General features: G+C 44.8%; 111 protein-coding genes, 2 pseudogenes, 1 riboswitch and 1 other annotated feature (2 of these 115 only partly in view). Of the genes and pseudogenes, 88 read left to right on the top strand and 25 right to left on the bottom strand.

What is annotated here, in order from left to right; all coding sequences use genetic code 11:
- Positions 1-254 (top strand): annotated as a pseudogene (locus AC0YNT_RS16940) (YciI family protein); its annotated part reaches 19 nt to the left of the window's first position; the annotation flags it as partial.
- 7 nt (positions 255-261) lie between these two features.
- The gene (locus AC0YNT_RS16935; protein WP_475805680.1) at positions 262-1,485 is read left to right on the top strand and encodes an RNA polymerase sigma factor; all 1,224 of its coding nucleotides are present in this window, start codon (positions 262-264) and stop codon (positions 1,483-1,485) included.
- A 92-nt stretch (positions 1,486-1,577) separates the two neighbouring features.
- Here the strand turns inward: AC0YNT_RS16935 and AC0YNT_RS16930 are convergent, their stop codons facing one another.
- A complete protein-coding gene (locus AC0YNT_RS16930; protein WP_475805679.1) occupies positions 1,578-2,930 on the bottom strand; it encodes an MATE family efflux transporter in 1,353 nt (450 codons plus the stop codon).
- Positions 2,931-3,112: 182 nt separating this feature from the next.
- Here AC0YNT_RS16930 and AC0YNT_RS16925 point away from each other — a divergent pair, with 182 nt between their 5' ends.
- The 5 genes from AC0YNT_RS16925 (at position 3,113) to AC0YNT_RS16905 (ending at position 6,661) form a co-directional block, all read left to right on the top strand.
- Positions 3,113-3,793 (top strand): TetR/AcrR family transcriptional regulator, encoded by a 681-nt coding sequence (locus AC0YNT_RS16925; RefSeq protein ID WP_475805678.1) that lies wholly within the window; start codon positions 3,113-3,115, stop codon positions 3,791-3,793.
- 143 nt (positions 3,794-3,936) lie between these two features.
- Complete coding sequence (locus AC0YNT_RS16920; RefSeq protein ID WP_475805677.1) at positions 3,937-4,599, top strand: hypothetical protein; 663 nt, start codon at positions 3,937-3,939, stop codon at positions 4,597-4,599.
- 133 nt (positions 4,600-4,732) lie between these two features.
- The gene (locus AC0YNT_RS16915; protein ID WP_167280257.1) at positions 4,733-5,062 is read left to right on the top strand and encodes a PadR family transcriptional regulator; all 330 of its coding nucleotides are present in this window, start codon (positions 4,733-4,735) and stop codon (positions 5,060-5,062) included.
- Between the two features lie 17 nt (positions 5,063-5,079).
- Positions 5,080-5,946 (top strand): pentapeptide repeat-containing protein, encoded by an 867-nt coding sequence (locus AC0YNT_RS16910; protein ID WP_475805728.1) that lies wholly within the window; start codon positions 5,080-5,082, stop codon positions 5,944-5,946.
- A gap of 232 nt (positions 5,947-6,178) precedes the next feature.
- Positions 6,179-6,661 (top strand): pyridoxamine 5'-phosphate oxidase family protein, encoded by a 483-nt coding sequence (locus AC0YNT_RS16905; protein WP_475805676.1) that lies wholly within the window; start codon positions 6,179-6,181, stop codon positions 6,659-6,661.
- Positions 6,662-7,221: 560 nt separating this feature from the next.
- On the opposite strand, the gene AC0YNT_RS16900 is transcribed toward AC0YNT_RS16905, so the two are convergent.
- Positions 7,222-7,644, bottom strand: coding sequence for an alpha/beta hydrolase-fold protein (locus AC0YNT_RS16900; protein ID WP_475805675.1), 423 nt, complete (start codon positions 7,642-7,644; stop codon positions 7,222-7,224).
- 316 nt (positions 7,645-7,960) lie between these two features.
- Positions 7,961-8,146 carry a hypothetical protein gene (locus tag AC0YNT_RS16895; protein ID WP_475805674.1) on the bottom strand — a complete coding sequence of 62 codons (186 nt, stop codon included), beginning with the start codon at positions 8,144-8,146 and terminating at the stop codon, positions 7,961-7,963.
- 284 nt (positions 8,147-8,430) lie between these two features.
- On the opposite strand from AC0YNT_RS16895, the gene AC0YNT_RS16890 reads away from it, so the two are divergent.
- A complete protein-coding gene (locus AC0YNT_RS16890; protein WP_475805673.1) occupies positions 8,431-9,867 on the top strand; it encodes a PAS domain S-box protein in 1,437 nt (478 codons plus the stop codon).
- A gap of 77 nt (positions 9,868-9,944) precedes the next feature.
- Here AC0YNT_RS16890 and AC0YNT_RS16885 read toward each other — a convergent pair whose 3' ends face one another.
- Positions 9,945-10,829 carry a LysR family transcriptional regulator gene (locus AC0YNT_RS16885; RefSeq protein ID WP_475805672.1) on the bottom strand — a complete coding sequence of 295 codons (885 nt, stop codon included), beginning with the start codon at positions 10,827-10,829 and terminating at the stop codon, positions 9,945-9,947.
- A 137-nt stretch (positions 10,830-10,966) separates the two neighbouring features.
- Between AC0YNT_RS16885 and AC0YNT_RS16880 the strand changes: the two genes are divergently transcribed.
- The 12 genes from AC0YNT_RS16880 to AC0YNT_RS16825 all read left to right on the top strand — a co-directional run bounded on the left by AC0YNT_RS16880 (position 10,967) and on the right by AC0YNT_RS16825 (position 21,758).
- Entirely contained in the window at positions 10,967-12,178 is a 1,212-nt protein-coding gene (locus tag AC0YNT_RS16880) for an MFS transporter (RefSeq protein WP_475805671.1), read from the top strand.
- Positions 12,179-12,402: 224 nt separating this feature from the next.
- Entirely contained in the window at positions 12,403-12,774 is a 372-nt protein-coding gene (locus AC0YNT_RS16875; RefSeq protein WP_475805670.1) for a carboxymuconolactone decarboxylase family protein, read from the top strand.
- A 14-nt stretch (positions 12,775-12,788) separates the two neighbouring features.
- Complete coding sequence (locus AC0YNT_RS16870; protein WP_475805669.1) at positions 12,789-13,187, top strand: MerR family transcriptional regulator; 399 nt, start codon at positions 12,789-12,791, stop codon at positions 13,185-13,187.
- A 269-nt stretch (positions 13,188-13,456) separates the two neighbouring features.
- Positions 13,457-13,711: a hypothetical protein gene (locus AC0YNT_RS16865; protein ID WP_475805668.1), complete on the top strand. Its 255-nt coding sequence runs from the start codon at positions 13,457-13,459 to the stop codon at positions 13,709-13,711.
- Between the two features lie 19 nt (positions 13,712-13,730).
- Positions 13,731-14,669 carry a phosphotransferase family protein gene (locus AC0YNT_RS16860; RefSeq protein ID WP_475805667.1) on the top strand — a complete coding sequence of 313 codons (939 nt, stop codon included), beginning with the start codon at positions 13,731-13,733 and terminating at the stop codon, positions 14,667-14,669.
- A 267-nt stretch (positions 14,670-14,936) separates the two neighbouring features.
- Positions 14,937-15,461, top strand: a complete 525-nt coding sequence (locus AC0YNT_RS16855) for a DUF5060 domain-containing protein (protein WP_475805666.1) — start codon at positions 14,937-14,939, stop codon at positions 15,459-15,461.
- Between the two features lie 155 nt (positions 15,462-15,616).
- Positions 15,617-16,141 carry a hypothetical protein gene (locus AC0YNT_RS16850; RefSeq protein WP_475805665.1) on the top strand — a complete coding sequence of 175 codons (525 nt, stop codon included), beginning with the start codon at positions 15,617-15,619 and terminating at the stop codon, positions 16,139-16,141.
- Between the two features lie 197 nt (positions 16,142-16,338).
- Positions 16,339-16,863: a sigma-70 family RNA polymerase sigma factor gene (locus AC0YNT_RS16845; protein ID WP_475805664.1), complete on the top strand. Its 525-nt coding sequence runs from the start codon at positions 16,339-16,341 to the stop codon at positions 16,861-16,863.
- Positions 16,864-16,888: 25 nt separating this feature from the next.
- Positions 16,889-18,073: a hypothetical protein gene (locus AC0YNT_RS16840; RefSeq protein WP_475805663.1), complete on the top strand. Its 1,185-nt coding sequence runs from the start codon at positions 16,889-16,891 to the stop codon at positions 18,071-18,073.
- Positions 18,070-19,035, top strand: a complete 966-nt coding sequence (locus AC0YNT_RS16835) for an ABC transporter ATP-binding protein (RefSeq protein ID WP_475805662.1) — start codon at positions 18,070-18,072, stop codon at positions 19,033-19,035. The genes AC0YNT_RS16840 and AC0YNT_RS16835 overlap by 4 nt, the downstream gene beginning before the upstream one ends.
- On the top strand, positions 19,032-19,925 hold the full coding sequence (locus AC0YNT_RS16830) for an ABC transporter permease subunit (protein ID WP_475805661.1): 894 nt from the start codon (positions 19,032-19,034) through the stop codon (positions 19,923-19,925). Before AC0YNT_RS16835 ends, AC0YNT_RS16830 begins: the two co-directional genes overlap by 4 nt.
- An 84-nt stretch (positions 19,926-20,009) precedes the next feature.
- Positions 20,010-20,200, top strand: a riboswitch (Lysine riboswitch).
- Between the two features lie 166 nt (positions 20,201-20,366).
- A complete protein-coding gene (locus AC0YNT_RS16825; protein ID WP_475805727.1) occupies positions 20,367-21,758 on the top strand; it encodes an amino acid permease in 1,392 nt (463 codons plus the stop codon).
- Positions 21,759-21,809: 51 nt separating this feature from the next.
- Here the strand turns inward: AC0YNT_RS16825 and AC0YNT_RS16820 are convergent, their stop codons facing one another.
- The 4 genes from AC0YNT_RS16820 to AC0YNT_RS16805 all read right to left on the bottom strand — a co-directional run bounded on the left by AC0YNT_RS16820 (position 21,810) and on the right by AC0YNT_RS16805 (position 32,622).
- A complete protein-coding gene (locus AC0YNT_RS16820) occupies positions 21,810-23,498 on the bottom strand; it encodes a hypothetical protein (protein ID WP_475805660.1) in 1,689 nt (562 codons plus the stop codon).
- Positions 23,495-30,208 (bottom strand): DUF7507 domain-containing protein, encoded by a 6,714-nt coding sequence (locus tag AC0YNT_RS16815; RefSeq protein WP_475805659.1) that lies wholly within the window; start codon positions 30,206-30,208, stop codon positions 23,495-23,497. Before AC0YNT_RS16815 ends, AC0YNT_RS16820 begins: the two co-directional genes overlap by 4 nt.
- 207 nt (positions 30,209-30,415) lie before the next feature.
- Entirely contained in the window at positions 30,416-31,651 is a 1,236-nt protein-coding gene (locus AC0YNT_RS16810) for an MFS transporter (protein ID WP_475805658.1), read from the bottom strand.
- A 101-nt stretch (positions 31,652-31,752) separates the two neighbouring features.
- Positions 31,753-32,622, bottom strand: coding sequence for a helix-turn-helix domain-containing protein (locus AC0YNT_RS16805; protein WP_475805657.1), 870 nt, complete (start codon positions 32,620-32,622; stop codon positions 31,753-31,755).
- Positions 32,623-32,760: 138 nt separating this feature from the next.
- On the opposite strand from AC0YNT_RS16805, the gene AC0YNT_RS16800 reads away from it, so the two are divergent.
- From AC0YNT_RS16800 to AC0YNT_RS16780, 5 genes are all read left to right on the top strand, one after another.
- Positions 32,761-34,056 carry a Gfo/Idh/MocA family protein gene (locus AC0YNT_RS16800; RefSeq protein WP_475805656.1) on the top strand — a complete coding sequence of 432 codons (1,296 nt, stop codon included), beginning with the start codon at positions 32,761-32,763 and terminating at the stop codon, positions 34,054-34,056.
- A 12-nt stretch (positions 34,057-34,068) separates the two neighbouring features.
- The gene (gene uxaC, locus AC0YNT_RS16795; protein WP_475805655.1) at positions 34,069-35,520 is read left to right on the top strand and encodes a glucuronate isomerase; all 1,452 of its coding nucleotides are present in this window, start codon (positions 34,069-34,071) and stop codon (positions 35,518-35,520) included.
- Complete coding sequence (locus AC0YNT_RS16790; RefSeq protein WP_475805654.1) at positions 35,517-37,025, top strand: tagaturonate reductase; 1,509 nt, start codon at positions 35,517-35,519, stop codon at positions 37,023-37,025. Before uxaC ends, AC0YNT_RS16790 begins: the two co-directional genes overlap by 4 nt.
- Positions 37,022-38,560 carry a UxaA family hydrolase gene (locus AC0YNT_RS16785; protein WP_475805653.1) on the top strand — a complete coding sequence of 513 codons (1,539 nt, stop codon included), beginning with the start codon at positions 37,022-37,024 and terminating at the stop codon, positions 38,558-38,560. The genes AC0YNT_RS16790 and AC0YNT_RS16785 overlap by 4 nt, the downstream gene beginning before the upstream one ends.
- A gap of 127 nt (positions 38,561-38,687) precedes the next feature.
- Complete coding sequence (locus AC0YNT_RS16780; RefSeq protein WP_475805652.1) at positions 38,688-38,996, top strand: hypothetical protein; 309 nt, start codon at positions 38,688-38,690, stop codon at positions 38,994-38,996.
- Between the two features lie 40 nt (positions 38,997-39,036).
- Here the strand turns inward: AC0YNT_RS16780 and AC0YNT_RS16775 are convergent, their stop codons facing one another.
- The 4 genes from AC0YNT_RS16775 to AC0YNT_RS16760 all read right to left on the bottom strand — a co-directional run bounded on the left by AC0YNT_RS16775 (position 39,037) and on the right by AC0YNT_RS16760 (position 42,519).
- A complete protein-coding gene (locus AC0YNT_RS16775) occupies positions 39,037-40,257 on the bottom strand; it encodes a CynX/NimT family MFS transporter (RefSeq protein ID WP_475805651.1) in 1,221 nt (406 codons plus the stop codon).
- Complete coding sequence (locus AC0YNT_RS16770; protein WP_475805650.1) at positions 40,220-40,960, bottom strand: FadR/GntR family transcriptional regulator; 741 nt, start codon at positions 40,958-40,960, stop codon at positions 40,220-40,222. Before AC0YNT_RS16770 ends, AC0YNT_RS16775 begins: the two co-directional genes overlap by 38 nt.
- Before the next feature lie 122 nt (positions 40,961-41,082).
- Positions 41,083-41,973 carry an RNA polymerase sigma factor SigJ gene (gene sigJ, locus AC0YNT_RS16765; RefSeq protein ID WP_475805649.1) on the bottom strand — a complete coding sequence of 297 codons (891 nt, stop codon included), beginning with the start codon at positions 41,971-41,973 and terminating at the stop codon, positions 41,083-41,085.
- 96 nt (positions 41,974-42,069) lie between these two features.
- The gene (locus AC0YNT_RS16760) at positions 42,070-42,519 is read right to left on the bottom strand and encodes a carboxymuconolactone decarboxylase family protein (protein WP_475805648.1); all 450 of its coding nucleotides are present in this window, start codon (positions 42,517-42,519) and stop codon (positions 42,070-42,072) included.
- Between the two features lie 429 nt (positions 42,520-42,948).
- On the opposite strand from AC0YNT_RS16760, the gene AC0YNT_RS16755 reads away from it, so the two are divergent.
- Complete coding sequence (locus AC0YNT_RS16755) at positions 42,949-44,145, top strand: MFS transporter (RefSeq protein WP_475805647.1); 1,197 nt, start codon at positions 42,949-42,951, stop codon at positions 44,143-44,145.
- A 78-nt stretch (positions 44,146-44,223) separates the two neighbouring features.
- Positions 44,224-45,750: an FAD-dependent oxidoreductase gene (locus AC0YNT_RS16750; protein WP_475805646.1), complete on the top strand. Its 1,527-nt coding sequence runs from the start codon at positions 44,224-44,226 to the stop codon at positions 45,748-45,750.
- Positions 45,751-45,802: 52 nt separating this feature from the next.
- Here the strand turns inward: AC0YNT_RS16750 and AC0YNT_RS16745 are convergent, their stop codons facing one another.
- The gene (locus tag AC0YNT_RS16745; protein ID WP_475805645.1) at positions 45,803-46,414 is read right to left on the bottom strand and encodes a TetR/AcrR family transcriptional regulator; all 612 of its coding nucleotides are present in this window, start codon (positions 46,412-46,414) and stop codon (positions 45,803-45,805) included.
- Positions 46,415-46,550: 136 nt separating this feature from the next.
- Here AC0YNT_RS16745 and AC0YNT_RS16740 point away from each other — a divergent pair, with 136 nt between their 5' ends.
- From AC0YNT_RS16740 to AC0YNT_RS16725, 4 genes are all read left to right on the top strand, one after another.
- Complete coding sequence (locus AC0YNT_RS16740; protein WP_475805644.1) at positions 46,551-47,117, top strand: cysteine hydrolase family protein; 567 nt, start codon at positions 46,551-46,553, stop codon at positions 47,115-47,117.
- 35 nt (positions 47,118-47,152) lie between these two features.
- Positions 47,153-48,358 (top strand): multidrug efflux MFS transporter, encoded by a 1,206-nt coding sequence (locus AC0YNT_RS16735; protein ID WP_475805643.1) that lies wholly within the window; start codon positions 47,153-47,155, stop codon positions 48,356-48,358.
- A gap of 56 nt (positions 48,359-48,414) precedes the next feature.
- Positions 48,415-48,678: a binding site (T-box leader), on the top strand.
- Between the two features lie 144 nt (positions 48,679-48,822).
- Positions 48,823-49,908, top strand: coding sequence for an aspartate-semialdehyde dehydrogenase (gene asd, locus AC0YNT_RS16730; protein WP_475805642.1), 1,086 nt, complete (start codon positions 48,823-48,825; stop codon positions 49,906-49,908).
- 94 nt (positions 49,909-50,002) lie between these two features.
- A complete protein-coding gene (locus tag AC0YNT_RS16725; protein WP_475805641.1) occupies positions 50,003-50,953 on the top strand; it encodes a D-2-hydroxyacid dehydrogenase family protein in 951 nt (316 codons plus the stop codon).
- Positions 50,954-51,010: 57 nt separating this feature from the next.
- On the opposite strand, the gene AC0YNT_RS16720 is transcribed toward AC0YNT_RS16725, so the two are convergent.
- Positions 51,011-51,376: a YmaF family protein gene (locus AC0YNT_RS16720; protein WP_167274937.1), complete on the bottom strand. Its 366-nt coding sequence runs from the start codon at positions 51,374-51,376 to the stop codon at positions 51,011-51,013.
- Between the two features lie 237 nt (positions 51,377-51,613).
- Between AC0YNT_RS16720 and AC0YNT_RS16715 the strand changes: the two genes are divergently transcribed.
- The 18 genes from AC0YNT_RS16715 (at position 51,614) to helD (ending at position 68,215) form a co-directional block, all read left to right on the top strand.
- The gene (locus AC0YNT_RS16715) at positions 51,614-52,381 is read left to right on the top strand and encodes a gluconate 2-dehydrogenase subunit 3 family protein (protein ID WP_475805640.1); all 768 of its coding nucleotides are present in this window, start codon (positions 51,614-51,616) and stop codon (positions 52,379-52,381) included.
- 14 nt (positions 52,382-52,395) lie between these two features.
- The gene (locus AC0YNT_RS16710) at positions 52,396-54,117 is read left to right on the top strand and encodes a GMC family oxidoreductase (RefSeq protein ID WP_167274947.1); all 1,722 of its coding nucleotides are present in this window, start codon (positions 52,396-52,398) and stop codon (positions 54,115-54,117) included.
- Positions 54,114-54,869, top strand: a complete 756-nt coding sequence (gene tatC / locus AC0YNT_RS16705) for a twin-arginine translocase subunit TatC (protein ID WP_475805639.1) — start codon at positions 54,114-54,116, stop codon at positions 54,867-54,869. Before AC0YNT_RS16710 ends, tatC begins: the two co-directional genes overlap by 4 nt.
- Positions 54,870-54,890: 21 nt before the next feature.
- Positions 54,891-55,091, top strand: coding sequence for a twin-arginine translocase TatA/TatE family subunit (gene tatA / locus AC0YNT_RS16700; RefSeq protein ID WP_167274951.1), 201 nt, complete (start codon positions 54,891-54,893; stop codon positions 55,089-55,091).
- A 21-nt stretch (positions 55,092-55,112) separates the two neighbouring features.
- A complete protein-coding gene (locus AC0YNT_RS16695; RefSeq protein WP_475805638.1) occupies positions 55,113-55,565 on the top strand; it encodes a cupredoxin domain-containing protein in 453 nt (150 codons plus the stop codon).
- 114 nt (positions 55,566-55,679) lie between these two features.
- Positions 55,680-56,234, top strand: coding sequence for a methylated-DNA--[protein]-cysteine S-methyltransferase (locus AC0YNT_RS16690; protein ID WP_475805637.1), 555 nt, complete (start codon positions 55,680-55,682; stop codon positions 56,232-56,234).
- A gap of 22 nt (positions 56,235-56,256) precedes the next feature.
- Positions 56,257-56,982, top strand: a complete 726-nt coding sequence (locus AC0YNT_RS16685; RefSeq protein WP_475805636.1) for a class I SAM-dependent methyltransferase — start codon at positions 56,257-56,259, stop codon at positions 56,980-56,982.
- A gap of 99 nt (positions 56,983-57,081) precedes the next feature.
- Positions 57,082-57,360, top strand: coding sequence for a hypothetical protein (locus AC0YNT_RS16680; protein ID WP_475805635.1), 279 nt, complete (start codon positions 57,082-57,084; stop codon positions 57,358-57,360).
- Between the two features lie 118 nt (positions 57,361-57,478).
- Positions 57,479-57,904, top strand: a complete 426-nt coding sequence (locus AC0YNT_RS16675; protein ID WP_475805634.1) for a DMT family transporter — start codon at positions 57,479-57,481, stop codon at positions 57,902-57,904.
- Positions 57,905-57,938: 34 nt separating this feature from the next.
- Positions 57,939-58,643 carry a Crp/Fnr family transcriptional regulator gene (locus AC0YNT_RS16670; RefSeq protein WP_475805633.1) on the top strand — a complete coding sequence of 235 codons (705 nt, stop codon included), beginning with the start codon at positions 57,939-57,941 and terminating at the stop codon, positions 58,641-58,643.
- Positions 58,640-59,104 carry a DMT family transporter gene (locus tag AC0YNT_RS16665; RefSeq protein WP_475805632.1) on the top strand — a complete coding sequence of 155 codons (465 nt, stop codon included), beginning with the start codon at positions 58,640-58,642 and terminating at the stop codon, positions 59,102-59,104. Before AC0YNT_RS16670 ends, AC0YNT_RS16665 begins: the two co-directional genes overlap by 4 nt.
- Positions 59,105-59,180: 76 nt before the next feature.
- Entirely contained in the window at positions 59,181-59,711 is a 531-nt protein-coding gene (locus tag AC0YNT_RS16660) for a dihydrofolate reductase family protein (RefSeq protein ID WP_475805631.1), read from the top strand.
- A gap of 108 nt (positions 59,712-59,819) precedes the next feature.
- Positions 59,820-60,545: an AzlC family ABC transporter permease gene (locus tag AC0YNT_RS16655; protein WP_475805630.1), complete on the top strand. Its 726-nt coding sequence runs from the start codon at positions 59,820-59,822 to the stop codon at positions 60,543-60,545.
- Positions 60,536-60,862, top strand: coding sequence for an AzlD domain-containing protein (locus tag AC0YNT_RS16650; protein ID WP_475805629.1), 327 nt, complete (start codon positions 60,536-60,538; stop codon positions 60,860-60,862). The genes AC0YNT_RS16655 and AC0YNT_RS16650 overlap by 10 nt, the downstream gene beginning before the upstream one ends.
- Before the next feature lie 237 nt (positions 60,863-61,099).
- Complete coding sequence (locus AC0YNT_RS16645; RefSeq protein ID WP_475805628.1) at positions 61,100-63,196, top strand: transglycosylase domain-containing protein; 2,097 nt, start codon at positions 61,100-61,102, stop codon at positions 63,194-63,196.
- A gap of 1 nt (position 63,197) precedes the next feature.
- Complete coding sequence (locus AC0YNT_RS16640) at positions 63,198-63,788, top strand: dienelactone hydrolase family protein (protein WP_475805627.1); 591 nt, start codon at positions 63,198-63,200, stop codon at positions 63,786-63,788.
- A gap of 289 nt (positions 63,789-64,077) precedes the next feature.
- Complete coding sequence (locus tag AC0YNT_RS16635) at positions 64,078-65,556, top strand: Lsa family ABC-F type ribosomal protection protein (RefSeq protein WP_475805626.1); 1,479 nt, start codon at positions 64,078-64,080, stop codon at positions 65,554-65,556.
- A gap of 235 nt (positions 65,557-65,791) precedes the next feature.
- A complete protein-coding gene (gene helD / locus AC0YNT_RS16630; protein WP_475805625.1) occupies positions 65,792-68,215 on the top strand; it encodes an RNA polymerase recycling motor HelD in 2,424 nt (807 codons plus the stop codon).
- Positions 68,216-68,221: 6 nt separating this feature from the next.
- Here helD and AC0YNT_RS16625 read toward each other — a convergent pair whose 3' ends face one another.
- Complete coding sequence (locus tag AC0YNT_RS16625) at positions 68,222-69,100, bottom strand: LysR family transcriptional regulator (RefSeq protein ID WP_475805624.1); 879 nt, start codon at positions 69,098-69,100, stop codon at positions 68,222-68,224.
- 128 nt (positions 69,101-69,228) lie between these two features.
- Between AC0YNT_RS16625 and AC0YNT_RS16620 the strand changes: the two genes are divergently transcribed.
- The 5 genes from AC0YNT_RS16620 to AC0YNT_RS16600 all read left to right on the top strand — a co-directional run bounded on the left by AC0YNT_RS16620 (position 69,229) and on the right by AC0YNT_RS16600 (position 73,849).
- The gene (locus tag AC0YNT_RS16620) at positions 69,229-70,704 is read left to right on the top strand and encodes a carboxylesterase/lipase family protein (protein ID WP_475805623.1); all 1,476 of its coding nucleotides are present in this window, start codon (positions 69,229-69,231) and stop codon (positions 70,702-70,704) included.
- Positions 70,704-71,465, top strand: coding sequence for a sulfite exporter TauE/SafE family protein (locus tag AC0YNT_RS16615; RefSeq protein ID WP_475805726.1), 762 nt, complete (start codon positions 70,704-70,706; stop codon positions 71,463-71,465). Before AC0YNT_RS16620 ends, AC0YNT_RS16615 begins: the two co-directional genes overlap by 1 nt.
- A 75-nt stretch (positions 71,466-71,540) precedes the next feature.
- Positions 71,541-72,059: a cysteine hydrolase family protein gene (locus tag AC0YNT_RS16610; RefSeq protein ID WP_475805725.1), complete on the top strand. Its 519-nt coding sequence runs from the start codon at positions 71,541-71,543 to the stop codon at positions 72,057-72,059.
- A gap of 33 nt (positions 72,060-72,092) precedes the next feature.
- Positions 72,093-73,058 (top strand): acetylxylan esterase, encoded by a 966-nt coding sequence (locus AC0YNT_RS16605; protein WP_475805622.1) that lies wholly within the window; start codon positions 72,093-72,095, stop codon positions 73,056-73,058.
- Positions 73,058-73,849 (top strand): inositol monophosphatase family protein, encoded by a 792-nt coding sequence (locus AC0YNT_RS16600; protein ID WP_475805724.1) that lies wholly within the window; start codon positions 73,058-73,060, stop codon positions 73,847-73,849. Before AC0YNT_RS16605 ends, AC0YNT_RS16600 begins: the two co-directional genes overlap by 1 nt.
- Positions 73,850-73,908: 59 nt before the next feature.
- On the opposite strand, the gene AC0YNT_RS16595 is transcribed toward AC0YNT_RS16600, so the two are convergent.
- Positions 73,909-75,657 carry a fibronectin type III domain-containing protein gene (locus tag AC0YNT_RS16595; RefSeq protein WP_475805621.1) on the bottom strand — a complete coding sequence of 583 codons (1,749 nt, stop codon included), beginning with the start codon at positions 75,655-75,657 and terminating at the stop codon, positions 73,909-73,911.
- Between the two features lie 256 nt (positions 75,658-75,913).
- On the opposite strand from AC0YNT_RS16595, the gene AC0YNT_RS16590 reads away from it, so the two are divergent.
- The 3 genes from AC0YNT_RS16590 to AC0YNT_RS16580 all read left to right on the top strand — a co-directional run bounded on the left by AC0YNT_RS16590 (position 75,914) and on the right by AC0YNT_RS16580 (position 78,051).
- On the top strand, positions 75,914-76,675 hold the full coding sequence (locus AC0YNT_RS16590) for an SDR family oxidoreductase (protein ID WP_167275024.1): 762 nt from the start codon (positions 75,914-75,916) through the stop codon (positions 76,673-76,675).
- Positions 76,676-76,789: 114 nt separating this feature from the next.
- Complete coding sequence (locus AC0YNT_RS16585; protein ID WP_475805620.1) at positions 76,790-77,347, top strand: TetR-like C-terminal domain-containing protein; 558 nt, start codon at positions 76,790-76,792, stop codon at positions 77,345-77,347.
- Between the two features lie 98 nt (positions 77,348-77,445).
- Complete coding sequence (locus tag AC0YNT_RS16580; protein WP_475805619.1) at positions 77,446-78,051, top strand: pentapeptide repeat-containing protein; 606 nt, start codon at positions 77,446-77,448, stop codon at positions 78,049-78,051.
- 102 nt (positions 78,052-78,153) lie between these two features.
- On the opposite strand, the pseudogene AC0YNT_RS16575 reads toward AC0YNT_RS16580, so the two are convergent.
- A pseudogene (locus AC0YNT_RS16575) lies at positions 78,154-78,354 on the bottom strand (winged helix-turn-helix transcriptional regulator); the annotation flags it as partial.
- A 595-nt stretch (positions 78,355-78,949) separates the two neighbouring features.
- Here AC0YNT_RS16575 and AC0YNT_RS16570 point away from each other — a divergent pair.
- From AC0YNT_RS16570 to AC0YNT_RS16525, 10 genes are all read left to right on the top strand, one after another.
- Positions 78,950-79,351: an Rrf2 family transcriptional regulator gene (locus tag AC0YNT_RS16570; protein ID WP_475805618.1), complete on the top strand. Its 402-nt coding sequence runs from the start codon at positions 78,950-78,952 to the stop codon at positions 79,349-79,351.
- A 66-nt stretch (positions 79,352-79,417) separates the two neighbouring features.
- Positions 79,418-80,344: an NAD(P)/FAD-dependent oxidoreductase gene (locus AC0YNT_RS16565; RefSeq protein WP_475805617.1), complete on the top strand. Its 927-nt coding sequence runs from the start codon at positions 79,418-79,420 to the stop codon at positions 80,342-80,344.
- Positions 80,345-80,449: 105 nt separating this feature from the next.
- Positions 80,450-81,835, top strand: a complete 1,386-nt coding sequence (locus AC0YNT_RS16560) for a spore germination protein (RefSeq protein ID WP_475805616.1) — start codon at positions 80,450-80,452, stop codon at positions 81,833-81,835.
- The gene (locus AC0YNT_RS16555; protein WP_475805615.1) at positions 81,832-83,004 is read left to right on the top strand and encodes a Ger(x)C family spore germination protein; all 1,173 of its coding nucleotides are present in this window, start codon (positions 81,832-81,834) and stop codon (positions 83,002-83,004) included. Before AC0YNT_RS16560 ends, AC0YNT_RS16555 begins: the two co-directional genes overlap by 4 nt.
- Entirely contained in the window at positions 83,001-84,092 is a 1,092-nt protein-coding gene (locus AC0YNT_RS16550; RefSeq protein WP_475805614.1) for a GerAB/ArcD/ProY family transporter, read from the top strand. Before AC0YNT_RS16555 ends, AC0YNT_RS16550 begins: the two co-directional genes overlap by 4 nt.
- Before the next feature lie 78 nt (positions 84,093-84,170).
- On the top strand, positions 84,171-84,842 hold the full coding sequence (locus AC0YNT_RS16545; RefSeq protein ID WP_475805613.1) for a Crp/Fnr family transcriptional regulator: 672 nt from the start codon (positions 84,171-84,173) through the stop codon (positions 84,840-84,842).
- Between the two features lie 132 nt (positions 84,843-84,974).
- On the top strand, positions 84,975-85,169 hold the full coding sequence (locus AC0YNT_RS16540; protein WP_475805612.1) for a YgaP family membrane protein: 195 nt from the start codon (positions 84,975-84,977) through the stop codon (positions 85,167-85,169).
- A gap of 130 nt (positions 85,170-85,299) precedes the next feature.
- Positions 85,300-86,286, top strand: a complete 987-nt coding sequence (locus AC0YNT_RS16535) for an ABC transporter substrate-binding protein (RefSeq protein ID WP_475805611.1) — start codon at positions 85,300-85,302, stop codon at positions 86,284-86,286.
- Positions 86,283-88,298 (top strand): iron ABC transporter permease, encoded by a 2,016-nt coding sequence (locus tag AC0YNT_RS16530; RefSeq protein WP_475805610.1) that lies wholly within the window; start codon positions 86,283-86,285, stop codon positions 88,296-88,298. Before AC0YNT_RS16535 ends, AC0YNT_RS16530 begins: the two co-directional genes overlap by 4 nt.
- Positions 88,299-88,451: 153 nt before the next feature.
- Positions 88,452-88,805, top strand: coding sequence for a DUF3221 domain-containing protein (locus AC0YNT_RS16525; protein ID WP_475805609.1), 354 nt, complete (start codon positions 88,452-88,454; stop codon positions 88,803-88,805).
- Positions 88,806-88,821: 16 nt separating this feature from the next.
- Here AC0YNT_RS16525 and blaOXA read toward each other — a convergent pair whose 3' ends face one another.
- Positions 88,822-89,622, bottom strand: a complete 801-nt coding sequence (blaOXA, locus tag AC0YNT_RS16520) for a class D beta-lactamase (RefSeq protein WP_475805723.1) — start codon at positions 89,620-89,622, stop codon at positions 88,822-88,824.
- 141 nt (positions 89,623-89,763) lie between these two features.
- Between blaOXA and AC0YNT_RS16515 the strand changes: the two genes are divergently transcribed.
- Positions 89,764-91,146 (top strand): aminotransferase-like domain-containing protein, encoded by a 1,383-nt coding sequence (locus tag AC0YNT_RS16515; RefSeq protein ID WP_475805608.1) that lies wholly within the window; start codon positions 89,764-89,766, stop codon positions 91,144-91,146.
- A 49-nt stretch (positions 91,147-91,195) separates the two neighbouring features.
- On the opposite strand, the gene AC0YNT_RS16510 is transcribed toward AC0YNT_RS16515, so the two are convergent.
- Positions 91,196-92,086, bottom strand: coding sequence for an AraC family transcriptional regulator (locus tag AC0YNT_RS16510; protein WP_475805607.1), 891 nt, complete (start codon positions 92,084-92,086; stop codon positions 91,196-91,198).
- Between the two features lie 123 nt (positions 92,087-92,209).
- Between AC0YNT_RS16510 and AC0YNT_RS16505 the strand changes: the two genes are divergently transcribed.
- The 3 genes from AC0YNT_RS16505 to AC0YNT_RS16495 all read left to right on the top strand — a co-directional run bounded on the left by AC0YNT_RS16505 (position 92,210) and on the right by AC0YNT_RS16495 (position 94,102).
- Positions 92,210-93,037, top strand: a complete 828-nt coding sequence (locus AC0YNT_RS16505) for a phytanoyl-CoA dioxygenase family protein (protein WP_475805606.1) — start codon at positions 92,210-92,212, stop codon at positions 93,035-93,037.
- A gap of 67 nt (positions 93,038-93,104) precedes the next feature.
- A complete protein-coding gene (locus AC0YNT_RS16500) occupies positions 93,105-93,560 on the top strand; it encodes a hypothetical protein (protein WP_475805605.1) in 456 nt (151 codons plus the stop codon).
- Positions 93,561-93,601: 41 nt separating this feature from the next.
- Positions 93,602-94,102, top strand: a complete 501-nt coding sequence (locus tag AC0YNT_RS16495) for a P-loop nucleotide/nucleoside kinase family protein (protein ID WP_475805604.1) — start codon at positions 93,602-93,604, stop codon at positions 94,100-94,102.
- 351 nt (positions 94,103-94,453) lie between these two features.
- On the opposite strand, the gene AC0YNT_RS16490 is transcribed toward AC0YNT_RS16495, so the two are convergent.
- Positions 94,454-94,906 carry a Dps family protein gene (locus tag AC0YNT_RS16490; RefSeq protein WP_475805603.1) on the bottom strand — a complete coding sequence of 151 codons (453 nt, stop codon included), beginning with the start codon at positions 94,904-94,906 and terminating at the stop codon, positions 94,454-94,456.
- Positions 94,907-95,061: 155 nt separating this feature from the next.
- Between AC0YNT_RS16490 and AC0YNT_RS16485 the strand changes: the two genes are divergently transcribed.
- The 8 genes from AC0YNT_RS16485 to AC0YNT_RS16450 all read left to right on the top strand — a co-directional run bounded on the left by AC0YNT_RS16485 (position 95,062) and on the right by AC0YNT_RS16450 (position 103,851).
- Entirely contained in the window at positions 95,062-96,123 is a 1,062-nt protein-coding gene (locus AC0YNT_RS16485; protein ID WP_475805602.1) for a hypothetical protein, read from the top strand.
- A gap of 14 nt (positions 96,124-96,137) precedes the next feature.
- Positions 96,138-96,467 carry an HIT family protein gene (locus AC0YNT_RS16480; protein WP_475805601.1) on the top strand — a complete coding sequence of 110 codons (330 nt, stop codon included), beginning with the start codon at positions 96,138-96,140 and terminating at the stop codon, positions 96,465-96,467.
- Positions 96,468-96,533: 66 nt separating this feature from the next.
- Complete coding sequence (locus AC0YNT_RS16475; RefSeq protein WP_475805600.1) at positions 96,534-98,381, top strand: ABC transporter ATP-binding protein; 1,848 nt, start codon at positions 96,534-96,536, stop codon at positions 98,379-98,381.
- The gene (locus tag AC0YNT_RS16470) at positions 98,356-100,185 is read left to right on the top strand and encodes an ABC transporter ATP-binding protein (protein WP_475805599.1); all 1,830 of its coding nucleotides are present in this window, start codon (positions 98,356-98,358) and stop codon (positions 100,183-100,185) included. The genes AC0YNT_RS16475 and AC0YNT_RS16470 overlap by 26 nt, the downstream gene beginning before the upstream one ends.
- A 212-nt stretch (positions 100,186-100,397) precedes the next feature.
- Positions 100,398-101,135, top strand: a complete 738-nt coding sequence (locus tag AC0YNT_RS16465) for a DUF421 domain-containing protein (protein ID WP_475805598.1) — start codon at positions 100,398-100,400, stop codon at positions 101,133-101,135.
- Positions 101,136-101,262: 127 nt separating this feature from the next.
- On the top strand, positions 101,263-101,928 hold the full coding sequence (locus tag AC0YNT_RS16460) for a response regulator transcription factor (RefSeq protein WP_475805597.1): 666 nt from the start codon (positions 101,263-101,265) through the stop codon (positions 101,926-101,928).
- Positions 101,925-103,271 (top strand): ATP-binding protein, encoded by a 1,347-nt coding sequence (locus AC0YNT_RS16455; protein ID WP_475805596.1) that lies wholly within the window; start codon positions 101,925-101,927, stop codon positions 103,269-103,271. Before AC0YNT_RS16460 ends, AC0YNT_RS16455 begins: the two co-directional genes overlap by 4 nt.
- A gap of 28 nt (positions 103,272-103,299) precedes the next feature.
- Complete coding sequence (locus AC0YNT_RS16450) at positions 103,300-103,851, top strand: VanZ family protein (RefSeq protein ID WP_475805595.1); 552 nt, start codon at positions 103,300-103,302, stop codon at positions 103,849-103,851.
- 115 nt (positions 103,852-103,966) lie between these two features.
- On the opposite strand, the gene AC0YNT_RS16445 is transcribed toward AC0YNT_RS16450, so the two are convergent.
- Both AC0YNT_RS16445 and AC0YNT_RS16440 read right to left on the bottom strand, forming a co-directional pair.
- Positions 103,967-104,167 carry a hypothetical protein gene (locus AC0YNT_RS16445; RefSeq protein WP_475805594.1) on the bottom strand — a complete coding sequence of 67 codons (201 nt, stop codon included), beginning with the start codon at positions 104,165-104,167 and terminating at the stop codon, positions 103,967-103,969.
- Positions 104,168-104,409: 242 nt separating this feature from the next.
- Positions 104,410-104,721, bottom strand: coding sequence for a cyclic nucleotide-binding domain-containing protein (locus tag AC0YNT_RS16440; RefSeq protein WP_475805593.1), 312 nt, complete (start codon positions 104,719-104,721; stop codon positions 104,410-104,412).
- Between the two features lie 73 nt (positions 104,722-104,794).
- Here AC0YNT_RS16440 and AC0YNT_RS16435 point away from each other — a divergent pair, with 73 nt between their 5' ends.
- The 7 genes from AC0YNT_RS16435 to AC0YNT_RS16405 all read left to right on the top strand — a co-directional run bounded on the left by AC0YNT_RS16435 (position 104,795) and on the right by AC0YNT_RS16405 (position 109,543).
- Positions 104,795-105,211: a Crp/Fnr family transcriptional regulator gene (locus AC0YNT_RS16435; protein WP_475805592.1), complete on the top strand. Its 417-nt coding sequence runs from the start codon at positions 104,795-104,797 to the stop codon at positions 105,209-105,211.
- A gap of 73 nt (positions 105,212-105,284) precedes the next feature.
- Positions 105,285-105,839: a redoxin domain-containing protein gene (locus AC0YNT_RS16430; RefSeq protein ID WP_475805591.1), complete on the top strand. Its 555-nt coding sequence runs from the start codon at positions 105,285-105,287 to the stop codon at positions 105,837-105,839.
- 884 nt (positions 105,840-106,723) lie between these two features.
- Complete coding sequence (locus AC0YNT_RS16425; RefSeq protein ID WP_475805590.1) at positions 106,724-107,275, top strand: GNAT family N-acetyltransferase; 552 nt, start codon at positions 106,724-106,726, stop codon at positions 107,273-107,275.
- A gap of 50 nt (positions 107,276-107,325) precedes the next feature.
- A complete protein-coding gene (locus tag AC0YNT_RS16420; RefSeq protein WP_475805589.1) occupies positions 107,326-108,264 on the top strand; it encodes a phosphotransferase enzyme family protein in 939 nt (312 codons plus the stop codon).
- A gap of 182 nt (positions 108,265-108,446) precedes the next feature.
- Complete coding sequence (locus AC0YNT_RS16415; protein WP_475805722.1) at positions 108,447-108,761, top strand: rhomboid family intramembrane serine protease; 315 nt, start codon at positions 108,447-108,449, stop codon at positions 108,759-108,761.
- Positions 108,762-108,945: 184 nt separating this feature from the next.
- A complete protein-coding gene (locus AC0YNT_RS16410) occupies positions 108,946-109,161 on the top strand; it encodes a hypothetical protein (protein WP_167275130.1) in 216 nt (71 codons plus the stop codon).
- Between the two features lie 28 nt (positions 109,162-109,189).
- Entirely contained in the window at positions 109,190-109,543 is a 354-nt protein-coding gene (locus AC0YNT_RS16405; RefSeq protein ID WP_475805588.1) for a hypothetical protein, read from the top strand.
- Positions 109,544-109,644: 101 nt separating this feature from the next.
- Here the strand turns inward: AC0YNT_RS16405 and AC0YNT_RS16400 are convergent, their stop codons facing one another.
- Positions 109,645-111,036, bottom strand: a complete 1,392-nt coding sequence (locus AC0YNT_RS16400; RefSeq protein WP_475805587.1) for an S-layer homology domain-containing protein — start codon at positions 111,034-111,036, stop codon at positions 109,645-109,647.
- Positions 111,037-111,565: 529 nt separating this feature from the next.
- Complete coding sequence (locus AC0YNT_RS16395) at positions 111,566-112,570, bottom strand: VanZ family protein (protein WP_475805586.1); 1,005 nt, start codon at positions 112,568-112,570, stop codon at positions 111,566-111,568.
- A 497-nt stretch (positions 112,571-113,067) separates the two neighbouring features.
- Here AC0YNT_RS16395 and AC0YNT_RS16390 point away from each other — a divergent pair, with 497 nt between their 5' ends.
- Positions 113,068-114,282: a Ger(x)C family spore germination protein gene (locus AC0YNT_RS16390; protein ID WP_475805585.1), complete on the top strand. Its 1,215-nt coding sequence runs from the start codon at positions 113,068-113,070 to the stop codon at positions 114,280-114,282.
- Positions 114,283-114,419: 137 nt separating this feature from the next.
- Here the strand turns inward: AC0YNT_RS16390 and AC0YNT_RS16385 are convergent, their stop codons facing one another.
- Complete coding sequence (locus tag AC0YNT_RS16385) at positions 114,420-114,575, bottom strand: winged helix-turn-helix transcriptional regulator (protein ID WP_475805721.1); 156 nt, start codon at positions 114,573-114,575, stop codon at positions 114,420-114,422.
- A gap of 401 nt (positions 114,576-114,976) precedes the next feature.
- On the opposite strand from AC0YNT_RS16385, the gene AC0YNT_RS16380 reads away from it, so the two are divergent.
- A protein-coding gene (locus AC0YNT_RS16380; protein ID WP_475805584.1) for a hypothetical protein crosses the window boundary here: on the top strand, positions 114,977-115,343 show its 5' portion. It continues 56 nt past the right edge of the window; only the first 367 of its 423 coding nucleotides appear in the window; the start codon lies at positions 114,977-114,979; its stop codon lies off the right edge, out of view.

Below are 115,343 nucleotides of genomic sequence, written 5' to 3'. Positions count from 1 at the left end.
ATTATGTACATGCGTTGCGGGAAGCCGGAGTTGTGGTATTCGGCTCGGGCCTCTACTCCCCTGAGACGGCTGCGACGATGAAGCGGCGCGGTGGTGAGCTGGTTGTTCAGGATGGACCGTTTCCCGAGACAAAAGAGCAGCTCGGCGGGATATTCGTCATTGATGTTTCTGACCTAGACACCGCATTAGAGTGGGCTGCCCGTGGCCCCGTTGATACGGTTGAGGTCAGACAGAATATTCCTGCGCTGAAGTAATCATTTTATGGAAACTCATCTGATCATTGAAGAGGCGGCACGTGATGCTTATGGTCGATTGCTTTCCTATTTGGCTGTGAATTGGCGGGATCTTCATGCTGTTGAGGATGCTATTGGAGATGCTTTTCTCGCTGCACTCGAAACGTGGTCTAAGGACGGCGTTCCGGATAAGCCTGAAGCTTGGCTGCTTATAGCTGCCCGTAGAAAGCTTATCGACCGTGCTCGCCGTACCCGAATTTCCGAACTTGCGCTGCCGACACTCCTTAGCATGTCCGAGGATACACAACATCTGGCTGCTTCAAACTCTGCTTTTCCGGATGAACGTTTGAGGATGATGTTTCTTTGCACTCACCCGGCAATTGATCCTGTGATGCGTACGCCACTTATGTTACAGACGGTGCTTGGAATAGATGCAGCACGAATTGCGTCCGCATTCATCATCAAGCCCTCCACCATGAGCCAGCGTCTTACTCGGTTAAAAGCAAAAATCCGTACCGAGCGCCTGACATTGGAAATGCCTGATGCAGAAGAGATCCCTGATCGTCTCGATTCTGTTCTGGAGACCATTTATGCTGCTTACGGGAGCGGGTGGGACGAGGCAGGCATTGTTGATTCACCTCGGAAGAATCTAGCGGAGGAAGCGATCTATTTGGGGAGGCTGCTTCTCCAATTCGCACCCCGTGAACCTGAGGTTTACGGTCTATTGGCACTCATGCTGCATTGTGAAGCGCGCCGTGATGCAAGACATGATAACGAGGGGAACTATATTCCACTTTCTGAGCAAGTTTGTACAGGGTGGAAACAAGACTTGATCATGGAGGCGGAGGATTATCTACGTACTGCCTCACAAGCCGGTGGAATTGGTCGCTTTCAACTCATGGCAGCGATTCAATCGGTGCATGCGCAGCGTTTATGGACTGGACGTATCGAGTGGGAGGCAATTGCTCAGTTATATGAAGGCCTCGTTCGAATAAACCCTACACTTGGCGCATTAGTCGGTCGAGCAGCTGCGTTCGCGGAAGCTTATGGATCAGAACACGGTGTTACCTTGCTGGAAGTTTTACCATCTGCCGAAGTGGTATCTTATCAGCCCTATTGGGCGCTTGCTGGTCATTTGTATAATCGGCAGCAGCGAAAAGAAGAGGCACGTTCAGCTTATAGCCGTGCTATTGGACTAAGCACTGAAGTTTCTATTCGCCATTTTCTAAGCCGCCAAGCTTCTGAGATTTAAGGTGACTCTGATAAAAAGATTTTCAAAAAAAAGGCGTTTGAAAAAAAAAGCAGGATAGGGGAGTGCCCTTATCCTGCTTTTTTGCGTGATTTTTACTGTACTAAACTTTCCAAATCCGGCTGCATTTTGTTTCGAAGAACATACAGCATGATGGCTCCAACAAGGAACGAGACGGTATCCGCTATGACGAGTGACCAGACCACCCCGTGGAAGCCGTTCATTTGATTGGCGATAAAGAGCACAGGAATCAAAGTAATTCCTTGAATAATGGACATAATAAACGAGGCAGTTCCTTGCGCTGTTGCTTGGAAAATCCCCGTAAACAACGAGGTCATTCCTGTAATGAATAAAGACAAGAACGTTACATGAAGAATGTAGCTGCCCATTTCAATTAACTGCGTATCATTCGTAAATAAACCAATTAGGTAGTCGGAAATGAGATAGACGATTACACCGAACAAGACAGCTAACACCGCAATCCCTTTGATAGTGAATCCAATTGTTTTTTTCATACGTAATTTATTCGCTGTGAAAGAGAAGGCAATGAGTGGCACAACTCCCTCGCATAAGCCCATTAGAATAACCTCAGGAAATTGCAATAAACGTGATGAAATCCCATATGCCGCTACGGCTTGCTCCCCATACTCAACCAGAAAACGGTTAAAGATCAGTGACATTGCACCTAAGAAGATACTCATAACAAAAACGGGAACTCCAATTTTGAATACATTGCTCAGAATGTCCTTGGTAACCTTAAACCATTTGATGGAGACGGATAAAAATTGGCTCTTAGATCCAATATGAAAGGCGAAGTATACGCTCGCAGCCAAGTTAGAAATGACAGTAGCAGAAGCAACGCCGATTACGTCCCAATGGAAAACGTAGATGACGAGCGCGTCGAGAATAATATTCACGACAACACTGAGAATCATACCGATCATCGATGTCATTGCTGCGCCCTCTGAGCGCACAATATTCTCCAACGTGAAGAATAATACGACAAATGGTGAACCAATGATCATAATCGTGACATAGTCCTTCGTGAAGCCGAAGGAATCAGGCGTTGCTCCCAGTCCATGAACGATTGAATCGATCAATGGAAGACCAACAGCCATTAAGATAAGACTGAGGACTAAACTGCTGTAAAAGGCAAATGAAGACACATGCTTTACATCATCATATCTTTTCTCCCCAAGCAAACGTGAGATGAATGTACCGCTGCCCATGCCAATCAAGTTGCCTAGCACCATTATGGCTGCAAATAAAGGCAAGGTTAGTGCGAGTGCGGTTAACATGGCGGTATTACCTAGTGTACCAAGAAAAAAGGCATTTAAGATGGAATAGATGACACTCATTGACATGCCTAGCATCATTGGAACAGCAAAGTGAGCTACGGCTTTTGCAATCGGAGCTTTCTCAAAGTAATGGAGATTTTCTGTATCCATGCAGATCACTACTTTCTTTCTTTATTTATTTATTTATTTATTTATTTATTTATTTATTTATTTATTTATTTTGGCGCTTGATCTAACAGTGTTAGGTTGTGCCTTACAGTGTTAGATGATATCATGAACCTATGAAGCATGTAAAGATAAACTTACACTGTTAGATAAAAGGGCGGATATGGATGAAAAAACAGCAGCCTCAGATTTCAGAGGATAAGATCCTGGAAACCTCTTGGGAGCTTCTTGGGGAGGAAGGCATCGAGAAATTAAGTATGAGAAAATTGGCCGATCGGTTGGGAATCCAGGCACCGTCTCTGTACTGGTATTTCAAGAGCAAACAGAATCTTTACCAGCGTCTGGCCAACCAGGTCTCTAAAGTGATTGTGGAGGAGTTCCATTCCGAGGGAGATTGGAAGGAGCAGCTAACAGAATTTGCAGTGACGGTTCGGAATGTGCTCAGCCGGTACCCTTGCTCTACGCAGCTCATGATGTTGACGCTGCCCCACGAACCGGACATGATTCGGTTCACCAATCGGATGCTGCTCTGCATGGAATCGACACCGCTTAAGCAAGAGCAGAAATTACAATCTGTACTTACACTTGTGAACTATATTTTTTATTTTGTATTGGACAAATATCAGCATCAGCAGGCTTTCTCCGCTATTCTTATGGATGAGGAAATACTTCCGTTAGGGGAGATGGACCGTCTTCTGGACTCCATGAGCGAGACGGATGCGGGATTGTTCCGAAGTATGTATAAGAACAAATTATTCGAGCTGGTAGGCAGCGACGGTTCATTTGAGTTTGGGTTGAAGCTGATTCTGCTGGGGATTGAGCAGGTAATTAAGGAGCAGGAGAAGTAGATTGGAACTAAAAGTGTAGTTCAACACGACAGCAGCCGGCAAATCGGCTGCTATTTTTATCGTGGAAAAGAAACTTATTTCACATTTTTTACGTCTGAGCAAGAAGAGACAGTAATTAATCGTTCTCTCGGAAGGGGTGGGAAATGCTAAGAAGGTTGGTGTTACCTTTACTTTTATGCCTCTTACTAGCATTAGCTGCTTGCAGCAGTAAACCTTATGGTTATTACGAAGATGACAAAATGATTGGAAATATAGAACGGGTTGAGCTAGAAAACAATGTGGTAGAAGTGGATATTTCAGAATGGTCTAAAAGAGATATTAGAGGTAATGTAGACGACTACGGCGTTACGATCCCAGTTAAAATAACGGATGATTTGATGATTAAGAAAGAGGATGGAACTTTATCCAATATTAATTCCTTAGAAATCGGGCAGAAAGTACTTATCAACCCTCCAAAGAAAAGTGATGATGGGATCAGATTTCAAGCTAAGGAGATTATTCTGTTAGAAATGTCGTACGAGGAGAAGTACAAGCGATTGTTGTCCCACCAAAAAGGAAAGTATCTGACAACAGTCTTTGTTAAAGAAGGGGACTCGCTGCCAGCAGCAGTGGAAGATACACTGATGGTACTATTGCCTAAAAGTCCAATAAACTTCGGAGTTTATCAAGAGGACTTTATAGTTGATTATAAACAGGAATTGAATATTGAAAAATTCCCAGTGATACTGGTCTTCGACAATAAGGGATTAGTCTTTAAAACGTATGATGTTGATGAATTGGAAGCTTTTTTAAAATCGCCTTCATAACCCCAAGGAAACCGCACTTTGTGCGGTTTTTTGTTATGTATGCACAAATTATTCAAGACAGAGTATTATAATTAAAATAGTACCTTGACAGTCGAGGTAATGTGTCTTATTATACGGATATGGAGGTGATTGCATGAGCGAGAACAAAATCACATCCGACCTGCTGAGAGGACATACGGATACGATGATTTTAAGGCTCTTGTCCGAAGCGGATCGTTACGGATACGAGATTGTCAAGCTGATTGCCGAACGTTCGGATGGCGAGCATGAACTAAAGGAAGCTACGATGTACTCCAGCTTCCGGCGGCTAGAAGCTGACGGCGACATCGAGTGGTATTGGGGCGATGAATCACAGGGCGGACGTCGCAAATATTTTAGGATAACAGCAAAAGGTAAGGAAACTTACGACCGCAACAAAAGCAATTGGGAGTATGCAAAACGCGTGTTAGAAAACCTATTATAAGGAGCGATTTGATTATGATGAATCCAAAATTGACTGATTACCTGAACAGTGTGTTTACACCATACGATGGGGTGAAAAGCGTTACCGAATTAAAAGCTGACCTGCTTTCCGATTTGCAGGAGCGATATCTTGAACTCAAAGCTGAGGGCAAAGACGATGAAACAGCATTTAAGATGACGATTGAGGGGATTGGCGATATTGAGCAAACGATTATGGAGGTAGCCAATCTCTCCCGCTCGCTGGAGCGGCAAGTCGTGACAAACTTTAGCGCAAGCAATCTGGTGAAGAGCGACTTTGCAGGCGTTACTGCTCATAAAGGACAATTTAATAGCAGTGCGCTGCACGGTTCGGACTTTTCAGGCGCAGACTTGACTGGCAGTACGTTTAAGAGCAGCGATGTACGTGAAGCTAATTTTGACGGTGCGAATCTGACGGACTGCAGCCTATCCACGCTTGACCTGTCAAACGCAAGCTTCAATAAGTCGATCCTTGTACGTACCAATTTCAGCAAGTCGGGGCTTGATGGAGCCAAATTCACAGGAGTAAGACTAACGGATGTGTCGTTAACACTGACGGATCTTAGAAAAACGATTTTTGAAGGCTGCTTATTTGATGGGGTTGACTTCAAGCTATCCGACCTGAGCGGGCAGTCTTTTGACGGACAGACGTTTATCGGCGTTAAGTTCGACAAAGCAGCTTTAACCGAAGCTTCGTTCAAGGGCGCAACATTAAAAAATGTTTCCTTCCAGCCTGGGTTTACGTTGACGAAGAAATACTATCGCATGCTCAAAACCATCTGCTTTGACGGTGCAACGATGGATAAACTGACCTTTGCACACCTCAAAGGCATGGAAGTTGATTTGTCTAAAGTCACGGTCGTTTAATCTGTTGTTCATCATTCATTTCGACATCACTTTGAGTATTGCCTGCCTAATTGTTTGCAGTGACAACCAGAACAACTCACTAATGGCCGCGCAGATTGCGGCTTTTTATTTTGAGAAAAAGTTGTCAAAGCAAGTTCAGATATCAGTGGGAGGTTTGTAGAGAAAATACACTTTATTAATTGGAAAAAGCTATCTATGATAAGGACAGTATAAGTGAGGGAGAGGATAGCTGGTGGGTACTTTTTTAACTACAATTACTTCTGATCTAAGAGAGTTTATTAACAACCAACATCTTTTCTTTGTTGGTACTGCTCCAACAGAAGCAGGAGAAGTTAGCGTGTCTCCAAAAGGTTACGATACACTCCGAATAATAGGCGAGTCGAAAATTCTATATCTGGATTATTACGGAAGTGGCAATGAGACCGCCATCCACTTAAAACAGAATAGAAAGATAACTTTCATGTGGTGCAGTTTTGAGGCAGAACCTTTAATTCTAAGGGTTTATGGACGAGGTTCAGTCCTTGATAAAGGAACTGAGGGTTTTACAGCAACCTTAAATGAGCAATTCTCAGGATATGATGAAAGAATTGTGAGGCAAATATTTGAAATTGATGTTTTATCTGTCCAAACAAGTTGTGGTTGGGGTGTTCCATTTATGAACTTTGATAGAGACCGCTCAAAATTGGACGACATGTCTAAAAAAAGCTTTGACTAGAGGAGCGATGGTCAGCTGAATGCTTTTGTGGACTGTGGAGAAAAGAATGATTGAATCACGAAGGCGGCCGATCAGAGGATGATCAGTTGTCTTTTTTATTGAGAGAAAGGGAGTGCTCAAAAATGAGATCGAAACTTATTATAATTGACGGTATGCCGGGGTCTGGAAAAACGATTAATGACTGGTAAATCCGGAGGCAATTTTTTAGGCTGTTATTTCCACCCACTCGGCTGTTTTCTTATATTAACCGATGAGTTGAAATGCCAAGTGAATGTAAAAACAGGAACTGCCTAAGCAGCTCCTGTTTTAATTAATAATTCGAACGTTGGACCATTAGTCCAAGTTCTATCTTTCGGCTTAAAAGCAAGCCTGGCATTCGATCCCCATAATGTAAGTAACTCTTTCTACTATCGCTATACAAAGCATTGCTAAACGAGCTGGCTTCTGATTCAGAAAGACTATTGAGGCAATAGTTACAAACAATAGAAAAAAGCAGCAGATCCGATAGGATTTGCTGCTTAATGTGTCAGAGGGTATAAGCACTACCATTTACGGCTAGTTTAAGGCTCGAGCAGCCAACGGTGCACCTCAGGGAATAGTGAGCTCCACGTGGATTCATGGTGCTTTCCGCCGGGAACGAAATCGAATCGAATGCGGCTTTCGGGAATTCCAGTTGCTATCAGCGTCTGGCGGACCAGTGTAACGTGCTCATTGGCAATGTGATTAAATTCGGGGTTATCGGTTTCCAGTTCTCCGATGCTGAGGTAGATTCGCAATGCAGGGGAGAGAACCGATTGCTGAATCAATTGGATGATCGCACCGTCGTCATGCCACATGACGAAGGAAATTCCGCCTACACGGCCAAAATGATTTGGATAGCGAATGGCGGTAAACAGCGAGACATAAGCACCGAACGAGCTTCCGGCAATAATTAATCCAGACTCTACGCTCCGTCTGCATCTGCGGAATAGGGAATGCTTCAATAATCCGGACATCGCCAGTAATAGTGTGAGTGGCCTCGTCTGTAAGTACTTCTCTCCAAGGCAAAGCAACGCTAATTGTCATGAATGACTCTCCTAGTGATAGTATTTACTAGAATCTTAACGTGCGGCCCATCTGGATGCAATGGACTTTAGTTAGATGGTGGTCAGTGTCGACAAATAAAGGGGATGTCCCATCATCTTAAGATGATGTTGGGACATCCCCTTTATTTGCTCATGAGACTAGACGGTAACAACAGGCTGCTCCTTATTCATACTAGGGGCATTGATCCAATCTTGTCCAAGATTCTGCCGCTGATCAACATTCCAATGACAGTGACAACACGAGCTTGGTATTGATCTGAAATCCGCAGGGTTTCTTACCGTCACCGATCTGTGAGAGTGCAAGACTGACAACAGTGCGATCAATGGAGACGATCCAACCCATAAACAATACAGTTAGAATCATCTTGTTGCCAGGGACCATCATAGCGGAATTTTTCATAAGCACCCTACCGTCAAAGTTTGTGTTAGCTTTAGTGACAGAATATATGGAATGGCGAGCAAGTTCATCGTGGATCTAAATAATTTATGGGTATATTTGTTGTGGGAGCTTACAATGACAGGTGGAAATCGATGTGTGGATTTTTTTATATCTAACATTTGGTGATATATATTTGTAGTGAAAATCATTTATATTTTTAACTGAAAATTGCTGTTATAATGCCTTATTGAGGATAGACAAATTTATTAGTAGGTTCATGTAACCGCTTTTAAACGGAGGATCAGATGTTTTCAAATTTTAATGACAATAGTCTTTTTTTACGTGCATTCGAGAAATCTCCAAATGGAATGGCTTTGTTATCTTCTGATGGAAGTTTTTTGAAGGCTAATTCTTCATTATGCATAATGCTAGGATATAACGAAAGAGAATTAATAAATCTTGGTGTTTCTTTTGGCACTCATCCTGAAGATTTAGAAGCAGATCTCGAATTATGGCGTAAATTGGTACAGGGTGAAATGGATGGTTATCAAATAGAAAAAAGGTATATTCATAAATTCGGAACGACTATATGGGGTCATCTAAGCGTTACTGTAGAAAGAAACCTTCAGGGGATCAATGGGAATGACATTTTCATTTTCCATATCGTAGATATAACGGCACAAAAAAAGAAGGAAGAAGAGTACAAGAAGATTGAAGAGCTACATAAGCTTATTTCTGAACATTCGCAGGACGTTATTTTGCGTTTAACTCCAGACGGAATTATCTCATATATCTCGCCAGCTTCTCGTAACCAACTTGGATATGAACCGGATGAACTTATCGGGAAACATGCCTATGATTATTGGCATCCGGAAGATTTGAACGGCGGCTGGTTAAGGAATGGTAATTCGAATAACGCTGAAAGCAGAATATTTATATATCGTCTTCGGCATAAAAACGGTCATTATATCTGGCAAGAAGCACACTCTAAAAAAATAAGAAATACTGCAGGTGATATTCAACATGTTATCAGTATGGGGCGTGATATAACGGAACGGGTGCATTCGGAAGAATTAATCCGCAGATCAGAGAAACTTTCCTTAGTTGGTGAGCTTGCAGCGGGGATCGCTCATGAAATTAGAAATCCATTGACTAGCTTACGAGGATTTATGCAAATGTATCTGAAAGAAGATATGGATGGTTCCAAGAAATTGCGAAATGATGTCATGATAGCAGAAATTGATCGAATCAATGAAATTGTTAGTGAGCTTCTAGTGTTAGCTAAACCTTCCAATGAAGTATATGAGTTAAGGGACGTAGTGCATATATTAACTCACGTTACAAGATTATTTGAAGGACAAGCCAACCTGTATAACGTTCTAATAAAGAAAGAGCTAGATGCCAATTTACCATTCATTCAGTGTCAAAGCAGTATCAATCAAGTGTTTATCAATGTGTTTAAGAATGCCATTGAATCCATGCCTCAAGGCGGAGAAGTGATCGTACAGGCCAAGCAAATGAATGATAAGATAGTCATTCGAATTAATGACACAGGGTCTGGAATCCCACAAGATGAAATAACTAAGATCGGCAATCCTTTTTTTACTACAAAAGAAACAGGAACAGGGTTAGGATTAATGGTCTCAATGAAGATCATCCAAAATCATAAGGGGACTATGCGAATCGAAAGTGAGGTTGGGAAAGGAACGATGGTGGAGGTTGTTTTGCCAATCGTAAAATAGTTCTGTAGGATTTGAACGGAAATGAAGGCAACTGGACAGAAAGACCGGTTGCCTTTCCTCGGATAAATGGCACTTGATCATTTTAACTCCTCGCCAGACTTCAAGCCAGTTTGGAGCAGGACACTAACCATTTGTTTTGCAGCCGGTGAGATTTCCCCGAAGGAATGCGCCACGATACCGATATCACGAGTGATGCCTGGTCGAATAGTCTTGACGACCAAATCATGCGGCACAGAAGCTAGAGTGAAATTGGAGATTAACCCGATACCAAGCCCGTTTCGGACCATGCGGATCAAGGTTTCCGCGGACTGAACCGTTAAACCTTCCCCCAACTCGATCTGATATTCTCTCAGGATAGAGTTCATGGCCATTTCATGGCCTCCTTTACAGAAAATAACATCGTTTTGGCAGCGCTCCAGATCAATTATCGGTTCTTCCGCCAATGGATGATCCGAGGGGACGATCGCAACCATGTAGTCGGATTGTAATCTGTCGAATTCGAATGAATGGAATGGAGACGCCACAATACCGATCTCGACAGTACGATCTTCCACCCATTGCTTGATTTGATCAGAGACACCTTCAAGTAATTCGATTTTCACCAGCGGATACTTTGTGCGGAATATGGAGATGGCCTTAGGCAGTAAGTTCGTTGATGCAGCAGGGAAGGAGCCTATTATGACCTTGCCACCGAGCAGGTGGTTCTCCCGTCCGGCGATTTGATAGATGCTGTTCTCAATAGCCTTCATCTGCCTGGCCAACACTAGAATCTCTCGTCCCACTTCTGTCAGCAGCAATCCTTTATGTTTGTCCCGGATGAACAGCTGAAGGCGAAGTGACTCCTCTAAATTTTTGATCGCTTTGCTGACGGCTGGCTGTGAGATAAACAATGCTTTGGAAGCCTCTGTAATGTTCGATGTCTCCGCAACTTGCACGAAGATTTGGAGAAGGTTCAAGTTCATTCGCGCATGCCTCCTTCATAACCAAATGGTTATATCGTATATTCGTTTTATGTATTTCAGTTATATCTGATTATATCCTATGATGAGATTCGAGAGCGAATCTTGCTTTCTGAATTCTTCTTAGGAGGTTTTTATATATGAAAAATGATTCCGATCAAGCGAAAAATATCGGTCCAGCCCCTCGAGAATGGCGGATATGGACGACCGCTTGGCTCGTAACAGCGGTCTTCGTCCTATCCAATTCAGCCACACCACTTTATGTTCGCTGGCAACGGGAAATGGATTTCTCGAATGGAATGCTAACGTTAATATTCGCTGCATATATCGCTGGTTTGCTCGCGACTTTGCTCTTCGCTGGACAGTTATCTGACCGGTACGGGCGGAAGCCGGTGTTGTTCCCTGGTCTTGCGGCAGCCGTACTCGCTTGTGTTCTATTTGGCACTGCCTCCACAGTCGCTGCTTTACTATTCGCGCGATTGCTATCGGGTATTGCCGTTGGTGTCATTGTCTCTGCTGGCATGGCATCGGTCGTCGATGTTGGGGGCTCCACCAGGAGGCATACGGCTTCGCTTGCCGCTTCAGTCGCCATGGTGCTGGGAGCAGGGCTAGGTCCGTTGTTATCGGGCATCATGGCCGATTCGCTCACCCAGCCAGTCGTCCCCCTATTCGGTACACAGCTCTTGATATTGGCCAGTGCTTTCGTCGTTGTTGTATTGCTTCCGAGAAGACGCGTTCCTGCACGCAACCGTGAGTGGCGGCTTCGAATGCCCAGCGTACCCAAAGTCAATCGGCTGCACCTTACTCTTGGCATCGCTGTCTTTGCGTCGGGTATCACCTCGACATCTTTCATTCTGTCGCTCGGGCCTTCATTGCTGAAGAAGTTATTGGACGTTTCTAGCCCACTCGTCGCTGGCGGAATGGCATGTATCATGTTTCTTTCTGCGACAGGTGTTCAATTTCTCCTTAAGAAGCTATCCGTTCGAAGCCAGTTCCTGATGGGCACGGCGTCTGTCTTCCTGGCCATGCTCTGCATAGCCATAGCGGTCTATACTTCTGCCGTCGCTCCGTTAGTGCTGGCAGCCATGCTAGCCGGGGTTGGTCAAGGTCTCGGCCAACTCGGTGGTTTAACGCTGATTAGCTTACATGTTCCCGAGCATTGTAGAGCCGAAGCGAATGCAGTTCTTAACATTGGTGGTTATATTCCTGCTGCCATCCTGCCCGTGTGTACGGGTTATCTGATCGACTATACAGGATTGGCCACAGGAGCGACCACATTTGCCGTAATCCTAGCTGCTGCTTCTATAGCTGCGGCTAAGTTTGTACGTGAAAAGATAAGGGAAGGCGAATAATAGAAAGGACCTGCCGTTAGGCAGTCCTACTTATTAGCTAAGTATGACTTTGGCGATCAGCTTCATCCTGGCGATGTTGGAAACAAAATGATCGCAGATTCGATTGATCTTAATGCCATTTTAGATTAAATAGTGGTGTAAGCATGACAATTAAAAAAACCTTGCTTTAGAGCGCGCTCTAAAGTTTAGAATGAGAATCAACTAAAACATAAGGAGCTGATTAGATGAAAAATCGGTATGAATTCGGAATGGAAATGTTGAAGAAAGTGGATGGACATGTAGGAGAAACCGTTGTGGCCCCATTAGGCGATTTAGGGAATATTCTCGTAGAATGGTTCGGCGATATTTACGGGCGCGAAGGATTAACTTTAAGGGAACGGGAAATCGCAACGATAGCTATGTTGACAGTATTGAACAGGGAGACGCAATTGAGAGTGCATTTGGAGGCCGGATCCAACGTAGGGTTAACTCGGCAGGAAATGAAGGAGGTTATCATTCAATCGGTTCTTTACGGGGGATTCCCGACGGCTATTAACGGAATGAATCTACTAAACAGCATGACTTTGCCGGGTGAAGGAAATAACGATGCATTCTGATATATAATAACAGTATGAAAACGACGTATACCATTCAACAGGTCACAAAGATGACTGGTCTATCCTCTCATACGCTGCGTTACTACGAGAAGGTTAGTCTCATCCGAGCTATTGAAAGAGAAGATAACGGATACCGCTATTATTCCGAAAAAGACGTGGAATGGCTCAAGTTCCTCATTCGCCTACGCGATACAGGCATGCCGATCCGCGACATGCAGCATTTCGCCGAGCTGCGCTACCGCGGTGAAGAGACGGTTACCGAGCGCAGACGGATGCTCGAGGACCATAAACAACAGATTCGGCAACAGATCGACCAGCTAATTGAAAACTTAGATTCCTTAAACGAGAAAACCGATTATTACAAGGAGTTGGAAAGGGACATTGAAGAGCGAGCACGAGACAAATCGCTCTGAATTTTCTTTTGAACGGAATACGCTCACTACACAATGACTACAACTGAACATACCATCTGACAAAGCTGCCGACACATGAACGGTAGCTTTGTTGCGTTTAAGGGAGGATAGTTTAGTATCAGCCCATACAAAGGACAAAGCTATAAGAGTGGATGCGATACATGGCGCACAATATCACCAATTAAAGGAATGAATATGCCTAGTGAGAAACTTTTGCTTTATCATGTCGTCTATATATCCATGCCTAAAATAATAAGCGAGGGTTAATAGTGGACAGAGATGAAATCAAAAATTATGAATTCGATTACACGAATAAGAACAGTAACAAGATAGCTTCTTTTTTGATTTTTCTTGCATGGGCAATCGTTATTGTTGGAGTTATGATTCCATTCGTCCCACGAATGGATGATACACATGCACCGTTTTTTAGTACGGCAGGTATCTTTATCTTGATAGGTGCTTTATTTAGAGGAATTGCTGAAATTATTAAATTGCTGCATAACATTAATAACAAGTTAAAGTAGCTTTGAGGGGATGGAAGAAATGATGGACGACGCTGTCGTTTCACAAGCAGTACGAATTGCAGGTGATTTTCTTCAGGAACAGGTAAAGAGTTCATACCAGATCATAGGAAAAGGCTTCGTTAATCAAGTTTGCGTAGTCGAAACAGAGAGCCGTAAAGTCGTTGTTCGTATGAATAATACAGATACATATCCAAGCTATGTGAAAGAGAAATGGTGCATGGAACAAGCAGCTGTAATTGGTATTCCGGGACCTGTGGTGTTGTCTATTGGAGTACTTGATGAGACCGCCTATATGATTCAAGCTTTTATTGATGGAGACAATGGGTTAGATAGTACGGTTCCCAAGTCCGATATTTGGAGGCAGCTCGGCAAGTATACCAAGCGTATTCATTCCATCCCTGTTAAGGGATTTGGGGAAAATCTAATCGATCCCGTCCAAGGAGAGTTTCGTTCACCTTCTCATGCGGGATCGGATGGGAGTTGGCTAGGGTATGTGCGGTATAACATCAATAGTTTGACGGAGAATGATCGGTTGATTGGGCTTGGAGTTATCACTTCTGTGCAATCGCAGAGAGTTAGAAAACGGTTTGAGAATTTGAAGAAAAAAACGTTCCGCTTTGGTTTAATCCATGGAGATCTCTCACTGAAGAATGCGATGGTCGATCGTACCGGACAAGTCATCTTATTGGATTGGGGCAATGCAGAAGTAAGAACGGTACCGCATGGAGATATCATTTCGGTGATGCAGGGACAAATCCAAGATGGTAATCCGAATAAAGAGGATTTCAAAGCATTTTTAGACGGGTACGGTATAAGGGAAGAAGACACTGTTGATATGAATAGTTTGCTGTTATTGAAAGCGTTCGACAACCTCAGGTGGGCTATAGATCAAAGTCAGGATCGGATTGAAGCCTATGCTGCGTTTGCGAAACAAGTTGTTGATATGATTATGGAATAGTGTGAGAAATGGTAATCGTGGGGTGAAAATGTCTATTCCCTCTGGTTGTGGGAGCTTGTCATTCGGCACACAATGAAGGGGAGACAAGGTCAAACCGTCTCGTATTCGTGAATAATATGAGGGGGAATTGAAGGTAATGATATGCATGAAACACAGTTTGTTTTGCCTAGTGGCAGGTTGTTTACTTGTAACGATGCTCGGAGGTGGGTTTGTAAACGCTAGTTATGCAAGCGCTTCCGCGAACACCACTTCAACCTGCGATTACGAATGTTGAAATTGAATACCGATAAACCGCTGCAGTACTCAAAGCTTGAAGCAACCTTTAATCTGGGAACGGCGTACTCAAATCCTTTTGAACCGGAAGAAGTGGATGTTGTTGCTGAAATTACGACACCTTCGGGTATCGAAGAAATCGTTCCTGCCTTTTACGCCTCGCCTACATCCCCAAGTTGGAAGGTCCGTTATTCTCCACGCCAACAGGGCAAGCACGAGTTAATCATCGTAGCGAAAGACAAAAACGGGATTTCCAGACTGGGGAATTGGAAAACAGCCATTTGGACATGCGAAAAAGAATGGTTGTGCCAATGGACGGACCAGACAAAACGTTCGGGAATTGCATCAATGAAAGTAAATCCTTCGAATCCAGACTGGTTCTCCGTCTATCAGGACGCGCTTGTAACCCCTGGGAAATCATATACACTCGATGGATTCATTCAATTAACCAAGCAGGGGAGTGACGGTAAGCTGCAGGTTAAGCTCACTGAGCGAGAGTTAAGACAGATTGACCAATAAATGGCAGCCGTCCATATGATCGGCTGCCATTTTCATTTAAATAAAGTTAAGCTGCGAAACATTACTTCGTAGTTTCCGTCTAAATGATTAAGTAATATTTAGTATTGAGATAGACCATTTGGTGAGAGGTGATTTTTATTAAAAGACTTGGACTCATGCTTTTCTTAGTAGCATTATTGTTAGTCACTGGATGTCAAAATAATAATTCCAACAACGAATTAGAGGAAGCTCAGAAGAAAATCGACAAATTCAATCTTACTTTTGAAATCCCGAAGTTGGACGGATATGAAGTAAGTTATGTACATCATGTATTTCCGCCAAAAGATAAACAAGGAATTGCCCTTGGAAATAAACAAGAAGTATTCATTACTTACACGGACAATAAAGGGAAGTTAAATAAGCTAACAAATGAACAGAAAGTGAATGATGAAAGAGAAATCTTATATGGACCTTATCAAGGTGATACAAAGATTGAAGTAACCTATAGTACCATTCAATCTAATCTAGACAAGAGTGAAATGGTTGAAATAGATGGTGAAAAAGTTCAGAAAGTAAAAATTGGTGAGCATACCTTTTTCCTATTCAACGGTGATAAAGGTTCAATTACCATGAATTACAGTAACTTAGACGAAGCAACTATGACAAGCATTACGCAGCAGGTAATGAAGGAAAGTAAATAAACAAAAGTCTTATCAATCTTCTTTCATTAAACCGCCTTTTTACTAAGGTGGTTTTTCTTTATATAGTAAATTTTATTTAAATCTATTCATATCTGAGATTAAGGTGTTACAAAATAGAGTTGTTAACCGTCTTATAAATGTCAACGTTAAGCCCGGGGCAAGCGTAGAGGCAATGAATAATAAGGAGGCAATGGACAATGATCAATCAAGATCCGGCGCCGGATTTGTTTAAAGATATCTTTCATAAGCATTATCCGTCCGTACTTCGAAAACTAATAGCGCTGCTGCGAGACAAAGCGGCCGCTGAAGATTTGGCTCAGGAGGTATTCCTGAAGCTATATAAGAACCCTCCCGAGAAGCCTGATGCCGTTGGAGCATGGCTGCATCGGGTGCTTACGAGAAGCGCATATGATTACTTGGATCAAAAGGCGCGTGAGCGCTCGCTGGTACAGCGGCAGGAGAGACATATGCTGACGGAGCCGCTGTCCCACCAATCCGGTGAACATGCCGTGATTAAGCAAGGTGAAGAGGAACAATTGCAAGGCTGGCTGAACTCGCTGCCGGATAGAGACAGAGAGATGCTGCTGCTCAGATATTCTGGCTACAGCTATTCCGAAATTGCACAGGAGCTGGAGGTTCAGCAGCCTCAAGTAGGTATGCTGCTGAAGCGGGCTAGTGAACGGTTAAGAAAACAAGCGATTAAAAACGAAAATCAGTGGTAGCAAGATGAAGGAGGATAAGAATTACATGACAAATCATCCGATAGATAGAATGGACTCTTTGGACCGGAAGCACATAGGCTTGCCAACTGATGAGCAAACAAACGCGGCATGGGAGAAGCTTGCAAGTAAGCTTCAACAACAGGAAGCATCTCCTGTCTGGGAAGCATGGAGCAGGGAAGGAATAACGGCTGAGGAGACGGAGCCAAAGTCCGCTCGCGCTGCACAGGAGAATCTCGTAGAAGAACACGATGCCTTGAGAAAGCATCTGAATGCAGCAAGCACTGAACACCATCAAGCAAAGCCTGCACCGGCGGCTTACAGAAGCTGGCTAAAGAAACATGGCATGAAAACAGGGATTGCTGCAGCTGCTGTACTAATCTGCGCAGTTATCGCTACACCAACAACTAATAATGCTCTGGCTGCTATTCTGAGCAAGTTCAAGATGAATCAAGTAGCGGTTGTTCAGGAGGACGATTTCAGGACGGCATTAGAAGGCTTCTTCGGAACGGATGTGTCGGTGGAGTCAACGAATAAATACGGTAAATTCGAACGCTCGGTAATTGGGAAGGGCTATCCTGAATTAACGGCTGCTCAGGCCCTTGAGGAATACGGCATCCAGGTGCCGGAAAAGCTGTACACACCTCTTGGCGAGCAAACTGAGCTTCAAATTAATGCTCAACAAGGTCAAGCTATTACATTCCGGTTGGATGTCGATGCAATCAATGGTGTTATGAAGAAGCTAGGAGCAGAAAAATTATTGCCTGCTTCTGTTGATGGGAAACCGATCACTTTACGAATGGATCAAGGCGTGAATGCTGATTACCACATTGTAGACACGGATGACAATGACCATTTTATCGGGCTTACCATCACTCCTGCACCGGTTCTGGATATGGACCCGTCCATCGATGCAGAAGATGCATATGAAGCTTTGATCCGTTTTCCCATCTTACCGCAGAACTTGAAATCCGTTCTGATGCAAAGCACACGGATCTCCGATGGCGAAGTACCTTTCCCGCTTATTGCGGATGGAAAAGTGACGAAGACGATATTGAAAGGCACGGATGTCTACCTCGAGAACAGTGTCATCAATGGCGGCGGCTGGAGTGCCACTTGGCTGGAAGAAGGTCTTGTTAAACGTGTTACCTTGTATGATATCCAATCCCGCGAAGATACGGAAAAGATCGTGAAGGAATTGATAACCGGATGAGTTATGCGATTGAAACGTTCAGCTTAACGAAAAACTACGGGAACGGACGTGGCTGTCATGATGTCACGCTCCGTATTCCTGCCGGGGAAGCCTTTGGCTTCCTTGGCCCTAATGGGGCTGGCAAAAGCACCATCGTCAAGATGCTCGTAGGGTTGACAACGCCAACGGATGGGAAGGCGTTATTGTTCGGCCAACCTGCAGGCTCAGTGGAAGCAAGGCGCCGGATCGGCTACTTGCCGGAATTATTCCGCTATCCCGGATGGTTAAGTGGGGAAGAGGCATTGCAGTTTCACGCGAAGTTATGCGGGATGAAGGGAACATCAGTCAAAAGCCGGATCGATCATCTTCTGGATGAGGTTGGTATCGGGCATCGGGGACGAGACCGTATTAAGGGTTATTCCAAAGGGATGCAGCAGCGGCTTGGTCTTGCCTGTGCCCTGTTATCAGATCCTGACATTGTATTTTTGGATGAGCCAGCTTCAGCACTGGACCCTGTTGGTCGTCATGAAGTGCGAGAGCTGCTGCAACGTTTGCGTAAGGAGGGCAAGACGATCTTTCTGAACTCGCATCTACTCGAGGATGTCGAGCAATTATGTGATCATGTTGCCTTGTTAAATAACGGTCGAATATTGGCGGATGGACGAGTATCAGATGTGCTTCGGGCGTCCTCAGCACGATGGCACTTCCGGGTTGGCGGAATGACACCGGATATGCTGGACTATCTTCGGGAAATCCTTGTTGCCCCGGTTCATCTCCTGCCTTGGCAAGAAGGAGAAACGCCAGCATGGGGAGAGCATTGGCTGGAGGTCGAGCTTGAAGAGGATGAGCAAGTTGGTTATTTCAACCGTCTGCTCATTGAACAAGGTATAACGTTATATGAAACACAGAAAGTGAAATCAAGCCTGGATGAGTGGTTTTTGCAGGCAGTATCGGGTTTGGAGCATAGGGGGGAAAACCGATGATTGCCGTTTGGATGTTAACCTGGAAGGAATTAATACGCAAAAAAGTCACCTTGATCACTTTGCTGCTGACTATCCTATTTTGGATTGCATTTTATTTCATCGCAAGCAGCGCAGGCAGAGGTGCTGGAGATACAGATTACGCTTTATCCAGCTTTTATAGTTTGGTCGATCGCTTCAGAGGAAGCGCTATTTTACTGTGGGTCGGATTTTTCTTCGGCTCCTTTGCAACGGGGTTCCTGGCCATCTTTAGTTCGGTTGCCGCCGTTAGCGGGGATGCGGAGCACGGTGTGCTGCAATCGGTATTCGCTAGGCCAATTCCGCGTACCCGCTGGTATATGGGACGATGGTTTGGCTTTGTTACCTTTTGTCTGACTTATGCACTCATTCTATTTGTGTCCATCATCGCAATTGTGTATCAAGCGACAGGTGTTCACCCGGATTGGACCAAGATGGGTCCAGCGATTCTCTTGTTCATCAGTCCTGTTCTGCTGCTGGTTACCCTGACGATGCTCGCCTCTTGCTGGCTTGCGCCGCTTGGTAATGGGGTAGCCATGGTAATGCTCTTTGGTATGGGCTGGCTGGGGACCATGCTCGACCGGGTAATTGAGGCAGGGATGTTCGCTTCCGATGAAGCGGACAAAACGTCTCATACGATGGAGATCGTGTCCGGTCTTATTCGCTTGCTTATTCCAACCGATGCGCTTCAGCAGCGGATGTTATCTGAAATGTTTATGGTTAAGGAATTAGGAGATGAGTTTTCTTCCAGAGATACATTAGGCTACTTTTCTATCGTGAATCCACCCTCGAACGCTTTTTTATATTATACGGCGGTTTACTTTTTGATTTTCTTCGTTGCAGGGTTGATTGCAATCAGGCGGAAAGATTTTTGACAACTGGTTGGAATATCCATTGATTTATTATAAGAAGATAATTATTATAATAAAATCAAATTAAATAGTAAATCCTCATCACCAAGATGAGGTAGAGGTCGCGATGTTGATGACTACATCGGAGGAGGTCCAGTAGAGACCATAGATTCCGATGGAAAGGCAACACCGCCGAAGCCGTCCAGTTTACTGACTGTGATGGGCTGGGGCCGTATCCGAATAGGGGCGGAACTGTCATATGGCTGTAATCAACAGCGGTATGTTGTGCTATCTTGATACATGGAAAGTGGGGAAGATAAGGCGGTCTTTCTTCAATACTTGAGAAAGACGGCTTTTTTGCGTTTTAATGCAGCTATTTATTGGGACACTAATGGGAATAGAGATAAGGGGAGAGTTCAGTTCGTGGAAGAGAACAAATTACGCAGAGGCCTAAAGTCGAGACATATGGCTATGATTTCCCTCGGCGGATCGATTGGAACAGGACTATTCCTGGCAAGCGGCGGAGCCATTCATGATGCTGGTCCAGGCGGTGCCCTGCTGGGTTATTTTATTATTGGTATCATGGTTTATTTCTTGGTTACCAGCCTCGGGGAAATGGCAACTTATATGCCGGTATCCGGAACATTTAGTACTTATGCAACAAGATTCGTAGATCCATCTTTTGGTTTCGCACTAGGGTGGAACTATTGGTATAACTGGGCGATTACGATTGCAGCTGAGCTGTCTGCGGCAACATTAATTATTAAGTTCTGGCTGCCAGACAGTCCGTCATTTATATGGAGTGCCTTATTCCTTGCCTTGATGGTAGGACTTAACTTGCTTTCTGTAAAAGGATACGGGGAATCGGAATATTGGTTTGCTATGATCAAGATTATTACGGTCATTGTCTTTATTGCTATCGGTCTGCTTATGATCGTTGGGATCTGGAAAGGTGATGCGGTAGGCTTCAGTAACTTTACTGCTGGGGATGCTCCGATCTCAGGCGGTTGGCTTGCTGTACTTGGTATTTGTATGGCGGCAGGCTTCTCGTTCCAAGGAACGGAGCTCGTTGGTGTTGCAGCAGGGGAATCCGAGAATCCTCGGGAAAATGTTCCTCGCGCGATTCGCAGCGTATTCTGGAGAATCCTGTTGTTCTACATCTTAGCTATCTTCGTGGTGGGCATGTTGATTCCATTCACAACAGATACGCTTGCGGAAGGAAGTGTAGCGGCAAGTCCGTTTACGATTATTTTTGAAAAGGCTGGCCTGAGTGTAGCTGCATCCGTCATGAACGCGGTTATCTTAAGCTCAGTATTGTCTGCCGGCAACTCGGGGATGTACGCATCTACGCGTATGCTATGGGTATTGGCGAAAGAGGGCAAGGCTCCGAAAATCTTCGCTAAGCTTAACAAACGGGGGATCCCGGTCTATGCCTTGCTCGCTACTGCAGCAATTGGCATGCTCGCTTTCCTTGCTTCCTTCTTTGGGGACGGTCAAGTATACATCTGGCTGCTTAATGCATCCGGCATGTCCGGTTTTATCGCTTGGCTTGGTATTGCGGTGAGCCATTACCGTTTCCGCAAAGCTTATGTTGCTCAAGGGAATAAAGTAGAAGACCTGCCATACCGCTCGTTGTGGTATCCATTTGGACCAATTCTTGCAGGCATCATGTGTATGATTGTAATTATTGGCCAGAGTCTCAGTGCCTTTTCAGACGGCAAAGTCGACTGGGTGTTCATGCTTGCTTCGTATATCGGTATTCCTTTCTTCCTGGTAATCTGGCTGGGATACAAATGGAAATACAAAACCAAAGTATTAAAGCTTGAAGAATGTAATCTCGATCCTACAGTTGATTAGGTTCATGCGAAAAAGCAGAGGCGGCCAGCCTCTGCTTTTTTTTATTGCCAATTACTCGATGTTCTGGTCAAGCGGTAATATAAGTTCATTCGAGAAGCTCTCATCGGAATAGAGATTGTCTTCATAATAATAGTGATACCTTGCAATGTAGCGCGAAATCACCTGGGTTAAGCTTTCATCCTGAATTTCTTCTGAATCCGATACATAGATCCAATAGGTCACTCTAACCGTTGCTCCTGGGGAGAGCAGGCCAAGATATACCCCATCCTCGAGCGTAAAACCGAGTACTCGAATATCATCAACTTGCGGATCCAGCAAATAAAAGCCTTGCGGATATCCTGTACGGAACAACGTGACCTCTGCGGCGAGATTCCCGGTATTTTGAACAAGTATGGTAAAGGCTAAGGATTCTTCAACTTCATAATACATAGGCTGAGCAGTTGCCGTGACCTTGATTTTTGGTGCCAGAATGACGGTTACAACGGAGTTTGACAAGGCATTTTGTTTGACAACTCTACCATCTGACAGGCGATACGTATAATCTGCCTGTACCTGATTAATAATTTGCCCATACTCCATTGCTGCTTGCTGCTTCTGTACGACAACCTGGTAACTGACGACGGTACTTGAGCCAGCTAACAAGGAACCAAGCGAAATACCAGGACCAAGCGATGTGCCTTGTCTTGGCACGCCTCCAATCACTATACTGTTTGGAACAAATACAGTCCCCGGCGGGAGAAGATTCGTCAATTGTGCGTCAACCGCAAAACTGCTGTCATTCGTGACCGTTGTCGTATATGTCAGCGTTGAACCAATTGTTTCTTGGGAATGATTCACGGCAAGATTAACTGTCAAAGTCGGGGTAATGACACTAAGCACAAGCAGGTTGGCAAGAGTGCTGTATGAGGTGCCGTTCACGGTATAGTCGACAATAGCTTGGAAAGTGACTTCCGAATCAAGCGGCATTTGAGCGAGTCGAATACCAACTCTAACGGTTACCGTAGCACCAGGAGCGAGATAACCAATAACAATACCATTATTCGGATCAATCCACGGTACAAGCACACCATCAATAACGACACTGCCAGGTATGAAGGTGAAGCCTTCCGGCAGCGGGAGGCGAATCACTACATTCTCCATTGGCAATAGACCTTCATTGTGTAAGACAAGATCATAGAATATAACATCACCAAGGAACGTAACTGGAGTGCTTAATCTGGCATGAACATTCAGTAGGAAAGGCACGACTTCAAGGGTAATTCGATTCGACTGTACCGTATCCGATACGATTCTCCCATCCTGCGTTGTAAAGCTGTAGTTTAGCGTCGCCTCGTTTTGAAAGATATAAGCAGGTGGGAACGATATGACAATCGCTTGGAATATAACCTGAACGGTATTTCCAACAGGGACACTTCCAATCAAAATACCTGAGGCTGGCGACGCTCCCGGAAGGGGAGCGCCATCAAGCAGGACGCTGTTGGGGATAAAAGATAACCCCGTGGGCAGAACGTCAACTAGAGTTACATTTGCAGACCGATTGCCAGTATTGCCTATTACAATCGTAAATGTCACGGTTTGATTAAGGATGAGCTTCGAGGGAGCTGCGCTTTTCTGTGCGGTTAATATTGGTCCAACCAATGGTGTCAGTACCGTATTGGAATAAGCGACACTTTCATAAGCACCACTTCTGAACCGGACAAGAGTCTGGTTCAGAAGCTTAAAGTTATGAGCTGGCGTCATATCGTAACTACCAGCACATTAAACGTAATGGTCGAAGAGGCACCTGCTGCGATAGATCCAATTGAAATACCGGTATTAGGATTACTTGACGGTCTTGGCGTACCATCGACAATAACACTGCCATCTACAAAGACGGTGCCGACAGGAACAGGGTCAACTAGGATGACATTATTGACGGTAGCAATGCCGAGATTAGTGACCACAATCAAATACGTAATCGTATCGCCTACCACCGCATCAATAGCTGTTGTGCTCTTCACAACGGATACATCCGGTGAGGAGACTGGGATCGATAATGTATTGGAAGTCACTGTACCTGTAAATATCCGTCCGTCTGGTGCAGTATACGAATAGCCTCCAGTTGCCGTATTTACTAGCTGTTGAGAAGGCGGCAAAGTTTGAATAACGACCTCGTAAGACACCGAAACAACAACTGATTGTCCAGGATTCACAGTACCAATCGAGAATCCGGCTGACGGAACAGCACCAGGCTGAGGAACACCGTTAACCTGTACGCTGTTTGGAATGAATGCACCACCGGATGGTACCGGATCGGTTATGGTTACTTGGGCCGGGAGATTGCCGGTATTGGTAACATGCAGATCATAAGTGATTGTATCGCCTACTGTCGCATTCACCGTATTGGCTGTTTTCTGGATGGCAATAATCGCTTGATAGACTGGTAAAATGACGGTATTCGAGAAGGTCGACCCGGAGAATGCGCCGGAAGTAAAGGTTGCACTTGCCTGATTGCTGAGCTGAGCAGGAGTTGGCAGACTTGTAATCGTCAAATTAAAGGTAATGGTTGATGTTGCCCCCGGAGCAATGGTACTAATCGAGATTCCCGCATTTGGTGAAGCTCCTGGACGAGGCAGACCATCTACAGTCACACTATCGGCAACAAAGATAGAGCCGGCAGGGATGGCATCTACGACTACAACGTTATTAATTGGTGCTATACCGCTATTGGTAACCGCAATCGAGTAGGTTACTGTATCGCCTACAACTGCTGTTGTAACGCCGGCTGATTTGACAACTGCTACGTTTGGTGCGGATACCTGAATATTGAGCGTATTGGAAGTAAGTGAACCGCCTAATGTACGTCCATCTGGCAAGATGTAGGTATATGTTGCTGATGCTTGGTTCGTAAGCTGCTGTCCAACCGGTAAAGATTGGATAATGACAGAGAAGGAGACCGTTGAGGTTGAAGTCACATTGCCAAGCGGAATACCCGTCGAAGGATCAGCCCCCGGAACTGGCTGGCTATTAACGATAACACTGTTTGGTACAAAAACAGTTCCTGCCGGTATAGTATCGGTTAGTATGATATCTGCGCCATAGTTGCCGGTGTTAGATAGAGCTACCGTGTATGTTACGGTATCGCCAACCGTTGCATTTGAGGTGCTTCCGGTTTTTACGGCGCTTAAGATCGGCTGATAGACGGATGTTGTGACCGTGTTCGAGAAAGTTACCCCTGAGAAAGCACCAGAGGTGAAAGTGACAGAAGACTGATTGTTCAGCACGGCTGGAGAAGGCAGAGAAGTCACGATTACGTTAAATAAAATTACTGTTGATCCCCCAGGGGTGATAGCGTCAATAATGACACCAGTTGCCGGATTTGCAGCAGGTCTTGGGATACCATCAACTGTAAGGGATCCTGCAACAAAGCTTGCGCCAGTTGGAATAGGATCTGTAAATAAGACATTGCTAATGGATGCAATTCCTGTATTCGTAATAGTTGTCGAGTAAGTAATCGTATCTCCAATTGATACGGCAGTTGAAGGTGTGCTTTTCACAACGGATGCATTAGGAGCAGATACCGGGAAAGTAACCGTATTGGATGTGGCTGTCTGGTTAAAGGGTCTGCTATCTGGCAAGGTATATGAAATGCTGGCAGTACCTGTGTCAGACAACTGCTGAGGAGTTGGCAAAGTATCGATAACGACAGAGAACATGACCCCCGTCGATGCACCTGCTGCAATAGAACCAACCGGAATGCCTGTTACTGGATCAACGCCGGGGATAGGATTTCCACCGACAATAGCACTGTTTGGTACAAAGGAAGTTCCCGCAGGAATATTATCGGTCAAGCTAATCGTTGCCGGATAATTACCGCTATTCGAGACAATAAAGCTATAAGTAACGGTCTGGCCTACGGAAGCATTGGAAGTGCTGGAGCTCTTAGCTACCGCGATAACCGGTTGATACACAGGCGTAGATACGGTATTCGAATTCGTTAGACCAGAGAACGCACCAGACGTAAAGGTAACCGTACCTGTATTGTTCAATACGGCAGGATCAGGTACTGAATTAACACTGTTGCTATAGATAATTGTCGCAGACCCGCCCGGTGCAATCGGACCAACCAGAATACCTCCTGTCGGATTCGCTCCAGGTGCAGGGACTCCATTAATCGTAACGGTCCCAGGTACAAAAGAAGATCCTGTTGGAGCAGGGGCAGTAAACTGAACATTATTAATGGTTTCGATCCCGCTGTTTGTGATTACGGCTGTATAGACGATCGTATCTCCAACGGTAACTGATGTGTAGTTTGCACTTAATACTACCCCGACATTAGGTGCGTTAACTGGAAAGCTGACTGTATTGGAATTGACGGAACCGGTAATTGTCCGGCCATCTGCTGGTGTATAGGAGTACGAAGCAGTTCCTGTATTGTTCAGAACTTGTGGGGATGGCAGTGAAGTAATGACTAACCCAAAGGTGACGGTCGTTGTTCCGCCGGGCGCTAAACTACCAATATCGATCCCTGTAACGGGAGAAATACCTGGAAAAGGCACACCGTTAACGATTACGCTGTTTTCCGTAAATGTCGAGCCTGTTGGGATGGTATCAGTGAGAATAACAGCAGCAGCTAAATTACCCGTGTTAGAAACAACAAGGGTATAGATAATCGAATCACCCAAAGTGGCATTGCTTGAGCTCGAACTTTTGACGACTGCAATTTGAGGCTGCGTAACCGGTGTTATTGTCGTATTCGATGCCGTAGTAGCTGAGAAGGTACCGGAAGTAAAGCTGGCTGTCGATTGGTTCGTAATCTGTGTAGGAATTGCCATCGTAATGATCACCTCGAATGTTACGGTAACCGAGGCTCCTGGTGCCAGGCTACCGATAGATATGCCGGAATCTGGGGAAGCTCCCGGCAGGGAAACACCTTGAACCAAGACACTTCCGGGAACAAAGGACGTACTTGCTTGAAGCTGGTCGCGAAGGACGATGTTGTTCGCTGTAGCAATACCATTATTCGTCAGCACGGAAGAATAGGTCATCGTATCACCAACTACAGCGACTGTCCGGCTCACGCTTTTAACAAGAGACACGTTAGGTAATGCGACCTGAACCGTAACCGTATTGGATACGGCTGAACGATTAACGATATTCCCGTTAGAGAGAGTGAAGGTATACGCTGCCGTAGCCTGATTCACCAGCTGTCTGGACGCCGGGTAGGAAACAATGTTGACGACATAACTGACTATCGCAGATCCGCCTGCAGGAATAACACCTACGGGAATACCTGTTACAGGACTTACACCTGGAGTAGGGACGCCATTGATCAGTACGCTGTTCTCGACAAAATCGCTGCCGTCGGGGATAACATCGCTTAGGGTAACTGTCGCCTCGGCATTTCCAGAATTCGATAAGGTGAAGCTGTACGAGAACGTATCTCCAACCGTTGCATTCACTGTACTTGCTGATTTGACAATGGATACGACCGCTTCTGATATCGGAGTGGAGACGGTATTCGAGACTGATGTGCTTGTAAAAGCCCCGGAAGTAAAACCTACGCTTGCAATGTTGCTCAGTGACCCGGACGATGGCAGCGAAGTGACACGAATCTGGAAGGTAACGGTTATCGTAACTCCCGCATTAATCGTACCAAGTGAAATCCCTGCGTTTGGATTTGCAAGAGGTGAGGCAGAACCGTTAATCGTTACGCTGCCGGAAACGAAACTTGCGCCTTGCGGAATTGAATCCGATAGAACCACATTCGTAACAGGAGCAATGCCATTGTTCGTTATAAGCAGCGTATAGGTGAGTACATCCTGCACGGCTGCTGCCGTAACGCTAGCCGTCTTCGTAATCGTCACATTTGGAGAGGAGGCTGTTATGGTTACGGTATTCGAACTGCTGCCGCCGCTCAAGCTTCTTCCACTTGGCAAGGTGTACGTATAAGTTGAGGTTGCCTGGTCGATGAGCACAGCAGGAGACGGCAGACTGTTCAGCAACGTTTGGAAGGTAACGGTTGTTTGACCTGCAGGGGCCAAACTTCCAATGGCGATTCCCGTTAATGGAGAGGAGGCAGGGCTTGCAACTCCATTAATTATGACCGACCCTGGCACAAAGGTTGAGCCTGCAGGAATATTGTCCAGCAGAGTGACAGTGGCAGCTCTATTGCCAGTATTTCGGGCCAGAATTGTATACGTAATCGTATCGCCGACCGTGGCCGAGGTTGTACTTGCTGATTTGGTTAATGGGATGACCGGTTGATAGACAGGCGTTGTTGTGCTGTTAGAAGCTGTCGTACCGGAAAAGGTCCCAATGGTGTAGGAAACATTGGACTGATTGATGAGTTGTGCGCTGGCTGGCATCGTGGTCACCGTGGCTTGTAAAGTAACGGCAACGGAGCTGTTTGCAGCAACTGTTCCTACGGCAATGCCCGTTCCGGGGTTAGCAGAAGCACTTGGTGTTCCGCCAATCGTTACGCTGGCTGGTACAAACGTTGTACCAGCCGGCAGTACGTCAGTCAACGATACATTCGTAACAGCTTCTACTCCATTATTGGTAATGACAGAGGTATAGGTAATGGTCTCTCCCACCGCGACATCGGTCACATTCACCGATTTGGCCACCGTCACATTCGGCAGCGACACAGGAAGCGTATACGTATTCGATGCCGCTGAACCGGATATCGTCCGACCGTCAGGTGGAGTGTAAGTATAGGTGGCCGTGCCTTGGTCTACGAATTGTGGCGGTGAAGGCAGGGAGTTGACCTGTACGTTAAAAGTGATGGTAGAAGTCGCGCCGACTGCAATTGTTCCAATAGCAACACCTGCAGGCGGATTAGCACCTGGAATGACCGTTCCGTTAACCCGGAATGTACCGGCAATAAAGGAGCTTCCCGTTGGAATGTTATCAGCAAGCGTCACATTCGCTGCAATATTACCTGTATTCGAGACTAAAAGGGTATAGGTAACTGTACTTCCTACTGTTGCGGTTGTGCGATTTGAGCTTTTGGCTATCCCGATGATTGGGGAGTATACCGGCGTAGATACGGTGTTGGATGGGATTACCCCAGTGATATTGTCGCCGCCAGCTACCATCTGGAACGTAAAGGCTGCTTTCGCGTTATTGGGCAGCAAAAAAGTACTCGGCAGCGAAGATACGACTGCTCGATAAGTTACGATGACAGAGCTGCCTAGATTTAAAGGTCCTAATGGAACGCCGGAAAGAATATCGTTCGTTGGCCTAGGGATTCCACCAACCGTAACACTTCCGCTGACAAACGTAAGTCCTGCTGGAAGGGCATCCGTTAGAACAACACTGGCTGCATTGGCCGTACCTGTGTTGCTGACCGTAACCGTGTAAGTAATCGTATCGCCAACAACTGCGCCTGCTACACTTGCACCTTTTACGACATTAATGGTCGGCGAGTTGATATTAATCTGTATCGCATTGGCATTTACGACATAAGCATCGCCGGAAGTCGTCAGGATGAGTACGGCAGAAGACTGGTTGTTAACGAGGCGTGCAGAAACATCGACATTCGTAATATCCCAGCCTTGCCTGCCAGCTGAGATATTAGAGCCCGGTGCACCATTCGTTTGATTTCGATTGCCAAACGTACCCGTTGTATTCAATGCACCGGCATCGTTATTGATCTGAGAGGCAAAAAAGTTGGCTGCAAAGTTATTGGTGCCCGATAAGGCAACCGCTGTACCTGTTGTAGGGCCAAATAACGCCTGATCACCGGTACGGTTCGCATCGCCTTCCTGCGCGCTGAATAACGCTCTTCCTCCAAGTGCACCTGAGATTGGAGTTGCAAATCCGGTTAAGGTGGTTGATACAGGTCCCGATGAAGCTTGCACGAGCACAGCACCTGCGCGGAGCGACATGTTGCGGAAGGGAAGTGTTGGATTCTGATAAATGACGCCAAGAGTCCAACCGCAATGATTGGCCGTTGAATCTCCGGGAATAACGATGGTGCCGACTACATTGCCTGTCGTATAGGTGCCTGCTCCGCCTTGTGAGATAAGTGTCGTTACATTTGCTGAACGCGTATAAGCAAACGCTCCACCACCGAGGTCGACTTGATTTCTGGTTGCTGGATCTGATGTAATACTAGACGTTCCTGCCGGCGTTGTGAACGTAACGGGATTATTGATAAACGCACTCAAATCAACGGTCCCGTTAATGTAAGAGCCGCCCCAGATCAGCTCAGCGTACAGGATGGTGCTCCCAGCTGGTAAGGTCAAGATAGCCGAGGAGCTGTTACTTGTGTATAGACTTGTCGTACCGGCAGGATATGTACCATAGACGGATCCGGTGTTTGTCGTTGTGAAAGCACCAATACTATCTTGAGTACCTGGTACGCCTGGTGTATCAGAACGGCTTAAGCCTAGTGTATTTCCGGTAAAAGTAATCGCCCCGGTAGCGTTAAACGTCGCCCGAGTGATAAGAGGAATTGGTTTCACCCCCTGCGTTGTAGAAATTTAGTCCATGAGGGCAGCAAAGGCTAATTTATTTCTTCCTTTCATACATATGTGAAATATTCCGTGTTAAAACGAATCGTTTGCATTTTCTTTCCCAATGCTGCCATGCAGATTTCTATGTGCTAGCAAAGAAAATAAAAGGCTTGAACCACAGGGAAATGGTTCAAGCCTTTCTAGTTTGGGATCTAATCAAGAGCTAACTGGCCTCTGCAAGTTAACCGGGACTGATTTCTCCTTATTAACTAAAGTATGAATGATGAATGATATAACGGAAATGGCTGCGGTCAGCACGGCCAGCCAAGCAACCGGAGTTAATCCTCCGCCGTCATAGAATCCGCCCATCATATAAGGGCCAATGACCCGTCCTACCGAACCGATTCCGCCCGTTAGGCCAAGATAGAATGGCGCATTTTTACCGCTATTTTCACTTAGGAATGCCGGCATAGCAGGAGCGATCAGCATCTCTCCTAAAGTCGTAAGAATCATCCCAAGCACCATTCCGGCAAAGCTGTGCATCGCGAGAATAACAACATAGCCGCTCATATAAAACACAGCACTTGCGGTCATTTGAGCTTTAATAGAGCTTGCTGCAATTCGCTTAATCATATTCGTTACCGGCTGTGCGACGAAGATCAGAATCCCATTCAACGTCCAGAGGTAGCCGAACATTTGCTTCGACATGCCATGCTCGATAATAAAAGGTGAGACACCTGTATTCCAGATACTGTTGCCTAAGTTGATCAGCATACCTCCGAGTGCCATGAACAAGTAAAGCCGGACATCTTTTACAAGCAGCCATAGACTTGTCCCGCTTGAAGCACGTTTCTTCCGTTTTATCGTTTCATAGTCGCCACTGCCTGTCCCAACTCGCTGCAGGTAGAATAGGAAGAATAACGCGAAAACACCTGATGTCAGGCCATTTAATATAAAGCTAAGCGAGTAGGAGACATCCGCAAGGAAACCGCTGAGAGCAGTACCCACCGCAACACCAATATTGTTGGCGATATAGACGATATTGAACAATTCTCCACGTTGGTCGGCAAAGCGGAAGCCGATAAAAGCCTGAATGGCCGGCATGGAAAGGGAGTTAAACAATCCAATTAAGCCCATCATGGCGATAAACACGGACCAAGACTGGCTAAGTGCCGGCAATAAGAGCAGCCCAGCAGCATTTAATGCCAATGCACCAATAATGAGCTTTTTGACTCCAACCCGGTGATAGAGTGCACCTCCGAGCAGCTGTCCGGCGATGCCGCCAATGGATTGAACGAGAATAACAAGACCAGCGTCAGACATGGAGCGTCCAAGCTGATCGAAGACGAACATAGTGACAAGCGGCCACATGAGGGCGCTGCCAATAGCATTAATAAGACTGGCTAACAGGAAAACCTTCATTTCTTTTGGATAATTCGATAACATTCTCATGATTTAGTTACTAGCTCCTGGATGTTCAACTTGATGTAAGCCTCTATTATACCTTACTACTTAACGAAAAGACGAAGGGTAATTTTTGACGCAGTATGAGCTTACCGCTTTTGTCCGTATTGGTTACGGTAGTCCCGCGGCGAGAGGCGGACATGAGTTTTGAACACACGCTCGAACTGCGATAAACTTTCGAATCCTACGTCTGCTGCAATCTCCGTTACACGCTCGTCCGTATCTCTCAGTTGGAGCTGCGCTTCCTTCACACGGGTAATACCTATATATTCGGTTAGTCCAAAGCCCGTATATTTCTTGAAGGTACGGCTTAAATAACTGGTACTCAAATGAAACTGGCGGCTAAGCTCGTCCAGTGTCAAAGGCTCTCGGTAATGCTCAGCAATATAACTGGCAATCTCCATGGCTTTGGCGGCAGCCGGCGAGGGAGGAGCGGATCCTTCGTTTGGTTCCGGTTTGCTGTTAATCATATGACGGGCTGCGAACAACAACGCCTCAGCTGCCGCATGACGAATCGGCAGTTCATGACCGGCAGATTGTTCCTGCACCTCTTGCAGAAGACCGTACAGCAGCTGCTCAAAGCGTAATCTTTCCTGATGGGTAAGACGCAGTACTCTGCGCAAACCAATAAAGGGAGACCGGAGAAGCGCAGCTTCTTCCTTCGAAAAGCTGTCGAAATAACGTTCATTATAATAGAGGACTATCCGAGCATGATTAGGTACGCCAGTGTCCGAGGTCTTATGCAGCTCATTACTTGGGATAAGAACCAGATCACCAGCTTGAATCGGGTAAGTACGGTCTTTAATAAAATACTGCCGTTCACCGCTAAATAAATAATAAAGCTCATATTGCCCGTGTATATGGTCGATGGACATCGTGAAATGTCCTTTGCGCTTGTTATATTCCAGGAAAAATAAATCCTCCGAGTTGCCATATGTTAATTCGCTTCCTAGATTCATGATAACTGTACCTCCAAAAGACAAAATTTGCGGCATCGCTATAATTCTAGCATATATTGCGGAGATATTGAGCAAATATTGCTGTATCTTTTTAGATATAAAGCGATTACAAACCAGTTAATAAGGAGAGGTACATTCATGACTTCGAAAAAAACATATGTGCAAGTAGGAACAGGCGGACGAGCGGAATTTTTCTATCAGGCGATTGCGACCAGATTCCGGGAAACCTCGGAGCTTCTGGCTTTTTGCGATATTAATCAGGTTCGTATGGACTATGCCAATAAACTATTGAAAGAAAAGTACGATTATCCAGAAGTTCGGACTTACAAGAGTGATGAATTCGAGCGTATGATCGAAGAAATCAAACCGGATTATGTGATTGTCACAACGGTTGACCGTACGCATCATCAATACATTATTCGTGCGCTTGAGCTTGGCTGCGATGTCATTACCGAGAAGCCAATGACGGTTGATGAAGAGAAATGCCAGGAAATTCTTGATGCTGTTGAGCGGACAGGTCGCCAAGTACGCGTAACATTTAACTATCGTTATGCACCGCATCATACGAAAGCTCGTGAATTGATTGAAGATGGCACGATTGGCGATATTACATCAGTTCACTTCGAGTGGCTGCTAAATACGCAACATGGCGCGGACTACTTCCGCAGATGGCATCGCGACAAACGCAACAGCGGTGGACTGTTGGTTCATAAATCGACGCATCATTTCGACCTCGTTAACTTCTGGATTGGCTCGGAGCCTGAATCGGTATTTGCAATGGGAGATTTGCTCTTCTACGGACGTGAAAATGCCGAGAAGCGCGGTGTAACGAAGTTCTATGAACGTGCAACAGGTAATCCGAATGCCAAAGACGACCCATTTGCCCTTCCGCTTGATGACAATGAGCATCTGAAGGCGATGTACCTGGATGCAGAGTCAGAAGACGGCTACCGCCGCGACCAAAGCGTATTTGGCGATGGCATCTCGATTGAAGATACGATGAGTGTACTTGTACGCTATAAGAACAAAGCTTTGTTGACTTATTCGCTTAATGCCTACCTGCCATGGGAAGGTTACCGAATTGCTTTTAATGGAACTAAAGGCCGTATCGAGATGAATGTCATTGAACAATCTTACGTTAACTCTGGCGGCGATAAAGCGCTTGAAGGCGCGGTTCAAGGCGTTAACATTATTGTCTTCCCGATGTTCGGCGAAGCTTACACAGCACAATTTGAAGAAGCGGAAGGCGGTCATGGCGGTGGTGACCCGGTACTCTTGAACGACATCTTCGGCGTGCCAGTTGAGGATCGTTTCAAGCGTGCGGCTAACCATATCGACGGTGCACGCTCCATTCTGACAGGTATTGCAGCGAACAAGTCGATTCGCACTGGTCAAGCTGTAAAAGTTGATGAGCTTGTAAAATTTTATAAATAGGAGAGTGGCTGAATGAGAGCATTTATGGATGATCAATTTCTATTGAATAGCGAGACAGCTGTCCGCCTGTACGAACAGTTTGCCAAAGCAATGCCGATTATCGATTACCACTGCCATCTTGACCCTAAAGCGATCTATGAGAATGTACCCTTCCGTAATCTGACAGAGGTATGGTTATATGGCGATCATTATAAATGGCGCGCGATGCGGGCTAATGGCATTTCCGAGGAATATGTGACCGGCGGCGAGGGAGTAAGCGATTATGATCGTTTCCTAGCTTACGCTCGGACGGTTCCTATGGCGATTGGCAACCCGCTGTATCACTGGTCTCATCTGGAGCTTAGGAGACTGTTCGGGATCGAGGAACTCATTAATGAGAAAAATGCCCCGGTCATTTGGGAGAAAGCGAATAAAGTGTTCGAAGGCAATGGGATGACGCCTCAAGATTTGATTCGAGTGTCTAATGTTCGTGTCGTGTGCACAACAGATGATCCCGCTGATTCGCTGGAATATCATATTAAGCTCATCGAGGAAGACCGTCATGGTTTCCAAGTTCGACCTTCATTCCGTCCGGACAAAGTGCTTGAGATTAACCGAGCTACTTTCCTGCCATGGATCAGCCGTCTGGAGGACGTAAGTGGTTATAAGGTTTCGGATTACAGCTTGCTGCTTAAAGCACTGAAGGAGAGGGTGGAATTCTTCCATCAGACTGGATGTCTGTTATCTGACCATGCCATCGATACGGTCATGTACGCAGATTCGACTGAGGAGCAGGCGGCAGCTATTTATGCCAAAGCGCTTCGTGGTGAAGCTGTAAGTCAAGAGGAAGAGGCGCAGTACAAAACTTATACGTTGGTGTACTTGTCTCGTTTGTATGCTGAGCACGGCTGGGCAATGCAGCTTCATATTCATGCTCACCGTAATAACAATACAGCGATGATGAAGCGTCTTGGTCCGGATACCGGCTATGATTCGATTCATACGGGTGTACTCGCAGGCCCGCTTGTTAGACTGCTGGACAGCATGGAAAGCAACGGCGGTCTGCCGCGCACCATCTTGTATTCGCTGAATGCATCGGATAATGATGTGCTTGCGACGATCATCGGCAGCTTCCAAGACGGCACGATTCCAGGCAAAATTCAGCTCGGCTCCGCTTGGTGGTTCAACGATACGATTGATGGCATGCTGGCACAAATGAAATCGCTCGCGAATATGGGGCTTATTAGCCGGTTCGTAGGTATGCTTACTGATTCCCGGAGCTTCTTATCCTACCCGCGCCATGAATACTTCCGCCGAATTTTCTGTAACTTGCTTGGAGATTGGGTGGAATCTGGTCAAGTGCCGGCAGATATGGAGCTGCTTGGACAAATCGTAGAAGGCGTATGTTATTGGAATGCGGAACAATATTTCCGCTTTGGCTCGGAATCCGGCAGCATTAAAATTCAGGCGGAGGTATCACGATGAGTCAGCTGCAAAATGGCATTCAACCTCTGAACTATGCAAGTCTGACGGCAGAAGAAGCTGCAGCCTATGATCGGATGAAGGATTATCCTGTAAAAGTGCTGCAAATTGGTGAAGGGAATTTCCTTCGGGGGTTTGTCGACTGGATGATTCATCGCTGTAATCAGCAAGGCCTATTCCAAGGCAGTGTCGTGGTATCACAACCGCGGCCTGCTGGCGCAGTAAAGCTGAAGGAGCTCAAGGAGCAGGACGGTCTCTATTATCAATGGATTAGAGGATTACATGAAGGGGTGCTCATTGATCGGCGCGAGCTTATCTCCGTATTCTCTAAATTTATTGATCCTTATCAGGAATGGGATCAATTCTTAGCTATGGCAGAGAGCCCAGACCTCGAGCTGATTGTGTCGAATACAACGGAAGCGGGACTAGTCTACACGCCATCTGAATGGGCGCCGGATCAGCCGATATTATCTTATCCGGGCAAGCTGACGCTGCTGCTATTCCGCAGGTTTGAACATTTTGGCGGTGATCCGGACAAGGGACTCTTGTTGCTGCCGTGCGAGCTCGTTGAACGGAATGGAGATAAGCTTCGGGATATCGTTCTGCAGCACGCTGAAGATTGGAAGCTTCCTGAATCGTTTGCGGATTGGATACGAGATCATAATCGTTTCCTTAATTCGCTTGTCGATCGAATTGTGACAGGATTTCCTGCCGAAGAAGCCGATGATCGTTATGCAGAATGGGGAGTCAAGGATCGGCTGCTTAATGCAGCAGAACCGTATCATATATGGGCGATTGAAGGCGAAGAGGAGCTGGATCAACGGCTGCCATTCGTGCAGGCAGGCTTAAATGTTGTTTGGACCAATGATCTTAAGCCGTATCAGCAGCGTAAAGTCCGCATTCTGAATGGTGCGCATACCTGGATGGCAGCACTTGGAGTACTTCATGGATTAAGCGAAGTAAGAGAAGTCGTCGAGCATCCGGTATACGGTGAACAGCTTCGCAGCGCCATTTTTGATGAATTTGTTCCATCTGTCCCTTTGCCAGAAGCAGAGATGCGAGTCTATGCAGAACAAGTGATTGAGCGCTTCGCCAATCCTTATGTCCGCCATAAGCTGACGGATATTGCGATGAACACTCTGTCCAAGTTTAAGGTCCGGCTGCTGCCGACGTTAATGGCATACCAAGAGCGGACAGGCGAGCTGCCGCCGCTTATTATGAAGTCTTTTGCCTCCCTTCTTTGGCTTTATCGTGTTCAGCAAACAGAAGACGGCGGGTATACTGGCCGTAAGCTCAATGGTGAGAGTCAAGTCATCAGAGATGATGCAGCCGCCCTTTCGGAACTCGCAGCATTGTGGAGCAAAGTCGACAATAGCGAGCTGCAAGTGAAAGAGCTGATTGCTGACGTACTTGGCCGATCTTCATGGTGGGGCATCGATCTGAACGAAATCCCGGGATTGCTGGATGCATTGACAAATGAACTTGAGCAGCTGGAGGAGAAAGTATGAGAAATTCAACCGTAACGAACGCAACACTTCTTCATCCTCAGGATGATGTGGTCATCGCGCTGCGTGATATTGAGCCTGGAGAAATCGTCAGATGGCTTTCGGAAGATAGCAACGAGCACGAGCAATCCGTTGCGGTCGCTGAGACGATACCCCGTGGTCATAAAATTATTATTCATCCAGTAACTGCAGGTGAGCACGTTCATAAGTTTGGCTATTCCATTGGAGTCGCCAAAGAGGATATTATGACCGGCCGATGGGTTCATACCCATAATCTCCGTACCGGATTAGGTGAAGTGCTGGAATATGAGTATAAGCCTATGGTGGAGTCAAAGCCTACTCAACCAGCAATGTCTGTGAAACCAAAAACATTCCAAGGGTATGTTCGTGAAGACGGAGAAGTTGGGATCCGGAATGAAATATGGATTATTAACACGGTAGGATGCATCAATAAAACCTGTGAAACCATTGCCAAGCTCGCTAATCGCCAATTCGAAGGGCATGCGATAGACGGTGTACATCATTTTCCACATCCATATGGATGCTCGCAGCTAGGTGATGACTTAACGGCAACGCAAAAGCTTCTGTCCGCACTGGTGCGGCATGGGAATGCTGCAGGCGTTCTGGTTATTGGGCTAGGTTGTGAGAATAACCAGATTGATTCTTTCAAACAGGCGATAGGGGATTATAATCCGAATCGTGTGAAGTTCCTGAAATCCCAAGAAGTTGAAGACGAGCTGGAAGAAGGGGTTAAGCTAATTGGCGAGCTGGTGGAATATGCAGAACGCTTTAAGCGGCAAGAGCTTCCACTTTCTAAGCTTCGAATTGGTTTAAAATGCGGCGGTTCTGACGGCTTCTCAGGCATTACGGCGAATCCTCTTGTTGGCCGGATTGCGGATGCCATTACCTCTGCAGGCGGCACGGCGCTGCTGACTGAAGTGCCTGAAATGTTTGGTGCGGAGACGATTCTGATGGATCGTGCAGCTGACGAGCAGGTATTTAATGGGATAGTTAACCTCGTTAATGATTTCAAAGCTTATTTCATACGGCATGGGCAGGAGATCTACGAGAATCCGTCACCGGGCAATAAGGATGGCGGTATTACAACTCTCGAGGAGAAGTCGCTTGGCTGCACGCAAAAGGGTGGACACGCAACAGTTACGAATGTTCTGCAGTACGGAGAGCCGTCCAGGAAGCCGGGATTAAATCTGATCCAGGCGCCGGGTAATGATCTTGTATCGGTAACGGCACTTTCCGCTGCTGGAGCGCATATTGTGTTGTTCACGACTGGACGCGGAACACCATTTGGCGGACCTGTGCCAACTGTCAAGATTGCTACGAATACGCAGCTTGCCGAGCGTAAGAAGAATTGGATTGACTTCAATGCTGGCCAATTAATTGAAGGCAAGACCATGGATGAATTAAGGGATGATCTGCTTGGGCAAATCGTTGAGCTTGCCTCCGGGGATCGTCAGACGAATAATGAACGTAATGGATTTCGTGAAATTGCTATTTTTAAAGACGGCGTTATTTTATAGCATTAATTAAATGACCTAGGCCGCCGCGATTTGTGGCTTCCTAGGTTTTTTGCTTTTGAAGAGTAAGGGGAAGTCATGTATAATAATAGGAATGTTTATGACTATGTATGAAATAGGAGGCCTTTTAATGAGCCAACGTTATCGCATTACTAGATCACTTAAAGAATCGGGCAATGTGCTTGACCTTACTATAGAGGAATGCAAGGAGCTGTTTGCTTCCAAGCCGGATTTTGAATATAGTCCTGTCTTTACGGTGAAGGGTCCTGAGAGCACGATGTCCATAGATGGAGACTTCTTTATGTGGAGCTTTGGAGAGGTGAAGATCCCATTCCGGCTTTATGATGGAGACCTTTACGTTTCCGGTACTAACGAAGCAGTGATTCCGAAGATGCTTGAGATTGCCAGTGAGCTGGAAGCTGATATTGTAGAAGGTTAAACAAAAAAAAACAACTCCGTTGTTCGGAGTTGTTTTTTGTTTAATTGGCTTGATTGCCTACATAACGATCACGTGCTGCTCCCATGCCAAAAATCAAGATAAGCAAGCTTGCCGCAATCAGCATTAGAATGGAGACCGTCCAGTGATGCGTTGCGTCATGGATGACACCAAATAGTAAGGGACCAATTGCTGCAAGTAGATAACCAACGGATTGCGCCATACCGGATAGTTCTGCAGCGGTTTGCGCTGTACGAGTCCGCAAGGTGAAGAATAACATAGCGAGACTGAACGAACCTGCACCAGCAATACCGATAAGAACAGACCATAAAGGTACGAGCGTATTTCCGTCGATTAAGAGTCCACCAATGCCTGCGAGATAGAGAAGAGTAGTGATAATAACAAGAACCCTTTGGTTTTTCATTCGGCTAGCAATGATCGGAATTAGAAAAGTAAAAGGCAGCATGGATAATTGAATAAGCGACAGCATCCAGCCGGCTGTGTCATCGCTCATCCCACGGCTGTTCAAAATTTCAGGAAGCCAAGCGACCAGATTATAAAAGATAAAGGATTGAAGTCCCATAAAGAACGTAACCTGCCAGGCTAATGAAGATCGCCATGGTCTAGCTGCGACAGATTTGCTGTCGGAATGAGAAATAGCTGCTTTCATTTGAACCTGGCGGGTTCGTGGAAGCCAGCATACAATGGCGATCGCTGTAAGTACAAGCCAGCAGGTTAAAGCACCTTGCCAGCCAAGTCCCGCATCACGTGCAAGCGGCACGCTGATCCCCGAAGCAAGCGCTCCGCATAAATTCATAGAGACAGAGTATATGCCGGTCATCAGACCCACTTTGTTCGAATAATCCCGTTTAACGAGACCGGGTATCAACACATTACATATCGCTATCGATAAGCCAATCAGCATGGTCCCACCAAATAACGCAAATGCACTTGAAAAGGAACGAATGACTGTACCTGCCGCAAGAAGCAGCAAGGCATACAGGATGACACGCTCCATGCCATAACGTCTCGCCAGCTGCGGAGCGAAAGGGGACATGAAGGTAAAAGCGAGCAAAGGAACTGTAGTTAGAAGTCCGGCTACGGTATGGGTAATACCCGTGGACTCCCGGATGTAATTGACTAGTGGACCAACTGATGTGATTGGTGCTCTGAGATTAGCAGCAACAAAAATGATGCCTAATACGAGCAGAAATCCGGATGTTTTTTTAACCTCTGGTCTGATCAGGCTGTTTATTTGATTCATGAAGATGTCCTCCGGTTCCGGTCATGTTGTCACTCGTAAGATGTTGTTGAGATTCTTGTATGAATAGATGTGCGATTTCAACCGCTTTATCGCTGTCTCGTCCTGTAATAGCCTGGAGAAGCTGTTCATGCGTGTCATAGTACTTTTTAAAATCAGCTTTTTCGAATAGTTCCACTACAATGTGCTGCAGGCTTTCCGAGATATAATCATATAGCTCAATAAGTAAGTCATTATGGGAAGCAGAGACAACGGCCTGATGGAACTCAATGTCCCATTTGGCATAGGTTTGGGGATCCTGCGTGTTAATTGCCAGCTTGCATTGCTCAAGGCAATAGGTTATCTTCACCAGATCCTCTTCATCCCTGCGTAAGGCGGCCAGCTTAACGGCTTCTTGCTCTAAGGCCTGCCTGACTTCAAGTGTCTCGAGCATTTTGGAACGCATAATTCTCTTCTTTAGAACAGGTCCAAGCGCACTTGATGAGCACACGTATGTACCGTCGCCTTGTCTAGTTTTTAACAAACCAGCATGCGTAAGTGCACGAATAGCTTCTCTTAATGTGTTACGACTTACCTGAAGCTGTTCCATTAGTTCCGGCTCAGGAGGGACACGTGAACCAACCGCCCAAACACCAGATGTGATCAAACCTTCGATCTGCTCAGCGACTTGCTCAACAAGCGTTAATCGTTTCGTTTGTTTTAACATGGTCATGCTCCTTCTTTAAACGTAGGATGTTTGGTTATTTTAACGCTAAAGAAAGAAAATTGCAAAGTTTAAATAAAAACAGACCTTTCTCATGTTTCGAGAAAAGGTCTGTTTGTTTAAGGCTATCGGGTCAGCTTCTCTGGATTAGAGATTACATAAATAGCTCGAATTTTATTGGATTGTTCATCAGGCTCGAATACATAGGCTTTCACAATTTGATTGTTTTGCATAAGAAGAAGGCCTTGCTGACCACTGATTGAGGCCGGCTGCCAGGTCCCTTCGAATGCACCTTTCTTTGCAATGCCATCGAAAAAAGCGACAATTCGCTGTGGACCCATAATGGGATTAAGAGCGGAACGAACAATTCCTCCACCGTCGGTAAGCAGCACTGCATCATCAGTAAGCAGATGGATGAAGCTGTCTAAGCGTCCGGTATGAATCGCTTGTGAGAAGGATTGAACAAAGCGATTCATGGAGTCATCGAGAGAGGTCTTATTTTCGATTACAGAAGAATGGCCAATCTTCGCTGAGGCGCGGCTGAAAATTTTACGGCAGGCAGCTTCCGATTTATCCAGCATGGCTGCAATTTCGGCATAATCATAACCGAAGGACTCCCGTAATACAAATACTGCGCGCTCTGGCGGGGTACAAGTCTGTAATAACACAAGCAGGGCATAGCCCAGCTGCTCATTTTGAATAACACTTTCAAGCGGCATTGACTCCGTATCAAACTCAATTACCGGTTCAGGAAGCCATTGCCCGGGATAGCTTTCCCGCTGGCGGGGAGCAGATTTCATGAGATTCAATACGCGGTTCGTTACGAGTTTGGCTAAATAAGCTTTTGGATGTTCGATGTCGATTCCGTCGAGCTTACTGACCGTGACGAACACATCCTGGACCGCGTCCTCTGCTTCACTCATGGAACCAAGCATGCGATAGGCAATTGAGGTAAGCAGGGGCTTAAATTCCCGGTATAGTTGTTCCACTTCCATTGTCATTTCGTTCGACGTCAAGTACATCGACCTCCTAATATTAGCTAAATTGATCATAACGTAACAAACGACAAGAAACCACTCTCCATGGAGTGGTTTCTCAGGGACAAGCTGTTCTTATGCCTCGTAACAACCTGGGAACATGCCAGTAGCAATAGCGATTCGATTCCAGCTGTTGATGGCATTAACCGCCATGATCAAGCCGACATATTCCGCTTCAGTAAAGTGTTTACGAACCTCTTCATAAATCTCTTGCGGAACACCAGCGTTTGCTACAAGAGTGAGTGCTTCCGTAAGTGCAAGTACAGCGCGTTCCTTCTCGGTAAACAAAGGTGTTTCCCGCCAAACCGCGATCAGATTAATACGCTGCTCCGATTCCCCAATTTTTCGAGCATCAGTAGTGTGCATATCCAGACAGAAAGCACAGCCGTTAATTTGCGATGCGCGAATTTTGATTAACTCGTATAGAGTTTTGTCCGGGTTCATTTGCATGGCTGTACCTTCAAGTTTCATCAAAGCTTGAAGAGCAGCAGGGTTAGCCTCGCGGTGATCTAAACGTAATTTCATATGATATTCCTCCAATATAATCGTATTGTGTTGTTCTCGTTATCTAAGACAATTGAGTGACCGGTTTTGTGACAGGTGAGCAGAAAGTTTTTTGTTTTTCTTTTGTATGCGCGGAATTGAAGGGTTTACAAGATTCAGTGCAATTTAGGAAAGTAGCCAATTAAGTCGGAAAAACCATGCTGTATCAGGCAAGAACGAGGTCGGTGGGTAGAAAGATATTCTATCTGTCATTAAAACCGGGTTGACGTATGAAGAAATCCAAGATACACTGACACCAGTTATTTAGTAAATTAGTAAATTAGTAACCGAGTAAATCCGAAGTTGGCGAGGTGAATCAGAAAAAGCAACCTATCGTTGTTGTAATTGGAGGGAGTCTACTGCGACCTCCATGTTTATTTTTAAAAAATCAAAAGATAAGAGGTATTTAACATGTTTGCCAATCGTTATGTTCGAACGATTATTTTCTCCCGGGTGCTTCTGCATTTGGGAATATGGATTCGAAATTATGCCGTCCTCCTCTATGTGACGGACCTTACGGATAATAATCCGGTCTATGTTTCCCTGATCTCGGTAGCGGAATTTGCTCCGATCTTTCTATTTGCGCTTATTGGCGGGACTTTAGCAGACAAATGGAAGCCGAAGCGGACAATGGTCGGGAGTGATCTGCTGTCCTCCATATCCGTTGTCGCTGTTCTGATTGCTCTTATATCCGGCGGATGGATGGCGCTGCTCATTGGATCATTCATTTCTGCCAGCTTGTCACAATTTTCACAGCCATCAGCAATGAAGCTGTATAAACGGCATGTACCTGGTGAGCAGCTGCAGAGTGTTATGGCAATGTCTCAGACACTCGCCGCGATCTTTATGGTGCTTGGACCTGTTATTGGTACAGTCATTTTTATCAAGCTTGGTATTCATGTTTCTCTTATCCTAACGGCTGTTCTATTCTTAGGTTCATCGTTTATCTTAGCGACGCTTCCTCGAGACGCAGACGAACCAAAGTCTAACCAAGAAAGCAGCTTTGCCAAAGAATTAACTGCCGGTCTGAATTACGTCTGGTCAAATCTGTCCTTACGAACACTCATCCTAACCTTTGCGGTTGTAGGGTTTGCCTCAGGTCTGACGCAGCCGCTTCAGATTTTTATCGTCGTTGAGCAGTTAGGGCAAGAGAAATCTTTTCTTCAATGGCTGGTGATGACAAATGGTGCTGCTATGCTTCTAGGAGGAGCTGTAATCATGGGGGCGGCGAAAAAGGTAAAGCCACAGCTGCTCTTTGTATCAGGCCTGCTTATCACTGCTGTTTGTACGATTGGAATTGGAGCATCAACGCTAATTTGGCTGACATTAGTCCTACTAATTATTAGCGGATTCGTTTACCCTGCCATTCAGGGTGGAATTCAGACGCTTATTGTTCGGAACACAGAGATGGCATATATCGGGCGGGTATCGGGAGCGATTATGCCTGTATTTATGGGGATGATGGTGATTGGGATGTTTTTGTCCGGTTATTTGAAGGATACATTCTCCCTTCTTATGGTGTATGTGATCAGCGGTGTATTGATCATTGCAGGTTCTTCCTTCATGCTTCCTCTCCTAAGGGAGACAAGAAAGCGATCAACTCTTTGACAGACTAACGAATATAATCCTCCTCCAGGTGCAAATTAAGGGAATATATGTTTACCGACGAGAGAGAGGACTATTCCAATGACCTATCACAAACAGCTGCCGCAGTTTCCCGAGTCCTATTGGACTGCTTCACAGACGGAACGCCCGAAATATCCGAAGCTTGAGCAAAATAGTGAGACCGATATTGTTGTCGTAGGCGGCGGAATCTCCGGGATTACTACAGCGTATTTACTCATCCAAGAAGGATTCCGCGTTGCATTGTTAGAAGCAGGAGAAATTTTGAGCGGGACAACCGCCCATACAACAGCCAAAATAACCGCACAACATGACTTGATCTACGATGAACTTATTCAATCCGAAGGGAAAGAGAAAGCTTCTCTGTATTATCAAGCGGCTAAAGAAGCTATGAGCTTTATCGAGCAAACGATCGACAAGCATCAAATCGAATGCGGCTATACCATGCAGGATGCATATGTATATACCCATCATGTGGACTATATCGTGAAGGTTGAGAAAGAAGCGAAGGCTTATCAGGAATTAGGCATTCCAGGAGCTTATTTGGATAAAATACCTTTGAAGCTTCCGATGTTTGGTGCTGTGAAAATGGAAAGCCAAGCGCAGTTCCACCCCTTGGACTATCTTCATAAGCTCGTGGATGAATTTGTCAAGCAAGGCGGACAGATCTATGAACACACGACGGCTGTCGATATAGAACAAGTCGATACACCAAAGGTCATGACAAGTGACGGGCACAGAATCGAATGCAAATATGTTGTTTCATGCACCCATTTTCCTTTCTATGATGGGCAGGGGTTTTATTTTGCTCGCATGCATGCTGATCGTTCTTATGTGCTTGGGCTCAAGGTAGAGGATGATTATCCAGGCGGCATGTATCTAAGCGCAGAGGATCCCAAACGTTCCATCCGCTATACCGAGCTTGAGGATCAATCTAAGCTCATTATTCTAGGTGGTCAGAGTCATAAAGCAGGGCAGGGCATCTGCACAATTAATCATTACGATGAGCTGAGGAGATTTGCGGAAAATCAGTTTAACCTAAAAGAAATTGCTTACAGATGGTCTGCGCAGGATCTAGCAACGGGAGATAAGCTTCCTTTTATTGGTCGGATCACTGCTTCAACCCCTAATGTCTATATCGCAACTGGTTTCAGAAAATGGGGGATGACGAACGGAACAGCGGCAGCTCTTCTTATTCGGAATTCGATCTTGGAAAAGGATAATCCTTATGAATCGCTGTTTGCTCCGTCTCGCTCCTTATCTTGGAAGACGGTAGGAAAGCTGATTACAGATAATGTCGATGTTGCCAAACATCTGATTACCGGTAAGCTGGAGCATGTTAAGAAACGTCCAGAACAGCTTGAGAAGGATGAAGGCAGCGTGGTGCAAATCCATGGACGTCGGGCAGGTGGGTATCGGGACAAGGAAGGTCAGCTTTATCTTGTGGATACGACTTGCACACATATGGGTTGTGAAGTGGAATGGAATAATGGGGAACGTACATGGGATTGCCCATGTCATGGTTCTCGATTTGCGATCACAGGTGAAGTGCTAGAAGGTCCAGCAGAGAAGCCGTTGAAACGATTATAGACAAGCATAAAAAACCAGCAATCCAGATCCATGGATTTTGCTGGTTTTTTGCTTAATTTTCCGAAATGAAGGTTGCGCAAAGCTGCTCCAGGATGATTTCTGGTGTATACCCGCGAACTTCACGCTGGAATAAATAAGAGTCACTGCTTACACCGCTAAGCAGCATATCGGCACGGAAAACGCTGTTTGGCTGCGTTTGACCAGTTGCAGTAAGCATTTCATCGAACAGCTGTACCAGCAGCTCATGCAGCTCGTGGTAGAGAGGTCCTTTTGTACGGGAATTTGGCCGATTCATAGCAGAGGAGTCTTCAACGCCTTTCAGTAGTTGAGCTTTCTTCTCCCGAAACACGATGAATAAGCTCAGAATACCTTTCAGTCTCGAGCTTGGTGAATCGGCACGTTGCTGCTCCAGATAAGCATCAATATCCTCAAATAAGATCACAAGATTATCTTTCATTAAGTCCAGACATAGCTCACTCTTATTCCGGTAACGACGATATAAGGTGCCAGGACCGATCTGTGCTAATGCTGCGATTTGATTCATACTGACTTGTTCGACACCATGCTGTTCAAACAATTGAAGGGCCGCATTCAAGATCCGCTGACGATTCTCGGCAGCATCCCGGCGTTCCGCTCTTGGGGGAGTGATGTCTTCTTCTTTCATGATCGGTTCACTTCCTATCCTGGTGACTATTTTCCACCATTATTGACAAACGGAGAGGTCTCCGTTTAATATCAAGAGGTCAAGAGGAGAGTTCTCCGCTTAATATTATCATACGAACAAGGAGTGTGTACAACGAATGAACAACCACAACAACACAGCACTATTAGTCATGGATCTGCAAAATGGATTCGTATCGCGGTTTGCACAAAATGAGGAAGTTTTACTTCCGTTCCAAAAAGCCATAGAGGCTGCTCGTCAGCATAAAATACAAGTTATTTATGTCCGGGTTGCTTTTAACGAGGGATACCTAGAAGTCAGTCCACGCAATAAGGCATTTTCTGCCCTTTCTAAGCACGGTGGAATGACCTTCACGGATGAAGCAACACAAATCCATGAATCCGTAAAACCAATGCCAGGCGAGCCGTTAGTAACGAAGTTCCGGGTGAGTGCTTTTGCTGGCAGCAATCTCGATGTTCTTTTACGAGGTCTTCAGATCGACACCCTTATTCTAAGCGGTATCGCTACAAGCGGCGTTGTGTTATCCACTTTGCGGGAAGCAGCTGACAAAGATTATACGGTTACTGTTCTTAAGGATGCTTGCCTCGATGCAGATCCTGAGGTTCACCGCGTCCTCACGGAGAAAGTATTCCCTCGTCAAGCTGAAGTTCAGACCGTTGATGCTTGGACCCGGACACTGTCTTAATCAACGGGCTTTAGGTAGAAGGAGGCCTGGCAGAAATGCCAATTTGGAAAAGAAACCTGTACGTCTGTTGGTTCGGCGTGTTTGTTGCAAGTATCGGTATGAGCCAGATTGCACCGGTGCTGCCGCTGTACATCAACCATCTTGGTGTTTCTGATACCCATTTGGTGGAGCAGTATTCCGGTCTTGCGTTTGGTATTACCTTTATCCTGTCCGCTGTGTTTTCCCCAATATGGGGAATCGCAGCGGATAAATTCGGGCGGAAGCCTATGCTGCTAAGGGCAAGTCTTGGCATGGCAATCGTCATTTTTAGTATGGGCTTTGCACAGAATGTGTATGAACTGATTGGCCTGCGCTTGCTGCAAGGCATCATTACCGGATACGCCTCAGCCTGTACAGCTCTGATTGCTACACAGACCGACAAAGCACATGCCGGCTGGGCGCTTGGTACTTTGTCTACAGCTGGGATTGCGGGTTCCTTACTCGGACCGTCCATCGGTGGCTTTATTGAACTGCATTTTGGTATGCGGAATGTATTCTTTATTACTGGTGTGCTCTTATTGTTCGCTTTTATTACAACGCTGCTGTTTGTGAAAGAGAATTTCACCCGTGTAGAGAAAAAAGCGCAGAGCACGAAGGAAATATGGAGCAGCATCCCTGAGAAAAACTTAATCATCACATTATTCGTGACATATTTTGCCTTGACGATGGCGATGTATTCCATTGAACCCGTCTTAACGTTGTATGTCACAAGTTTAACGAGCAATACCGAGCATGTTGCTTTGCTGGCCGGTTTTATTTTCTCTTCGTCCGGACTCGCAAATATGATGGCTGCACCAAGACTCGGCAGGCTCTCGGATAAGATTGGTGCACACAAAGTAATGCTTATCGCGCTCATTGTTGCGGGGCTGCTGTTTATTCCGCAGGCTTTAGTCCATCAGCCATGGGAGCTTATGGTTCTCCGCTTCTTGTTAGGGCTGGCAGCAGGAGGACTTAATCCGTCAGTCAATATTCTACTCAAGAAAATTACACCGGATGCGCTGACCGGCAGAGTGTTCGGTTTTTCCATGTCGGCAGGATATCTTGGCGTATTCATCGGCTCAATCCTTGGCGGTCAAATTGCTGCATGGTTCAGTCTACGCGCTGTATTTTTCACAACTGGAGCTATTCTGCTTCTCAATGCAGCTTGGGTCTATTTCAAAGCCTATAAACCACTAAACGTGATAGCGGCTGAAAGCCGTTAATTTTTTTGCGAAATGGGTTTACCTCAGGTAGGATTTTTGTTATTATAATCGCAATATGAAATGCAATGAAGAGACGAGTAAATAAATGAATTCTTTCCCAGAGAGCTCCGCATGCTGAAAAGGAGCAAAGAATAATTTATTGAAGAAAGACTCTGAGCAGCACATCGGAACCGATAGGTAGGGGATGGTGTGACAGGAGCTCCTGTTACAGAGCTAGAGTATAAGCGTTACGGTTGTAATGCCGTACTCGAAGAGGCTGATATGGCGACATATCCGCGAATTTAGGGTGGTACCACGAGTATTCAAATCTCGTCCCTGAGACTATAGGAGTCTTGGGGGTGGGATTTTTTTATTTTAAACCAAAGGACGGCGAAAGCTGGTACGCCTTGGTGGCAAAGGGAAATATACCGCATACATGTAAGGTACGGCATACAAAATCAGGCTGAAAGGATTTGAATACACTTATGTCACAAAAACTTAAAGTTGGTATTGTTGGAGGAACAGGCATGGTTGGCCAGCGCTTTGTTCAATTGCTGGATCAGCATCCTTGGTTTGAAGTTACGGCTATCGCAGCGAGTGCAAGCTCGGCAGGCAAAACCTATTTGGAATCTGTCCAAAAAAGATGGAAACTCGCTACGCCAATTCCTGAAGCCGTTAAAAATATTATTGTGCAAGACGCTTCTAAAGTAGAAGAAGTTGCCGCAGGAGTTGATTTCGTATTCTGCGCAGTAGATATGCCTAAGAAAGAGATTCAAGCACTGGAAGAAGCTTATGCGAAAACAGGCACGCCAGTTGTATCGAACAACTCGGCTCACCGCTGGACGGCGGATGTTCCTATGGTCATTCCAGAAATCAACCCGGAGCATCTTGAAGTGATTGAGGCGCAAAGAAAACGTCTAGGTACAACAACAGGCTTTATCGCGGTTAAACCAAACTGCTCGATTCAAAGCTATGTGCCTGCCCTTCATGCTTTGCGTGAATTTAATCCGACTACAGTAGTAGCGTCGACTTATCAAGCGATCTCTGGTGCAGGTAAAAACTTTACAGACTGGCCAGAAATGCTGGATAACGTTATCCCATACATTGGCGGCGAAGAAGAGAAAAGCGAACAAGAGCCGCTTCGGATCTGGGGTACTGTTGAAGATGGTGAAATCGTGAAAGCGAGCTCGCCAATCATCACAACACAATGTATCCGTGTTCCTGTAACGGATGGACATTTGGCTACTGTATTCGTGAAGTTCGAAAACAAACCTTCGAAAGAAGAAGTTCTTGCGCGTTGGAAAGAGTTCCAAGGCCGCCCGCAAGAGCTGGGTCTGCCAAGTGCGCCTAAACAATTCATTACGTACTTCGAAGAAGAGAACAGACCACAAACGAACCTGGACCGTGACATTGAAGGCGGGATGGGTGTATCGGTTGGACGTCTTCGTGAAGACTCCCTTTACGATTTCAAATTCGTAGGTTTGTCGCATAACACACTTCGCGGCGCAGCAGGCGGCGCGGTATTAATCGCCGAGCTGTTGAAAGCTGAAGGCTACATCCAAGCAAAATAATAATAAGCTGCAGCAAGCTCCTACTAGATTTTAGGGGCTTGCTGTTTTTTAATTCCAGCTTATTATGGTTTGTATCAGAGGAGGAGAATGTCCTATGAAATGCGCGATATTAGATGATTACCAGAACGTCGCCTTGTCAATGGCAGATTGGTCGACAGTTACTGATCAGATTGATTTAAAAGTGTTCAACCATCATTTTGACAGTAAGGATGAGCTTGTTGCCGCGATCATAGATTGCGAGATTATCGTGATCATGCGGGAGAGGACGCCATTTCAGAGAGAGTTACTGGAACGCTTGCCGAACTTAAAACTTCTGGTTACGACCGGCATGCGTAATAACTCCATTGACTTCGTCGCTGCAGCCGAATTCGGCGTAACGGTATGTGGAACACGCGGTGGAGGCGAAGGGACAACCGAGCTGACTTGGGCGCTAATCCTTGGACTTGCAAGGAAGCTGGTACTGGAAAATGAAGCGGTACGGAGCGGTGGTTGGCAATCAACCATTGGGGTTGATCTGAAAGACAAAAGGCTTGGCTTGCTTGGTCTTGGTCACATCGGGACAAATGTTGCTCGGATCGGACAAGCTTTTGGCATGGAGGTTATGGCCTGGAGCCAGAATCTCACTGCTGAGAAAGCGGAGGCGGCAGGGGTTACCCTCGCGTCTTCCAAGGAAGAGTTGCTCGAGAGCAGCGATATTGTATCTATTCATCTTGTATTAGGTGATCGTACGAGAGGATTACTTGGTGCCCGTGAGCTCGAAAGAATGCGTCCATCAGCATATCTGATTAATACTTCCCGCGGTCCCATTGTTGACCGGGAAGCTCTGATCGAGACACTGCGAAGCGGTAAGATCGCAGGTGCAGGTATTGATGTGTTCGAACTAGAGCCGCTGCCTCAGGATGATCCGTTCCGATCGCTGCCGAATGTGCTTGCTACCCCGCATATCGGCTATGTAACGGAAGCTGCTTATCGTGGATTTTATGATGGAATTGTAGCTGATATTGAGGCGTATTTGAATGGATCACCAGTCAACGTATTAACATAGTTTTCAAAAAAGAGATAGACGATCGGTATAACCGGCAGTCTATCTCTTTTTTGGTCTTTATTTAACTAGCGGAGCTTGAATTAAGGTCGAAAATTTAAATTTATGAACATGACCATCATTGAAAGTCGTCTGGCCTTTTACAAAATGAACATGCTTGCCTCTTCCGACAGGGATAGCTGCTCCTGTCGTAATTTTTTTCAATTTATGAAAATGATTAAAGAAATCTGTATTGGTCAAGTCAATTTCATGAACATGGCTGTTTCCTCGTGGAATCGCCTGACCTGTAACACCTGCGAAGCGGTGATTATGACGATCATCTCCTTCCTCAGCAAGCTGAGTGCTGCCCTGAAATTCATGGACATGCCGCTGTACCTTGTAACATGGTGCAGCTTTCTTATTAATTGTCGCTCTTTTTCTAAGCATATTGGACAAACCTCCTAAATAATAGAACTGCTATCATCGTATTAAGGGTAGGTTTGATCTGTTCTAGGTTGTTTCATTGATTTTAGTAAGAAGATTTACATGTACTTGTAAGGTCGCTATGATTTGGCGAGCTTTTTTGTGTTGTTTCCTCAATTGGAATAATTCGTGAATAATTTATCAACTTTTGGAAGAAAATTAGAAAACCTTCTAAAACGATATAGTAAGGAGACAACCAACATGGCAAATGAAAAACCAAATCAGCCGCAGGACGAATCACGGCGAAGGTTCCTCAAGTATTCCGGTACAGCAATTGGCGGGGTCGTTTTAGGCGGAGTGATTGGCGGATTAGTTGGCGCTAACCTCAAGGACACAGACAAGGAAGAAACACCCGCCACGCCGCAGACGACAACGGACAACAAAGATTATAACCAGGCGTTGATGTTCTTCAATCAGAACCAATTCCAAATTGCAGAAGCTGCTGCTGAACGGCTGTTCCCGAAGGACGATCTTGGCCCTGGTGCGAAGGAACTCGGGGTTGCTTTCTTCATCGACCATCAGATGGCAAGCGCCTTTGGCACGAATTCAAGGGATTATATGCAGCCTCCTTATTACAAAGCAGAAGCGACGCAGGGTTACCAGCTAGTATTTAAGCGCAGAGAGCTCATCGCACTTGGTTTGGATGCTCTAGATCAGTACAGCACAACGAAGTATCAGAAACCATTTATAGAGATTACACCAGAAGAGCAGGATGCCGTCTTGACAGCTTTTGATAAAGACGACATTGGGATAAAGGACGTTCCGGCATCGAATTTCTTCGCTATGTTTCTCAATTTGACGCTTGAGGGAGTTTATGCTGACCCACTGTATGGCGGCAATAAGAATATGGCCGGTTGGAAGATGAGAAATTTCCCAGGCAACCAAATGAGCTATACCGAGTACATCGAAAAAGAAGAATTTGTAAAACTTGAGCCGATGAGCTTGCATGATCATCTTGAGCTCGGATAAAGGAGGAAAGCATAATGGCAACTAAACTTCCAAAGGTTCCTGTTGTAATCGTTGGCATGGGCTGGGTCGGCGGCATAATTGCAGCCGAGTTATCAAAGGCGGGAATATCCGTTGTAGGAATTGAACGGGGCAAAAGCCGCGATACACAGGATTATTATCATGTACATGACGAGCTTCGCTATGCTGCACGGTATGAGCTGATGCAGGATTTGTCCAAGGAAACCGTCGCCTTCCGGAACACGATGAAGATGAGAGCATTGCCAATGCGTACATACGGGTCATTCCTGCTTGGAGATGGATTAGGAGGAGCAGGGGTTCACTGGAACGGTCAATATTATCGTTTCTTGCCTTATGATTTTGAGATCTACAGCAAGACAGTAGAGCGTTATGGTAAAAAGAAAATCCCGGAAAATATGACAATCCGTGATTGGGGTATCACGTACGAGCAGCTCGAGCCTTATTTTGTGAAATATGAACAAATGGCCGGCATTTCTGGAGAGAAGGAAATCCCTTCTAATATCGGTGCGATGTCTACTCCTTTCCCTACAGGACCAATGAAGAAATCGCCAGGGATGAAGCTGTTTGAAAATGCAGCGAAAAAGCTGGGCTACCATCCTTACGTTATTCCGTCAGCTAACTTGTCTGAGGTATACAAAAACCCTGATGGAGTGGAAAGAGCACCTTGCCAATATTGCGGCTACTGCGAACGTTTCGGCTGTGAATACGGCGCGAAAGCTGATCCTGTTGTTACGGTGCTGCCTGTTGCCAAAAATACAGGTAAGTTCGAGCTTCGTACCCATTCCAATGTGACCAAGATCATTCATGATGGCAAAAAAGCGACTGGCGTCACTTATGTCCACACGCCAACAGGTGAAGAATATACGCAGCCTGCAGATGTTGTTATCCTTGCTGGTTACTTGTTTACGAACGTAAAACTGCTGTTGACCTCCAAGCTAGGGGAGCCGTATGATCCACAAACGGAAAAGGGCTCTGTTGGACGTAACTATGCCTACCAGGTGAATGGTGCAAGTACAAGTGCCTTTTATGAGGACCGTGAGTTTAACCTCGCCATGGGTGCAGGGGCACTAGGCAGCAGCATTGATGATTTCAACGGCGATAACTTCGACCATAGCGATCTGAACTTCCTGCATGGCGCGAATATCCGATTTACCCAGACTGGCTTACGGCCAATTCAATATCAACCTGTTCCAGCTGACACACCGAAGTGGGGAGCTGAGTTCAAGAAGGCAACGATCCATAACGCAAACCGGGTGTTATCCGTTACCGGACAAGGTGCGAGTATGCCGAACCGTTATCACTATTTGGATCTCGATCCGGAATATAAGGATGCGTTTGGCATGCCGCTGATTCGGATGACATTTGATTTCGAAGATCAGGATCGTGAGCTCGTTAAGTTCATCGCTCAGAAGACAAAGGCGATTGCGGATGAGATGGGTGCGACCAAAACGGAGATTCATGATTCGATTAAGCAATACAATATCGTCCCTTATCAATCCACCCATAATACTGGCGGAACGATTATGGGAGCAGACCCTAAGACTTCTGTAGTCAACAACTATCTCCAGATGTGGGATGCTGAGAATGTGTTCATCTGCGGCGCTTCCAACTTCCCGCATAACAGTGGATATAATCCAACCTCGACGGTTGGTGCACTGGCTTACCGGACGGCAGAAGGGGTTCAGAAATATTTGGATAAAGGCGGTTCACTCGTGTGAGCAAAACGATGGGCAAAGCGGCAGAGGCGATCGACAGCGATTTGATCAGTCATTTAACAGAGCTCCGCAAACGCCTTATCTATGTGGCTGGCTGGTTTATTGCCTCCTTATGTGCAGGACTGTATGTTGCGCCAAGGATACTAACCTTTGTAAAAGGACATTTGGGTTCGATTGAAGTGGAGTGGAGCGTATTCGCTTTGTCAGATGGCATCGCCGTCTATATGAAATGTGCGCTCCTTGTGGGGATCATCTTGACCTTACCGTTCCTGATGTACCACTTATGGGCATTTGCAAGACCCGGCATGACAGAAAATGAAGCAAAGAGCACCCTTGTATATGTACCGACATCGTCGTTGCTGTTCGTCTGCGGCGTGCTGTTCGGATACACGGTTGCCTTGCCGATGATGATCAAGTTTATGATCAAGCTGAATCAGTCGATGGGAGCCAATGAAGTATATGGCATCCAGCATTATATGTCGTTTCTGATCAGTTTCTTGCTGCCAATGGGAATTGCGTTTGAAATGCCGCTTGTTATGACCTTTCTGACGCGTATAGGTATGCTGACACCGGACAAGCTAAAGCAAGTTCGTAAATATGCGTATGTTGGGCTGGCTATTGTGGGAACACTTATTTCACCTCCGGATTTTGTATCCCATTTGTCCGTTACTTTACCGCTCATTGTTTTGTTTGAGATCAGCGCTTTTATCTCGACGCGCTACTATAGGCGGAAGCTTGCGATGCAAACGATCTAATTCTGGAGGGAGGTGCTTGTTATGTTTAACAACGTTGGTATTTCAGGGCTGATTATTATATTGGCTATTGCGTTAATCGTCTTTGGACCGGCTAAGCTTCCTCAGCTTGGACGCGCTTTTGGCGATACGCTGCGCGAATTCAGAAACTCGACAAAAGGAATTGCTGATGACGAGCCTGAAGTCAAATCAAATATCATTGAGCTTGACCAGTCAAAAAATTAAAGGCTAAAGGAGAATAACACCATGAAGATTCGTAAGCTGCTTATGATTGCCGCACTTGCTGTTACGGTAATGGGTACTGCCGCAGGCTGCGGCTCCAGTAATGACAATGATGCGAATAACAATACAGGTGCTAATACCGGTACAAATACAGGTACAGATAATACAGCTGGTAATGCTAATACTGGCGGCAATGCTTCTGGCGGTGGCGGAGAGAAATCGTTCACTGTCAAAGCAAAAAACTTTGAGTTTGATCAACCGGAAATTCGTGTGAAACAAGGCGATAAAGTAAAAATCACACTGAACAATGCAGAAGGCTTCCATGGCTTTGCCATTCCGGACTTCAATGTGGACATCAAAGAAAACAACGGGACAGCTGAGTTTACGGCAGATAAAGCCGGTGAACATGCGTTCAATTGTTCTGTTGTATGTGGTGCCGGGCATAGCAAAATGGTTGGCAAGCTTATTGTGGAGTAAAATATAAATAACGTAGAAGCCGCGAGTTTTGCGGCTTTTTTGTTGTTCCTAGAGTAGGCTTGAATTCTCGGCTCATATAGAGGAAAATCACCTATACAGAGTAGGAGGGACCAGATGGAGATTACCGAAGTATTCTGGGATTCATTATCCCATCCAGTATTACATAACCTGCCGATCTATTTGGCTGCCACAGAAGTGGGCTTAATCCAAATTACATTACCAAATGAATCATTTGCTCAGGTCGAAGCGTGGGTGAGTAGGAAAATTCCGAACGCGACTCTTATCCAAGATCCAATAAGGGTATCGGAGTATACACAACAAGTACAGCAATATTTCAATGGTACTCGTAAGACATTTACGTTTCCACTCGACTTCCGCGGTACAGCTTTTCAAAACGCCGTCTGGCAAGCTTTATTTAACATCCCCTATGGGGAAATGAGAAGTTATGCCGAGATCGCGGAAGCTGTTGGCAATCCTAAGGCCGTACGAGCTGTCGGGACAGCTAATGGTATGAACCCGATTCCGATCGTTGTCCCATGCCATCGAGTGATCGGCAAGAATAATACGCTGACGGGATTCAGGGGCGGGCTGCAAATGAAAGAAGATTTGCTTCATCTGGAAGGGGTAAAGACCTTTAAGAAGCAAGGACATGAGAAGTATCGGTTCTAAATTTGAGAAAGGATGTGCCGGCGTGAAAGAAAAAGTTCTCCAAGCCTTTGATAAACTTGCCGCTGATTATGAACGAAATGTGGATACAAGCGGTGGTCACAATGCTTTTTATGAGCGACCAGCTATGATGAAGCTATTACCAGCTGACCTGTCTGGACTTCATGTGCTTGATGCAGGCTGCGCGGCAGGCTGGTATACGGGGCAGTTCGTCGAGCGAGGAGCGCAAGTAACGGCAATCGATTTGAGTCCCGAAATGGCTGAGGCATGCAGAAGACGCGTAGGAGACAAAGCAACGGTTCTTAATTGCGATTTAAGTCAGCCACTTCCGTTTGAAGATGATTCTTTTGACCTTATTATCAGCTCATTAACGCTTCATTACCTCAAAGACTGGGCGCCAACCTTTCAGGAATTTCGTCGTGTACTAAAGCCAGGTGGAAGTCTGCAATTTTCTGTGCATCATCCGTTTATGGATTATAAGCATTTTGATAGACCGGATTACTTTGCTCATGAATTGTTGACTGAGGTATGGAATAAGAAAGAAGCAGGTCCGGTGGAGGTAAGCTTCTACCGCAGGTCGATGATGGATATTGTTAACGCAACAGCGGATTGTTTTACATTTGAGCGTATGGTTGAAGTGCAGCCAAGTAAGGAATTTATCGACCTTCCCGAAGCAAGTAACTGGTATAGCCGGTGGTACGAGCGTCTTATGACCGAACCATGGTTTCTTATTGTAAGGGCGCGGAGATAACATTTATCCCTAAAGTTAATACTAATCTAACAATGAAAAAATACGCGGTTAATATAGTTCCTTTATGATAATAAAAAAGCACAAAGGAGCTATATAACGATGACAATGATTAAATTGCAAAAAACCGAGCCTGTCAAAATGGCGGAATTCCGAATTAGCGAAAGTGAATCGATGCAGTACAAGCTGCTTTATCAGATCCGTACAGGAAATATGAGCGCTAGCGAGCTCGACAAACTTCAATTCTTATGTACAAATGAACTTCATCAGCTTCGTTCCGAGCTTGATAAGATGCTGCAAGAGCTTCGTGATCAGAACAATCAAATGCAAGGTAAGAACGAAGAGAATAAAGAAAAAGATAAGAAAAGCATCGCTGCTTAAGAGGCACTGATGCTTTTTTTATTTGCCTGAAATCGCAATCGAGGACATATGTCCTTTTCGGAATCCATCGTTCATCGTTAAATAAGGGGAGCGGGATTAACGAGGAGGGGAAAAGTAAATGAAAGGCGTATTCTATGCCTTGCTTGGTGGTATGTTCCTTACCTTACAAGGCACTGCTAACGCGGCAATTGGCGACTATCTCGGAACCTGGCAGGCTGCAGTACTGACGCAAGGTACAGGGTTTGTTGCGGCATTACTTATCGTATGGTTCACAGGGGATCGAACATGGAGACAACTTTCGCAGGTAAAGCTGCCATTCCTATTCGGCGGTGCTTTAGCTGCGTTTATATTGTTCAGCAACATCACAGCGTTTCATCACAATGGTGCAGCTGTAACCGTGTCCGCTGTTCTTATTGCACAAATTATTGTAACTTTATTGATGGAAAAAGCCGGCTGGTTTGGTACGGTTCCTATACGCTTTAAGACACAGCAATGGATAGGTCTTGGTCTGATGATCATTGGCATTCTGTATTTATCCTTCTAAAGGATATAATATCCATTATGGAGGTGCACAGTAAATGAAGCCAATATTCGATTCCGAGCGGATTAATCAATATCTTAAAGAGTATGCTCTTGAAAATGTGCTGCCAAAGTCACTACAGCAGCACCTGTCATTGTACCAATTCGAACAAGAAGAAGCGCTTTGCCAGCAAGGAGAGGTCCCGGAATATTTCTTCTTTCTTGTGCGCGGTAAGGTAAAGGTTTACACCACTTCGGCAGAAGGACGAACGCTGCTTATTAACTTTACATCCCCTCTAGGCGTTATAGGTGAGATTGAATGTTTGCGGGGATTGGAAAATTTGAATACCGTATCAGCTGTTACTCTTGTTGAGGCTATTGGCATTCACAAACGATTGTTAAGCCAATATGAAGAGGAAGTGTCCTTCCTGCAATTTATGCTTCATCTGGTCACTCAGAAGTTTTATAACAAATCGGTATCTCTAAGCTTTAATCTGTTGTATCCAGTAGAGGTTAGGCTTGCAAGCTATCTTCTCTCTGTCACCTCACTTGAAGACGCTGCGGTTAGTACTGCTAATCTGAAAGACATGGCGAACTTGATTGGAACTAGCTATCGGCATTTGAACAGAGTGGTTCAGAACTTTTGTAAAGAAGATTTGATTGAACGCAGCCGTGGAACCCTTGTACTGAAGGATCGGAGAGGTCTTGAAACGGTTGCTGGCCGTAATATTTACGAGAATGGAGATAGGAGAGATCAGTCATGATCGCAGGTATACTATTAGCTTTGGCGGCGGGGGCGATAATCAGTGTCCAAACGCTGTTTAATAATAAAGTAAGCGCAGCTGTTCATTCGCACACGACAACTGCACTGGTGCTCGGGATGGGGTTTATTGCTTCTCTCAGTTTGGGCGTACTATTTGAGGGCGCAGACTTTTTTAACTGGAGAGAGATGCCTGTCTGGTTCTGGTTCAGCGGCTTGGTTGGGATAGGGGTTGTTACTTGTGTGGTCCGCGGAGTGAATTTGATAGGGCCCAGTTATGCGATTTCAATCGTCATGTCCTCTCAACTGTTATGCGCATTATGGTGGGACTCGGCTGGCTGGTTTGGACTGGAGCAGGTTCCCTTTTCACCGCAAAAAGCCATTGGTGTGACCGCTTTGATCGCAGGGCTGATCCTGTTTAAGCTCAAACCTAATCTGCAGAAAGAACAAGCTGCTGATATTTGAAATTGACTTATCTAGGCTCTATAATAGTAGAGAACATTTGTTCTCTTATAAGGCAAGGTGAAGGAGTGAAATGTAGATGGCCGCAAATCGAAAAACCATTTTATTTATCGCCATAAGTTTGGATGGGTATATAGCAAGAGAAGATGGCAATCTAGACTGGTTAACTGCAGTTGAGGGTGAAGGAGATAATGGTTTTTCAGCCTTTTATCAAACCATCGATACGATGCTGATGGGCAAAGGAACCTATGACCACTTAATGACGATGGTTGAAGAATTTCCACATTCCGATAAAACCTGTTATGTCTTCTCCCATTCCGAAACCAGACAAGACCCGTACGTTCAGTTTATTAATGAGGATATCCCCCAATTCGTAAGGCGTATAAAGGAAGAAGAGGGGACCAATATCTGGCTTGTTGGTGGTGGAGGTGTTCTGGATCCATTGCTCAAGGAGAATATAGTGGATGAATTTATCATTACGGTCACTCCAATTATTCTAGGAAGAGGAATACCGTTATTTATGCAAAATAATCCCGAAATAAAATTAAGGCTATTAGAGCAAAAAAGCTACGGGCAGTTCACTCAGATGCATTATGTGAGGGAATCATAAAAGAGCTAAAGTCACGTGAATCGTGGCTTTTTTCATTTTATCAGGCTTACTTAGAATACGGTTTATGCTATTATAGCAGGATAACTATTTAGCTAGAGAGGGAAGTACATGCAGCAAGAGAACGTACAACTAAGATTGGATAGCAGCGAGGACAGCTTCCTTCTAGGAATTAAAGATTGTGTACCAACATTACTAGGTTATTTAAGCATTGGGTTTGCAGCTGGGGTGGTTGGACATACATCCGGATTAAGTGTCCTCGAGATCACTCTGATGTCCATCCTCATTTATGCAGGGTCGGCACAATTCATTATTGCGGGTATGGTGGCAAACCATGGCTCCATAGCTGCAATTGTGTTTACTGTATTTATCGTTAATCTTCGACATCTCCTGTTAAGCGCGGCATTGTCGCCTTATTTCCGTCATTTAACCACGTTAAAGACTATGATGATTGGCTCCTTACTTACCGATGAGACCTTTGGTGTATCCATTAACAAGGCGTCTAATCAAACATCTCTTAGCGAAAATTGGATGAACGGCCTTAATGTGACTGCTTATCTGAATTGGATTTTCGCCACGATGGCAGGGGCTTTCTTCGGACAATGGATCACGAACCCGGAGAAGGTTGGACTGGATTTTGCACTGTCAGCGATGTTCATTGGACTTCTTGTTCTACAGCTGCTTGGGCGCAAGAAGCTCGCAAGAGACCTCATTGTCGTCATTAGTGCGGTCGTCATCGTAGTGGGAATCAGTATGTTGATGTCCGGCAGCGTGGCGGTAATTATCGCAACAATTAGTGCCGCAACAATAGGAGTGTTGATTGAAAAATGGAAATAAGATGGGGAATATTCGCAATTATTATTGGTGCTTCACTTGTTACTTTTATTCCGCGGGTGCTTCCGCTTATGGTGCTCAGCCGTCTGCAAATACCGGATCTGGCGATGAGATGGCTTAGTTACATTCCCGTTGCCGTTATGGCTGCTTTATTAGGGAATGAACTATTAATGACAGATGGAGAGATCACTCCGCTGAAGGATAACATCGAATTATTCGCTGCGCTGCCGACATTCTTAATCGCTATTTTTACCCGCAGTCTATTAGGAACAATTCTTGTTGGGGTAGTTACGGTTATGATTTTACGATTCCTATTATAAGTAACCTGGGAGGACTCTATGAGCGTTCTTTTTTATGGAAATCGCCAGACTCGACATTCTCATAAACGATCTCCGAAAACAGCGAGACGAGAACAGATAAGCAATGATGTAGGTCTGCCCCAAGAGGCAGGCTTTTTTTACTCAAGTTTAGTTCCTAACGTACAGAAAATTAGTCTTGTTTACGAATTATTATCCAAGACAAAAGTAGCAGGTTGACGGAAGCTTGGAGGAAGTCGTATGAGATCAGAAATTCATCACAAAAAATCAAAGAAACGGGCCGTTTGGAAAAAGGCTGCCCTTGCTGTTATTGGGGCTGGCATTGTGCTAGCCGTTGCATGTGTCATTATTTTCAATATGCTTGTTGCGAGGCAGGATGTATCCCTGCTGGACGAGCCGCTCCCCGCAGCGACCATAATTTATGATCAGAACAAAGAGGAAGCGCTTCGTATTTCTCCCAAAAAGTCTGAGGCTGTAAGTTATGACAGCTTGCCGGAGCAGTTTATCGAAGCGGTTGTTGCTGTCGAGGATAAGCGGTATTTCGAGCATAGTGGTATGGACCTACAGGGAATTGGACGTGCGTTAATGACTAACCTGACGAACGGGAAAACCGTACAAGGTGCAAGTACCATTACGCAGCAATTAGCTAAGAACGTCTTTTTGTCCCAAGAGCGGACTTGGACAAGGAAATGGAAGGAGCTTCTGCTTGCTGAGAAGATCGAGAAAAACTACGATAAGCAGCAGATTATCACGTATTATTTGAACCAGATTTATTTCGGCGAAGGAGCTTGGGGAATTAAGAAGGCGGCTGAAATCTATTTTGGCACAAGTGTAGATAAGCTTACGCTCCCTCAATCGGCACTCTTGGCAGGCATTATAAAGGCGCCATCTGCGCTTACGCCATACAGCCATCCTGACGAGGCCAAAGCACGCAGAAACGTAGTACTTCAACTCATGAAGAATCAAGGTAAGATTGATCAAGCAACGTATGAGAAGGCTATTACCGAACCACTTCAAATTCAGAGCTCTAAGCCAAGCAGCAGTAACGCTATAAAGTATCCTTATTTTGTGGATCAAATGATTCGAGAGGCTGGCGAGAAATACGGCCTTACTGAGAATGAAGTCCTTCATGGTGGTCTAAGGATATATACAACTCTGGATACGAAAATGCAGGAGGCTGCCGAGAATGTCTATTCACAAGACAGCCTGTTCCCTGAAAGCAGCTCTGATCAACTCATCCAAAGTGGGGCGGTGATGGTTGATCCTAGGGATGGCGGCATTCGAGCACTTATTGGGGGACGCGGGGAGCAGCCGTTCCGGGGCTTCAATCGAGCTGTTCAACTGAAACGCCAACCTGGTTCTACCATGAAGCCCATTTCAGTGTATACACCAGCCTTGGAGCGGGGCTACTCACCTGAAGATACCATTGTAGATGAACCCGTAAATTTTGGAGGCTATCAGCCGAAAAATGCAGGCGGCAGCTACCATGGCGAAGTGTCTCTTTATGAAGCGCTTATCCATTCCTACAATGTGCCGGCAGTTAAGTTATTAAACGAGATGGGGATCGAAGCGGGGATGGAATCGTCAGATCGTTTCGGTATAGAGCTGACGGATGCGGACCGAACATTAGGGCTTGCCCTTGGCGGTTTGCAGGAAGGGGTTTCACCACTTGATATGGCGGAAGCATTCAGCGTCTTTGCCAATGACGGAACCCGGATCCCTGCGCATTCGATCACACGAATTGAAACGGCCGAAGGGGAAGTGGTCGCTGACGCGGAGGTAGTTAATGGCATTAAAGTAACTGAACCAGCAATAGCCCGGACGATGACCTCCATGATGGAGGGTGTTATTAGTGAAGGAACAGGCGACGCGGCTCAGCTCACGGATCGTCCGGTAGCGGGGAAAACAGGCACTACCGAAATGCCAGGTACAGGTGGAGCAGGGATGAAGGACAACTGGTTTGTCGGCTATACGCCGCAGCTTGTTGGAGCGGTTTGGCTTGGTTACGATCATACAGATGCGACTCATTATTTGACCACGACATCTAAGGCTGCTGCTGCTGTATTCCAGAAGCTGATGAATGAAGCGCTGCAAGATGAGAAGGTTTTGGCATTCCCTAAAGCTCCTGGTACTCCAGCAAAACCAAAGAAAGACGATAAAGAAAAAGGAGAGAAAGAGGAGAAGGATAATAAGCCTAAACCTCCAGGGAAGAATAAGCCAGACAAGGCTGAAAAACCAGGCAAGGCAGACAAAAAGAAAGACGAACATAAAGATGAACATAAAGGTAAAGAAGACCGCGGACCAGGGAGAGGCCGGGACCGAGAGGAAGATGATTGAGATGAAGAACCAATCGGAGAGCGCCATTGTTGTTGCTCATGAAATTTATGGCATTAATCAACATATGATTTATACCTGCAAGGCTTTAGGTAAACATGGGTTTGATGTGTTTTGTCCGAATTTGCTGGATCGACCTGAGTCGTTCGTTTATGAGGAAGAGCAAGAGGCATACAGCTATTTTATGACCAACATCGGTTTCGATAAAGCTTCTACTGCTATTCAGCAAAAAGTCACAGAGCTCAAGGCCTCATACAAGCAAGTGTTCCTAATCGGCTTTAGCGTAGGGGCGACGGCATCCTGGATTTGCAGCAGCAATCCGGATGTAGACGGTGTCGTTGGGTACTACGGTTCTCGTATTCGCAGCTACACGGATGTGTCTCCAGCTTGCCCTGCCTTATTGTTTTACCCGGAGATTGAGCCATCCTTTCAGGTGAATGAGCTCATCACTTCACTGAATGAAAAACCTCAAGTTGAGGTTCATAAAATCAGCGGGCAGCATGGCTTCAGCGACCCTTATTCAGCCCGCTATTTAGAAGCATCTGCAAATAAGGCTTTCCATATTATGTTGACTTTTCTGAAATCCAATGGTTGATATTCGAAAAGGGCTATGTTAAGATACGTTTAATTTAAGGATTGGGGATGAAGAAGATATGTAGAAATTTCTTGCGATGGTATAAATCAATAAAACAAACCAGGACGATCTATTTCGGTTGTTTTATTTTTATATGCGCAAGAAAGTTACTACATCTTTTTCATCTCAATGAATATCCCAGTTCTAACCCTGCATGCGTATTAGTGGGCTAGATTTGCTGTATTTATTTGAGTTGTGAGAAAGGTAACTTTCTTGCAGCTCTTTATTTATGTACAGGGGGAATTTGTTTATGACATTAATTAACGTATCTAACCTCACGTTTGCCCATTATGGCAGCTATGACAATATATTTGAAAATGTAAGCTTCCAAATCGACACCGATTGGAAATTAGGATTTACCGGCCGGAACGGCAGAGGGAAAACCACATTCATGAATCTGCTGCTTGGCAAGTATGAATACAGCGGTCATATTTCGTCGAGTGTAACCTTTGAATATTTTCCATTCCACGTCGAGCATCCGGAGTATCATACCATTGATGTGGTGGAGGTAATTTATCCCGACTATCAGCTCTGGGAGCTGATGCGCGAGCTGACTTTGCTGAGGGTATCCGACGATGTGCTGTACCGGCCTTTTGAGTCGCTTTCTAACGGAGAACAAACGAAAGTGCTGCTTGCTGCTTTATTCCTGAAGGAGAACAGCTTCCTGCTGATCGATGAGCCAACCAACCATCTTGATATGGAGGCCAGGAAGCTGGTCAGCCAATATTTGAACAGCAAAAGCGGCTTTATTCTAGTTTCTCATGACCGGGCATTCCTGGATAATTGCGTCGACCATATCCTTTCAATCAATCGAACGAATATTGAGATTCAGAAGGGTAATTTCTCCGATTGGTGGTTGAACAAAGAGCGGCAGGATAACTACGAGCTTGGTGAGAATGATAAACTAAGGAAAGATATTAAACGGTTGTCTGATGCGGCCAAACGTACAAATAACTGGTCAAATGAAGTAGAGAAGAGCAAAAATGGCACAAGAAACTCCGGCTCTAAGGTGGATAAAGGGTATGTTGGCCACAAAGCTGCGAAAATGATGAAACGTTCGAAATCGATTGAGCAGAGACAGCAATCGGCAATTGATGAGAAGTCAATGCTGCTCAAAAATATCGAAAACTCGGACAGTTTAAAAATTTCACAGCTGGCTTACCATAAACCTCAATTGGCAGAGCTCGAGCATGTCTCCATTTATTATGGGGAAAAGAGTGTCATCCATGATATCAGTTTCACAATAGAGCAGGGTGAACGAATTGCTATTGCAGGGAAGAATGGTTCCGGCAAATCAAGTCTGATCAAATTGATTAACGGGGAAGATCTCCATTATACGGGTACATTCAGAAAGGGAAGCCAGCTTAAAATTTCTTATGTATCGCAGGATACCTCGCATTTACAGGGGAATTTGACCGATTATGCACGAGACCATGGGATTGACGAGAGCCTCTTTAAAGCGATTCTGCGGAAGCTGGATTTCTCCCGAGTCCAGTTCGAGAAGGAGATGTCCTCGTTCAGCGGCGGGCAGAAGAAGAAGGTGCTGATTGCGAAGAGCCTTTGCGAAAAGACACATTTGCATATTTGGGATGAACCACTTAACTTTATTGATGTCATCTCCAGGATGCAGATCGAGGAGCTGCTGCTTGAGTATACGCCAACGATTTTGTTTGTTGAGCATGATCGAGCGTTCTGCGAAAACATTGCAACGAAGATCATTAACCTTTAATCCATTGAAGATCCATTAAAAAAAGCCGCCCATCTGGGCGGCTTTTGCTGTTCAAAAAGGATTTGCACATTAAAAAGAAAGGTGCTATAGTAAAAGGATCTCTGCATCCCTAATTTAAATCGGCATAGTTATTACATCTTATCTATACTTTAATAATATCATGCGGCGCCGGGGATGTCAAATGTCAAATGGTTTTTTCGAGAAAAATAATTTTCGAAAAGGAGTGTTCAGGTAAATGAACAAGAAAGATTGGGAACAAGAGCAGCAAAGGCTGCAGGTTGTGTCGGAGAAGCTGCAGGAAAAATTAACGGAATTGGAACCCGAAGTTCTACAACTATACGGTCAGGCATCGGAACTCCGCAAGCATTTCTGGGAGGAAGTAACGGTAAATACAAGTACGGATGAAGACTTCGAAGAATCCTTCTACAGTATCAAGCAGCAAGCTGCGTTATTATCCGAGCGGGAACGCATTCATCAAAAACGATTGCAGCAGTGGAAGAGTCTTAATCGGCTCCAAAAGTCTCCTTATTTTGGACGAATAGACTTTAAAGAGTATGACCTTAATAACACGGAGCAGGTCTATATCGGATTATCTTCATTCCTTGCATCTGACGGGATGGAATTCCTGGTGTATGACTGGCGTTCACCTATAGCAAGTCTTTATTATGACCATTCTCCAGGTTCTGCTTCCTATGCTACTCCAGGCGGCCTGATTTCAGGAACGATGGAGCTTAAGCGGCAATACCAGATTCGCGGCAATCAGCTTATTAACTTATTTGATGCTAGTATTACCATTGGAGATACCTTGCTGCAGCAAGCACTTGGTCAAGGTGCAGACGCGCAGATGAAAAGTATTGTGGCAACGATTCAGAAGGAGCAAAATGCCATTATTCGTGATGATACGAGCCGCATGTTGATCGTACAGGGAGCTGCTGGCAGCGGGAAGACATCAGCGGCTTTACAGCGTGTTGCTTACTTGCTGTACAAACACCGTGAGCGGCTTAAAGCCGATCAGATCGTTTTATTTTCGCCAAATCCGATGTTCAACAGCTATGTATCGACCGTACTGCCAGAGCTTGGTGAAGAAAATATGCAGCAAACAACCTTCCAGGAATATCTTGCGTTTTGGCTGGGATCAACGATGAAGGTTGAAGATCCGTTTGATCAAATGGAATATGTTCTAACGATGCAGAATGAAGAAGGATACGAGGCAAGAGTAGAGGGGATTCGCTACAAGGCATCGGAAGACTTCCTTCAAGTGCTTCGCAATTATGCAGAGTGGCTCAGCAAGGAAGGGATGTTATTTAAGGGGATCAGGCTCCAAGATCGTGACCTCATCACCGCAGAGCAAATGAAAGAACAATTCTATAGCTATGATCCTTCAATCCGCCTTGCTAACCGAGTTGAGAAGTTACAAGAATGGCTGCTTAATGAGCTGAAGACCATCGCACGTAAAGAGAAGAAGATGGATTGGGTTTCGGAAGAACTTGATTATCTGGACAATGAGCAGTATGTCGAAGCCTACAATAAGCTTCTCAAGACGGTTCAACGCGATGAAGAACTGTTTGAAGCAGCCGAGCGATATGCTGCGGTACATGATCGAATCCACAATTTTGAAAATATTGGTGAAGATAATGTATTCGACTTTGCTGATCAGCAAGTTGACTTGCTTCGTCAGATGATCGTGAAGGAGCATTTTAAGCCGCTGCGGCGGAAGGTGAAGCGATTGAAGTTTATCGATATGAATGGGCTGTACTCGCAGCTGTTTGGTGAGGAGTCTGAATATCGGGAGATGACAGGAGCTGAAGTTCCATCATGTTGGTCGGAAATGAGTGAGCAGACCAAAGATAAGCTCGGTAAACGTGAGCTGTTCTATGAGGATGCGACTCCATATCTATTCTTGAAAGAGCTGATCGAGGGCTCCAGAACAAACACAATCGTGCGGCATATCTTCGTGGATGAAGGCCAGGATTACTCACCATTCCAGTATGCATTCCTGAAAAGGTTGTTCCCTAATGCACGGATGACTGTACTTGGTGACTTCGGTCAAGCGATATTCACCCAATCCACCTTGCTTCAAGGAGGAGACTCTCCACTTAATAAGCTGTACGGTGAAGCAGAGACGACCTTGATTCCACTTCTGCGAAGCTACCGTTCAACGCAGGAAAATGTGGAGTTTACGCGTTCTATGCTGCCAGGTGGAGAGGAGATCATTCCGTTTAATCGGAGCGGCAGCAAGCCATTAATCCAATCATCGGACACCCAAGAGGAACGCTTGAAGCAAATGGCTAAAGATCTAGCTGCGTTTAAAGCGGAAGGCTTTGGATCTATCGCCATCATTACGAAGACCGCCGAGGAAAGCCGAGAAGCTTATGAGGCGCTGAGCTCTATGGGATGTGATGGAATCCGGCTTATAACAAAAGAAACCCTTACCTTCGAGACCGGCATCATGGTGATCCCGGCTTATCTGGCTAAGGGAGTGGAATTTGATGCTGTCTTGATCTACGATGCTTCATCGCATACGTATAACCGGGAAAGTGAGCGCAAGCTCTTTTATACAGCTTGTACACGAGCGATGCATCGTCTCCATCTCTATATAACAGGAGAGTGGACGCCGTATCTTCACGACATTGATAAGCAACTGTATGAAGCTCGTTAACGAGTATCAGGCCTTAGCCAGTTCAGCGAAGTATTGAATGGTGCAGTCCCGGAATGAGGCTGCTGCTTGAGTTAAATAACGTCCTTTTGGCCAATGAAGCGAGATCGACCTTTCACAATACCCTTCTTGTAATGGGATCGTAACCACATCAGCACCTGTTGACCCCCCCCATGTAATGGCCGGAAGGAAGGCAACACCTTGTCCTGCTCGAATAAGTCCACGGACAGTCGCAGGATCATCGCTTTCGAATTGGATATGCGGAGTGAAGCCGGCAAGCCGGCAGAAAGCATCTGTTGTCTCCCGTAGAGACTTGCCAGGAGGAAGGCTAATGAATCTTTCCTCCTTCAGGTCCTCTAAGCTGATGTTCTCACGTTTCGCATAACGATGCTCAGAGGGGAGGGCAACTACAATGGCCTCCTTAAGCAGGGAGACGGAGTTGCAGCCAGGTGGTGGATTAGCGCCGTCCGATAGGCATAGATCAAATTCATAAGCATAGTCATTTGGCAAAGCATGCTGGAGCAGATGAAACTGCGTATCCGGCTTTTCCTTGCGGTATTTAGCTAGCAGGCCGGGAAGCAGGTGAGAAGATACTCGTACATCAAGTGTAATAAACTCCGAGGCTGCTTCTGTTAAATCCTTGAGTTCCCGCTGACCATCTTCCAGAGCCTGTAGAGCAATGTCGACTTTGCTTAGAAAATGCCTGCCATACTCATTAAGACGAATCGCTTTGCTTGTCCGCTCGAACAGCTTTACCCCTAATTCAGACTCGATTGAAGCAATCATTTTGCTAAGAGCTGGCTGCGAGATATGGAGACGCTGCGCAGCTTGCGTCATATGCTCCATTCGAGCAGTCATTTGAAAATATTTTAACTGAAGCAGTTCCATTGTCTCATCACAGCTTTCTATTTTGTCATAACCTATAAGTTATGTATGTTATGAATTAATATATATTAGGCTTTATCAATTCTCAAGACTATAATGATCTCATCAGACAGGATGGGAGCAACGTTCAAGTGATCATACAAACCTCATCAGGGAAAGTAAAAGGCGTTCAATTAAAGGACGCTTATGTGTTTAGAGGTATTCCTTATGCAGCACCACCAGTAAATGAGCTTAGATTTAAGCCCCCGGTTCCTCCATTATCATGGGAGGGAATAAGGGAGTGTGATAGCTTTGGTCCTATTGCTCATCAGAGACATGATCCGAATACCTTTATGCCCGAGCTTAAGCATTCGGAAGACTGCTTGAATTTAAATGTCTGGACTCCTGGTACTCAAGGCAACCCGCGTCCGGTTATTGTCTACATCCATGGCGGCGGATTTATTGGCGGCAAAGGGGCGGAATGTGATGGTGCCCGCTATGCGGCAGAAGATGATTTCGTCTATGTGTCGATTAACTATCGTCTTGGTGCTCTAGGTTTTCTTTATTTAGGGGAGCTGCTTGGAGAGGAATACAGCACCTCAGGCAATAACGGAATGCTGGATATTATTGCTGCCCTTCGCTGGGTGCAAACGAATATTGCAGCCTTTGGCGGAGATCCGCATCGTGTAACGGTTATTGGCAATTCGGCTGGTGCGAAATGTACGGCAACGCTCTATACGATGAAGGAAGCAGAGGGGCTTTTCCATAGTGCGATTGCCCAAAGTGGTGCAACACAGTCCATACGAGATATTCATACGGCTGGAGTGACGACATTAAGATTGCTTGAAGCATTGGATTTGCAGCCAAGTGAAGCCGATGAATTACTGAGTCTGCCTGCCGAAAAACTTATCGAAGCGCAGATGAAGGTTGGGCCGGATACGTCCAGAAATCTGCATATGTTTGGACCGGTTGCGGACGGCATCCTCATTCTAGTTGATCCGCTGGCTTCCATACAAGAAGCAACAAATCTACCGCCATTATTAATCGGAACCAACGAAGATGAGGCGGCTATGTTTATTTTGTATGACCCAGGTCTTCAGAAGCCTGATCCAAGTACAATCGAAAGATTGTTTGGGCAAAATCAGCTGATCGTATGGGAGTCCTTCTTCCAATATTCTCAGACCATGCCAATCGACAAAGCGTGGAGTAAAACATTAACGGAGCATCTGTATACGATTGGCTGTTTGCAATTAGCTGACGCCATTGTTGACACAGGTTCTCCAGTATGGGTTTATCGGCTGCAATATGGCGGAAGTCTTGGAGCTGCTCATGGTTATGAAGGAAGCTTAATGCATTATATGAAGAACCCTGAACGGAAAATAGAAGTGGATACAACGGACCCGTATTACGTCGCTGACGAAGGGCGGGAGCTAGCCCAGAGTATGCGTGCGGCCTGGAACGCTTTTATTCGAGAAGGGGATCCTAACACAACCTTATTGCCTGAATGGCCGGTATATGGGGATAGTCATTCGATGATGGTGCTTGATTTGGTCAGCGCTGCCAAGCAAGATCCTTCGCCGCCAATTGGTGTTGCCTGTTCACATCAGGTATGGAGGACTGAAGGATGATGCTTGTCGAAGTTACTGCTACGATGCTGCTGCTTGGTCTGCTGCTTGGGTTTGTTGGGGCAGGCGGATCGGGCTTTATTATAGCGATTCTAACCGTTACGTTTGGTTATCCCATTCATACCGCATTGGGTACAGCGCTAGCTGCCATGTTCTTTTCTTCCTTATCCGGTTCAATCAGTCATTATCGTGAAGGCAATATGATTCTGAAGACGGGAGCCATCGTTGGACTTGCAGGAGCACTTGGCGCTTGGATCAGCTCTAGCTGGTCCTCTTTTATTCCAGCGGATCAATTAGGGTGGATGACTTCGGGGATGCTGTTTACCTCCGGGCTTGCTCTCTGGTTCAGGATGGTGCATCAAGCTAAACATGCAGGCAAGGAGGCTGCTGCTCCAATGAGGACGAATGGGTGGAAGTTCTATCTGTCTGCTGCATCCATTGGTCTCGTTACTGGGGCGTTGTCCGGGTTGTTTGGAATCGGCTCAACCCCATTTATTCAGCTTGGACTGATGCTTATTCTTGGTTTGTCGATGAGATTTGCTGCAGGCACAACGATGCTCGTCATTATTCCAATTGCACTGGCCGGGGGAGCGGGTTATTACTCCGTGGGGTATTTGGATATTCAGCTGCTGATCGCAGTTGTGATCGGAACCATGCTAGGTTCTTATGTAGGCGCCAAGTTCACGAAGCGTGTGCCTGCCCTTATGCTCAAGACCTGTATGGTGCTGACACCAATGCTTGGCGCAACGATTTTGCTGATCTAGTCATATGGGAAGGAATCGTCAGTCTAACAGCGAACTTTTAATTTAGTCATTAAAGAGGAGGCGGTTAGCATGAGCATGGACACGGCTTTGCTGGTGATTGATGTACAAGCAGTGATGTTTCACGACGATTATCCCGTATTTGCGGGAGAGAAGCTGTTAGAGCACATACAAGAAATTCTGGTAAAAGCGCGGGCAAATCAGGTTCCGATCATTTATATTCAGCATAATGAAGGCGCTGGAGAGCCTCTTGAATCAGGTACTCCCGGTTGGGAGATTCATTCTTCAATTACGCCGGAAGAACAGGATACAATTGTTCAGAAGACTCGGCCTAACTCGTTCTATGAGACAAACCTTCAGCAGATCCTTGAGGAAAAAGGGATAAAACGTCTCGTCCTTACTGGCATTCAGACGGATATGTGCGTGGATGGAACCTGTAGAGGAGCATGTGAGCTCGGTTATGAAGTTACCGTTGTCAAAGACGCACACAGCACATGGGGACAAGAAACGATCAGTGCCGCTCAAATCATTGAGCAGTATAATGTGCAATTTGCAACAATTGCAGCCGTACAAGAAACGGCAGCCATTATATTTTAATGAGATCATAACTTGTATTAAGGGAGAGTACTGATGGGTTATATCGATGAGGTCACGAAAGACTTGTATAACTATTTGCCGCCATTGACGGGAAAAGATGATCTGGATGCGTTCTGGACGGCAACGCTGCAGCAAGCGAAGGAAGTTCCTTTACAGCCTGAACGGACAGAAGTGGCTTATCCAAGCAAACATGTGAAGGTTTACGATATCTCGTACAACGGTCTGGATGAGACAAGAATTCATGGTTGGCTTATTGTGCCGACTTTTTTGAAGGAAGCTTCTTATCCATGTCTCATTCATTATCATGGCTTCACGGGGAGTCGGGGAGAGCCTTCGGGGCTCATGCATTGGGCGATGATGGGAATGGCGGTCTTATCGGTGGATTGCCGGGATCAAGGCGGGCCTACAGGGAACAGCGCCAGCTATTCGCATGGATTCCTCTCGAATGTGGCAAGTAAAGGCGTGCAGAACAAGTGGGAGTACTACTATCGATATGTATATATGGATTCCTTGAAAGCAATCGATTTTGCCTGCGCACAAGCCGAGATCGATCCGGAGAAAATCATTATTGAAGGTGGCAGCCAAGGCGGCGCAATTGGCATGGCTGTTGTAGCTCTGGATGATCGACCAAAGGCAGCATTGGTAGATGTGCCAAGTAACAGCAACATAATAAGCCGGATTGAAGGCAATCACGGCGCTTTTGGTGCGGTAGCTGAATTTTTGAAGAGACATCCAAATCAGACGGATCTTGTACTCGATAACCTGAGCTATTTCGATACGATGAACCTGGCTAACCGTATAACCTGTCCAGTTCTCGCCTCAGTAGCGCTCAAGGATGAGACATGTCCGGCACAAATGTACTTTGCTACCTATAACCGGATTCAAAGTGAGAAGGAAATCATCATTTATCCGTTTAATGGTCACGAAGGCGGAGGAGAAAGACAGACCGAAGTGAAGCTGGCTTACTTGGCCAAGCATTTTGGGAATTGGTTCGAGTGATACAAGAAATCATTAACATCGCCAAAGAAGTTGCGATTCAAGCAGCTCAAGAGGCAGGAGAGCTGATCAAACAATATTATTACAAAGATAAGCAAGTGGTAGAAAAGGGTGACGATGGTGATCTGGTGACCTTAGCCGATCATCTCTCTGAAGAGATTATCATGAAAGCGATCCTCTCGCATTTTCCAGTTCATCAGATAAGATCTGAGGAAACAGGCTGGACAGGCGATGAAGGGGACTGGCTGTGGCTGGTGGATCCGCTTGATGGAACGAATAATTATGCGATTGGGCTGCCGGTTTACGGCGTCTCAATTACCCTCATTTATAAGAAGGAACCTGTGCTGGGAGTCATCTATGAACCCCATGATGGCAATCTGTATGTGGCGGAAAAAGGCAAGGGTTCGGTTTGCAACGGTGCTCCTTTAGCTATCAGGAAAAGTGCTGACTTCAATAAAATGACTGTGGGCTGGATTCAAGGACATGCTGTTCAAAAAGATCAGATTGCCTTACAGCTTAAGCATCAATTAGAAGTCCGATTTAAGCGGGTGATCCGCCTCTGGGCTCCTACGATTCAATGGTGTATGCTCGCTCGAGGAGATTTGGATGGCATCATCCTGTATAATTCCGAAGGCGATGATCTTTATGCGGGATTGTTAATGGCCAAGGAAGCCGGCGCTATCATTATAGATTTCCAAGGAGAAGGCTTTGAAGGCATGCATCCGGAGCCATACATTATTGCGTGTCATCCTGCATACAAACAAGAGTTCCTTGATCTAGTAAGTCAAAAATAAAAAACGGAGCTGTGTTCAACGATTAATGTTGGCATAAGCTCCGTTTTTTCATGCTATCGTTACGGTAATGTTGTTAAGTACGGCTTCACCGTATTGGCTAAGAGGTAACCACTTGAAGCATCCCAGTTAATTGACCAGGTCATTGCCCCGCGGAGATCCGGGTACTTGGCGACCGGTTTATAAGTGCCGCAATCACTGCCAGTTGCAAGACATTTGACCGCTTGATTCACGATTGATGGAGCAACATAACCGCCCCCTGCTGCTGAACTTGTTGCAGGAACCCCAATTCCTAATTGAGATGGAGCAACCCACTGCAGGGTCAGATCAGAGAGAGCGGTCAAGAAATCAACGGTTCCTTGGGAGTAGCATTTGCCATCACGTCCAAGCATACAGCCGGAGTTATAGTATTGAACATTAATAACTGTCGTAATATCTTTCAGATTCGTATAGAGCTGCATATAGGAAGTGTTTGCGCTTTGCATATCAATCGTCTGAGGAGCCATCGTAAGGATAAAGCTTGAACCAACTTTTTGTTGAAGCTGACGAACGGCAGAAGTGAGATTGGCGACGTTCATGCCATTTTCCAAATCGATGTCGACCCCGTCGAAGCCAAACTGTGTAATTAGACCATACATACTGTCTACAAAATTCGTTACGTTAGGTGAAGCTGAATTCAGATTAATATTACCTTTCTCGCCGCCGACAGAGAGAATGACCTTTTTACCCTGAGCATGTTTCTGGCTTATGTCGCTGATCAAGTTCGCATTCGTATAACCGCCAAGTGTGGAGGATAAGCCGGAGTCTACGTTAAAGGTAACGCCGCCAGGTTTAGTTGGATCCATCTCAGCAAAGGAGACCACGACAATGTCGTATTGACTTGGTACAGCGCTTAATTTCAGATTTGTTGCTCCGTTCACAAAATTTTGCCAGTAGCCTGTTAGTGTATGCTTCGGAAGGCTGCCGTTGCCGCCAGGATCTGTAGGGCCAGTTGTGACGCTTAAGACACTGCTTGCTGAAGAAATATTGCCGGCTGTATCCTTGGCTTTAACAGTAAAGCTGTAAGTAGTAGAGGCTGAAAGTCCTGTAATAATGGCAGTGGTTCCTGAGACAGAAAGCGCGAGTGTGGATCCCTTGTATACGTCATAGCCACTCACACCAACATTATCTGTGGAGGCATTCCAAGCTAAGGATACACTGGTGGAAGTCGTTCCTGTAGTGCGAAGATTGGAAGGAGTGGATGGAGCAGTCTGATCAACCGAAGGAGCGAGAGTTGTTACACTGAGAGCCGTGCTTGCAGCCGAACTGTTGCCTGCCGCATCTTTGGCTTTAACGGTAAAAGAGTATGTTGTACTTGCACTTAATCCGCTGTTAGTAAAGGTAAGTACTCCATTACTTGTGCTGCCTGCAAGTGTGGTTCCACGATAGACATCGTATCCAGTAACGGCAACATTATCTGTGGAGGCATTCCAGGTTAATGTAACACTAGATGATGTAGTAGCAGTAGCACGTAGGTTGGACGGGGCACTTGGAACCGTTGTATCACCACTACCACCACCTTGAACGGTATTCCACAATGCTGGAACGATCGGCGGTTCCCAGCCAACCAATGATGTGTGACCTTGTATGCACTTATACGTTGTACCGTTGTACGTGACCGTGTCGTTGACGGCGTACGTTACATTTGGTGCCCAGGCTCCTCGGTCGGCTGCTTTGGCAGCAGTTGGCAGGAATGTGAGCAGCAGCGAGAGAGATAGAACGAGTGTTAGTAATGTGCGGGTGAAGCGGTGATTCTTAGCTTCCTTCATCATTTACTCCTCCTCTTTATTCAATTCTATCTTGCAGGAATATTATGGATTGGCTAAGGCAAGCTCTCAAGAGGAAAAATATACTTTTGATGGGATACAATTCATTGGGGGAGTGAAGCTATGAGGTTACTCAACATATTATGTAAACGGTAATACAGAGCCTTAGAACTGCCGTTTTTTCAATCTATTTGACAAAGTGTCTATAACATCCCTATAATTTAAATGAACAACTGTTCAATAACTATGCGGAGGGATTTATATGCGTTTGGAAGGTAGAGTAGCAATCGTTACTGGAGCAGCATCGGGTATGGGCAAAGCTATTGCAGAGTTGTATGCAAAAGAAGGAGCAAAGGTTGTTGTCTCCGATCTTAATATCGAAGGTGCTGAAGCAGTTGTTGCGGGTATTAAAGCAAATGGCGGCGAAGCAATTGCTGTAAAAACGAACGTTGCTGAGCTCGAAGATATCAATACGATGATCGATACTGCTGTTAATGAATTCGGAACGCTTGATATATTGGTTAATAATGCAGGAATCATGGATAATATGGCGCCAATTGGCGATGTAAATGATGATAGATGGGATCTTATCTTTGATGTAAATACAAAAGGCGTTATGCGTGCGATCCGCAAAGCCATTCCGATTTTCCTGGAGAAAGGTAAAGGCGTTATTGTGAATACGGCTTCTACCGGCGGTTTCAGTGGTGCACATGCTGGTGCAGCTTATACAGCGTCCAAGCATGCTGTAATTGGGATTACGAAAAACACAGGTTTCATGTACGCTCAAAAAGGCATTCGTTGTAATGCCATCGCACCAGGTGCGACAATGACAAACATCACGTCCTCGATGAGTAACTGGGATGAGTTTGGTGCTTCACGTACCAAAGTAACGCAAGGTGTTATTCCTCGTGTTGGACAACCTGAAGAAATTGCTCAAGTGGCCTTATTCCTGGCATCGGATGAGTCAAGCTTCGTAAACGGTGTTGTTCTGGCAGCAGATGCTGGCTGGACAGCAGGTTTCTAATCCATTCATTTAAGAGAGTTGCAAGCAGTTAGACTGCTTGCAACTTTTTTTTATTTTTTATGATGCTATAATGAATTAGCAATAATACTAACTGTCAGTCACGAGGTGGAGGACTTGAACGAGAACGATCTAAGAATTGTGAAGACGAAGAAAGCCTTACATCATGCGCTCCTTACATTATTAAAAACAAAACCGCTTGAAACTATTTCTGTATCAACCCTATGCCGTGAGGCAAGTGTGAATAGAGGAACCTTTTACTTGCATTACACGGACGTGGCTGCATTGTTTGATGAGCATCTTCAACATTTGCTCAAAGACTTGGAAGACTCTTATTACGAGCCATACCGTCATGTAACCGTGATTAATCATAAACTACTAGATCCTTCAACGATCAGGCTCTTTCATCATGTGAAGAAGTACCAAGCGTTCTATGAGATTGTGTTTGATAAAAAATCATCACTTTCGTATTACTATTCCTTGTTTGAGAAAATTAAGGGATTAATATTGGAAAGTACCTCATCTAATGGAGGGATGGATATGTTTGTCATCGCCTATACAGCCAATGCCATAATGGGCTTGATTATTCAGTGGAGTGAAGTAGGCTTCGAGCATAGCCCGGAATATATGAATGAAAAGCTTAGTTATATTTTGAAGAGTCTAGATCAGGGGTGAAAAAATAATTTGCTTGACATTTCAGCATGCTCGAACGTGTACTTGACTTCCATATGCTATAGTAAATAGGCTAACTTATCATTTATAGGAGGCTTATTATGTTTCAATATAGCGATCAGAAATATACAGGAGTAGATTTTAGCTCACAGGATTTACGATATGGAGAGCTGATCAGCTGCACCTTTAATCGGTGCTCATTTGCGAATGGATCTTTGGAAGAGCTGACATCCATGAATTGTCGATTTATTGAATGTGACTTTCGCGGGGCATTGCTTAATGGCTCTATTCATAAAGAATCAGCTTTCGATAATTGCAACTTTAACGGTGCTAACCTGTTTGTAACCAAATTCGAAGCTTGTAAAATGACAGGGTCGGATTTCTCTGGATCAACGTTGGATGGCATCAGCATTATTCAAGGGGACTGGTCTTATACGAACTTGAGGTTCTCCAACTTAGTGAAACAGGACCTACGTGGGATAAAATTTCATGAGGCAGACTTGTCTGGAGCCAATCTGGAAAAGGCGGATTTGAGAGACTGTGATCTTACGATGGCCGTGTTGGCAAAGGCAAAGCTGCTTGGCGCAGATGTAAGAGGAGCAGAAATGGCGGGTGTGGACTTCAAGAATTTCTCCATCGCCGGTTTACGAATGGATCGGGAGCAATCGGTATTGTTCTCGATGTCTCATGGCGCTAAAGTAGGCTGAATTAAACTTATACAACCCCAAGAAGCCTCGGTTCAAGGCTTCTTTTTTTTTCCCGGGTTTCTCCGGATTTCGATTATTAGTCATCCGTTTCATCTTCTTCTTTCACTGCCGTTTGCTACCGTATATCGAATAGGATATTCCCCACTGCTTTATATCGAGGATGATCGGCTTTAACGTCAATCCGAATTCAGTCAGCGAGTACTCTACTTTTGGGGGCTCCTGCTAATAAATTTCGAAATGAAAAATGCCATCTCGTTCAAGCTCTCGGAGCTGCAAAGTATGCATAAATTGCGTCTTGCCCGGCCGCCTAGTCTGGAAAGACTGGCAAGAGGAAAACTCGAGTGAAAAGTAGTAAGCTTAATGAACAATATTGGGCTACATTACGTACTTCCTTTATATATGTGTTAGGGATATGCGCGACACATGTTCAGGATCTCGTATATATGTAAAAATAGGGATAGACTGGAGGCGCGGAATGAAATCCATATCAAAAATTCTGGTTACTGCTTTAACGGTAAGTATAATAGCTATGATTATTAGTGTAATTGCCTTAGGAGTTGTATTAAGTAAGGTGTAGACTAATCATTCTTGTTATTTCAAGCCTTTACGATTTGATCTCAATACAGGAACAACATTCAAGGCAAATGGAGATATGAGGGTACTATTTATTCTAAGTGGTGCTCTTCAATATTTTGATGAGAATAATCAGATCACAGGCCAAGACGATATTTATACCGTACTGAAGAAGTATAAGGATTATTGCCGCTTACACGGGTTGGAATTCAGAGAAGATCTTATTTATTGAATTAATAGGTGTTACAACAAGCGTCTTGACTAACCATCTCCATTATGGTTATCATAGACACATGAAGTCCTTGATTGGGAGGGGTACACAACAATGAAATATTCTAAAGCGACGAACTATGCCCTCCACACGATGCTTTATTTGATTGCTGTAGCAGCGGATAGACCTGTAGGCGTTCAGCAGCTCGCTGAAAAACAAGGTGTATCTCCGACCTACCTTTCGAAGATCCTGACTAAGCTGGTGAAGGCAGGGCTGATCGAATCTGCATCCGGCGCAAATGGCGGGTATAGGGTGAAAGGGAGAAAAGAAGATATTTCCTTTCTAGACGTCATTCATGCGATTGAAGGCACTACTTCATTGTTTGAATGCTGCCAAAGTGAAAATCCCCATTGCCTTATAAATCACGTAATGGTCGCCGCTGAAGAAGACATGGAGCGCCATTTAAAGAATGCGAAGTTGGCGGATCTTGCCAAGCAAGCGGGCTTGTCCTTGTGATTACAAGGGCAATTTTTATTCAGTAATTATAGATATCATTTATCTATAAAGTCTTTAATTAAACGAATGGAGGGATTTATCATTAAGATTTATGATGTAGCTATTGTTGGAGGCGGACCGGCAGGATTAAATGCGGCATTGGTGCTTGGCAGAGCCAGAAAAAATGTGGTTTTGTTCGATAATAACGACCCAAGAAACAAGGTAACACATGCATCTCACGGATTCATAACACGGGATGGAGTTGAACCAGCCGAGTTTCGGCGCATTGCTTTGGAGGAGGTGCTGAGTTATCCAACCGTTCAGCATTCGCAGAAGGAAGTGACCGATATTCAGCGATCGGACAATGTCTTCACGGTATCCACCTCCGATGGTGAGAAAATGCAAGCCAGCAAGGTGATTTTATCCGCAGGGTTGAAGGAGATCTTGCCCGAGATTGATGGGATCCGTGATTTTTATGGAAAAAGTATATTCCAATGTCCATTCTGCGATGGCTGGGAGCTTCGCGATCAACCGCTGGTTGTGATCTCGGATATGCCAAGCGTAATGCATAAAGTGAAATTGCTGCTTCACTGGAGTAATGATCTGGTTGTATGTACGAATGGCAATGACGTTCTTACAGATGAACAACGGGAGCAGTTGGCGTTCCGAGGAATACCGGTTATTCAGACTCCTATCTCAACTTTATCCGGGCAAAATGGGGTACTGGAGAAGGTCCACTTTACGGATGGTTCCTTTATTGAACGAAGCGGCGGGTTTATTGATCCTATTCAACTTCCTAAGGCTGCTTTCCAAGAGTCATTGGGTTATCAAACGACTAGCAACGGTGGAATCGAGACCAGTGAGATGGGCAAGACCACCGTGGATGGCGTCTACGCAGCAGGGGATTCGGCTTATGTAATGCCGTCGCAATTAATCTACGCCGCGGCTTCCGGCAGCAAAGCAGCAATGGCGGTTATGGCTGTTCTGACAGAGGAAAATTGGCTGAAGCAATAAAATGGAGAAGTGTGCATGCGAAATGCACACTTCTTTTTTATGTAATAAAGGGGTATTCATCTGCGCAACATATACATGAACTTTCTGGAAGAGGAGGTAATCAGAGTGGAAGCCGAGGATGTGAGTGAATATTTAGCGATCAATCAAGATGTGTTGCAATCTATTTTTCATAACTGCGCTGATGTGGTATTTCGCACTTTGAAGCTATCGGAGAATTCGAGCATTCTGCTTGTTTACATACAAGAACTGACGGATTCTAACGAATTGGAGCAGATTATTTCTGCGTGTATGGTTAGCGGTAGCGAGCGGCTAACTCAATATAAAATAGTAACACGCATATCGGATATTGTAGCTAAAGTGCTGAAAGGGAGTACTGCAATCATTATAGATGGTAAACCATATGCTTATATAGCAGGTCTGACCTCTTTCCAGCATCGCGCGATTAGTGAGCCCTCGAACGAAGCATCTATTCGTGGTCCACGTGAGGGTTTCACCGAAGATCTAAACACGAATAAGAGCTTAATTAGAAGAAAAATAAGTCATCCAAATTTAAAGTTTGAAAGTCATCAAGCAGGAGAACTTACCAATACTGAATTTGTTGTTAGTTATATCGAGGGAAAAGTTAAACCAGAACTTCTCCAGGAAGTCTCTAGAAGACTGAAGGCTTTCCGCACGAATCAACTGCTTGATTCTGGTTATATTGAAGAATTCATTGAGGACAAGAGCTTTTCCTTATTCCCCCAAATCCAGAATACAGAGCGTCCGGACACGGTTGCCGCGAGTTTATTGGCAGGGAGAGTGGCCATTATCGTTGACGGTTCTCCAAACGCTTTGCTCTTGCCAATGACATTCTGGTCCGGATTTCAAGCAGCGGAAGACCATTATGAACGTTTCATCTATGTATCTGCTGTTAGATTTTTACGGTTCTTATTAGCTATTCTGTCCTGCCTGCTTCCATCTATATATGTTGCGCTAACGACATTCCATCCCCAGATGATCCCACTGGCTCTTATGCTTAGTATTTCAGTATCCAGAGAAGGCATTCCGTTTCCGACCGTTATTGAGACGTTATTAATGGAGCTTATGTTCGAGGGGTTGCGAGAAGCGGGTCTACGTCTGCCTAAAGCAATTGGGTCAGCCGTAAGTATCGTAGGCGCATTAGTTATTGGGGAAGCAGCTGTTCAAGCTGGATTTATCTCTGCTCCTATTGTCATGATTGTTGCAGGTACTGGTATAGCCTCGTTTGCATTTCCCAGTTATAGCCTTGCATTACCGTTTCGAATGTTACGGTTTCCACTGCTCATATTTGGGGGATTTCTTGGATTGTACGGTGTTGCGATAGGAATTATGTTTATCATGATTCATCTAGTGTCACTTAAGTCGTTCGGGGTTCCTTATTTAAGCCCAATGGCTCCTGTTGCACCTAAATTCTGGAAAGATACACTGATTCGAATGAACAAACGTTACATATCGGGAAGGCAAAAACAATGAAAAGAAGCAGTTATTCCATCCTTTGTGTAATTGTAATACTGAGTGTTCTCCTTACAGGTTGCTGGGACAGGAATGAGATAAACGATTATGCTTTCTGGATTGGAACATCCTTAGATCTATCAGAAGACGGTCAGCTTGAAAAAAGCGCTCAAATCGCCGTTCCATCGGGCATTAGCAGCTCCAGAGGAGGGGGCGGTGGAAGTGAAGGAAGGGCAAATATTGTAGTAACCGCTTCTGGGGCTTCGATTGTTGATTCCATGCAGCAAATTCAAGATAAGCTGCCCCGGAGGATTTTTCTAGGACATCGCAGGTCTATTTTCATCGGAGAAAAAATGGCCCGCAAGGGAATTCTCGATATAATGGATCAATTCACGCGAAATACGGATACGCGAATGCGGACAGATATTTTCGTTGTGAATAATGGAAAAGGAAAGGAATTGTTAGATATTAACAGTCCTTTCGAACAATTCTCGACGATTGTCGCGGTTAATCAAGACCGATTTTGCCGATTAGGAGACACTGCCTTAAGGGATGTGTTACTCGATGTTGGACGTGATGGTATTCGGCCATCAATGCCGATGGTTGATATTGCTCCCAAGAATAAGCAAGAGAAACAACAAATTATCGAGGTTAGATCCGTTGCTATTTTTAATAATAAGCTGCGGATGGTTGGAGAAGTCAGCGGGAGAGAGTCACTGGAATTGTTTTGGGTCAAAGGGGTGCTAAAGAATCTATACTTGACGGAAGAAACGGGACAAGGCAGCGTATCTCTGTATGAATCTAATCTTAAAAAAAGCGTTGTTACGGAAATCAAAGACAATAAGCTTAAAGCCCATGTGAAACTCGTGGGAACTGGACGGGTGCTTGAAAACAATACGAATATTGATCTTTCCGTAACTACCGAACGAATCCGTTTAGAACGAGAGTTAAATAAAATGAAAGCTAAGCAAGTAGAAGAGACAATAAAAAAGCTACAGAGTCAATACGGGCAGGACGTGTTCGGATTTGGAGAAGAGATACATAGAGAACATCCTTACTACTGGAAAGGAATTCGGACCAAATGGGATCAGCTTTTCCCTACACTTGAAGTGTCTGTTGAGGTCAGATTGAAAATACAGAGTACAGGGGATATAGGCAAGCGCGTCCCGGGAATAGGAGATAGAAATTGAAAATTTCAACTTGGCAGTTGTTCTGGATCTTCACTACGTTAGAAATCTCGATGAGCATATGGCTGACTGTATCGCCAACGATTGAGATAGCTAGACAGGACGCCTGGATCTCCCTTGTGGTGGCAGGCGTCATTGGTCTTGTTGTGACCATGATATTAATTCGAGTCAGTCAGTGGCATGCTTCCCATACCTTGGTTGAGTTTACTCAGAAGCTATTTGGAAAATGGGTCGGCAAAGGAATTGCTATCCTGTATATTATGATGTGGTTTTCTGTAGCCGCTGATATATTAAGAATATTTTCATTATTTATTAATCAATTTCTATTTCACGATACGCCCGTATGGATCATCGCAGTTCTTATGGTCGCAGCTATGGTGTATATCAACTATGCAGGAAACATCGAAGCGATTGCCCGCTTTAGTGAAATGGCAGGGCCATTGCTGCTGGTGGGGATTATCATTACTTTTGCGTTGAATATAACTAATCTGCACCCATCGCTTCTTTTGCCTGTATTTGCGGATTCCGGTGTCATACCGATTTTGAAGGGTTCATTGGTAAATGCTTCTTTCTTAGGGGAATCGATGATGATCATGATGTTGACCCCGTTCATCGCAAATTCAAAAAAATTGATGAAGCCAACGCTGCTGGCGATTGGTACTCCATCATTAATTGCTGTAGTGACGGCGGTTATGGTTGTCGCAACCTTCGGAACTAATATTGGATCCACCTTATACTTTCCGTATTTTAGCATGGTTCGATTTATTAATTACCTGGAATTCATTCAAAACATGGATGTCTGGATCGTGTTCATCTGGATCTTCAGCGTATTTATCAAGTTGTCCATTTATTTGTTCATTAACAGCTATGGAACTGCACAATTATTAGGCATCAAGAACTGGCGGGCAGTGATCGGATATGCTGCAGCCATCATTTTGGCTATAGCCTTAATACCTGCCAATATCGTTGGCATGTTGGATTACGCGAATTTTGTATGGATCAAATACATATTCCCGATTTTTATTGTTGGGTTTCCGATTGTTTTTCTACTCGTTAGCTTGATTCGAGGCAGGAAATTAGCAGCATCCTAGTGTGACTTTATCACAGATTAGCGTTCAGCTTTTGTGCTAATATTATAATCGCTAATTCTTAAGGAGGAGCTGAACGGATTGATTCTATCTGAATATTTATCGCGAATCATAACACTATTCCCTAGCTTGGCAGACATAACGGAGCAGGATTGGAATCAAGACGGCATCAAAGTCCTTCAGATGGAACCAAATTATATTATTGAAGAAGGACAATTTCTGGAGTACGTCGTTATGGTGTTAGAGGGCACAGTTAGAATGTATAAAGTAAGCACCAGTGGCCGGGAAATCACATTGTACAGGATTCATAGCGGAGAATGTTGTCCACTAATGAGCTCTAGTGTTTTGGGAGAGTCCGAATATGAAGCTTCAGCTTGCGTAGAAACAGCCGGCCTTGTGCTGATGATTCCTGCGGATATTTTCAGAGAGTGGACGGATCGATATCAAAGTTTCCGGCAGTATATATTCAAATCTTTTGCCAGACGGATTGTCATTATGTCTAATCTGCTCGACAGCATCAACTTCAAATCCATCCGGGGAAGAATTTCGGAATTCCTTATTCAAATGGTTAATCAGACCGGAAATTCCCATACCCTGCATATAACGCATGACAGCTTGTCCGTTGAGCTAGGTACGGCTCGCGAGGTGATTAGCAGAACGTTGAAGGGACTTGAGAAGGAAGGAATCATTCAACTTTCGAGAGGGAAAATTACGATAAGAAATCATAGCGCGCTTGAACGGTATATAGAGTAATAAATGATCAGCCACCTGTTAGGTGGTTTTTTTGTTGTAAGTGACGAAGTTACGGTTCTTTCTTTTTAGCCTTGGTATGATCGTAACTGTAAGACAAACAAACAAATCTTCAAAACACGAGAGGAGAAATAAATGATGAAAAACGTTGGAGGAACAGACCGTGCTATTCGGATTATTGTAGGGATTGTATTGTTATCCTTATTTATTGTCCTGCCAGGCTACTGGAAATTAGCGGGTCTAATTGCTTTACCATTTCTAATAACTGGCTTGGCACAAAAATGCGCCATCAATAAATTATTAGGCCGCAATACTTGCCGCATCAGATAATAGTGTGCGAGCTAAATTCCTTCATAAATATTGACAACTCTGTTTAACAATGATAGTCTCACTTAGATGCAATTGATATCGATTATCATTATTGATTGCGATAATTAAGCTATTATGGAGGAAAGCACAAATGAAAAAGTTTTTACAAGTAAGTTTGGTTCTGCTATCTATTCTAATAATTACAGCAGCTTGTAGCTCGAAAAATACGAATAACACCAGCAACGTTACACCTAGTAATGATACAGCGACTGGTTCTATCGTGATTAAACATGGTAAAGGCGAGACTAAGCTTGAGAAGCCGGCAGTGCGAGTTGTCGCTTTGGAGTGGATCTTCTCAGAGGAATTAATCGCATTAGGAATTCAGCCAGTTGGAAATGCGGACAATAAGGAATATACGCTATGGGTCACTAAAGAAGCGGCACTCGCAGATAACGTTACAGATGTCGGCTTGCGTTGGGAGCCTAACCTGGAGACGATCGCGGCGTTAAAACCTGATCTGATTATTTCCAATACAGATAATAACGATGCGATTTATGATCAGCTTAACGCGATCGCTCCAACGATTGAATTTGATCCTTATCCGAACGAAGGAGACGCTTATACAGGAATGGTCAAAGACTTCAAAACCATTGCTCAAGCAGTAGGTAAATCGGAGGAAGCAAATAAAGTGCTTGCCGATCTGGATCAGCATTATGCAGAGGCTAAGGAAAAGCTTGCAGCAGCTGGCAAAGACAAATTTAATTATGTAATTACGCAAGGATTCAGCAGCCAGAATTCGGTAACGCTTAGGATGTTTACGGATACGTCAACAGTCGTTCAAACGCTCAATCGTATCGGTATTACCAGCGATTGGAAGTCAGACAAATTTGAGAAGTATGGTTTTACAGATGCGACCTTCGAGGCTCTGCCCGCAGTGAGCGATTCCAACTTCATATATATTGTCCAAGATAACGATAATGTTTTTGGTGACACTGTGAAAGATAACACGGTTTGGAACGGATTGAATTTTGTTAAAGAAAACCGGACTTATGGCATTGGTGGAGACACATGGACCTTTGGCGGCCCACTATCTTCCAAAGTATTAGTTGATCGTGTTGTTGAAGCTATTACAAAATGAGAACGTTTAGTTTATTCGTGAGCGGCTTAGCCGCTCTCTTCTTATTGTCGATAGCCAGTTTTTGTTTTGGAGAAGCTCAGATTTCTTTCAAAGTTGTCTTAGATGCGCTGATTCAGCGCGAAGATCTGCCCTTACATAATGTGGTATGGGATATGCGCATGCCGCGTGCAATATTAGGCATTTTCTCCGGGGCAGGGCTTGCGGTAGCCGGGGTTTTGCTTCAGACGATTACTAAAAATCCGCTAGCATCAACAGATACACTTGGTATTAATGCTGGTGCTTATTTTATGGTTGTTGCGGGAACGATCTTTTTCCCTAGCCTTCTTCACCAGTCACCGTTTCTCTTTGCCGCCGCTGGCGGAGGTCTTGCAGCAATGAGTGCCTATTTGCTTGGAGGCGGTCGAGCTACAAGTCCAATCCGACTAGCCCTCTCCGGTATGATTGTAGCGATGGTAATTGGCTCATTTACAAGCGCCCTGCATATATTTTACGCTACGGAAACACAATCGCTATTTTTATGGGGCTCAGGCTCGCTTGCGCAACTCGATTGGAAAGGTGTTTCATATGCCTGGCCTGGAGTCAGCGCTATTATAATCGTAGCTTTTTTCATGGGCAAGCAATTCGACGTCTTTAACTTGGATCAGTCCACTGCGCAATCATTAGGTCAGAAGGTTGAACTTACTCGCTTTGCGGGATTGGCGCTTGCCGTGCTGGTTGCTGCAGTCGTGGTTAGCGTAGTTGGTCCTATCGGATTTGTTGGTCTCGTCGCCCCTCACTTAGTACGCATGAGTGGACTGCGAAGGCATAATTGGCTCATTCCCGCCGCAGCCCTTTGGGGAGCCGTATTGCTCACTGCAGCAGATGTTCTGACGCGAATGGTTCGCAGCAGCATGGGGGAGATGCCCGTTGGCGCGATGATGGCGATAATCGGAGCACCATGGTTTATTTGGCTCATACTTAAAAAAATGAAAGGAATCTCGGGTTCTCTATCAAGCTCATCCATGTCTATTGGCAGAACTCGTGTTCACCTTTCCTTCCCGCTTATTGCATTCAGTATGCTTTTCTTAGTTGTCGCATTCATTCTTGTAAGCATGACTATGGGCGGCACACGTATCCCATTAAGTCAGCTATTCCCGAGTCTGATGGGGGCTGATCAAGCGGGTACTTATTCCATACTTATGAATTTACGATTGCCTCGAACCCTTGTTGCTGCAGGTGCTGGCATTGCACTAAGCGTAAGTGGTGTTCTTATTCAAGCAGCTGTTCGTAATCCATTAGCTGATTCTTCTATATTGGGAGTAACCTCGGGAGCTGGTTTCGGAGCATTACTGGTACTCATTTCCTGGCCGCAAGTTTCGATAATCTTTATTCCGATTGCTGCTATTGGCGGAGCTGTTATTGCTGCAGGCGTCATCTTTCTTTTCGCGTGGCGAAAGACGCTCAACCCGTCAGTTGTTATTCTACTGGGGATTGCGGTTTCCGCTATTGGATCCGCCGGCATTCAAGCTTTAATGGTACTGGGGCCATTATGGGGGAGTACAGGTTACATATGGTTGACGGGTTCGACATACGGTCGCACATGGGATCAATTCCTCATGATCTGTATCTTTCTAGTCGTTCTCCTGCCGATTGCATGGTGGCTTGGTCGTAAGTTTGACTTACTCGCATTTTCTGATGACAGCTCTATAGGATTTGGTTTGCCGGTGCGTAAAACACGATTAATAGCTATGACTGTGGGTGTTCTATTATCCGCCGGTGCTGTGGCTGCTGTTGGAATGGTAGGCTTTCTCGGTTTAATTGTCCCTCATATGATCAGAAGCGTAATTGGACATAATACGCGACAATCTATTGTATTATCAAGCTTACTTGGGGCACTGCTGCTTGTATTGGCCGATACGATTGGTCGAACGATCCTTGCTCCGGTTGAAATTCCATCCGGAATATTAATTACATTGATTGGTGCACCTTATTTTCTATACTTAATGTTTCGTTCGCAAAAGAAGACGTTTTAGGTTATTAGTTAGTGAGCTCAATAAAGACATGACGACAGCCGATCACTATGATCGGCTGTCGTTTTCTCATTATTGATTAGCGTAACTATTACTTTATTAATGCGTCCTAATTGTGGAAACATACAAATAACAAGCTTTGTGGAGGCGTAAAAGTTGAATAGAATATTATTGATTTTAATTATTGCTTTAATTGGAACGCTGCTTGGTTGTAGTAAACAACCTGATAAAGGCGATTATATCATCGAAAAAGAAAACGAGAGTAACATACCTACAATATATGTGGTTCATCATATCACGGAAAAAGAAGCTAGGACTAAATCTCTTCATGATTTTTTAGTCAATGATGATGAGAATGATGTGGTACTGTACCACGTAAACGATATTAAACTATATAATGACCTGGATATTGGCGAAAGGGTAACTGTAAAACCAGGGGGATATACGATGTTATCTTATCCCCCTCAAGCAGTTGCTGAAGAAATCATTAGATATTCAAAAAGAAATTAACTGCGCAAAACGGTGATCACAAAATGTTGAGGCTCTTCAAGGCCTCCAGTGTAACCGTCTTGGCAGTTGTTCCGCTGCTGTCGACGTTTGCGGCGAACACCCAGTCGGTCGTCCCGCGCTCCACATAGCCCACATACCAACCGAGCCCCATGTCGGACAAGCGTGTACCTGTTTTACCATGAACAGTGTATTTGTCCTGATCGTCATCGATCATGATGCGCTTGACGGTCTTCATCGTCTGCTCTTGGAAGGGCAGAGTCTCGTCCACTAGGTCTTCCATGAAACCGACTTGCTCTTGCGCCGAGATCGTTAGCGAGCTGTTCAACCAAAAGGTATCGATGCCCCCGCTAATATCCATATTACCGTAATGAATACGCTCAAGGTAGCTCTTCATCCTCTCGGCCTCGATGTCTCTAGCCATCTCCTGGTAATACCAGATTGCGGATGCCCGCATTGCCGAGCCCAGCGTATGGTCTCGGTTCCATACCTCGAACGGCCGAACGATGCCGTCCCACCGCTTGACCTCATATTCGTCCAGCACTGCTCCAACCTCGAGTCCTATTAACGCGTTTGGTACCTTGAATGAAGATTCTGGCGTGAACCGTTCCCGGCTGCGTTCGGGATTACAGACGTAAACGCGGTCAGTCTTCAGGTTTTTGACAATCAAGGTGCCATGCACGTCATGAAACAGCTCGTCACAGGGCAGCTTTATTTCTTTTGGTGCGGCATTCACGGGAAGAGCCGCTGTACTCGTTGTGCCAGCGAACAGCAGTGCGGCAAACGTTAAGGTGACTCGGTTAATCTTTTTCCAACTAATCAAGTTGCATTCCTCCTCGGGCTTCTTCATAATGGCGTAACAGTTGTCGACAACACTGAGTATAGAGGTATGTAAGGCTTGACTGCACATCCGTTTGAAGTGAGTGTACCCATACAGTTGGTATGAAGGAGGCATGTAAAAATGCTTTATGAAGCGATTGTGGAAAAGATCCTTCAAGAGATGAAGAACGGTAAGCGGAAGCCAGGGGACAAGCTGCCGTCAATCCGGGAAGCGGCAGAAACGTTCGGCTGCAGCAGAAATACAGTGATTCGGGCGTACGGAGAGCTCGAGCAAAAGCACCGAATCTATGCCGTACCTCAGAGCGGTTATTATGTCGCGCACCGAAGTTCAGGCGAGGTGGAAGGAAGAGTGGCAACGGAGAAGCAGGACGTCATCGATTTCGAATGGGCAGGCCCGGACCGGAACGCCATGCCGTACCGAGATTTTCAGCACTGCATGAACGAGGCAATCGAACGGTACCAAGAGGACATGTTCACTTATTCAGAGGGGCAGGGTCTTGCTTCGCTGCGGCTACAGCTGACCCGGCATCTACGGGATTTGCAGGTGTTCACGGTTCCAGAGCGCATTTATGTGGTGACTGGCTCTCAGCAGGCGCTGCATTTATTAGTGGGGCTGCCTTTTCCGAACGGTAAGAGAAATATCGTCGTGGAGCAGCCAGTGCATCCCGGTATGGTCGAATCGTTGCGAGGATATGGGGGAGAAGTGCATGGCATCCGGTACGAGGAGGGCGGCATGGATCTGGAGCGGCTGGAGGTACTGTTCCGGGATGGAAACGTTAAGTTCTTCTACACCGTCTCACGTTTCCACAACCCAACCGGGTACAGCCACACGAACGAAGCACGTAAGCGCATGGTTGAAATGGCACAGAGGTATGACGTGTACATTATTGAGGATGATTACATGGGCGACTTGGACTTCAATCAGAGGAACGACCCCATGTTCGCATACGATCCATCCGGAGTGGTCATCTATGTAAAAAGCTTTTCTAAAGTTATGCTCCCAGGCTTGCGCCTTGGGCTGGTCGTATTACCGGACGGGCTACGGGAAGGGTTCCTGCAAGCGAAAGCTGCTGCTGACGTACATTCGCCATTATTGACACAGGGGGCACTTGAGGTGTACCTCGAGAGCGGCATGTTCGCCGCTCACATAGGCCGGATGCGAGAGATCTACCGCCGCAAAGCAGTGCTGTTGCAGGAGGCATACCGCAAACATTTGCCACCTGGAACCATTTACACTAGATCGAACTCTGGCTTCTATACCACTATCGGGCTGCCAACCACGCTCAAGGCTAAGGCAGTAGCTGAACATCTACTGGAGCGCGGAGTGCGAGTTGATCCGGCCCAGCGCATGTACCTACCGAAGTTCAGGGAGGAGAATGTCCTCCGTCTAAGTGTCTCGCAGGTGGAGGAAGGACTCATCGAGCCAGGCATCCGAGCCATTGGTGACGGAATTCGGGAGCTGCTCCGGCAGCACACAGAAGTGAAGTTTGTGAAGCGAGGGTAGCCGCCCCCACAACCTCACCACTTCCTGATAGGCTTTGGGGAACGTAATATCACGTGCGGTGTGACGCTCTCCATTGGCTAGGAGTAATGCCGGTTACTTTTTTAAACACGGTGCTGAAATGCTGGCTCGTCTTGAAGGCAAGACCTAAAGCAAGTTGGGTGATGGAAATATCGGAGTGCGTTAACAGCTGTGCGGCGTGTTCCACTCGAGAACGTTCTACGAATGAGGAGGGAGACTGACCAAAGCTTTGCCGGAACAAGCGGTAAAAATGAGATTCACTTACCCCTATTGAGGCAGCGATGTCTCGATTGTTCCATTGCAACTCAGGATTTCGTTGGATGTTTTCCGTAATGAAACGCAAGGCAGTCTGCAGGTCCTCAGGAATATGTAAATCAGGAGAAGGCTCGGTCATGTTAAGAAGTAGATCAAGCACAAGATGCCGGACTTTCAACTTAAGCCATGGCTGTGCTTCCGATTGAAGAGCTTGCTGCAGCTTACCGAAACTAATTTTCAACTGGACATTGGTTCGTATGATTCTTGGCAGACCTCGTAATTTTTCTATGACAGCGGCTGCCTCACTCTCGCAAAGACCAAGCCACGAGGAAGAGTCCATTGAAGGTATTCTTACAATCATCCACCAGATCGTGCAGGGTTCCATAAAATCCATACGCGCTCGGTGAGGCTCATTCGGGCGGGTATGAAACAGTTCGCCGGCTCTTGCTTCATAATATTGTCCATTGACCTCCCAAGTTACTTTCCCGCTTTCTGTCAGCACAAATTCAAAGGCTCCATCATGCTCATGATGAGACAATTTCATAGCTTCTGTAAAATGATCATACCCAAGCATAAGAAGCTCGGGAACCTGGCTGACATTGGAATGGTCACTACTATTATCTGCTTCATATTCCCATCGTCCAGAACGGCTTTTCACGGTTGTCATCAGCTGATCTCCTTGTGTCCAATCATATCTATGTATAAAATCCTATTCGATAGTTTTCGGGAAGTCAAAGCCTATATAAGCTGATATCTTAAGAGGGTGAATAATTAATAGTGATGAGGTGGAATGATGGGTTTTATTCCTTATGAAGTAACTGCACAAGATAAGCAGGATTTCGAAAGTAACGGCTATTGGATCAGCCCTAAGCTTATTGATGATGAGACAATTGAAAAGCTTCGGCTGGCGCATGAACGGATCTGGTCATCTGATTTCGATGGTGACGGCTACCCTATGCATGACATCCGATTACCCGAGAATAAATTAGCATTGCGTAAACATGATAACGGCTGGTGGATTAACGACGAGGTTCGAAGTGTTGTAACTCATCCGGATTTAGGGCATATGTCCGCCGAGTTGCTTGGTGAATCCTCTATTAGGCTATGGCATGATCAGATCATCTACAAGCCTAGTGCTGCAGGTCAGGAGACGAGGGTAGGCAATGTCGGATGGCATCAGGATTATGGATTTTGGAGATGCAGCAGTACAACAAATATGGTAACAGTCTGGATTGCCTTGCAGGATACCGATCTTAGCAACGGAGGAATGAGAACAATTCTGGGCTCTCACAAGTGGGGAATTGTTGAAGGCAGTGCTGCTTTTTTTGATCAGGATTTGGAAGGACTTAAACAGAAATTCTCAAAAGGCGACTGGAACGATGAACCGTGTATTTTAAAGGCTGGTCAAGCTAGCTTCCACCATGGATTAACGTTCCACGGCTCGGGTCCTAACCTGTCTGAGTATCCACGGCTCTCCATAGTTGCACATTTGATGCCTGGTGATACGGTCTATAAGGCAGGCAGAGGCAGACATGATAATATTCGTCTGCTTGGTCCTCGTCCATACGACGGCCAGCCTTTCAATAATGAATATTTCCCTTTGCTTTACAGCAAATAAGATGCATAGATGGAAGGAAGGGCATATGCCTTTCCTTTTTTTGTTAAGTGATGGGCAGGATAACGTAATGACTATGCAGAATCAGTTTGTATCTTACATTTCAATAAAAAGCCTCCGACCCGGTGGATATCTGGCATTTTGGAATGCGAATCATGTATTCCCAGACAATGGTGATCCACTCTTCCGTGAAATTCAATCTGTTTATCATGAGATTGGTGAAGGTAGACCGGTAGAAAACAACGACTGGCCTCGACCAGGAGAACTTCATGAGCAAAGAGCTGAAATTGAGAAGAGCGGGCTTTTTGAGGTTGTTCATTTACGGCATTTTGATTGGGAGCGTATTTACCAAGTTGAAGAATACATACAACTCCTTAGAACTTTCTCCGGACACATACTGATGGAAGAATGGAAACGCGAAAAACTCTTCAACGAGATTCGAGTTCGACTTAATAGTCGCGGGGATAAGTCGGTTCGTCGACACTGGGGTGCTGTTCTACATGTTGCCCGTCGAAAAGATGGCTAATGTAGATAGTGAAACATGCTAACTTAAAGGAGGAAAGAGTCATGCTGTATATCTTTGGCGGTCTGCCAGGCACCGGAAAGTCTACGTTATCGTCAGCTTTGGCTAGGGAACTTCGGGCAACGTACCTTCGGGTTGATGTTGTAGAGCAGGCTATGCGAGCTACCGGACTCAGTGTCAATGGACCTGAGGGTTACATCGTGTGTTATGAAATTGCAAAGCAAAGCCTCCGTTTAGGACATGATGTGATAGCAGACACGGTTAATCCTATTCAAATAACTCGTCATGATTGGCGAAATGTAGCGGAGTCTCTGGAAATTCCATTTGTCGAGATCGAAGTGGTATGCTCAGACGAAAGTGAACATAGACATCGAATTCTTACGCGTAAAACGGATATATCCGGCTTAATGCTCCCCACGTGGGATCAGGTTAAGAACAGGCATTATGAAGCTTGGGACCGCGATCATATCATAATAGACACGGCGAAACATACTGTGGAGGAAAGCTTGCTAGCGTTACGCAAACGGTTAGGTCTTGAAAATTAATCGATAAAAAGATGACTCATCATAAAAGTACTGAACATTACGAGGCAGCCAGAACGGCTGCTGTTTTAATTAATAAATTTGAGGTGTGTTCCCTTGGTTACTGTTTCGACAGAGATTGAAATTAAAGTTTGTTGATGAGATGATAAGCGGTGCTTTTAAGAGTATGAGACATGAGCATGAATTTATTGATTTAGGAAATCGAACGTTGATGAGAGATACCTTACTAGCCGAAAAAGCAGTTTGATGGTGTAATACGTAAGAAAATATAACACCTTTATGCAAAAAAAGAGAACGTGCCCGAGTTATTCTCGAGCAACGTTCTGCAATATTCTTCGATCTAATGGTATACCCTTATTTACCGTTAAACGCGCTCAACATCCAAACGTGTTGCTCAAGCTTTTTATGGATGGCAAGTAACATGTCTGCCGTTGTTTCATCGCCGGCTTCTTGTGCGATTTCCATGCCTTCCTTCAATTCATCGATAATAGACGTGAAGTCTTTTATTAGTTGGTCAACCATCTGTTCAGCCGTTTCCTTGCCGCTGGCTTCCTTGATTGTGGACTCTTCTAGAAAGTCGTTCATTTTGGCAATTGGCTTGCCCTTCACCGCGAGCAGACGCTCAGCGATTTCATCGACGTGTAACGCAGCTTCCTCGTATAACTCTTGGAATTTTACGTGCAGCGTAAAGAATTGCGAACCTTTCACATACCAGTGATAGTTGTGAAGCTTAACATAGAGGACGCCCCAGTTGGCGATCTGGCGGTTCAAGAGTTGTTGAACGGATTGTGTTGTTTTTGTAGTCATGGATTATTCCATCCCTTTCAAGTTAAATTGAATTATTAATATTATTATATCTAAACCTAAATACGTTAAATGAAACATCGATGCTTAAAATGGAGACAAAATGACAACAGCTTACAAGTTAAAATTAAATACATAGTTTAAAGATGGGAAATAAAATGCAACGTAGATCGTTTCAATTTAATATGAGACATTTTCACGGAATTAAAGAATGGATTGCAGACGCTCAACCAATTAGTAATAAGAGTAATAAATTTTTAGTCCTCACTAAAAATAGTAAGATTTATGAATTGGATACTAAAAATGAAGTTATTACTGAGTTGTTTAGCTTTGATAGTGAAGGAATAATACTTTACGAGAAAGTCTCACTTCTGGTATCTGGAAAGAACGAACTAATTGCCGTATATAATACATTCGGTAGACATGGGATTGTAATAGATGTCCATTCAAAATCGATAATAATGCGTTTTAATCGAGATGATTATCATTCTGAACAAACCGTTTTTCCTGTTGCTTTTACCTATCATAACAATCAAATATTAATGATTCATGGTACAAAATGGAATAGGCTGGATATTACAAATCCTTTAACCCACGAAGTCTTTTCTAATAGAAATGATCCTAAATTCGAATTATCTGAAAACAAATCTACAGAATCAGAACATTACTTGGATTATTTCCATGGGCAGTTACTAGTTTCTCCTGATTATAAATGGATTGTAGATAACGGTTGGGACTGGCATCCTGCTGGATGTGTGACAGGGTGGAGCATTTCTGAGTGGTTACAAAACCGATGGGAGTCTGAAGACGGTAAGAGCAAAATGAACCTGTGGAGCTGGAAAGAAGATTGGAACGATCCAATATGTTGGATTAGTGATAATGAGATTGGCTTAGTTGGTAGACAAAATTCTGATTTTATTGATGAGAATGAGAGCTTTGATGATAGATGTTTTTTTAGAAAGGTAGATGTAAGGACAGGTAGCGTATTGAATGAGTTTCCTATTGCACCAGGCAATATATATTTTGATGCATACTTATTTTCATGTTCCAAGGACGCAGGAATAAAAATATATGATGTTAATTCTGGTGAACTACAATACGAAAATAAGGAATTAATTATAGATAATTATCATCACAAATCAAAAGAGTTTATCAGATATGATAGTGAACAAGAACAAATAGTAATCTATAGGTTGATTGAAGACATTAACATACTTTAAAAGGGGATACTCAAATGTCATGTTTTATTTGTGATAAGCATCTTGGCATTTCAAATCAACCGCCTGGTGGATATTTTTATGAAGATGAGAATTGGAAAGTTTGTCACTTTCCCGCAGACCAATCCGTTCTTGGGCGTATTGTATTGGAATCTAAACGTCATTTTTTGGATTTTGCTGAGATGACAGAAGAAGAGGCTGCATCTTACGGAGGTGTAATAAAGTTATTGTATGCAGCATTAAAACAGGTCACAGAAGCAGAACGGGTGTACCAACTCATAACTATTGATGGTACTCCACATTTTCATGTGCATTTTATTCCTCGAGGACGCGATGGCTGGCTTTAAGATCGATTGTCACAATGCGCCCATAAGGTGCTTATAAGGCAACAATTCTTTTTAGGAGGTTTTAGAGTGTCAACAGAGAAAAAAGCTACGTACTCCGGGTGGTCAAACATCATGTACTCCATGCAACTGCATTGGAGGGCGAGGCCGCTTACGTTGATTTGCTGTGCCGTCTCGGTGCTTGTTGGCGTCGGTGTGCCTTTTGTAAGCATCTATATGCCTAAAATTGTCATCGACAACATCACTGCGGGAGTCACGCCAAGCGAGTTTATACTTTCGGTGGGCATTATGGCACTTCTTCTGGCCGCGCTAAGCAGTGCTAAAAGCTACGCCGATCTCATCACCCATGAATCTGTAGGTACCATCAGTATCTTGAAGCACCTCCAAACTATCATGCATAAGCATCTAAATATGGACTACGAGGTGCTGGAAAGTCCCGGATACGCAAAACGGGGCGAGAAGGCGTGGCGTGCCATGCAAAGCAATCACTCTCCAGCCTCCAACATACCGAGAAACCTATCACAGTTTCTAATGAACGTATTGGGTTTTCTTGTATATGGAACGGTTATCGTATCGGTACATCCCCTTATTATTCTCTTTCTAGCCATCTCGGCCGGGATCAATTGGCTTGCACTCTCTCGTGCCCGAAAAGTTGAGAGGGACACGCGGGAAGAGCGGTCAAAGCTTCAAGGAAAACTCTGGTATCTTCAGAAGGTATCGAAGGAGTCGTCCGGTGGCAAAGACGTACGCCTATATGACCTCAGCAGCTTAATCCGCGGTATTTTTCAAAACATACTCGGTACCTCAACCGAAAAGGAACAAAAGGTAGCAACAGGCGATATGAAAGCACAGTTATCGGATGCGGTGCTCAGTCTGATTCGTGATGGTGCCGCGTACGCGTTTCTTATTTACTTGCTGCTGAACGGTGAGATGACATTGGGCAATTTCGTGCTCGTATTTGCCGCCATTGGCGCGTTTGCAGGCTGGTTGTCGGGTATATTGACAAGCGCAAGCGAGTTGATTCGGGCCTTAAGTGAGCTGTCAGATATACGAGATTATCTGGATGTCACCGATCTGTCTAATACAGGCGCCGGCCATGCGCTGCCGTCCGGCGATCTTCTTCCCTCAACGATTACATTAAGAAATGTTGGATATACCTATCCAGAGGCAAAGGAGCCGACCCTTTGCAGCATCGATTTTGAGATCAAGCCGGGAGAGCGCATTGCCATTGTCGGGGCAAACGGTGCGGGCAAGACGACGTTTATTAAGCTTTTATGCGGACTTTATAAGCCAACATGCGGGGAGATTACGCTCGGCGGCGTCGACATCACGCGATATAACAGAGACGAATATTTTTCTCTTTTTTCAACGGTATTTCAGGATATTCATCTCTTCTGCTGTGATATTGCCGGCAATATCTCGCAGCAGTCCCCGGAACAGACAGACTACGAGAAAGTAGAGAAATGTCTCGTCATGTCCGGACTTATGGACAAGGTAAGAGGTCTTGAGAAAGGTGAATCTACTCTTCTTGTTCGTCGGGTGCACGCAGACGCTATCGAACTGTCGGGCGGCGAGAAGCAGAAGCTGGCGCTGGCGCGCGCGTTGTACAAAGACGCGCCGGTTATCATCTTAGATGAACCTACGGCTGCGCTTGACCCGATCGCTGAAAGCGAGATTTATCAGCGATACGCCGAACTGACTGCAGGGCGAACTTCGATTTACATCTCCCATAGGCTGGCAAGCACGCGGTTCTGTGACAGGATTCTATTAATCGACGGCGGCGGCATCGCCGAGTGCGGCACGCACGACGAACTCATGAAATATGGCGGGAAATATGCCGAGATGTTTAATGTGCAGTCTCACTACTATAAGGATGGGGAGGTGACCGATCATGAAGGAGCGTTCCATCTGGCATAACCTGCGCCGCGGATACGGCATCGTAAATGGCTTAACCCCAACCTACATACCGCTTACCATCGCCTCATCCTTTATTAAAGCAGTTCAGCCCTTAATGGTGCTCTTCCTGTCTGCCCAGATCATAAACGAGCTGGCCGGCGAGCGCGACACCAGGCGCATTATGCTGTATGCCGCACTTACAGTAGGGCTTGCGTTTGCCGCTTCAGCTATCAATGCCGCAGTTAACCGCCGGATAACGACATTAAACAGTACGTTGTGGGCGCGTTTCTACTTTTTCCTGGGCAATCGATATATGCAGCTGAATTACGATCAAGTGGAAGATACGATGAATAATGAAAGGTTAGCGGATATTGAAGCTAAGTCGAACGGAAACGGGCTTGGCATTCTGCGCCTGCACTACAGTCTGCCGGAACTATTACAGCCTCTTTTTGAACTGATACTATCTATCATACTGGTTATCGGGATGTTCACATCCACATCATCCTATGAGCAGACATTTATAACATCACCGTATGCTACTGGTTTGCTGATTCTTCTCATCCTCACTATGATTCCCTTTACTTATGTACTCAAAAAGAGGGAGGAGAAAATTCAGAAGAAAGTGTTCGAGGATAACCCGAAGGCAAATACCTATGTGAGTTTCTTCAACGAATATATGCAGGCAAAGAATGCCGCCAAGGATATTCGACTCTATAAACAGGCATCGGCGATAGAGGATCACTACAATAAATCGGTTGGAGCTGAGTACTGGTACCGCATTTTCGACTTGATCGGTAAGAACAATGCATTGTCAGCAGCTATGAATGCCATACTAGGCGGCTGCGTTTATCTCTTTATCGGTTTGCGGGCGCTATATGGCATGTATCCTTTAGGCAGCGTAGTTCAGTACATCGGCGCGGTAACTGGTGCTGTAGGTGCGCTGGCCAAGCTTGTCTCAGTTGTGGGCAATTTTATTACAAACAACCCTTATCTGAACCTCGTGTACGAGTATCTTGACTTGCCGGACAATATGCAAAATAGCGCTAGAAACAGACAAATCCCGCAAGAAGGACTAGAGTTTGAGTTTCGTGATGTCTCGTTCAAGTATCCTGGGTCGGACAATTACGCGATCAAGAACCTTAGCATGAAATTTAATATCGGCGAACGGCTTGCCGTCGTAGGGCTGAACGGCAGCGGTAAGACAACGATGATTAAGCTGCTATGCCGGCTTTATGAACCTACGGAGGGCGTTGTCACGTTAAACGGCATCGACATTAAGGAGTACGACTATTCGGCATATATGGGCGTATTTAGCGTTGTGTTTCAAGATTTTAAGCTGTATTCGTTCTCCCTTGGCTATAACGTTGCCGCATCCGAGCGTTATGACGCAGCATTGGCGGAGGAATCTCTTATCTTGGCGGGGCTGGGCGAAAAGGTTAAGAACATGTCGGAAGGGCTTCATACCTACCTACATAAGGATTTCTCAGACGACGGCGTGGAGATTTCAGGAGGCGAAGCGCAGAAGGTAGCTCTCGCAAGAGCACTGTATAAGAACGCGCCTTTCGTGATATTAGACGAACCTACGGCGGCATTGGACCCGATCGCAGAGTTTGAGATTTATTCCCGATTTAATGAATTAATCGGCGGTAAAACGGCAATCTTCGTCTCACACCGACTCTCGTCCTGCCGATTCTGTCATGATATCGCCGTGTTTCACGAAGGTAGGCTTATTCAACGTGGCTCCCATGATAAGCTTGTGGCCGACCGGGACGGGAAATACGTGGAACTTTGGAATGCGCAGGCTCAATATTACGTTGGGGCATAAGTAAATATCGGACGACAAGTACATCTATACTAAGAAAGTCGCATAAACTGCGGCTTTTTATTTTATGTATAGAAATTCTTAACGCCTGCTCAAGACAAGAACTTCTATACAAAGCTTTCTGGACATGGAGTGAACAAAAGTCGGGTTAAATTTCGGCAAATAAGGGGAAAATAGTGGAGTTTAAGATTCTAGCTCATGGAGTGTGACTTTGCTTGTTTGACTTTTTCCATAAACAGGAGACCTTATCAGCCGTTGAATGGGCTATGCGGGCTATCGTAGGCTATTTCTTTCTGCTTATCGTAGCCAAGCTGCTCGGACAACGTTCCATCTCCCAGCTGCGATTTCTGGACTTCATTATTGCGCTCATACTTGGCAACATTATTGCCCACCCCCTTTCTGACGAAGGGCTGTCGCTCACAGGCTCCATGATCACTACTATTGTTCTTGTATTCCTGTACATGATCACCTCATGGCTCGGTTTAAAATGGAACTTCCTGAAGCATTATCTCGATCCAGCCCCGATGAAGCTGATTCAGCATGGCAAGATCATCATGAAAAATTTAGGCAAAGCCCGTATTTCGGTCGATCACCTCTTCTCGGAGCTGCGCAAGCAGCAAATTGAAGATATTCAGAAAGTCGCCCTTGCCCTATGGGAGCCGGGAGGAACCATCTCCTTCTTCCTGGAGACTCAGTATCAAACTGTTACACCGAAGGACATGAAGATTCCGATCTCCCCATTCTCGTTGGTTAAGCCTATTGTCGTGGAAGGAACCACGAATAGCGCAATGTTAAGGGAGCAGGGGAAAAACGAAGCATGGCTGGCGATGAAGATTCAACATGCACATCTAGATATGAAGGATGTTGTCCTAGCGACCATCGACGATCAGCAACAACTGCGCATATATACCGAAGTGGACATGATCGAAAAAAACGAGCTGCCTCCTACTTGAGGAGAGTTCGTTTTTTTGTGTGCTTAAGGACGGAAGCATTGTTTGTATAGAAGTTCTTGAAACATAAATGATAAATCTACAGTTAAACTACAGATTACTATGCTATCTTTTTTCAGGAGGGAGATTTATGGTCATACAAATTCTGCTTGTCGAGGATGACGAGCATATATGTAATACCGTCAAAACCTTTTTATGCGAAGCCGGATATAAAGTAGACGCCTGTACAGACGGTAACGAAGCGCATAAAAAATTTTATAATCATATTTATCAACTTGTCATTCTCGATATCATGCTGCCCGGCATGAGCGGACATGAGCTTTTACAGGAGGTTCGCAAGTTAAATAATACACCAGTATTGATGATGAGCGCCCTTTCTGACGATGAAAACCAAATCAAGGCGTTTGATGCAGAAGCGGACGATTATGTGACAAAGCCATTCAAGATCCAGCTTTTGTTGAAACGTGTGGAAGCCTTGCTCCGGCGGAGCGGCGCGTTGGCAAAAGAAATCCGATACAGCAAGTTAACATTACTTCCGGAGGATTTCAAAGCATTTTACGGTGGGGTGGAATTACCCTTGACACTCAAAGAATTTGAAATTCTAATGCTATTGGTTCAGAACGGGGGCAGGACGTTATCGCATGAAATCATCTTATCTCGGGTGTGGGGGTATCAGTTTGACGGCGACGGGAGCACCGTGCATACCCACATCAAAAATCTACGGTCGAAGCTGCCTGAGAATATCATCCAGACTGCTCGCGGCATAGGTTACCGATTGGTGGAAGAAACATTATGAAGAGAAGCGGCATATTCATCAAAGTATTTATTTACACCATCATTTTCTCGGCATTGTTGGTCGGTGCGACGGCAGCTCTGTTTTCGTCTCAGATTATGGCTTATTACTCAGGACTTGAATTTCAAAAAATTAGCAGCACTTATAAGCAATTAATTGAGCGCTCACATGGGAATATCAATATGCCAGAGATAGCGAATCAATTTCACGATAGAAACCAAACGTTTCGGTTCTATATTACAGACGAAGGCGGCAATATCGTTTATGTGACACCTGATTCTGATACATCAAGCAGTTTGGTCGGAATGAGCCCCGATAGCGAAAAGTCTTCGTTCATTGTTTATCTCGGCAATGGCTATTTGCTCCACGTTTTTAACGATGATGTTTTTTCATTGAGATACAGTCACTTGATTGCGCGTGTGCTTGTAATGTTGTCTGCCATGCTTGTCGTCTGTGTCATTGCCGCATATGTTTTTGCCCGGCAGATGACAACACCAATCAAAACTTTGGCGGATAATACAACCAAGATGGCGAATCTCCAAGAAGTTCGGCCCCTACCGGAGCGTAAAGATGAGCTTGGTATTTTAGCCCGCGATGTTCATTCTATGTACGACAGGCTGAAAAAAACCATCTCCCAATTAGAGGATGAAATCCTGCGGGAGCGCGAGCTGGAGGAAACACAGCGGTATTTCTTCTCTGCGGCTTCCCATGAGTTAAAAACGCCTGTCGCGGCTACAAGCGTCTTGCTGGAGGGAATGCTTGCAAATATAGGTGATTACAAAGACCATCCCAAATATATGCGCGAATGCTTGAAAATGATGGACGCACAGAGCAAAATCATTTCCGATATACTGGAGATTGTTAGTCTGAACGACGGGAAAATCGTACCCGTTCCTGAAAAACTGGATATCAAGCGAACCATTTCTGAAATGTTATCTGATTTTCATACATTGTCAGAGGCAAACGATCAGCGTATAGTTACAGATATTCCTGATGGGCAGACTTGCCTTGCGGATCCTAAAATGTTGAGAAAGGCGCTTTCAAATGTCATATTGAATGCAGTGCAGAATACGCCGAAGGGCGGGGAGATTCGGCTATGGTGCGATCCTATTGCTGACCAATACCGCCTTTGTGTCTTAAACAATGGCATGAGGATTGACAATACTGCTCTGCCTAAGCTTTTTGACCCGTTTTACCGCGTGGATAAGGCACGGAGCCGGAATAACGAACGAAGTGGCTTGGGACTAGCCATTGTCCGAAAAACGTTGGAATCAATGAACGTTGATTTTGCTTTGGAAAACACTCCGGAGGGCGTTCTGTTCTGGATGAACTTGCCGAAGATGTAATTGCGAAGGATGAAAAAAAGGAGCTATTATGAATACACGAGAGCGAGTACTACAAGTCTTTTTATATGTTGTTTTCATCTGTTACCTGTTTTTATTAATTAAAATATTTTTCTTATCGAGAGTATCGATTTCGGAGCTATTTAATAGCCACAGGACGTTAGTTAGGTCGATCAACCTTATTCCTTTTGATAGCATAGGTGAATATCTATCTGGCAGCTCTGCTAATTTAAAAAGATTCGCTTTTGCTAATGTGATAGGCAATATACTTATTCTTATACCCTTTGGTGTATATTTGCCATTATTAAGGAGCAACAAGAGAGTATTTAATAATCTGTTGTTTATATTTATAGTGAGTTTATTTGTTGAAATCATTCAGGGGCTTTTAGGTATTGGAACAGCAGATATTGATGATATTATTTTGAATTGTATTGGTGGATGCATTGGGATTCTAGGATACAAGTTTTTACTATTTATATTAAGAGATGAGAAGAGAGTATATACTGCAGTCACAGTATTATCTGTTATCATTGGATTACCTATTATCTATTATTATTTGTTCATGATAAAAATGAGATTCTAAATATCTTCATTGAACAGGCTGCCGATATTATCGACAGCCTGTTCAGCAACTTGACAGGAGGAGTGCCCATTAATCAAAACATTATTGTCAACCAAGTCCAATTATTAGGCTTGGATTATGCACTTACACCTTGACTCCATTTGTAGAAGCCGTAGCCTTGCCCCTCAAAGAACTCTAAAAACCCAACTCCGGCTTGTATTGGTTCAAGCGTTACCTTAATCGATCTGGTAGTGTCACGTCTATGAATGAGCTTGCCCACCCATTCTCCATTTAAGATATCTTCTTTCACCTGTTGCATAGTTTGACTTACGTACATGCATTTCCACCTTTCCTGTGCCTCATATTAGTGTGACAGCAATCTATTATACCCGACACTTTTAGTTATCGTTTCAGGTATTCATAGTTTATGCCGCTTCTCGATTATATAGAAGGTGGTGGATAATTAATGTCACTTTCCGTTGTCGCATAATAGGTAGTTTTATCGACTGTGTTGTATAACCATGATAGTTGAGATCGTATTTTTACGGAAGTGCTGTAAAATGCCAGCACTTCCCTACGTTATACAAAATGGTAGGATGGTGTGGTAATTATGGTATAATTTACAGCACTAAGGTCGAGAACGAGTAACCAATCGCCAGGATTAAGTTTATTGACAATCCGCTCGCTCCCATCTTTGCCGATTTGGCTGATACGAGCACTACCTTTCAGCAAGAACATGCCGTAGAACCTTGCCTCCTCCTGCTTAAAAAGACGAGATTTGGCGGAGAATGACCGAATTTCCGGCTTTGCTTCAGCCCAATCTTCCTCGCATACATCCCTCAAACATGGAAATACTTCAAGCAACCTCATATCCGTGACGATTGAAGTCATATCTGTCTCCATTCTGAAAATTCGTTTTCTTTAAAAATCCATTTTTCCGTTTTCTCAAATATGTGCTCTCCTAGTGCTTAGTGGTCTGAGCGGACGAGACTACCCAGGCGTCATCGAGGCTGAGACGGAGGTCGAGACGCTGTTTGTATCCAAACGCAGCTTCTTACTCTGGGTGCAAAAATACGAGTCGATCCGTAAAACCGTATTCGGTAACCTGCTCGAAGGAATTATGCAAATGGGCGAACAGCTTCAAGTGAAACAGACCAAACCATTGGAAACGCGGCTGGCTGAAGTACTACTGCGTTCCACATCAGAGCAGCAACCAATGCTGAGAATGACACATAATGAGCTTGCTTCTGAAATCGGTACTGCCCGTGAAGTCGTGAGCCGTATGTTACAGCGATTTCAGCGTGAGGGATGGGTGGAGACTGGAAGAGGTTGGGTACAAATTACCTGCCGTACTGAATTGGAGGAGCTAATTGGTGACTAGGTCACAGAAGCGGTAATGCTATTCTGTTAAATTGGATCAGTAAGTAAATTCCAAATACAGGAGGTACCTACCGATGACTCACCAACTCCTGCAGGGCATGATTGCTCCAACATTCCAAGCAGTCGACTACTGCGGCAATCCTATTTTGTTTGAAAATTATCGTGGCCGCAAAGTACTGCTCGCCTTTATGCGCTTCTCCGCTTGTGCTCTTTGTAATTTGCGGGTGCATCAATTTATTAACAGATATCCCGATTGGCAGCGCCAAGGTATGGATGTTATCGTCGTCTTCGAATCAACAGAGGCGAATATGCGGACATATGTCGGAGCTCAAAATGCTCCGTTCTCACTAGTCACCGACCCTAATGCGCACTTGTACGATTTGTATGGTGTTGAGACTTCTGAAGAGAAAGTACGTATGACAATGGCCGATGCGAACACAAAAAAGCTCGCCAAAGAAGCTGCTGCTGCCGGCTTTCCTCTTACTCCAGAGGAAGGTTCAAATTTTAATCGAATACCTGCCGATTTTTTGATTGATGAGAGTGGTATTGTGCGGGTTGCACATTATAGTCATCTTATTACCGATCATCTCCCGCTCGTGGAGATCGACAGCTTCGCTTCAGGTGAATAGAGTGCGCGGATAACCACGATGGAGCACATATTTCATAATGCTGTACGCCTGGGAAAAGTATTTGAAGTGTTAACCTCAAATGCTTTTTTTTTATTTCTACGAAAGCGCCGGATGCTGTAAAACTTGCAATCTATAGCACAACACCTCAACAGCAACTGGCAAGAAATCTGCTGTTGTTTTTGCTGAAGTAAAGGGTATTTCGATTACAATATATGGTAATATAAGTGTAATCCTCTTGGAGCTAAGGAGTGGTACAACTGTCTATCAAAAAGCTCATTGATTGGTTAAACCGAAACCGCATATGCCGTTGCGAAGTATGTGATACTGAGCTTAATGTTTACGCGTATGCCTCAAAGAGATCGGTGATATTATTCTGTATTGAATGTACACAGTATTACTATAGGGGGGACTTAAATTCACCTATTAGCAAATATGAAGTACCTGAGGGGCTTATGAAATTATGGGAGATGGACCCATATCATAAGAATTATACAGGGTCACCAATAAGTGAGACATATGAACCTAGGTGGATTAAACATCTTCGCAGACTGTTACGTTAACCATTGTATCAGCAGCAGCTGGACACAACGAAGGAGAGTTGTTGTTGAATCAACTAAAAGTGTGACTGTCAATGGCAAAATGAAACCTGACCTTGTTCAACTTGGCATTACTTATAATTCCGGTCACCTGGTCTAAATTACAAAATAAGCTAGGTAGTCATGAATTGGACTAACTGGAAGCACTAGTTCAGATCAACCGGTAGTTTAGAATGATAAATTGCTCCTTTATGACTAATCAGGGTGGTAACGCGGAGTAACTCCGTCCAGTAGGGGATGAGTTTTTTTGCTTCTTCTAATTAAATACTGAAATGGAGGTTATTGAATATGAGTAAGGTGTTGGTTACAGCCCGTTTGACATTACGGCAACTTGAGTTTGAAGATGCTGAAGCTTTGGAAAGATTAGCTGGCGAGAAAGATGTCGCGGATACGACATTAAGCATGCCACATCCATATCCAATTGGTTCAGCTATAACGTTTATCAAAGCAAGGCATGAAGCCGAAACAAGAGGCGATGGCTACTCGTTCGCTATTACTTTCACGGAAGATGGCTTGTTCCTCGGAGTCGTTGGTCTACACGTAAATAAAAGACATAATATGGCTGAATTAGCGTATTGGATTGGAAAGCCATATTGGAAAAGCGGCTTTTGTACAGAAGCAGCCACGAAGGTAGTTCAGTTTGCATTTAATGAGCTTGAGTTAAATCGCGTATATGCTGCAGCGATGACAAGAAATCCTGCTTCGTATAAAGTTATGGAGAAAATCGGAATGAAGTATGAGGGGGTTTTGCGTGATCATATTCGTAAGGGAGACGTATATGAGGATCTAATGCATTATGGACTCCTCCGAAGTGATGATCGAATTAACGGCGAACTTTAAATAGAGGGCCACTCTATGACCGACAACTTATTAAATAGGAGGGAAGTAGAATGACTTGTAACCATAAAAAATTACTCGAAACCGGCATGCGCATGTTCGAACTTGATCCGGACAGCTTACTCAGCCATCATGAATCCGAACACAGCTTTATTGCTTCTTACACATTGGGAGACACTAAGGTATTCCTGCGGATGACGAGAGATGCGCATCGGTCAACCAATATTATCCGGGGAGAGATCGATTGGATTGAGTTTCTATCAGATAAAGGTTTACGTGTATCTCGGCCAATTCGTTCCGCTGGTGGACGGTTGGTGGAAGAAGTAAAGGTGGATGAAGTTACATATACGGCTGTTTGCTTTGAGGCCGCACGTGGTCGGTACATATCTGAAGCCGATTACAGTTTTAAGTTGTACCATCTCATGGGAGCCTACATGGGAAGAATGCATAACGTCACTAAATATTATGAACAACCTTCCAAACATTTCAACAGAGCGGATTGGTCCGCAGAAGCGGATCTAATCGCGAATATTGATCTACCTGAATCCGAAAGGCCAATCGTAGAACGTTACGCTGAATTACGGGGACACATAGCAACTCTTTCAAAATCACGAAGCAGCTATGGATTGATTCATGCTGATTTCCACCATGGAAATTTTTGTATTGATGGAGACGAAATCTACTTATATGATTTTGATGCCTGCCGGTACTCCTGGTTCGTAGATGATATTGCCATCGCAGTATTTTTCGTAACCGCGCTTAATCCTATGGAAGATGCGAAGGAGAAGTTCCTAAACCATTTTCTTGAAGGATATCAATTGAAAAATGATTTGGAAAAGGGATGGTTGGATGAAATCCCAAATTTTATAGCCCTTAGAGAAATTGGACGATATATCAAGCTCTATCGTGCTTGTGATGGAAGGTACGAACGGCTTCACCAATGGGGAAGATCCTTTATGGAAAATCGTAAAAAACGAATATTAAGCTTCTAATATCAAATCCGGCATGTAATGAGTTCCCTGAGAGAACTTATTATATGCCGGATTTGCTTTTGAAAAGTTTTGTTTATTTCGCTCTACTGGTGTTAAAAACCATGCTGCAGTTCACTTACCCCGAGGTTCTGAGTGCATTTCGGCGAAACCCATCGGCATTGGATTCGGGAGAATGATGGCGGATATTTACTCCGCTCCTTGTCCATTCCGACGGGTTGGATCAATACATCTTCAACATGGTGTGCTTGGCATTCCTAGGTGCTGCGACGGAAAAAGCCTTCGGCTGGCGGTTATTTATGGTCTTGTATGCTATAGGTGGGGTGGCCGGTGAGATTGCGGGTTACGCTGCGTGGGACCCAAATAGAGCTGGTGCATCTGTCGGATTTTGCGGTTTGCTAGGTGGGTTAGTTGTGTTGATTCTCTGTCGGTACAGCACTCCCGTCTTGAAACTGGCATTTGGAACGAATTCGGAAATAGTGATTCAAACATCGATATAGAGGGTATATCTTAGAAAAGAAGCAGCATTCAACGTATCACCACATTGAAATGACAGAGTCATTTAATTCTTTTGATGCCGGCCTGGATCTAGGTCTTGTTGAACATTTGCTCCTTTTTGTTGATACATGGAGTAAGTGTTTATTTTGTTTGGGATACGTAATTAATCATTTGGGGGAGTTTTCTATGAATAAACAATCTTTGGATTTCATTAAACAAACACTTGAAGAGTTAAAGCAAAGGACAATTTCTGTACTGGAGGAGGGACAGATTGAGCACGTTATTCTGATGTTGGACAGGAAGTACCCAGCACATCTGTTAGAAGAAGCCAGTGGTGATATCTCTATTCAAGAAAGCTCTGAATTGAGGTATTTAGATGAGCAAGTATCAACTCGAAATTAAACTTATATATCGAAAAGGAGTGTTTGTAATGTCAGAAAAAACATTATACGTATCTGTATCTAGCAAAAGTGTTGATACGAAAGCTTCTATGAATGATCAGCTTGAGGTCCGTGGGACAGAGGAGGAGCTCGAAAAACTGCATCGAATGCTTGAACATCTACAGCGGGACGATGAGGTGACCCAATTCAGAGCTCCAATTCCGTATAAATCCGCGGATCACGATAAAGCTACGGATCAGTTTAACGATGATCTGCTCAAACTCTATCAAGTAATCTACAATTTGGGGACAGACAAGACGAAGGCTCATATTCATGATATGAACATACTTAATAAGCTGCAGAATACCGATTACGAATATCCTGGCTACGAGCGTAAATGGTAACACAATGAAAAACCTTCCGTTTCGAGTTTCGACGGAAGGTTTTTTAGCTTATAACTTTGAGAACTCGTATGAAAGGGCAAGGTGATACTCCATCCAATGAATCACCTGCTATCAAGCTTCTGCCGAATTGATTGCTCAATCGAATCCATCGGATTGCTGCCTGGTTTCGGAATAAAGTAAGCAGGCGCGTTTGGCTTATACAGTCCGCTGGCAGTGGCCAACTCAACGCTAATCGAACCTTTATCTTCAACGAGCGATTGGAGCAGTGTCGAGGTCATGCCGGCTTGCTTTGTCTGCAAAGCTGCGTAAACAACTTCGACCATATCACCACGAAGGAAAGGCTTAGCGTTGGCAAGCCGCGAAGCGGCGTCCTCTGTCAGCATTCCGTTGTTATGTGACAATTCTGCTGCATTCGAAGTCGTTGCGTTGGAATATCCAAGCAATCGGTTGATTAAGGTCAAAAATTCTTTGCCCGTCATTAAACGATCTGGAGCAAAAGAGCCATTCCCGATGCCTTTGACATAACCCTTGCTAGCTGCGTATGCAATGGATTGAGCAGCCCAGTGTGAGCCTTTTACATCGGTAAAGCTGGACTTCATTTGTACTCTTGCGGCGTCGTCCGCCTCGCCGGAAAGTCGAAGCAGCATAACGGTACCTTGCGCGCGAGTTATGGGGGCCCCTAATTGATACCCGTAATTGGTTCCCATAAATAGGCCAAGCTGATTCAACGTATCCGCTTGTTGCGTACGTTGGCTGGAATTTGTGGAATCGAATGCGGAAAGGATAGATACTTCTTCTAGTAGTTGATCCGATTGAATTTGTTTTGAATAATTAGAGGTTACTTCTTCAAGCTTTGGTTCTGGCGTCTCCGATATTTGTTCAACTTCCACGCCGTTTATTTCTCCGGTATGGACTAGACTCGAGAGATCGGAGATATACGAGCTGACGTAGTAGTCTGGAGCAGGCGGGTTATTAATCAAAAAGAGTGAAGAGGCGTTCAGTTGATATTCAGTCAACATTCCTTGCGGGTTGAAGGATTGGATAAGAGTAACCGACTTCATTGGCTCATTAAAATCCTTTACGACCGTACTTTCATCCAATTTTTTTCCAGACCAGAACTGGACGGAAGTTTGTTTCTTCAGCATACTAGTCTCATCAAACTCATTGTTTATTGAATTGCTTAAGAAGCGCTCCGATCCGCCTTCTCCGGACATTCTTATAAACTGCTCTTCGATGTATTGGTCGCCTGTGAACAAATGCACGATACCGTATAGGATTTGAACCGGCTTGTCCGTTCCGCCTGCAATTGTAGTCAGCCAATGATCGTCAGCGGCATAGCGGGGATATACAGCAAATTCAGCAGCATATACGACTTCAATTCGATCAAAGTCATATTTGATTTCTCCATCGGCAGCCGAGACCTGAGCAAATTGAAAAAGCATAATTACGGACAGCAAGACTGCAAACACAATTTTACGAGAATTCTTTTTCATATAGATACACATCCTCACCAAATAATTCCATTACAATCATACAAAGAGATATGGAATTTGTCACTATATTTGCGGATGGAGCAGCTATATGCTAAAGATACAATTTTTTTAATTTAAAAATGATCCAAACGTCTCGGAAACAACTTTTTAAGAGTTTAATCTGGCATTGATATAGCACAGAAATCTTGAGTCGAATGATGAGATTGAGAAAATGATCCGGCGGATAATTAATTGTTGTTTGTGGAGTTATTAATATAACGGGAGAGTACCGAGAGATGTCATTATTCATTGTCCTGCTGATTTTGGATCAACGGATTCATTCTGGAAGCTAATGAAAGAAACAACGGGCATGAATGAGGATCAGCTTTGGGGAGCGCCAGGCTCATTTTGAGTTAAATGGTTGATTCATAGTATTCAAATGGCAAGGTAATTGATAAATATCTAAATGCCCCTTAGCGCAACAAGCTGCCGATTAGTTGGCGACTTGTTACGCTATACGATTGGGCAGGATAGTTTGATATGACACTTGTTAGAACAGAGATATCAAGTTTTCATTTATACTGTTGATAATTTTTTGCCCCATGTTGACTTCAGTAAGAGTAATGTCCCACATCACGGCATTGGCAATCGGATTTGGGTCATCGTTTATTAATTTGATGGTAAGTTCATTTACTCGGTTTAAAGCGAATTGAAAAGAGTCAGGTTGATTCTCTCCACTTTTAGCCGATAAACCCAGTGACCAAATTTCATTGCCGTCTGCGATGAAAATAATATCGCTTCTCCCCTTGCTTGCAGAGTTAATTACATCATCCGGTATAGCGGCATAGCCTGTCATTTTTGTATATTTGCCATTTAAAAGATACGTAAACTCGTTAGTTCTTGTGTTTTTTCTACTGTAAATGTTGATATGAGGCTCAACCTTTTGTCGGTCTACTGTAAAACTTAAGAGGGTTTCATCCCAGATTACAGCTCCATCTTTTAATGCAAATTCATTCAGGGCTACGACTTGGCCGCCTCCCTTTTCTAAATAATTATTGATGCCGCCTACAAAAGCAATTACTCCAATCGAAAGTACGGTGGCTGTTAGAATGATTCGAAAAATTCCTTTAAATTTATCCCGGTCACGGTGCACTAACCTCTGTGCCCAAAATCCTACCGCCGCTCCTAATGTATTAATGATGATATCGTCAATATCAAAGGATCCTAAACGAGAAAGCATTTGCAAGATTTCAAGAATCGTAATAGACAGAATAAATAAGGTTATAAATCGAATGAAATTACAGCGAAACAGAAGGGGGATGACAATCCCGAAAGGTATAAATGCTACAAAATTGCCCAACTCAAAAAACCAAATTTGAAAGTCCCTTCCCATTGGAAAATGTAAAGGAATCCCTTCAGGCATTAGACTATAACGCATGCCAGAACCTTGAAGGAAAGAAGCTCTGTTGAAACCTATATACAAAAAAAAGAAGGTCAATACGGTATATAATACTAACAGTATTATGGTAATTTTCCGTAACTTTCCTTGATACATAATTACATCCTTTCTTTTCTGCAAAGCGGCTGTTTCATGTGCAAATACTTTTCACAACTCCAGGCTTAACGTTGACACATATGTAAGACGGTACTCCGCCCTATTTTGTAACACACCCCAATTTACACCTTTAAGAGGAAACTAGACATTTAATTGATAAGTATGGAATGCTTCATTTAATTAATTATGATGATAATAAAGATGTTTTAGAGAAGTTAAGAACAGTGTTTGGCTTTGCATGGAAGAAACTAAGTTTAACGCCAAAGAATACTTCGGTAGAAGATATTAATAAAATGATTAATGCCTTAGATTATTTTCAAAGACGACAAGGAACTACGTTAATCGACTATTGGGCGAATATAAAAAACGATAATCATAATTTAGAAAGTTTAGGTAATTATAACCATGAATGAAATAGTGTCATTACGCTGTAGGGAGATTGGTTAAACACGTTATTCAAGGATGCTCCAATTTAATCCAAATTTATTGAGGAGTTAATGTTTGAAGGCAAGCAAGGAGGATTGACCAATACAGCAATGAAGATAAGAAATTTAAGCCGTGCTATAAGCATTAGTATAATTTGGGTTATTCTTCTCATGCTGACCGGCTGCTGGGATCGTCGTGAGATTAATGACGTTGCGTTTGTATTAGCAGGTGGAGCTGATAAAGAAGGAGACAATATTCGTATCAGCGTACTTATCCCACTTACGGGTAATATGGGAAATACGGGTGGTGGAGGTGGATCCGGTGGACAAAAACCTTACAGCATTAAGACAGAGACAGGTAAAACAGTTAGCGAAGCAGTTTCGAAACTTCAATTTCGTCTCTCTCGACATCTGTTTTTTGGCCATCGACGTGTAATAATCGTTGGCGAGGAGCTAGCAAGAACAGGGGGCATTGAAACCGTTATAGATGCTATTACCCGTACACCAGAAAAGAGATTATCCACATTTATTGCAGTTTCTGAAGGTAGTGCCCTTGATATGCTTAACGCCGATACACGCCTTGAACGTTTCTCTGCAGAATCGATGAGGGAAGAATTACAATCAGAAACAAGCGCTGGTATTAATCTAAAGGAAATTCTCTACAAACTAATTACTATAGGCGATGATGCCTATTTCCCATATGTACAGAAGGTGAAAACAAAGATAGAAGGGCAGGAATCTGAGGATATTCTGAGTGATGGTTTTGTTCTTTTTCATAATGGAAGAATGACTGGGGAATTAACAGGGAACTCGGCATTAGGTTTTCGGCTGCTCAATCAGTCAATTCGCAATTATGATGAGACAATTAATATAGATGGGAGTTATTTAACAGTAACAATTAATCAGGCGAAAATAAGTATTAAGCCGATAGTTAAGAATGAAGAGTTATCCTATCGTATTCACTCTAGAGTGAAGGTTAGTATTAAAGAAGATAAAAATCTGGAAAGAAATTATAGCTATTCGGAGCAACGAAATCAAATTGAGCAGAGCATTGCACAGCATGTTGTCGATAATATTAATCTCGCTATAAATAAGATGCAGCAAAATAATAGTGATGCCATAGGATTTGGATTGCAAGCGTATCGTGCCTATCCAAAAATTTGGACTACAAAATACCGAAATGATTGGAACGAGATATTTCCAAAAATAAAATTTGAAGTAACTGGAGAAGCAAACGTGTTCCGACTAGGCATGAGTAGTGAGAACCTGGGTAAAAAAGAAAATTAGAATGATAGTTGAAACAATTGCAATATGATCGATTTTCTTTATGTTCTGGCAGGCCGGGGTGCCAGACATGCCTCGTAAATACTTTCGTTATATTGTGACTAGGAGCAGAATGAAACGGACTAGCGTAATGTCGAACGCTAGTCCGTTTCTGTTTGTTCATTGTTCTCCATGTTGAGCTGCTTTCGCTCAACATGGGCCACTCCCCATTGATGTAAGGTTTCCAAAATCGGAGACAGGCTCATTTCGTATTCCGTGATGGAGTATTCCACTTTCGGTGTGATTTGCAGATAGATGACTCGCTTATCTTTAAAGCCTTTTGAATTTGGAATGTTTGTTAATCATTGGGCAGGATAGTTGAATGACGACTTCAAGAATACTTTTGAGATGGAGTAAATTTGAACTTCGTGAACATCACGTTATGTGAAATAACCGAGTTCATGATAAGTCAACTTGAATCTGAATATTCGAAGTGGGAAGGAAATGTTTATCTAATTAAGAAGTGGTTTATTTGGTGGAAAGTAATCAATTAATAAGCTCTAACGAAGAACAATAGTTCAACAAAAACAGTGCAGCAGCCTGTCAATACTGACCGGCTGCTGCCTTTTCTCAAATAATATATAGGATTGCGCAGCGATAATTTCCAGGTAACGTCAATATCTTCGACTACACAAACTGGGACGGAGTGACAGTTTGAATGAAAAGAATCTTATCTGTTCTTATATTGATTTGTATTATTATCAGCTTCAATGTAATACGCCCTAGCACGGTGTTTGCATGTAGTTGCAGTTCTCCAAGTATTAAACAAAAATTCGAAGAAGCTAGCGTCATATTCACAGGTAAGTTGGTTAGTAAAGATAAAGAAGGCGGAAATATTTTTAGTGTGGATAAGGTTTGGAAAGGTACGCTCGTAGATGGTTATGTATATAGTGGTTTTAATGGTATGTGTGGGACAGAGTTTGAAGTAGGAAATAAGTATTTAATTTATACATTCAATTCTAAAGGAAAAGAAACAACCAGCCTTTGTAGCGGAAATAAATTGATAACTGAGGCAAGTAAAGATA

This window comes from Paenibacillus sp. J22R56, from assembly GCF_056269375.1.
This window is presented reverse-complemented; position numbering and strand designations above follow the sequence as displayed.

What these genes read in the sequence shown, in the direction of transcription:
- AC0YNT_RS16850 (WP_475805665.1), top strand. Translation starts at nt 15,617, where the DNA reads ATGCTTTTCTTAGTAGCATTATTGTTAGTCACTGGATGTCAAAATAAT.
- tatA (WP_167274951.1), top strand. Translation starts at nt 54,891, where the DNA reads ATGTTTAACAACGTTGGTATTTCAGGGCTGATTATTATATTGGCTATT.
- AC0YNT_RS16860 (WP_475805667.1), top strand. Translation starts at nt 13,731, where the DNA reads ATGATGGACGACGCTGTCGTTTCACAAGCAGTACGAATTGCAGGTGAT.
- AC0YNT_RS16515 (WP_475805608.1), top strand. Translation starts at nt 89,764, where the DNA reads ATGCTTTATGAAGCGATTGTGGAAAAGATCCTTCAAGAGATGAAGAAC.
- AC0YNT_RS16790 (WP_475805654.1), top strand. Translation starts at nt 35,517, where the DNA reads ATGAGTCAGCTGCAAAATGGCATTCAACCTCTGAACTATGCAAGTCTG.
- AC0YNT_RS16400 (WP_475805587.1), bottom strand. Translation starts at nt 111,036, where the DNA reads ATGAAAAAGAATTCTCGTAAAATTGTGTTTGCAGTCTTGCTGTCCGTA.
- AC0YNT_RS16770 (WP_475805650.1), bottom strand. Translation starts at nt 40,960, where the DNA reads ATGTTAAAACAAACGAAACGATTAACGCTTGTTGAGCAAGTCGCTGAG.
- AC0YNT_RS16930 (WP_475805679.1), bottom strand. Translation starts at nt 2,930, where the DNA reads ATGGATACAGAAAATCTCCATTACTTTGAGAAAGCTCCGATTGCAAAA.
- AC0YNT_RS16695 (WP_475805638.1), top strand. Translation starts at nt 55,113, where the DNA reads ATGAAGATTCGTAAGCTGCTTATGATTGCCGCACTTGCTGTTACGGTA.
- AC0YNT_RS16390 (WP_475805585.1), top strand. Translation starts at nt 113,068, where the DNA reads ATGTTTGAAGGCAAGCAAGGAGGATTGACCAATACAGCAATGAAGATA.
- AC0YNT_RS16540 (WP_475805612.1), top strand. Translation starts at nt 84,975, where the DNA reads ATGATGAAAAACGTTGGAGGAACAGACCGTGCTATTCGGATTATTGTA.
- AC0YNT_RS16625 (WP_475805624.1), bottom strand. Translation starts at nt 69,100, where the DNA reads ATGGAACTGCTTCAGTTAAAATATTTTCAAATGACTGCTCGAATGGAG.
- AC0YNT_RS16655 (WP_475805630.1), top strand. Translation starts at nt 59,820, where the DNA reads ATGCAGCAAGAGAACGTACAACTAAGATTGGATAGCAGCGAGGACAGC.
- AC0YNT_RS16810 (WP_475805658.1), bottom strand. Translation starts at nt 31,651, where the DNA reads ATGAGAATGTTATCGAATTATCCAAAAGAAATGAAGGTTTTCCTGTTA.
- AC0YNT_RS16820 (WP_475805660.1), bottom strand. Translation starts at nt 23,498, where the DNA reads ATGACGCCAGCTCATAACTTTAAGCTTCTGAACCAGACTCTTGTCCGG.
- AC0YNT_RS16505 (WP_475805606.1), top strand. Translation starts at nt 92,210, where the DNA reads ATGATGGGTTTTATTCCTTATGAAGTAACTGCACAAGATAAGCAGGAT.
- AC0YNT_RS16440 (WP_475805593.1), bottom strand. Translation starts at nt 104,721, where the DNA reads ATGACTTCAATCGTCACGGATATGAGGTTGCTTGAAGTATTTCCATGT.
- helD (WP_475805625.1), top strand. Translation starts at nt 65,792, where the DNA reads ATGAACAAGAAAGATTGGGAACAAGAGCAGCAAAGGCTGCAGGTTGTG.
- AC0YNT_RS16530 (WP_475805610.1), top strand. Translation starts at nt 86,283, where the DNA reads ATGAGAACGTTTAGTTTATTCGTGAGCGGCTTAGCCGCTCTCTTCTTA.
- AC0YNT_RS16715 (WP_475805640.1), top strand. Translation starts at nt 51,614, where the DNA reads ATGGCAAATGAAAAACCAAATCAGCCGCAGGACGAATCACGGCGAAGG.
- AC0YNT_RS16690 (WP_475805637.1), top strand. Translation starts at nt 55,680, where the DNA reads ATGGAGATTACCGAAGTATTCTGGGATTCATTATCCCATCCAGTATTA.
- AC0YNT_RS16880 (WP_475805671.1), top strand. Translation starts at nt 10,967, where the DNA reads ATGAAAAATGATTCCGATCAAGCGAAAAATATCGGTCCAGCCCCTCGA.
- AC0YNT_RS16910 (WP_475805728.1), top strand. Translation starts at nt 5,080, where the DNA reads ATGAATCCAAAATTGACTGATTACCTGAACAGTGTGTTTACACCATAC.
- AC0YNT_RS16490 (WP_475805603.1), bottom strand. Translation starts at nt 94,906, where the DNA reads ATGACTACAAAAACAACACAATCCGTTCAACAACTCTTGAACCGCCAG.
- AC0YNT_RS16755 (WP_475805647.1), top strand. Translation starts at nt 42,949, where the DNA reads ATGTTTGCCAATCGTTATGTTCGAACGATTATTTTCTCCCGGGTGCTT.
- AC0YNT_RS16675 (WP_475805634.1), top strand. Translation starts at nt 57,479, where the DNA reads ATGAAAGGCGTATTCTATGCCTTGCTTGGTGGTATGTTCCTTACCTTA.
- asd (WP_475805642.1), top strand. Translation starts at nt 48,823, where the DNA reads ATGTCACAAAAACTTAAAGTTGGTATTGTTGGAGGAACAGGCATGGTT.
- AC0YNT_RS16510 (WP_475805607.1), bottom strand. Translation starts at nt 92,086, where the DNA reads ATGACAACCGTGAAAAGCCGTTCTGGACGATGGGAATATGAAGCAGAT.
- AC0YNT_RS16595 (WP_475805621.1), bottom strand. Translation starts at nt 75,657, where the DNA reads ATGATGAAGGAAGCTAAGAATCACCGCTTCACCCGCACATTACTAACA.
- AC0YNT_RS16835 (WP_475805662.1), top strand. Translation starts at nt 18,070, where the DNA reads ATGAGTTATGCGATTGAAACGTTCAGCTTAACGAAAAACTACGGGAAC.
- AC0YNT_RS16915 (WP_167280257.1), top strand. Translation starts at nt 4,733, where the DNA reads ATGAGCGAGAACAAAATCACATCCGACCTGCTGAGAGGACATACGGAT.
- AC0YNT_RS16430 (WP_475805591.1), top strand. Translation starts at nt 105,285, where the DNA reads ATGACTCACCAACTCCTGCAGGGCATGATTGCTCCAACATTCCAAGCA.
- AC0YNT_RS16750 (WP_475805646.1), top strand. Translation starts at nt 44,224, where the DNA reads ATGACCTATCACAAACAGCTGCCGCAGTTTCCCGAGTCCTATTGGACT.
- AC0YNT_RS16830 (WP_475805661.1), top strand. Translation starts at nt 19,032, where the DNA reads ATGATTGCCGTTTGGATGTTAACCTGGAAGGAATTAATACGCAAAAAA.
- AC0YNT_RS16495 (WP_475805604.1), top strand. Translation starts at nt 93,602, where the DNA reads ATGCTGTATATCTTTGGCGGTCTGCCAGGCACCGGAAAGTCTACGTTA.
- AC0YNT_RS16735 (WP_475805643.1), top strand. Translation starts at nt 47,153, where the DNA reads ATGCCAATTTGGAAAAGAAACCTGTACGTCTGTTGGTTCGGCGTGTTT.
- AC0YNT_RS16480 (WP_475805601.1), top strand. Translation starts at nt 96,138, where the DNA reads ATGTCATGTTTTATTTGTGATAAGCATCTTGGCATTTCAAATCAACCG.
- AC0YNT_RS16760 (WP_475805648.1), bottom strand. Translation starts at nt 42,519, where the DNA reads ATGAAATTACGTTTAGATCACCGCGAGGCTAACCCTGCTGCTCTTCAA.
- AC0YNT_RS16855 (WP_475805666.1), top strand. Translation starts at nt 14,937, where the DNA reads ATGTTGAAATTGAATACCGATAAACCGCTGCAGTACTCAAAGCTTGAA.
- AC0YNT_RS16825 (WP_475805727.1), top strand. Translation starts at nt 20,367, where the DNA reads ATGGCTATGATTTCCCTCGGCGGATCGATTGGAACAGGACTATTCCTG.
- AC0YNT_RS16925 (WP_475805678.1), top strand. Translation starts at nt 3,113, where the DNA reads ATGAAAAAACAGCAGCCTCAGATTTCAGAGGATAAGATCCTGGAAACC.
- AC0YNT_RS16895 (WP_475805674.1), bottom strand. Translation starts at nt 8,146, where the DNA reads ATGAAAAATTCCGCTATGATGGTCCCTGGCAACAAGATGATTCTAACT.
- AC0YNT_RS16450 (WP_475805595.1), top strand. Translation starts at nt 103,300, where the DNA reads ATGAATACACGAGAGCGAGTACTACAAGTCTTTTTATATGTTGTTTTC.
- AC0YNT_RS16680 (WP_475805635.1), top strand. Translation starts at nt 57,082, where the DNA reads ATGACAATGATTAAATTGCAAAAAACCGAGCCTGTCAAAATGGCGGAA.
- AC0YNT_RS16935 (WP_475805680.1), top strand. Translation starts at nt 262, where the DNA reads ATGGAAACTCATCTGATCATTGAAGAGGCGGCACGTGATGCTTATGGT.
- AC0YNT_RS16420 (WP_475805589.1), top strand. Translation starts at nt 107,326, where the DNA reads ATGACTTGTAACCATAAAAAATTACTCGAAACCGGCATGCGCATGTTC.
- AC0YNT_RS16805 (WP_475805657.1), bottom strand. Translation starts at nt 32,622, where the DNA reads ATGAATCTAGGAAGCGAATTAACATATGGCAACTCGGAGGATTTATTT.
- AC0YNT_RS16710 (WP_167274947.1), top strand. Translation starts at nt 52,396, where the DNA reads ATGGCAACTAAACTTCCAAAGGTTCCTGTTGTAATCGTTGGCATGGGC.
- AC0YNT_RS16485 (WP_475805602.1), top strand. Translation starts at nt 95,062, where the DNA reads ATGCAACGTAGATCGTTTCAATTTAATATGAGACATTTTCACGGAATT.
- AC0YNT_RS16590 (WP_167275024.1), top strand. Translation starts at nt 75,914, where the DNA reads ATGCGTTTGGAAGGTAGAGTAGCAATCGTTACTGGAGCAGCATCGGGT.
- AC0YNT_RS16635 (WP_475805626.1), top strand. Translation starts at nt 64,078, where the DNA reads ATGACATTAATTAACGTATCTAACCTCACGTTTGCCCATTATGGCAGC.
- AC0YNT_RS16665 (WP_475805632.1), top strand. Translation starts at nt 58,640, where the DNA reads ATGATCGCAGGTATACTATTAGCTTTGGCGGCGGGGGCGATAATCAGT.
- AC0YNT_RS16605 (WP_475805622.1), top strand. Translation starts at nt 72,093, where the DNA reads ATGGGTTATATCGATGAGGTCACGAAAGACTTGTATAACTATTTGCCG.
- AC0YNT_RS16410 (WP_167275130.1), top strand. Translation starts at nt 108,946, where the DNA reads ATGAATAAACAATCTTTGGATTTCATTAAACAAACACTTGAAGAGTTA.
- AC0YNT_RS16885 (WP_475805672.1), bottom strand. Translation starts at nt 10,829, where the DNA reads ATGAACTTGAACCTTCTCCAAATCTTCGTGCAAGTTGCGGAGACATCG.
- AC0YNT_RS16535 (WP_475805611.1), top strand. Translation starts at nt 85,300, where the DNA reads ATGAAAAAGTTTTTACAAGTAAGTTTGGTTCTGCTATCTATTCTAATA.
- AC0YNT_RS16785 (WP_475805653.1), top strand. Translation starts at nt 37,022, where the DNA reads ATGAGAAATTCAACCGTAACGAACGCAACACTTCTTCATCCTCAGGAT.
- AC0YNT_RS16555 (WP_475805615.1), top strand. Translation starts at nt 81,832, where the DNA reads ATGAAAAGAAGCAGTTATTCCATCCTTTGTGTAATTGTAATACTGAGT.
- AC0YNT_RS16780 (WP_475805652.1), top strand. Translation starts at nt 38,688, where the DNA reads ATGAGCCAACGTTATCGCATTACTAGATCACTTAAAGAATCGGGCAAT.
- AC0YNT_RS16460 (WP_475805597.1), top strand. Translation starts at nt 101,263, where the DNA reads ATGGTCATACAAATTCTGCTTGTCGAGGATGACGAGCATATATGTAAT.
- AC0YNT_RS16565 (WP_475805617.1), top strand. Translation starts at nt 79,418, where the DNA reads ATGGAGGGATTTATCATTAAGATTTATGATGTAGCTATTGTTGGAGGC.
- AC0YNT_RS16670 (WP_475805633.1), top strand. Translation starts at nt 57,939, where the DNA reads ATGAAGCCAATATTCGATTCCGAGCGGATTAATCAATATCTTAAAGAG.
- AC0YNT_RS16395 (WP_475805586.1), bottom strand. Translation starts at nt 112,570, where the DNA reads ATGTATCAAGGAAAGTTACGGAAAATTACCATAATACTGTTAGTATTA.
- AC0YNT_RS16800 (WP_475805656.1), top strand. Translation starts at nt 32,761, where the DNA reads ATGACTTCGAAAAAAACATATGTGCAAGTAGGAACAGGCGGACGAGCG.
- AC0YNT_RS16425 (WP_475805590.1), top strand. Translation starts at nt 106,724, where the DNA reads ATGAGTAAGGTGTTGGTTACAGCCCGTTTGACATTACGGCAACTTGAG.
- AC0YNT_RS16840 (WP_475805663.1), top strand. Translation starts at nt 16,889, where the DNA reads ATGACAAATCATCCGATAGATAGAATGGACTCTTTGGACCGGAAGCAC.
- AC0YNT_RS16740 (WP_475805644.1), top strand. Translation starts at nt 46,551, where the DNA reads ATGAACAACCACAACAACACAGCACTATTAGTCATGGATCTGCAAAAT.
- AC0YNT_RS16455 (WP_475805596.1), top strand. Translation starts at nt 101,925, where the DNA reads ATGAAGAGAAGCGGCATATTCATCAAAGTATTTATTTACACCATCATT.
- uxaC (WP_475805655.1), top strand. Translation starts at nt 34,069, where the DNA reads ATGAGAGCATTTATGGATGATCAATTTCTATTGAATAGCGAGACAGCT.
- AC0YNT_RS16580 (WP_475805619.1), top strand. Translation starts at nt 77,446, where the DNA reads ATGTTTCAATATAGCGATCAGAAATATACAGGAGTAGATTTTAGCTCA.
- AC0YNT_RS16720 (WP_167274937.1), bottom strand. Translation starts at nt 51,376, where the DNA reads ATGCTTAGAAAAAGAGCGACAATTAATAAGAAAGCTGCACCATGTTAC.
- AC0YNT_RS16775 (WP_475805651.1), bottom strand. Translation starts at nt 40,257, where the DNA reads ATGAATCAAATAAACAGCCTGATCAGACCAGAGGTTAAAAAAACATCC.
- AC0YNT_RS16610 (WP_475805725.1), top strand. Translation starts at nt 71,541, where the DNA reads ATGGACACGGCTTTGCTGGTGATTGATGTACAAGCAGTGATGTTTCAC.
- AC0YNT_RS16870 (WP_475805669.1), top strand. Translation starts at nt 12,789, where the DNA reads ATGAAAACGACGTATACCATTCAACAGGTCACAAAGATGACTGGTCTA.
- AC0YNT_RS16470 (WP_475805599.1), top strand. Translation starts at nt 98,356, where the DNA reads ATGAAGGAGCGTTCCATCTGGCATAACCTGCGCCGCGGATACGGCATC.
- AC0YNT_RS16570 (WP_475805618.1), top strand. Translation starts at nt 78,950, where the DNA reads ATGAAATATTCTAAAGCGACGAACTATGCCCTCCACACGATGCTTTAT.
- AC0YNT_RS16745 (WP_475805645.1), bottom strand. Translation starts at nt 46,414, where the DNA reads ATGAAAGAAGAAGACATCACTCCCCCAAGAGCGGAACGCCGGGATGCT.
- AC0YNT_RS16875 (WP_475805670.1), top strand. Translation starts at nt 12,403, where the DNA reads ATGAAAAATCGGTATGAATTCGGAATGGAAATGTTGAAGAAAGTGGAT.
- AC0YNT_RS16660 (WP_475805631.1), top strand. Translation starts at nt 59,181, where the DNA reads ATGGCCGCAAATCGAAAAACCATTTTATTTATCGCCATAAGTTTGGAT.
- AC0YNT_RS16640 (WP_475805627.1), top strand. Translation starts at nt 63,198, where the DNA reads ATGAAGAACCAATCGGAGAGCGCCATTGTTGTTGCTCATGAAATTTAT.
- AC0YNT_RS16405 (WP_475805588.1), top strand. Translation starts at nt 109,190, where the DNA reads ATGTCAGAAAAAACATTATACGTATCTGTATCTAGCAAAAGTGTTGAT.
- AC0YNT_RS16650 (WP_475805629.1), top strand. Translation starts at nt 60,536, where the DNA reads ATGGAAATAAGATGGGGAATATTCGCAATTATTATTGGTGCTTCACTT.
- AC0YNT_RS16500 (WP_475805605.1), top strand. Translation starts at nt 93,105, where the DNA reads ATGACTATGCAGAATCAGTTTGTATCTTACATTTCAATAAAAAGCCTC.
- AC0YNT_RS16920 (WP_475805677.1), top strand. Translation starts at nt 3,937, where the DNA reads ATGCTAAGAAGGTTGGTGTTACCTTTACTTTTATGCCTCTTACTAGCA.
- AC0YNT_RS16845 (WP_475805664.1), top strand. Translation starts at nt 16,339, where the DNA reads ATGATCAATCAAGATCCGGCGCCGGATTTGTTTAAAGATATCTTTCAT.
- AC0YNT_RS16615 (WP_475805726.1), top strand. Translation starts at nt 70,704, where the DNA reads ATGCTTGTCGAAGTTACTGCTACGATGCTGCTGCTTGGTCTGCTGCTT.
- AC0YNT_RS16890 (WP_475805673.1), top strand. Translation starts at nt 8,431, where the DNA reads ATGTTTTCAAATTTTAATGACAATAGTCTTTTTTTACGTGCATTCGAG.
- AC0YNT_RS16725 (WP_475805641.1), top strand. Translation starts at nt 50,003, where the DNA reads ATGAAATGCGCGATATTAGATGATTACCAGAACGTCGCCTTGTCAATG.
- AC0YNT_RS16645 (WP_475805628.1), top strand. Translation starts at nt 61,100, where the DNA reads ATGAGATCAGAAATTCATCACAAAAAATCAAAGAAACGGGCCGTTTGG.
- AC0YNT_RS16445 (WP_475805594.1), bottom strand. Translation starts at nt 104,167, where the DNA reads ATGTACGTAAGTCAAACTATGCAACAGGTGAAAGAAGATATCTTAAAT.